Source organism: Pseudomonas sp. WS 5146 (assembly GCF_012985495.1).
Taxonomy (GTDB): domain Bacteria; phylum Pseudomonadota; class Gammaproteobacteria; order Pseudomonadales; family Pseudomonadaceae; genus Aquipseudomonas; species Aquipseudomonas edaphica.
Genome location: NZ_JAAQWL010000011.1, coordinates 56293 through 170358, shown reverse-complemented (window position 1 = coordinate 170358; position 114066 = coordinate 56293). Strand labels below are relative to the sequence as shown.

Sequence of the window (114066 nt, the reverse complement as noted above, 5' to 3'; positions counted from 1 at the left end):
TTGGCAGCGGCTTCGCGTTCGAGGGTCATTCAGGGCTCCGGTAAAAAAATCAGAACGGTAATTGGAGATCAGGGGCAACACGTTTCAACTGGGCGTGGAACACGTCCTTGATGCGCTGCAACTCAGCCTCGGTATCCGCCTCGAAACGCAGGACCAGCACCGGTGTGGTGTTGGACGCGCGAACCAGGCCCCAGCCTTTGGCGTAATCGACTCGCACACCATCAATGGTGGTCAGGTTGGCGCCTTCACCCCATTGCGCATCGTGCAGTGCGTCAATGATGCTGAATTTGCTCTCCTCGGTCACATGTATATTGATCTCTGGTGTAGAAATATCATTCGGGAAGGTCTGAAACAGCTCCTGTGCCGTGGATTTTTCCTTGCTGAGGATCTCCAGCAGACGTGCGGCGCTGTAAATGCCGTCGTCAAAACCGAACCAGCGCTCTTTGAAGAACACGTGGCCGCTCATTTCACCGGCCAACAGCGCGCCGGTTTCCTTCATTTTCTTTTTGATCAACGAGTGACCGGTCTTCCACATTAGCGGGCGCCCGCCATATTCCTTGATCAGCGGCGTGAGGCGGCGGGTGCACTTCACGTCGAAGATGATTTCGGCGTTGGCGTTGCGCGCCACCACGTCACGGGCAAACAGCATCAGCAGGCGGTCGGCGAACACGTTTTCGCCGGTGTTGGTCACCACGCCAACACGGTCGCCGTCACCGTCGAACGCCAGGCCCACGTCGGCGCCGGTTTCCTTGACCTTGGCGATCAAATCCACCAGGTTTTCCGGCTTGCCTGGGTCCGGGTGATGGTTGGGGAAGTTGCCGTCGACGTCGCAGAACAGCGGGATCACTTCACAGTTGAGGGCTTCGAGCAGTTGCGGAGCGATCACGCCAGCCGCGCCGTTGCCGCAGTCCACCACCACTTTCAGGCGGCGGGCCAATTTGACGTCGCCGGTGATCTGGTCAGAGTAGCGCTGCAGAATGTCGACTTTGGTGACACTGCCTTTGCCGCTGGTCAGGTCGTTGGTCTTGAGGCGGTCGTGCAGGGCCTGGATCTGTTCGTTGGCCAGGGTGTCACCGGCAATCACGATCTTGAAGCCGTTGTAGTCCGAGGGATTATGGCTGCCGGTGAGCATCACCCCGGACTTACCGGCCAGTACGTTGGCCGCGTAGTACAGCGCTGGTGTCGGCACCAGGCCGACGTCGCTGACGTGGCAACCGCTGTCGGCGAGGCCCTGGATCAGTTGTTCCACCAGCTCCGGGCCGGACAAGCGGCCATCACGGCCTACCGAGACATTAGGTTCGCCCTGGGCCAGGCTCTGGGCACCGATGGCGCGGCCGATCCAGTAGGCGGTTTCGGCGGTCAGGGTCTTGGGCACCACGCCACGAATGTCGTAGGCGCGGAAGATGCTGTCGGGGAATGTCGGGGCTACTCGGGCTGCGGTACTCATCGCGGGGGTGAACTCCATCTGAAGGGGGCAAGGCTGGCCTTAAAGTGGCTGACCGGCAGGCTCAAACTGAAGGGTATGACGGTGTTTTCGGCAGAGAGTTCGTGGTGCAAAAATGCCATCGGCGTGCCGAGGCACTTTGGGAAAACGCGTAATGCATTGATTTCATTGTGGAAATTTCGCTGAATAAATCCGCACATTCTTCATCCTGAATAGCCATGCGGTGGCGTCTTGCCGGACAACTGCATCCGGCAAGGTTCAGCTTAGTCAGTGGCTGCCGGAATGCCCAAAACCACCTGCGCCGCGCTGAGTTTCGTCGAACTCCTGCACCAGTTCGAAGTGTGCCTGTACCACCGGTACCAGCACCAACTGGGCGATGCGCTCGCCGACAGCGATGTTGAACGCGGTGTTGCCACGGTTCCAGCACGACACCATCAATTCGCCCTGATAGTCCGAATCGATCAGGCCTACGAGGTTGCCCAGCACGATGCCATGTTTGTGGCCCAGGCCGGAGCGCGGCAGGATCAATGCCGCCAGGCCTGGGTCGCCGACGTAGATCGACAGGCCGGTAGGAATCAGGATTGTCTGGCCTGGCTCAAGGACGGTGTCTTCCTTGAGCATGGCGCGCAGGTCCAGGCCGGCGGAGCCCGGAGTGGCATAGGCCGGCAGAGGAAATTCGTTGCCGATGCGGGGGTCGAGGATCTTGGCTTGCAAAGCGTGCATGTAAATTAAACCTGGTTCAGCCGTTGGGCGATAAATGAGATCAGTTGGCGGGCAATCTTGCCCTTGCTGGTCTGGGCGAAAAGGGTGGCGTGCAGCTCGCGGTCGATCACGCTGCAGGCGTTTTCCTCGCTGTTGAAGCCGATGCTCGGGTTGGCGACATCATTGGCAACGATCAGGTCGAGGTTTTTGTCTTTCAATTTGCGTGCGGCGTAGTCCAGCAAGTGCTCGGTTTCGGCGGCGAAACCGACACTGAACGGGCGGTCCGGGCGCGTGGCGATGGTGGCCAGGATATCCGGGTTGCGCACCATTTGCAGGAGCAGGCCGTCGCCGCTTGTAGGGTCTTTCTTAAGCTTTTGCGGGGCGACAACTTCCGGGCGGTAGTCTGCAACCGCTGCCGAGGCGATAAACAGGTCGCAGGGAATGGCCGCTTCACAGGCCGCCAGCATGTCCCGGGCGCTGACTACGTCGATTCGCGTGACGCGATCAGGGGTTGGCAAGTGCACCGGGCCGGTGATCAGGGTGACGCGTGCGCCTGCCTCGACCGCGGCTTCCGCCAAGGCAAAGCCCATTTTTCCTGAGCTATGGTTGGTGATGTAACGCACCGGGTCGATGTTTTCCTGGGTCGGGCCGGCGGTAATCAGCACATGTTTGCCCGTGAGAGCCAGGTGCTGAAAGCACTCGGCGGCGCACAGCGCGAGGTCAGTAGCCTCAAGCATGCGGCCCATGCCCACGTCGCCGCAGGCTTGGCTGCCCGAAGCCGGGCCAAATACTTTAAGGCCACGGCTTTGCAGGAGTTGGGTGTTGGCCTGGGTGGCCGGGTCGCGCCACATGGCCTGGTTCATGGCCGGTGCGATGGCGACGGTGGCGTCGGTGGCCAGTACCAGAGTGGTCAACAGGTCATCGGCGATGCCTTGGGCCAGGCGGGCGATCAGGTCGGCGGTGGCCGGGGCGATCAACACCAGGTCGGCCCATTTTGCCAGCTCGATGTGGCCCATGGCAGCTTCGGCCGCCGGGTCCAAAAGGTCCAGGTGAACCGGGTGCCCAGACAAGGCCTGCATGGTCAGCGGGGTGATGAACTCACTGCCACCACGGGTCATGACCACGCGCACTTCGGCGCCCTGGTCCAGGAGCCTGCGAACCAGTTCTGCGCTCTTGTAGGCGGCAATGCCGCCGCCGACGCCGAGAACGATGCGTTTCCGATACAGACGCTGCATTGGTTTGCCTTTCCAGTTCAGTGATGCCAGTTCAGTGACGCCTGCGATGCCCCCTCCCCAGGGGAAATCACATGCAAAAAAGAGGGCTTAAGATAACACAGCGACCGTCAGGCAACAGCGGCGCACGTGCAGAGGGAGGCGGGATGAGTATTCGCGATTGGCCTGTGGCGGAACGCCCACGGGAGAAGCTTTTGGAATGGGGCGCGGCGAGTCTGTCGGATGCCGAGTTGTTGGCGATCTTCCTGCGTACCGGGGTTTCCGGCAGAAGCGCAGTCGACCTGGCGCGCCATCTATTGGCGCAATTCGGTGGCCTGCGCCCGTTGTTGGAGGCCAGCCAGACGCTGTTCAGCCAGCACTTGGGGCTGGGGCCGGCGAAATTTGCCCAGTTGCAGGCGGTGCTGGAAATGTCTCGGCGGCATATGGCCGAACGCTTGCGTGCCGACTCGGTGCTGGAAAGCCCGCTGGCCGTACGTGAGTACCTCAAGGCCTTGCTGCGCCACGAGCCCCACGAAATATTCGGCTGCCTGTTTCTTGACTCAAAGCACCGGGTGCTGGGCTTTGAGGCGCTATTTGAGGGCACCATCGACGCGGCCATCGTTTATCCGCGACAAGTGGTCAAGCGCGCGCTCGCTTACAACGCGGCGGCTCTTATCCTGTGCCACAACCATCCGTCCGGGAGCGTCGAGCCAAGTGCGGCTGATCGAAAATTAACCAAAATATTGCAAAAGGCCTTGGAGTCGGTAGATGTGCGGGTGCTCGACCACATCATCGTGGGCGATGGCGACCCGCTGTCGATGGCGGAATACGGCTGGTTGTAGGATGGGAGCAGCTGCAAGGTTGAAGCTGCAAGCCACAAGCGGCTTGCAGCTTGCAGCTTAGGGCTTGACGCTGACCTTGGAGAAATCCTGGCGCCCAAACGGGCTCACCTGGTAGCCGTCAACATTCTTGCGCGTCAGGGCGAATGCGGTGGGGTGTGCCAATGGCAGCCACAATGCCTGCTGCTGAATCTGAGCCTGGGCCTGTTGGTACAACTTGCTGCGCACGCCTTGTTCACTGGTGGTCTTGCCGGCGCTGATCAGCTTGTCCAGGGCCGGGTCGCAGTAGCGGGCGAAGTTGGTGCCGGATTTTACCGCTGCGCACGAGAACTGCGGGGTGAGGAAGTTATCCGGGTCGCCGTTGTCGCCGGCCCAGCCCATGAACAGCAGGTCATGTTCGCCGGCTTTGGCGCGGCGGATCAGTTCGCCCCATTCGATTACGCGAATCTCGGCCTGGATGCCGACTTTGGCCAGGTCCGCTTGCAGCAACTGGGCACCGAGGTTGGGGTTGGGGTTCAGCAGGCTGCCAGTGGGGCGAGTCCAGATTGTGGTCTTGAAGCCGTTCTTGAGTCCGGCGCGCTCCAGCAGCGTCTTGGCCTTGGCGATGTTCTGTGGATAACCTGGCAAGTCCTTGGCGTAACTCCAGGTATTGGGTGGGTAAATGCCATTGGCTGCTTCGGCGGTGCCTTCAAATACGGCCTTGAGGTAGCTGTCTTTGTCGAAGACCAGGTTGATTGCCTGGCGCACTTCGGGCTTGTCCAGCGGCGGGTGCTGGCTGTTGATCGCGACGAATGCGGTCATGAAGGCCGGGGTTTTTTCTACTTTGAGGGCAGGATCTTTCTCGGCTTCACTCACATCCAGTGGCTTGGGCGACAGGGCGATCTGGCATTCATCGCGATGCAGCTTTTGCAGGCGCACGTTGGCATCCGGGGTGATGGCGAAGATCAAGTTATCCACCGCCGGTTTGCCAGCAAAGTAATCCGGGTTGGCTTTATAGCGGACCACGGCATCCTTCTGGAACCGTACAAACACGAACGGGCCGGTGCCGATTGGCTGGCTGTTGAGTTTTTCAGGCGTGCCGGCCTTGAGCAGTTTGTCGGCGTATTCGGCCGGGTAGATCGAGGCAAAACCCATGCTCAAGGCGGCGAGGAAGGTGGAGTCGGCGTGATCCAGGGTGAAGCGCACGGTTAATGGGTCGAGAGCATCGATCTTCTTGACCAATGCGGGTAGTTGCAGCGACTGCGCATGGGGGAAGCCGCTCTGGGCGATCTTGTGCCATGGGTTGGCCGGGTCGAGCATGCGTTCAAAGCTGAAGCGTACGTCTTCGGCAGTCAGGGTGCGGCTTGGATTGAAGTACTCGGTGCGGTGGAACTTCACGTTCGGGTGCAGTTTGAAGGTGTAGGTCAGACCATCGGGCGACACTTGCCAGCTGTCCGCCAGGCTCGGCACCAGCTTGCCGGCCGTGGCGTCGTAGTCCACCAGGCGGTTCATCAGCACGTCGGCCGAGGCGTTGGTGGTGGTCAGCGAGTTGTACTGCACCACATCGAACCCTTCGGGGCTGGCCTCGGTGCAAACGCTCAGATTGGTGGCGGCAGAGGCCAGCGGCGCGATAAATAGAGGGGCGAGCAATAGCGGTAGGGCAGCGAGGCGCATATTCGGTTTCCTTTGCAGATCGAAGGCCCATCTGCGAGTGCAGTCTGGAAAAAGCCTACCGTAGTGGTCTGATTGATAAATGACTAGCCCATTTTTGCCTGTGCTTTTGGCGCAAATGCTGTTTTGATGGCGCCTCAGCGCGTTTCGCCTTGTACTTTTGTGTGCGGGCGAGCGCGGTAAATCATTCTGTGCGACGAGTGGTCGGCTGTTACAGCGGCCCCTCCTGGCAACGGTTCGGGCGTCTATTGCCAAGATTTACGCCGGTAAAAACACACGGGCTGTTGTTGCATTGGGGTCTTTCTGGTATAAAGCAGCGCTCTTTTCTAGGGGCCCGGTTCCTTCACTGTAGGTGTAGCCGGTAAGACCCTTAAAGAAACGCGGCGCCTGGCGCCAAATGACTGAGAGATTAAGCGGCCAACCCATGCCGGGTTGGGCATGTGGTTTTAGAGGGCTGAGGCATGTCGAGAGTCTGTCAAGTTACCGGTAAGGGTCCGGTGACTGGGAATAACATTTCCCACGCAAATAACAAAACCCGTCGTCGTTTCCTGCCGAACCTGCAGCATCACCGCTTCTGGGTTGAAGAAGAGAAACGTTTTGTTCGCCTGCGTGTATCTGCCAAAGGCATGCGTATCATCGACAAGCGTGGCATCACTGTCGTGCTGGCCGAAATCCGCGCCGCTGGCAAGATTTAAGGAGCTTTATCATGCGTGAATTGATTCGAATGATCTCTAGCGCCGGTACTGGTCACTTCTACACTACCGACAAGAACAAGCGTACTACCCCGGACAAGCTCGAAAAGAAAATGTTCGACCCGCGCGTTCGCAAGCACGTGATCTACAAAGAAGGCAAAATCAAGTAATTGATTTTCTTCCTTGTGAAAAAAAGCCCGTCTCTCACGAGACGGGCTTTTTTTTGCCTGAAATGTGCTGATCAGGCTTTCTGCTCGAACACCACGTAGATCTTGCGGCACGGCTCCAGCACTTCCCAGGTGCCGCTGAACCCGGCAGGAATCACGAAACGGTCGCCGGCACGCAAGGTCTTGGCATTGCCATCGGCATCACGCAGTACCGAAACCCCCTGCACAATCTCGCAATACTCATGCTCGCTGTAATTGACCTTCCACTGCCCGACTTCACCTTCCCACACGCCGGCGTTCATCTGGCCGCACGGGCTGTTGTAGTGGTTATAAATCGTCTGCTCGGGGTCGCCCTTGAGGATTTTTTCGGCGGCCGGGCGGTAGCGGTCCGGGGTGGTGTTGGCTTGGCTGAAGTCGACGATATCCTGGATGCTCATGTGCGTGTCCCGTCTGGCCTGCGGTTGGAGAGCCCAAAGTCTATGTTTATTAAAATGAACATCGCAAGGGCGTTTACCGCCGTTATGTCAAATATATTGAAACACCCCCAGCCGCTGGTTTAGGGTGGCAGCTGCCTTGAGCCGAACAGCAGGCTGGCCGGGCAAGAATTCTTTGAGGCTGCCGGGGGACATCACCTGGCCCTTGTATTCAATAAGAGGAGGACACTCGCATGACCACCCTGACCCGTGCCGATTGGGAACAACGCGCCAAGGATCTGAAGATCGAAGGCCGCGCCTACATCAATGGTGAGTACACCGCTGCTGTTTCCGGTGACACGTTCGAATGCATCAGCCCGGTCGATGGCCGTCTGCTGGCTACCGTTGCCAGCTGCGACGCCGCCGACGCCCAGCGCGCTGTCGAGAACGCCCGCGCTACGTTCAATTCCGGTGTCTGGTCTCGCCTGGCGCCGGCCAAACGCAAAGCCGTCATGATCCGTTTCGCCGCGCTGCTCAACGCCAATGCCGAAGAACTGGCGCTGCTCGAAACCCTGGACATGGGCAAGCCGATCACCGACTCCCTGGGAATTGATGTGCCTGGCGCCGCCAACGCCCTTAGCTGGAGCGGCGAGGCGATCGACAAGATCTACGACGAAGTCGCCGCCACCCCGCACAACCAGTTGGGTCTGGTGACCCGCGAGCCGGTCGGCGTAGTGGGCGCCATCGTGCCGTGGAACTTCCCGCTGATGATGGCCTGCTGGAAACTCGGCCCTGCGCTGTCCACCGGTAACTCGGTGATCCTCAAGCCGTCCGAAAAATCCCCACTGACTGCCATCCGCATCGCGGCCCTGGCCGTTGAGGCCGGCATCCCTAAAGGTGTGTTGAACGTGCTGCCGGGCTACGGTCACACCGTCGGCAACGCGCTGGCACTGCACATGGACGTCGACACCCTGGTGTTTACCGGCTCCACGAAAATCGCCAAGCAACTGTTGATCCGCTCCGGCGAGTCGAACATGAAGCGTGTATGGCTGGAAGCGGGCGGCAAGAGCCCGAATATCGTGTTTGCTGATGCGCCGGACCTGCAAGCCGCCGCCGAATCTGCCGCGGGCGCCATCGCCTTCAACCAGGGCGAGGTCTGCACCGCCGGCTCGCGCCTGCTGGTCGAGCGCTCCATTAAGGATAAATTCCTGCCGCTGGTGATCGAGGCTCTCAAGGGCTGGAAGCCAGGTAACCCGCTGGACCCGGCGACCAACGTCGGTGCCCTGGTGGACACCCAGCAGATGAATAATGTGCTGTCGTACATCGAAGCTGGCCATGCCGACGGCGCCAAGCTGGTGGCGGGCGGCAAGCGCACCCTGCAAGAAACTGGTGGCACCTATGTGGAGCCGACGATTTTCGACGGCGTGACCAACGCCATGAAGATCGCCCAGGAAGAAATCTTCGGCCCAGTGCTGTCGGTGATCACATTCGACAGCGCCGAAGAGGCGGTCGCTATTGCCAACGACACCATTTATGGCCTGGCCGCAGCCGTGTGGACCGCTGATATCTCCAAGGCACACCTGACTGCCAAGGCCTTGCGCGCCGGTAGCGTGTGGGTCAACCAATACGACGGCGGCGACATGACCGCACCCTTTGGTGGTTTCAAACAGTCGGGTAACGGTCGCGACAAGTCGCTGCACGCGTTCGACAAGTACACCGAGCTGAAATCGACCTGGATCAAGCTGTAAGCAACACCGCAGGTCAAATGTGGGAGCCGGTTTGTGTGGGAGCTGGCTTGCCTGCGATAGCATCAACTCGGTGTAACAGATAAACCGAGGTGTCTGCATCGCGGGCAAGCCCGGCTCCCACACAAGCCCGCTCCCACACTGTTTTGTGTGATCTTGATAATTATCCACAGGAGCGTGGAAATGCGTTGGGCGACTTATTTCGCCGTGCTGGCCTCTGTCCTCAGCGTCGGCCTGGCCCTGGGCGTCAGCATGCCGCTGGTGTCCCTGCGTCTCGAAGGCTGGGGTTATGGCAGCTTCGCCATTGGCGTGATGGCCGCCATGCCGGCTTTTGGCGTACTGCTCGGCGCGAAGGTCTCCAGCCGGCTGGCCTCGTGGCTGGGCACCGCCAACCTGATGCGGCTGTGCCTGTGGGCCGGTGCCATCTCCATCGGCTTGCTGGCAATACTACCCAGCTACCCGGTGTGGCTGGTGCTGCGGCTGATGATCGGCGTGATCCTGACCATTGTGTTTATCCTGGGTGAAAGCTGGATCAACCAGTTGGTGGTCGAGCAATGGCGTGGTCGCCTGGTGGCGCTGTACGGTTGCAGCTATGCCTTGAGCCAATTGTCGGGCCCGTTGCTGCTGGGCGTACTGGGCACTGACCATGACTATGGCTTCTGGGTGGGCGTTGGCTTGTTGGTGGTCGCGCCGCTGTTGCTGCTAGGGCGTTCCGGTGCCCCAACCGCCGAGTCCTTCAGCGTGACGTTCAGTGACCTGTGGCGTTTCTGCCTGACGCTGCCGGCAATTGCCTGGGCGGTCGCCTTGTTCGCCGCGTTCGAGGCGATGATTCTGACGCTGCTGCCGGTGTATTGCCTGCAGCAGGGTTTCACCGCCGAGATTGCCTTGGCCATGGTCAGCACCGTGGTGGTCGGTGATGCGCTGTTGCAATTGCCCATTGGCGCTTTGGCCGATTACTTGCCACGGCGCACCTTGTTCTTGAGCTGCGCGGTGTTGTTGCTGGCCTCAAGCCTGGCGATTCCTTTGCTATTGCATACGCAGTTGATCTGGCCGGTGTGGGTGATCTTTGGCGCGAGTGCCGGTGGGTTGTTCACCTTGTCGCTGATCCTGATCGGTGAGCGTTATCGCGACGATGCGCTGGTGCGTGCCAATGCTCACGTAGCGCAGCTGTGGGGCATCGGTTGCCTGATCGGGCCTCTGGTGGCGGGCGCGGGCAGCCAATGGGTCAGCGGGCATGCGCTGCCGTTGCTGATGGCGGCCGGGGCGCTGGGGCTGGTGGTGTTGCTACTGCGCCAGGGCGCATTCGGCGCCGCACAGCCTGCCTAAGCATTTGAAATGCAATCAACTGTGGGAGCTGGCTTGCCTGCGATAGCGGTGTGTCAGCTTGCCCAAATGGCGCCTGATACTCCGCTATCGCGGGCAAGCCCGGCTCCCACAGTTGACCCTGTTGTTCTTACAGCATGCGCTCCAGGCCAACACTGGTGGCGAACCAGGCATTAAACCTGCGCCACCAACTGCCCGGCTCCCGCGTCAGGGTGTGCAATTGGCCGTTATCCTCGGTCACCCACACCACCTGGCCATTCTGCAATTTCGCCTCATAGCTCAACGCTGGCGCCATGCCTTGCAGCGCCAGGTTGCGCACGTGTTCCGCCAGTTCGGGGCTGTCTACCAGCACCCCGACTTCGGTGTTCCACAGCACCGAGCGCGGGTCGAAGTTGAACGAGCCGATAAACGACTTTTGCCGATCAAAGATCATCGCCTTGCTGTGCAGGCTGGAGTCCGAGCCGTGGAAGGCGCCTCGGCGAAACAGGTGTGGGCCACTGCCACCGCCCGCATCGCCCGGTTGGCGGCGCAGCTCGTAGAGTTTCACGCCGTGTTCCAGCAACGCCTTGCGATAGGGCGCGTAGCCGCCGTGTACGGCAGGCACGTCGGTGGCTTCGAGGGAGTTGGTCAGCAGGCTGACTGACACGCCCGCATCGGCGCGCCCGGTCAGGTACACCAGCCCGGGTTGCCCCGGCACGAAATACGCCGAAATCATCATCAGCTCATGGCTGACGCCTTCCAGCTCCGGCGCCAGCTGAGTGGTTAGCAGTAAGCGTGGATCGGGGTCAGCCTTGGCCAGCACCTTGCTCGGCGCATCCCACAACGCCTGGTTAAAGGCCCAGATCAGCTCGCGGCGCCAGATGTCCATGCGCGGTTGTGTCTGGTAAGTGCGCAAGCGGTTATAGAGGGCGTGGTTCTGCTGACGCGACTCAGCCAACGAGTCTTGCAGGCGTGCGCGTGCGGCGTTCAGGTCACCCTTGGACGGGGTGCTTGAGACGAAGTCGTCAATGGGCTTGCTCAGCGCGCTGTTCCAGTACTGATCAAAGCTGTGCCCGAGCTGCTCGGCCACCGGGCCGACGCTGAGCATGTCGATATCGGTGAAGTTGAGATTGGGCTCGGCATCGAAATACTCGTCGCCCAGGTTGCGCCCGCCGACAATGGCCACGCTGTTATCCGCCAGCCACAGCTTGTTGTGCATGCGCCGGTGTTGCAGCGACAGGTTGAACAGCCGGCCCATCGCCCGTGTCACGCCGGTGCTGCGGCCCAGGTGCAGCGGGTTGAACAGGCGAATCTGGATCTGCGGGTGGGCGGCGAGGGTGGCGATAACCTGATCGAGGCCGTCGCTGGTGGTGTCGTCCAGCAAGATACGGATGCGCACACCACGGTCGGCGGCCTTGAGCAGTTCATCCACGAGCATGCGCGTGCTGATGCCGTCGTGCACGATGTAGTACTGCAGGTCGAGGCTGCTCTGAGCATTGCGGATCAGTTCGGCACGGGCCATGAAGGCTTCGCTGCTGTTGGGCAACAGGCGAAAGCCCGAACGACCTTGGTACGGCGCCGCCTGGGCCTGGATCGAGCGCCCGAACGAGGATTGCGCCGCAGGCAGGGCGTCGCTGGGGATGCGCGGTGCATCGACCGTGGCGCAGCCACTCAGCGTCAGGGCGCCCAGCAGCAAAAACGGTAAAAGCCGTCGAATCATCAAAGGCACTGCTTCCAGGTCAGGGCGGTTGTGGGATATGACGGCAGATTGCGGGGAAAGGTCAGTCGGTCACCTCGGCAAGCATCTTCATCGCGGCGGCCCCGACCTTGCGCACTGCCTCTTCGATCTGCGGCGTTGGCTTGGCAGCGTAGTTCATGCGCAGGCAATTACGGTATTTGCCGGAGGCGGAAAAGATGCTGCCCACTGCCACCTGTACGCCTTGTTCCATCAGCACACGGTTAAGCTTCAAGGTATCAAAGCCTTCCGGCAGCTCGATCCATAGCATGAAGCTGCCTTGGGGCCGACTGGCACGGGTGCCGGCCGGAAAATAGCGGCTGACCCAATCGAGCATCAAGTCGCGATTGCGCTGGTATTGGGTGCGCATCCGCCGCAAATGCGGCTCGAAGTGACCGTTTTTGAGGAACTCTGCGATGGCGATCTGCGGTTGCGTCGCTGTGGAACCGGTGCTGATGTATTTCATGTGCAACACCCGCTCAAGATAGCGCCCTGGCGCTACCCAGCCGATGCGCAGGCCGGGCGCCAGGGTTTTCGAGAACGAGCTGCACAGCAGCACACGGCCATCTTCGTCGAAAGATTTGATCGTGCGCGGACGCGGGTAGCTGTAGGCCAATTCGCCGTACACATCGTCTTCAATAATCGCCACGTCAAAGCGCTGGGCCAGGGTTAGCAGTGCGCGTTTGCGTGCCTCGGGCATGATGTAACCCAGCGGGTTATTGCAGTTGGGGGTCAGCTGGATGACCTTGATCGGCCACTGTTCCAGTGCCAGCTCCAGTGCTTCGAGGCTGATGCCGGTGATGGGGTCGGTGGGGATTTCCAGGGCCTTCATGCCCAGACCTTTGAGGGTTTGCATCGCGCCGTGAAAGCTTGGCGAGTCGACCGCAACAATATCGCCAGGCTCGCAAATCGCGTGAATGCTGGCGGACAGCGCCTCATGGCAGCCGGTGGTGATGACGATATCTTCGGCAGTCAGCTGGCAGCCTGAATCCAGAGACAGTCGGGCGATCTGCTCACGCAATTCCATACAGCCAAGGATATTGTCGTAATACAGCCCCGGCAGGTCCTGGCGGCGGCTCACGCGGGCCAGGCTGCGCAGCAGGGGCTTCATGGTCGGCGACAATACATCGGGCATGCCACGGCCCATCTGTATGACGTCTTTGCGCGGCACGGCGCGAATCAGCTCCAGCACCTGGTCCCACTGCGAGATTTCCACCGGACGCTGTGCCGGACGGCCGATTTCCGGCAGCGCCGGCAACTCGCGTCCGACCGGCACAAAGTAGCCCGACTTGGGCTTTGGCATTGCCAGGCCGTTGTCTTCGAGCAAGCGATAGGCTTGTTGCACGGTGCTCAGGCTCACCCCGTGTTCCACACTCAAGGCCCGCACGGACGGCAAACGATCGCCGGGGCGATAGAAGCCCTGCTCGATGCGCGTGCCCAGTAATTCGGCGAGGTTGACGTAGAGGGTCATGGTGATCGCTCCGAGGGGACCAGTACAGATAGGCGAAAAATACAGGATTCAGCCCTTCATGGGCAGTATCTGTATGGATTTAATAAAGATTGGTTGAATCTGTAATGGTTTTGCCCGTGCGCCCATCCTAGTCACTCATGGCAACAGGCAAATGAGGGGCAACACGATGAACGGCATGAGCGATGTGCGGCTGATGTTACACAGTCAGCAATTGCAGGCAGGGCAGGAGCGGGCGAAGGCGCCGCGCGATATCAGCCGCTGGAGTCTGTTCTGGCACCGCCGCTACACGCGCAAAGCCTTGCTGCACCTGACCGGTGAGCAACTGCGTGACGTCGGGTTGACTGCCGAACAGGCGCGCCAGGAAGGCATGAAGCCGTTCTGGCGCGACTGATTAGAGCAGCTCTTTGACCCGGTGCCAGAGCATCCCCAACGCCAACAGCGGCGAGCGCAGGTGTTTGCCGCCGGGGAAGGTGATGTGCGGCACCTGGGCGAACAAATCGAAACGGCCCTGCTGCTGGCCGCTGATTGCCTCGGCGAGCAGCTTGCCGGCCAGGTGCGTGGCGTTGAGGCCATGGCCGGCGTAGGCCTGGGCGTAATACACGTTTGGCTGGTCGGCCAGCCGGCCAATCTGCGGCAGGCGGTTGGCGCCGATGCCGATCATGCCGCCCCATTGGTAGTCGATCTTCACGTCCGCCAGTTGCGGGAACACCTTGAGCATTTTGGGGCGCATATAGGCGCCGATGTCCTGCGGGTCGCGGCCGGAATAGTGGCAGGCTCCGCCGAACAGCAGGCGGCGGTCGGCGGACAGGCGGAAGTAATCCACGGTCACGCGTTGATCGCACACCGCCATGTTCTGCGGCAGCAGGCTGGCGGCCTGGGCTTCGTTCAAGGGTTCGGTGGCGATGATGTAGCTGCCGGCGGGCAGCACCTTACCGCTCAATTGCGGGTTCAGGCCGTTGAGGTAGGCGTTGCAGGCCAGCACCAGGGTGTTGGCGCGCACGTTGCCATTGGCGGTGTGCACGTTGACCTCGGGGCCGTAGTCGATGCGCGTCACTTCGGACTGCTCAAACAGCTTCACGCCCAGCTGCTGCGCGGCGGCGGCTTCGCCGAGGGCCAGGTTCAGCGGGTGCAAATGGCCGGAACCCATGTCGATCATGCCGCCTACATAGCGCTCGGAGCCGATCACGCTGCTCATCTCGTTGGCTTGCAGCAGACGTACTTCATGGCGATAACCGAGGTTGCGAAGTTCTTCGGCGTCTTCGGCCAGGCCGATCAGATCGCGGGGTTTGTTGGCGAGGTCGCAGTAACCCCAGGTCAGGTCGCAGGGGATCTGATAGCGCTCGACCCGCTCGCGCACGATCTCGACGGCTTCCAGGCCCATCAGCTTCATCTGGCGCACGCCGTCGCTGCCGATCACGTTGCTGAACTGGTCCAGGCCGTGGCCGACACCGCGAATCAGCTGGCCGCCGTTGCGGCCGCTGGCGCCCCAGCCGAGCTTGCGCGCTTCCAGCAGCACCACGCTAAAGCCACGCTCGGCCAGCTCAAGCGCTGTGTTTATGCCGGAATAGCCGCCGCCAATCACGCACACATCGGCGCGCACTTCGCCCATCAACGCCGGGTAGTCGGGCTGTGAAACGCTGCTGGCGGCGTAGTAGGAAGCGGTGTGCCGGGCGCTGGCGGTCATGGGGAGCATCCCTGTTTGGAAAATTTGACGCAGGATACAGCGGTCGGACGAAGCTGTCTGCGCAGCACGTTTTGCGTCAGAATCCACGCCTATTCGCCGTTCGGTAAGTGTTTCGATGAGTTGCAACAGCCAGAAAATCAGCGCGCTGCGCAGGCAGATACCTTCGTTCGAGTGCGTCCCCGGCTGCCACGACTGCTGTGGGCCGGTGACCACCTCACCCGAGGAAATGTCGCGCCTGCCACGCAAGACTGCCGCCGAGCAGGAGGCGGCCATGGACGAGCTGAACTGCGTGCACCTGGGGCCGAACGGCTGCACGGTGTATGACGAGCGGCCGCTGATCTGCCGGTTGTTTGGCACTACCAAGACGTTGCCGTGCCCGAATGGGCGGCGGCCGGTGGAATTGATTCACCCTAGGGTTGAGAAGCAAATTCACGAGTACATGGCGAGTACCCGGCAAGTACTGGTCTGACGGATGTACTGGATCAAAAAAATGTGGGAGCTGGCTTGCCAGCTCCCACATTTGACCGAATTGTGTCATTTGGTCAGTCGGGGATCGGCAGGTTCAGGCTCTCTTTCACCTCTTCCATCACGATATAGCTCTTGGACTCGCGCACATGCGGCAGCTTGAGCAAGATATCGCCGAGCAATTTGCGGTACGAGGCCATCTCGGAGATCCGCGCTTTCACCAGGTAGTCGAAGTCGCCTGACACCAAGTGGCACTCCAGCACATGGGGCAGCTTCAGCACGGCGCGGCGGAATTCCTCAAAGGTGTCGCCCGACTTGTAATCCAGGCTGATCTCGACAAATACCAGCAAACTCCCCTTCAAATGCTGCGGGTTGAGCCGCGCGTTGTAGCCCATGATGATCCCTTCGCGCTCCAGGCGGCGGACCCGCTCGGTGCACGGCGTGGTCGACAGCCCGACCTTTTCCCCCAGCTCCGTAAACGAAATACGCCCATCGGTTTGCAGGATGCGCAGGATATTGCGGTCGATCTTGTCCAGCTCCCGCTTGGTCTGGGTGTTGGTACGCATAGGGGATACGCCTCTGTGAAAAGGGTTTTTGCCGAGAATTGTCGCCAAATATAGGCATTTATATAGTGAAATGCACTGGTCATTGTTTTTTACACTGCGCCCATCATTGCTCGAATAACACACGTCAGCGGCTAAGCCCGTGATGAGGATATAAAAATGCGCGTTCTGGTCTTGGGTAGCGGCGTCATTGGGGTGACCAGTGCCTACTATTTGGCGCGGGCCGGCTTTGAAGTGGTTGTGGTCGACCGTCAGCCCGCCGCTGCCATGGAAACCAGTTTCGCCAACGCAGGCCAGGTGTCGCCGGGTTATGCCTCGCCCTGGGCCGCGCCAGGCGTGCCGCTCAAGGCCATCAAGTGGTTACTGCAACGCCACGCGCCACTGGCGATCAAAGCCACCGCCGATATCGATCAGTACCTCTGGATGGCGCAGATGCTGCGCAACTGCACCCAGAGCCGTTATGCGGTGAACAAAGAGCGCATGGTGCGCCTGTCCGAATACAGCCGTGACTGCCTTGACGAACTTCGCGCCGAAACCGGCATTGCCTACGAAGGCCGCAGCCTTGGTACTACGCAGTTGTTCCGCACCCAGGCGCAATTGGATGGCGCAGCCAAAGACATCGCCGTATTGAAAGAATCCGGCGTGCCGTTCGAATTGCTCGACCGCGCCGGCATTGCCCGCGTAGAGCCAGCCCTGGCCAGCGTCACCGATATCCTCGCCGGCGCCCTGCGCCTGCCCAACGACCAGACCGGCGACTGCCAGATGTTCACCACGCGTCTGGTGGACATGTGCAAGCAATTGGGCGTGGAATTCCGTTTCGAACAGGACATCCAGCGCCTTGATTACGCCGGTGATCGCGTTAATGGCGTATGGATCGATGGCAAGCTGGAAACCGCCGACCGTTACGTACTGGCCCTGGGCAGTTACTCGCCCAAGCTGCTCAAGCCGCTGGGGATCAAGGCGCCGGTGTACCCGCTCAAGGGTTACTCACTGACCGTGCCGATCACCAACCCGGCGATGGCGCCGACCTCGACCATTCTGGATGAGACCTATAAGGTCGCGATCACCCGTTTCGACAACCGCATCCGCGTCGGCGGCATGGCTGAAATAGCCGGTTTTGACCTGTCGCTGAACCCTCGTCGACGTGAAACCCTGGAGATGATCGTCAACGACCTTTATCCTCAGGGCGGCGATTTGACTGAAGCCACTTTCTGGACCGGCCTGCGCCCGACCACACCCGACGGCACGCCGATTGTCGGTGCCACCCCGTTCAAGAACCTGTTCCTGAACACCGGCCACGGCACACTTGGCTGGACCATGGCGTGCGGCTCTGGCCGTTTGCTGGCTGACCTGATGGCGAAAAAAACGCCGCAGATCAGCGCCGAAGGTCTCGATATTTCCCGTTACGGCAGTAACCACCAGGAGTCCGCAAAACATGTCAATCCAGCGCCAGCTCACCAATGAGCGCATGAGCCAGATCGTTGTTCACAGCGGTACCGTGTATCTGGCAGGGCAGGTCGGCGACGACATGAATGCCGGGATTGAACAGCAGACCCGCGAAACCCTGGCCAATATCGAACGTTTGCTGGACCTGGCCGGCACCGACAAAACCAAGTTGCTGTCGGTGACGATCTACCTCAAAGACATCGACGCCGATTTCGCCGGCATGAACGCGGTGTGGGACAAGTGGCTGCCTAAAGGCGTGGCCCCGGCCCGTGCCACGGTTGAGGCCAAACTGTGCGAACCGGAAATTCTGGTAGAGCTGTCCGTGGTGGCTGCGCTGCCTTAAACGTAGCTTTTTCCCCCGGCGCCGTGGCTGATAGTCGGCGCCGGTTTTTCTTCACTTTACCGCCTAGAAGCCTGCCGCCATGCGTCCTGCCCGTGCCCTGATCGACCTCCAAGCCCTGCGCCACAACTACCAATTGGCCCGTGAACTGACGGGGGCCAAAGCCCTCGCCGTGGTCAAGGCGGATGCCTATGGCCATGGTGCCGTACGTGTGGCCCAGGCGCTGGAAGCCGAGGCGGATGGGTTTGCGGTGGCGTGCATCGAGGAGGCATTGGAGCTGCGGGCTGCCGGGATTCGTGCGCCGGTATTGCTGCTGGAAGGTTTTTTCGAAGCTGACGAACTGCCGCTGATCATCGAACATGATTTTTGGTGCGTGGTGCATTCGTTGTGGCAGTTGGAAGCCATCGAACAAGCCCGGCTGAGCAAACCGCTGACCATTTGGCTCAAGCTCGATTCGGGCATGCACCGCGTGGGCCTGCACCCCAAGGATTACCACGAGGCGTACCAGCGCCTGCTGGCCAGCGGCAAAGTGGCCAAGATTGTACTGATGAGCCACTTCGCCCGCGCCGATGAACTCGATTGCGTGCGCAGTGACGAGCAAGTGGCGGTGTTTGAAGCGGCGCGCCAAGGGTTGTCGGCCGAGGTCAGCCTGCGTAATTCGCCGTCGGTGATGGGCTGGCCGAATATGTCCAGCGACTGGGTGCGCCCAGGCATCATGCTCTACGGTGCCACGCCGTTTGGTGAGGACCAGGCCATCGCTGCGCGTTTGCAGCCGGTGATGACCCTGGAATCGAAAGTCATCTGCGTGCGTGAATTGCCGGCCGGTGAGCCGATCGGTTACGGCGCCAAGTTCATCACGCCAAAACCGATGCGCGTCGGCGTGGTTGCCATGGGCTATGCCGACGGCTACCCGCGCCATGCACCGACCGGCACGCCAGTGCTGGTGGCAGGCCAGCGCAGCCAGTTGCTGGGCCGAGTGTCCATGGACATGCTCTGCGTTGACCTCACCGACGTGCCCCAGGCCGGCCTCGGTTCCACCGTGGAGCTGTGGGGCAAAAATATCCTTGCCAGTGACGTGGCGGCGGCTGCCGAGACCATCCCCTACCAGATTTTCTGCAACCTGCGCCGCGTACCAAGGCTCTATTGCGGGGCTTAAGCAGCGCCTACGAGCAGAGCCCACCGGGATTTAGGTCCAAGTGTTGTAAATACTGAACGCTGTCGCCATGATAACGCTCAACTACAACAAAGCCTGAATCCTAGGAGGCTCCTGCATTGGACGTCGGCGAACGACTGCAATCCATCCGTAAACTCAAAGGTCTTTCCCAGCGTGAGCTCGCCAAGCGCGCGGGTGTCACCAACAGCACCATTTCGATGATCGAAAAAAACAGTGTCAGCCCCTCGATCAGTTCCTTGCGCAAGGTGCTGGGCGGCATCCCCATGTCCATGGTCGAGTTCTTTTCCGAAGAGATCCTCCAGGAAAAACCGACGCAGATCGTCTATAAAGCCAATGAGCTGATCGACATCTCGGACGGCGCCGTCACCATGAAACTCGTCGGGCGCGCGCACCCCAGCCGGGCGATTGCGTTTCTTAACGAGATCTACCCGCCGGGCGCCGACACGGGCGAAGAAATGCTCACCCACGAAGGCGAAGAAACCGGGATTCTGGTGGAAGGTCGCCTGGAGTTGGTGGTCGGTCTTGAAACTTTTGTGCTCGAAGCCGGCGATAGCTACTACTTTGAAAGCACCAAGCCGCATCGTTTTCGCAACCCGTTCGACGTGCCGGCGCGGCTAATCAGCGCAGCCACACCTGCGAACTTTTGACAGAAGAGGCGTGCTGCCAGCGTTGCAGACACACCCGTTGCTGTAACCGTGAGGCCGAATCTCCCTTTATTTAATAGGGTTGTTTCGGCATGACGGGCTAACCGTTATACTTTCGCCGCCTGCGAAACCGTGGCCGCAGGCGTGAATAGCCACCATTGAGGGTGAACGCGTGAACCTAATTATGAAAATGCTGGCTGCACCAGCAACCGTACTGGCCCTATGGGCTGTCAGCGCTCAAGCTGCGACCAATGATGAAATTGCCAAGCGCCTGGAGCCTGTCGGCCAGGTGTGTGTCCAGGGCCAGGAATGCAAAGGGATGGAAGTGGCCGTGGCTGCGGGCGGCGGCGGCGGCGCGAAGACGCCGGATGAAGTGATTGCCAAGCACTGCAATGCGTGCCACGGCACGGGTTTGCTGGGCGCACCGAAGATCGGTGACAGCGCGGCCTGGAAAGACCGCGCCGACCACCAGGGCGGCCTCGACGGCCTGCTGGCCAAGGCGATCACCGGCTTGAACGCCATGCCGCCAAAAGGCACATGCGCCGATTGCTCGGATGCTGAGCTGAAAGGCGCAATCGAGAAGATGTCGGGGCTGAAATAAACCGATCTTCGCCAAAAAGCCGCTGACCAGCGGCTTTTTTGTGCCTGCGATTTGTACTTCAACGCTGTTCATTGCAGCAAAGACCCGGCAAGCTCGGTCCAACCCCTAATCACGGAATGTTCAGGAGGGTCGGATGGTGCAGTTGTGTTCAATCGAGCAAGCAGTTGACGACGTACTGGCACGCTTGCCGGCGCATATCCACATGGGCATGCCGCTCGGTCTGGGCAAGCCCAACCTGTTCGTCAATGCGCTGTACCGGCGTATCGCCAAGCTGCCGGAGCGCGAGCTGACGATCTATACCGCACTGGCCCTGGGCCGCCCGACCATGGGTGACGGCTTGCAGAAGCGCTTTCTCGAACCCTTTATCGAGCGGGTATTCGGCGACTATCCCGAGCTGGATTTCCTGGCGGATTTGCACAAGGACAGCCTGCCAAAGAACATCCGTGTGCAGCAGTTCTTCATGCAGCCCGGCAGCCTGCTGCATAGCGCGTCGGCGCAGCAGGACTACGTCAGCAGCAACTACAGCCACGCTGCCCGCGATATCAACGCCGCCGGCTTGAACCTGGTGGCGCAATTGGTCGCCAGCAGCGCCGAACACCCCGACCGGCTGAGCTTGAGCTGCAACCCCGATATCACCCTCGACCTGCTGCCGATGATCGCCAAGCGCCGCGAAGCAGGCGAAACCATCCTCGTCGTCGGCCAGGTTCACAGCGATTTGCCCTATATGCCCGGCGATGCCGAACTGGGTATGGACGCCTTCGATTACCTGATCGACGAGAAGGACAGCACCACGTTGTTCTCCACACCGAATATGCCGGTCGGCTTTCAAGACCACTTTATCGGCTTGCATGCCAGCACCCTGGTGCGCGATGGCGGCACGTTGCAGATTGGCATTGGCTCTATGGGCGATGCGCTGACCGCCGCCTTACTGGCGCGCCAGGCCGATAACGAAGCCTACCGGTTGTTGCTGACGGATCTGGATGTTTACCAGTGGGCGCCTTTGATCAGCCGCGAAGGCGGTGTCGAGCCCTTTGCGCGTGGCCTTTATGGATGCAGCGAAATGTTCGTCAACGGCCTGCTGGTGCTGGCCGATGCCGGGATTATTCGGCGCAAGGTCTACCCGGATGTGACGACCCAGCAGCAGGCCAACGCCGGCACCCTGGATGACGCCGCGCAGCCCGACGGTGTTTCCATTCACGGCGGTTTCTTCCTCGGGCCGCGCAGCTTTTACCAGCGTTTGCAGGAAATGACTCACGCCAAACGCCTCGAATTCAACATGACCGCCATCAGCTACATCAACGAGCTGTACGGGCAGGAAGCACTCAAGCGTCTGCAACGCCTGGATGCGCGCTTTATCAACAGCGCGATCATGGTGACGCTGCTCGGTGCGGGCGTGGCCGACCAGCTCGAAGACGGTCGCGTACTCAGCGGCGTGGGCGGGCAGTACAACTTTGTTGCGCAAGGCCATGCGCTGGAGGGCGCGCGTTCAATCCTGATTCTGCGCAGCTGGCGCGAGTCGGCGGGTGAGGTCAGTTCCAATATAGTCTGGGAGTACGGGCACTGCACCATCCCACGGCACCTGCGGGATATCGTCATTACCGAATACGGCATTGCCGACTTGCGCGGTCAGACGGATGCCAAGGTGATCGAGGCCTTGCTCAAGGTCACCGACTCGCGCTTCCAGAACGACCTGATCGAACAGGCGCAAAAGGCTGGCAAGCTGGCCAAGGACTTCGAACTGGACCCACGTTTTACTGAGAATACGCCGGAGCGGCTCAAGGGCATTCAGGCGCGGCATCGCCGGTTGTTTCCGGAATATCCGTTGGGCACTGATTTTACCGATGAGGAACGGGACCTGTTGCGCGCCCTTAACTGGCTCAAGAGCAAATTCAAGCTGACGGAGATTCTGGAATTGGGCCGGGCGGCACTGGATGCACCGGAGCCGGAGGCGTTTCCCGAGCATTTGAAGCGCATGCGGCTGGATCAGCCGGAGGGGTTGAAAGAGGATCTGTATCAGCGCTTGCTGCTTGCTGGCCTCCAAGCCACCGCGCACTGACAGGCACCAAAAATCAAATGTGGGAGCAGGCAAGCCAGCTCCCACATTTTTAATCGAGTTCAGGCAGTGATTACTCGATGAAGGTGACGACGCCACCCGCCAGCGACTTCACCCGCGCCAGCGATTCAACCCGATAACCCTGCGCATCCAGCTCCGCACGGCCACCCTGGAACGACTTCTCAATCACAATCCCCAAGCCTGCAACGGTCGCGCCGGCTTGCTTGATGATCGAGATCAGCGCCTGGGACGCTTTGCCGTTGGCCAAAAAGTCGTCGATCACCAGCACGCGGTCGCTGCTGGTCAGGTGACGTGGGGAAATCGCCACGGTGCTTTCGACCTTCTTGGTGAAGGAATACACAGTGGCCGACAGCAGGTTTTCAGTCAGGGTCAGAGACTGTTGCTTGCGGGCGAAGATCACCGGTACGCCGAGGTTCAGGCCGGTCATGATCGCCGGGGCGATGCCCGAGGCTTCGATGGTGACGATCTTGGTGATGCCCGAGTCCTTGAACAGCGCGGCGAATTCGTCGCCGATCAACTTCATCAGCGCCGGGTCGATCTGGTGGTTCAAAAAGGCGTCAACCTTGAGGACCTGATCGGAAAGCACGATGCCTTCTTCGCGAATTTTCTTGTGCAGTGCTTCCACGGAAAGCTTCCTCTAATGGCGCGGTTTGCGCCGAAAGTAGATTAAAAAGTAGTCGATTCTAGCGCTTTAACATCGCGCGTATGTCCGCCAAGGCGGTGTTGCCGCGAACGGCCTTCACCTCGGTCGGGGTGTCGTCATTGCCTTCCCAGGCCAGATCGTCCGGCGGCAGTTCATCCAGGAACCGGCTGGGGGCACAATCGATGATCTCGCCGTATTGCTTGCGCTTGGCGGCGAAGGTGAAGGCCAGTGTCTGACGTGCGCGGGTAATGCCCACGTAGGCCAGGCGCCGTTCCTCTTCGATGGTGTCGGCTTCAATGCTGGAACGGTGCGGAAGGATTTCCTCTTCCATGCCCATGATGAACACGTAAGGGAATTCCAAGCCCTTGGACGCGTGCAGGGTCATCATCTGCACGCCTTCGGCGCCGTCTTCTTCTTCCTGTTGGCGCTCAAGCATGTCGCGCAACACCAGCTTGCCGATGGCGTCTTCGACGGTCATCTCGCCTTCTTCGTCCTTCTCCAGCGTGTTTTTCAACGCCTCGATCAGGAACCAGACGTTGCCCATGCGGTAATCCGCAGCCTTGTCACTGGAGCTGTTGGTGCGCAGCCAGTTTTCATAGTCGATGTCCATGACCATGCTGCGCAGGGCGCTGATCGGGTCTTCGCCGGCGCACTGCTCGCGTACCTTGTCCATGAAGCGTTTGAAGCGCGACAGGCGATCGGTGAAGCGCGTGTCCAGGTGCTCGCCCAGGCCGATTTCGTCGGTGGCGGCGTACATCGAGATCTTGCGTTCGGTGGCGTAGTTGCCGAGCTTTTCCAGGGTCGTCGAACCGATCTCTCGACGCGGCACGTTGATCACGCGCAGGAAGGCGTTGTCGTCATCCGGGTTCACGATCAGCCGGAAGTAGGCCATCAGGTCTTTTACTTCCTGGCGTCCGAAAAAGCTGTTGCCGCCCGACAGGCGATACGGCACCTGATGGTGCTGCAGTTTCAGCTCGATCAGCTTGGCCTGGTAGTTGCCGCGATACAGGATCGCGAAATCGCTGTAGGGCCGGTCGGTACGCAAGTGCAGGCTGAGGATTTCCACGGCCACGCGCTCGGCTTCGGCGTCTTCATTGCGGCAGCGGATCACGCGGATCTCGTCGCCATGGCCCATCTCACTCCACAGTTGTTTTTCAAACTCGTGGGGGTTGTTGGAGATCAGCACGTTGGCGCAGCGCAGGATACGGCTGGTGGAGCGGTAGTTCTGCTCCAGCATCACCACTTTCAGGGACGGGTAGTCGTCCTTGAGCAACATCAGGTTTTCCGGGCGCGCGCCACGCCAGGCGTAGATCGACTGGTCGTCGTCGCCTACCACGGTGAACTGGTTGCGCGTGCCGATGAGCATTTTCACCAGCAGGTATTGGCTGGCGTTGGTGTCCTGGTATTCGTCCACCAGCAGGTAGCGCACCTTGTTCTGCCATTTTTCGAGGATGTCGGCGTGTTCCTCGAACAGCTTTACCGGCAGCAGGATCAGGTCGTCGAAGTCCACCGCGTTGAACGCCTTGAGCGTGCGCTGGTAGTGGGTGTAGACGATGGCGGCGGTCTGTTCCTTGGGGTTGCGCGCGTTTTCCAGGGCCTGGGGGGGCAGGATCAGGTCGTTTTTCCAGGCGCCGATCATGTTCTTGATCTCATCCACGCCGTCGTCGCCTGCGTATTCCTTCTGCATGATGTCAGTCATCAGCGACTTCACATCGGTCTCGTCGAAGATCGAGAAGCCCGGCTTGTAGCCCAGCCGCACGTGCTCCTTGCGGATGATGTTCAAGCCCAGGTTGTGGAACGTGCACACCGTAAGGCCACGGCCTTCGCCGCCCTTGAGCAGCGTGCCGACACGCTCCTTCATTTCGCGCGCGGCCTTGTTGGTAAAGGTCATGGCGACGATGTACTGGGCACGGATGCCGCAGTTCTGGATCAGGTGCGCGATCTTGCGGGTGATCACGCTGGTCTTGCCGGAGCCAGCACCGGCGAGCACCAATAGAGGGCCGCCGACGTAGTTCACGGCTTCTTGCTGCCGGGGATTGAGTCGGGACATACAGAAATCAGGGAGTCGTTGTTCAAAAGGGCGGGCATTTTAACAGGCTGGCAAGATTCTGCTGCTTTAGAACGACGGTGTGACGTACCACTCGATCTAAATTTGCCGGTTTTGATACTTTGCCGCAGGATGTGACGGGTAACTGCAGTGAATGTATACCGTTAGCGTATTTGATAACCCTTATCATTGGTGATTATCAGGCCGCGCGTCATAATGCCCGCCGCCAAAAAATTTTGCAGAGTCTAGGGAGCTAGCTTGTCTACGCCTGTCGAACCCTTGCGTTTGCTGCTACTGGCCGATGAGCCAGCGTGGGCAGCGTTGTTGCGCGAGTGCCTGGCGCCGATGGGCGATGGGGCTGTGCTGGTCAGCGCGCCCAACTGGGACTCGGTGAGTCGTCTGTTCGATGACGACCACAGTGCCGTGTTATTGACCACGCCCAGCCTGCAACCCGGCCCAGGCCGTTGCAGCCTGCCGTGCATATTGCTGCTGGAGCAGGAACCGCTGGTTTCACCGCTGGGTGTGAGCGATTGGCTGGTCTTTGGTGCATTGGATACCGATACCTTGCGCCGCTGCCTGCGCCACGTGCGTGAGCGCGGCGTGCTGGAAAACACCCTGCAGCGCCTGGCCGAACAGGACCCGCTGACCGGTATCGCCAACCGCCAGGGTTTCCAGACCTTGCTGGCGGCGCGCCTGGCTGAAAACGAAGGCCGTGGCCTGGCCCTCGGCCATCTGGACCTCGACAATTTTCGTCACGCCAACGACGCCTTGGGCCATCAGGCCGGCGATCGTTTGATCCTGCAAGTGGTCTCGCGGCTCAAGAGCCAACTCGAAGCCGGTGACCAACTGGCGCGCCTGGGCAGCGACGAATTCGCCCTGCTGATCGACACCCGCCGTGCGCCCCAGCGCGCCGAGTGGATGGCCGAGCGCATTACCGAAGCCATGGCCGAGCCGTATTGGGTGGATGGCGAAAGCCTGCTGATCGGCTGCAGCCTGGGCGTGGCACATGCCCGTGCCCGCGCCGGGGCCGACCCGCTGATGTGGCACGCGCACATCGCCATGCAGCAGGCCAAGAGTACCCAGGGCTGTACCTTTCACATCTTCAACGAACGCATCAACCGCAACGCCCGCAGCCTGGCCGACCTGGAAAGTGAGCTGCGCCGTGCTCTGCGCCGCGACGAACTGGAGCTGCATTACCAGCCGCGCCTGGATTTGGACGACGGGCATATCGTCGGCCTGGAAGCGCTGGTGCGCTGGCGCCACGGCGAGCGTGGCCTGTTGCCACCCAGCGAATTCGTGCCCTTGGCCGAACAGAGTGGCCTGATTGTGCCATTGGGTTACTGGGTGATCTCGCGGGCCTTGCGCGATATGCAAGACCTGCGCGAACGCGGCCTGCCGCCGCTGCATATGGCGGTCAACCTGTCGTTTCGCCAATTCCAGGACAGCCAGTTGCTTTCGACGTTGAGCCGGCTGATCGCCGAGCGTGGCGTTGAAGCGCAGTGGCTGGAGTTCGAGCTGACCGAGACCGCCGTGATGCGCCGCAGTGACTTGGTCAAGCAGACCATGGACGCCCTTGGCCGCTTGGGTGTGCGGTTTTCCCTGGATGATTTCGGCACCGGTTTTTCCTCATTCGTGCACCTCAACAGCCTGCCAATTGCCTTGCTGAAGATCGACAAGAGCTTCGTCGGCGGCATGGAAGAGCGCGAAGAAAACCGCAAGCTGGTGCATGCCATGATCAACCTGGCCCACAACCTCAACCTGGAAGTGGTGGCCGAAGGGGTGGAAACCCCTGAACAGCTGGCGTTGTTGCGGCTGTTTGGGTGTGATCAGGCCCAGGGTTACCTGATCAGCAAGCCGTTGCCGTTGCCGGAGCTGGTGGAGTATTTGACGTTCGGCAAGAGCCAGCAGGCGCTGCTGGGCTGAAGGTTGTAAACCCAATCAAAAATGTGGGAGCTGGCTTGCCTGCGATAGCGGTGGGCCAGCCAGCCAATTTGGCATCTGACACACCGCTATCGCAGGCAAGCCAGCTCCCACATTGACCGAGTACATTCTCTAGTCTGGTTGCATGGCCGGGAATTGCGTGCGCACTTCAGGCTCCTGCCGAATCATCCGCTTCATCTTCGCCTCAAACGCCCACGTCAGGCTGACGGCCGCACACGCCAGCCCAAGCGCCAAACCCCACCACACGCCCGTTGGGCCCCAGCCCAGGGTGAACGCCATCAACCAAGCAGACGGCGCGCCGATCAGCCAATAGCAACCCAAACCCACCAGGAAGGTGGTCTTGGCGTCCTTCAGCCCGCGAATACAGCCCATGGCAATGGTTTGCACGCCGTCGAACAACTCAAACCACGCCGCCACGGCCAACAGGCTGACCGCCAGCACGATGACGTCGTGGAAGGCTGGGTCGTTATGGTCCAGAAACAGCCCGATAAGCGCATCGGAAAACAGCCACAGCACAACGGCAAATCCCAACATCACCAACGCGCCAAAACCGATGCCGACCCGCCCGGCCACGCGCGCCTGCAGCAATTGCCCGGCGCCGTAATGCTGGCCGATGCGCATGGTAATCGCGTAGGACATCCCCGCCGGCACCATGAACGCCACCGAAACGATTTGCAGGGCAATCTGATGCGCTGCCAATTGCGTACTGCCCATGGTGCCCATGCACAACGCCGCGAAGGCAAACAAACCGACCTCCACTGCATAGGTGCCGCCAATCGGCAGGCCCAGGCGCCACAGCTCACGCAGATACTGAGTGTTAAGGCGCAACAGGCCCGCGCCGAGCGGGTAGGCTGCGTAAGCCCGGTTGCTGCGGATGTACCACATCAGCGCCAGGGCCATGCTGTTGGCGACGATCGCTGTTACCAGGCCGATGCCCATCAGGCCGAGCTTCGGCAGACCGAACATGCCTTCGATCAAGGCATGGTTGAGCAAGTAGTTGAGTACCGTGCCGCCCAGGCTGATCACCATCACCGGCGTTGCCTTGCCGATGGCGCTGGTGAAACCGCGCAAGGCCATGAAGCTCAGGTAGCCGGGCAGGGCGAACGGCAGGATGGTCAAGAATTGCCCAGCCGCCTGCACGTTGGTTTCGGTCTGGCCGAACATCAGCAGCACGGGCTTGAGATTCCACAACAGCAAGCCGGCCACCAACGCCATCAACCACGCCAACCAAAGACCTGCTTGGGTCAGGCGAGTGGCGCCTTCGATGTCACCGGCGCCATGACGGATGGCGACCAGCGTGCCGACGGCGGCAATCACACCGATGCAGAAGATCGCGACGAACGAATAGCTCGCCGCGCCCAAGCCGCCACCGGCCAGGGCTTCGGGGCTCAGGCGGGCCATCATCAGCGTGTCGGTCAGCACCATCAGCATGTGCGCCAACTGTGAGGCAATCAACGGCCCCGACAGCCGCAGAATGGCCCAGAGTTCAGTACGCACCGGATGTTGCATGATCATCACACTCAAAAAGTCAGAGGGTTGGGAAAGGGCTGATTCTCGGCGCTCCCGAGGCATTACACAAAAGGATAAAAGCGATCATTCGCATGATTAAAACTCATGGTAGGGTTGGGTATTGATCTGAGGGGGTTCTTCTATGGCACGCCGTCTACCGCCGCTGTATGCCTTGCGCGCCTTTGAAGCCGCCTCCCGGCACAACTCTTTTACCCGTGCGGCGGATGAGCTTTCCATCACGCAAAGTGCTGTCAGCCGGCATATCCGCACGCTCGAAGAGCACTTCGCCTGCCGCCTGTTCCAGCGCAGTGGCCGCAACCTGCAGCTCACCGAAGCGGCGCGCCTGCTGTTGCCCGGCGTGCGCGAAGGCTTCGCGGCGCTGGAACGCGCCTGCCACACCCTGAACGCCGAAGACGACATCCTGCGCATGAAGGCGCCATCGACCCTGACCATGCGCTGGTTGCTGGCGCGGCTCAGTCGCTTTCGCGCCTTGCAGCCTGGCAATGAAGTGCAACTGACCAGTGCATGGATGAGCGTGGATGAAGTGGACTTCAACCAGGAACCCTTCGACTGCGCTGTATTACTGAGCTACGGGCACTTTCCGGCGGACTGGGAGGCCTGTTACCTGTTCCCCGAGTTGCTGATTCCGGTGGGTGCGCCCAACCTGCTCAATGACGGGCCGTGGGACGTCCCACGATTGGCAAGCGCCGAGCTGCTGCACCCCACACCCGACCGCCGTGACTGGCGCAATTGGCTGGAGCGCATGGGGTTGTCGTCCCAGGTGTCGCTCAAGGGTGGGCAGGTGTTCGATACCTTGGAGTTGGGCATGATCGCCGCCGCGCGGGGTTACGGCGTGTCCATGGGCGATTTGCTGATGGTGGCCGAAGATGTGGCCCAGGGCCGTTTGAGCCTGCCGTGGCCGACGGCGGTGGCCAGTGGGGAAAATTACTACCTGGTGTGGCCGAAAACCCGCCCCGGTGGTGAGCGTTTGCGGCGATTGGCGGAGTTTCTTCAAGGCGAAGTCAATGCCATGGAATTGCCCCAGGTCGAACGCCTTGCCTAGCCCTTCGGTGCAATCGTTTGCGCGGTACCCCTGTAAATCGCTCAAGTATTGTCTGCGCTTGCCGAATAAGGTGTGCTGGAACCCTTATTTTCCAGCGTTTCCCACCAGATAATTTGCCGAGCTGCGCTAAGAGATCAGGATGATCCTGGCCTCGGCCAGGAGCTGTCATGTCTCAACCTCGCGCTCGGATCGCCTCCCAGTTAGGCCTCGCCTTGGCCGTTATTTTGGCGGTCGTCATCAGCGGCAGTACTGTTTTTGCCCTGCGTTCCTTGGATTCGGCCAACCTCGACACCCGTGAGGAACACCTGGCCAGCGAGGCACGCTTGCTGGCCGATCAACTCAACACCTTCCACAGCACCTTGCGCGAGAGTACTCAGCGATTGAGCGGGCTGTTTGAAAAGCGCTTTGGCGCCGGGTTGAGCGTGCGCGCGGACCAACAGGTTGCGGTGGCCGGTGTGCAGACCCCAAGCCTGCTGTTGGGCGATGAGGTGTTGAACAACAACTTCGCGGAGGTGGACGAGTTCAAGCAGATGTCCGGCGGCGTGGCCACTGTGTTTGTGCGCAGTGGCGAAGACTTCATTCGCGTCAGTACCTCCCTGACCAAACAAGATGGCAATCGCGCCATCGGGACTGTGCTGGATCACCAGCATCCGGCCTACCAGCGCCTGTTGGCCGGGCAGAATTACATCGGGCGGGCGGTGTTGTTCGATCGCGCCTACATGACCCAGTACAGCCCTGTGCGCGATGCCGCCGGCAAGGTGATCGCCGTGTTGTTTATCGGCTTTGATTACACCGATGAGCAGAAGGCCCAGTTCGACAACCTCAAGCGCTTCCGTATCGGCCAGACTGGCTCACTTGCCTTGCTGGACGAACAGAAGCACTGGCTGGTGCCACCGGCGGGTGTGCAGGCGCTGGAACAGGCGGTTCCGGTGATGCTTGATCTGGCCAAGAACCCAGGCAAAGGCCGCTTCTGGAGCGACAAGGACGAAGACTTCTACAGCGTTGCGGTGCCGTTCGAAGGCGGGCCGTGGTCGGTGGTGGCGAGCATGCCGAAGTCCGAAATACGTGCAGTCACGTGGGCGGTCGGCATTCGCCTGGTGATCGGCAGCGTGCTGGCGATGTTGCTGGCAGTAGGCGCAGCGGTGTGGTTGCTGCGCAGCAAATTGCAGCCTTTGAGCGACTTGGTGCGCCAGGCCGAAGCCTTGGGCGCTGGCGATTTGAGCGCACGCTTGAATGTGTCCAGCCATGATGAAATCGGCCAGTTGGCGAGCAGCTTCAACCAGATGGGTGAGGCGCTTTCGACCATGGTCTCGCATATTCGCAAAGCGGCAGAAGAGGTCAACAGCCGGGCTCAGGCGTTGTCCGGCCTGTCGGGTGGGGCCTATGAGGGCATGGAGCAGCAGTCCGGCGAAATCACCAGCATGGCCGGCGCAGTGGAAGAGTTCAGCGCCACCTCGCTGAACATCGCCGACAACATGGGCAATACCGAGCGATTGGCCCAGGAAAACGCCCAGCAGACGCGTATTGGCCGCACCTCAATGCAAGAGGCGTCGTCGTCGCTGGAGCATATCGCCACCGCCCTCAACAGCACGGCCACGGTGATCAACACCTTGGGCCAGCGCTCCCAGGAAATTGGCGGAATCGTCGGCGTGATCACCTCGATTGCCGAGCAAACCAACCTGCTGGCGCTCAACGCCGCCATCGAGGCGGCGCGGGCCGGTGAACAAGGCCGGGGCTTTGCGGTGGTTGCCGACGAAGTGCGCAACCTGGCCTCGCGCACGCGCCAGGCCACCGACGAAATCTCGGTGATGATCCAAAGCATCCAGCAGGAAACCGGCAACGCCATCAGCACCATGGAGCACGGCAACGTGTTGATGCAGGAAGGCCTGTCGCGCAACGCCGACGTCGCTTCGGCCCTGGCGCGCATCGACGAGCAAAGCCGTTCGGCAGGCCAGCAATTTGCTGCCATTACCACCGCGACCCAGGAGCAGAGCAGCACGGCCAACGTGCTGAGCAGCAACTTGCAAAGCATCGCATTGGCTAACAGCGAACAGCGCGAAGTGGTGTCGAACCTGGCCATTACCGCCAAGGAACTGGAAACCCTGGCGGCAGGCTTGCGGCAGGAGGTCGACCGTTTTCGTTAAGGCTTAATGCTCGCCCAGGCCTGGGTCCACGCGCTTGCCGATATCCTTGAGGCGCGCCAGTTGGTCGACCATCCCAGGCGCCTCGTCCATGCTGGTGACGAAGGTCCACAGGTAGGTCATGACCGCGTAGATGTGGCCGGCCTTGACCGCCGGCGACAAAGCCAGCTGGCTGATCGCGACCACAAACAGCAGGGCTGCCAGCGTGCCGAGAAACAGGTACGCGGCGGCCTCGCGGTCGGACAGCCAGATGCGCAGGCGTGACAGCACGTGGTAGTGGCGACGCAAGGTCGGTGCGCCGACTTTTTCCACCAGGCCGATTTCTTTCTCCAGGCGATCATTCAGGCGCTCATGCAGTTCCTGGTTGCGCTGGGCAAAGCGTGGCAGCAGCGTCACGCATAAGAGCAGGGCGGCCAGGCACGCCAGGCCGACCCAAGGCTCAATCACGATCAGCATCACCGCCGCGCCAATAATCGAGACCAGCGCCGTGGCGATAATCGGCACGTGCTTTTCAAAGAAGTCGACGAATTCGCGCGCAAGCACCACCCGTGCGGCGGATTTTGAGGTGCTGTGGTTCTGCTGGCGTTGGTTGAGAATCACCGGCACCGCAAGGTCGGCGTAGATCCGCGTAAAAGTGCGCGTATCCAGCGCCCGTCGCGCCGCGCCGACCACCCAGAACGCCATCACCACCAACGCATAGAACAATGCGCTGGTGGCATCGCCACGGATAATCGAGTCCACCGCAAACCCGGCAAACAGCGGGTAGGCCAGCAGCAGAGCATTTTCCAGCGCCACCAGTGACAGTGTGCAGAACAGCTTGCCGGGGTAGGCCTTGGCGATTGCCTTGAGCGTTTGGCCGGCGGATTGCTGGCCGATTTTCTTGCTTTCTTCAATCAGGATTTGCGGGGTCACGGATGACATGGGTGCACCAGAGGAGTGATAGACGCTATTATTGAGCGACTGCTCAAGTATCCTTGAGCGATCGCTCAAAAAGCAAGCGCCGCTTATCTACCGGCGCCTAAGGAATTGCCCATGTCGCGTATCGACCGTAAAGACCAGATCATCGTCGCCGCCCTGGAGCTGTTTCGCAGCAAGGGTTTTGCCGATGTGTCCACCCGGGACCTGGCCGAGCATGCCGGCCTGTCGCGCAGCCACGTCTATCACTACTTCAGCGACTGGAACGAACTGCGTCGCGAAGCCTTTGTGCGCTTTGCCAATGAGCAATTGGATGAAGTGCGCGAGCCCTTGGCGGATGCGCCGCCGCTTGAGGCGCTGGTGGGTTTTTTAGGTGATTGCCTGCCGAGCACCGCTGATGCCGGCTGGGCGTTGTGGCTGGATGCCTGGGACGAAGCCATGCACGACCCGCAAATGGCCCAGGCGTATCTGGTAATCAACGCGCAGTGGCAAGGCATGCTGGCTGAGGTGATTGAGCGAGGCGTGGCTGAGGGGATTTTTCGCTGCGACTCGCCGCAACGCGCGGCCCGGCAAATCTTCGCGTTGGCGATGGGGTATGCCGATGACCTGATGCTCAAGCCGTCTGTGGAATCGGCCGAGGCGGTACTGGATGAGGTCATGGAAGTGGCGCAGCTGCTGTTGGGTTTCTCCGCATAAGGGCTCGGTATTTACACCATTTCACTGTGGCAAGCCCGCTCGCCACAAAAGCCCACATGCCACAGAATTTGCGTTCATTAAGCGCTAGCCGACTGCCGCAGGCCGGTACTGCAAGGCCTCCTGCAAATGATGCCGAGCAATGTTTTCAACCCGCTCAAGGTCCGCCAGGGTGCGCGCTACCTTGAGCAGCCGGTGGGCTGCGCGCAGGGACAAGGTCAGTCGCTCGCAGGCGCCTTCCAGCCAGCCTTCATCGGCTTTTGCCAGTGTGCAGTGCTCGCGTAACCCCGGCAGATTCAGAAAGGCATTGGCGCAGCCCTGGCGCTTTTGCTGGCGTTCTCGAGCCTCTGCCACCTGCGCCGAAGCCGTCGCCGTATTATCGCCAGTGTGTTGGGTCGGGTTCAGCGCAGTGGTCTCCCGTGCCACGGTCAGGTGCAAGTCGATCCGGTCCAGCAACGGCCCTGAGAGCTTGTTGCGATAACGCTGAATCTGCTCCGGCGTACACCGACAGCGCCCGCTGGGTTCGCCCAAATAGCCGCAAGGGCAGGGGTTCATGGCGGCCACCAATTGAAAACGTGCCGGAAAACTCACCCGGTCGCGGGCGCGGGAGATCACGATATGCCCGGATTCGAGCGGCTCGCGCAGCACTTCCAGCACCTTGCGATCAAACTCCGGCAGCTCATCCAGAAACAGCACGCCATGATGGGCCAGGGTAATTTCCCCCGGCTGCGGTTTTGACCCGCTGTAGGTTTTGTTAATTAATACGACTGAAGTGCTCCGGAAGCCCCGCCTTCCGGACTCGCATTACGGAATTAAGTGCGACTGGTTTTGGAAATAGATGCGACTTCGTCTAGTAACGCTGGCAATAGGTGCGGCTATCCTAAGGAGGATTTTGAGCCATTAAGGACGCGATCTGAAAATGCACCCCATTCCTCAAAACATGTTTGATATCTACGGTCTGGCTTTGCCTTGGGGCTTAAGTTTCGTTGAATCGATGCCAATTGCTGGCTGGAGGACGGCGGATGCAGCTTCGTGGGGAATTGTGACTTTCAATGAACAGGAAAATACGTTCGGCTGCATCGCCATGCGCCAACGAGTCGATTTTGTTTGGACGTTGACGTTGGAGGCTATTGGGCTGGCGAGCTTCGACTTAGCCAAGCAACGATTAGAGACGCAGTTGATCGACGGCAATCCGCGGGAACCGGTACCGCGAAACTCAGGGAAGCGGCCGAACCTCTATAAAGTTGGCAAAAGAAAGCCAAGCAATCTGTTTGAGCAACTCAAGACCAAAAGACGAGCGATGGCCGCTTGGATGATCGGATATTTGTACTACGCGCTTCCTCAACCGGATCTCAATTGGGTGCCAGATTTCCAAGGAGAAAATCTTCATACTCGTCTCTGGGAGCTTCATCTATTTGCGTGTTTTCGTGAGCAAGGCATGCATGTAGCCCAGGATCACCCTTCGCCAGACTTCTATGTGTCTAACCGGAAGGGGGCATCCGCATGGATTGAGGCTGTGACCACAAATCCTGAAGTGCGGTATGACCATGCCACCACCATTGCTGACCCTCCGCCCGGAAATGTGATTGAGAAGATTCTGGGAGCAGCGGCAGTAAGATATGCCAAAACAATCCGAAACAAGCTTGACCGTCGATATCACGAGATGTCGCATGTAGTTGGCAAACCTTTTGCGCTCGCTCTCGCCGATTTTTATGCTCAAGGTTCAATGACCTGGAGCAGGCCTGCCCTGGTTGCTTACCTCTTCGGCTTTTACGCAGTGACGCATGAAGTCGATGGGCAGCAGGAGGCCAAACGGGTTGATGTAGAGCGACTATTAGGACCGGAGAGTATTCCGGCAGGTCTTTTCAAGTTCCCCGAGAACGCGGGTCTGTCTGCGGTGATATTCAGCAATGGATGCAGCATTCAGAAATTTGGACGTGTGATGGTTTCCATCACGGGTAATGGCAACGGCTATAGACACACTCGCGTTGGAAGCATCTTTGATCGCACGCCAGGTGCGTTGCAGGGCTTCGACTTCTGCCTTGATGTGTCGAGTGAGGAGTATCGAGACCTTTGGCCGCAAGGTTACGAACCTTGGTCAGCGGAGCTCGAGGTTTTTCATAATCCCTTGGCTTCCCACCCATTTCCAAAGGGGCTTTTACGAGAAGCGACCCACTGGATTGATAACGGACATGAGATCATCTGCGAGGCTTTTTATGAGACACAGATACTGCAGTCGAGAACGATTGTTCAACCGATATCTGACCGTAAGTAATAAATGTGACTGGATACTGAAACAGATGCGGCTGTGTCCAGATGCGCTGGCAATAGATGCGAGTATCCCTAAGGGTATCCCGAATAATCAGTAATCGCGCTCCACCTGGCCACTCGTTTGCATGGGGTTTGACCATCAGACTGGGTGGTCACCGGCAGAGGTCAACCCTAATCAGCCCTTGATGTCGGGCTACTACGTACAGTTCCGAACTTCCCATTGAAACAAGATATCGTTTTCGAATATTTCATGTAATTTTATTAAAACACAAAAGCTCGCGCCGGATGGCCTAACTATTGCAATCATTCCTTTTTTCATTCTCGCGACATGACTTGGGAATCGGAATACTGCCGTATCTGTTATATCGCTAAGGTTAGTAGTGCCTGCTGCAACCGTGACAGCACCACTGTTACTTGATAAGTCTACGCAGCCATGACTGTACTGCAAAGTCTTCCAAGAGATCGGGATGGTTCTAATGTCTGATTCGCTGAACTGCACATAGATATCAATTCCGCTGTGCACGACCGGAACACGCCGCTTTCCGCTGCTGTACACGCGATGAATGTCGCCAAATTCAAAGGTCTCCTCCTCGACAGCTTCTCGTAGCTTTCGGCTGAAGAAGCTTACGCTGATGTTATTTTCTAGGAGCTTTCTGAACCCTTGAGAGTAGATGGTTCCGTTAGGATCCAGTACACCTATAACTACCTCGGTAGCGCCTGATGAAATTATTAACTCAGCGCAAGACTCTATAGATTGGTCGTGGTGTAGTTTAACGCAAGGCTCCAAAGTCGTATAAATTGTCGATCCCAAACGCTCTGCATGGCAAAGCTTTTCAAGGGCAACTCGTTCTGCATGAACCCCACTAACTTCGCCACGATAACCGGTAGAAAGAACTTTTCCGCCCTTGGTCACTAGGGCGCCTACCCGAGGGTACTCAGAGCATTTTAGATGTTCTTCAATTGCTAGCTTCATTAAATCGTTTTTTGAGTATGCCTTATCCATGTCAGGAACCATTTTGGTGAGTATTTTGGTGAGTATTTTGCGTGAGCTTTCTGGCTGATTTCTACCCGTCAAGGCCAAGCAGTGTGCTGGTCAAGTCGAATGCAAATGAGTGGTCAAGTCAACGCAATTGCGCAGCATAATTCGGGCAAAATCGTACCCTAGGCTATTGTGATGCCCTGGAGCATCCGGAAAGATCTGCAAAATGCCCACGTGTCCTGAACTTCAAGAAGCACTTTTTTGCCATGAATGATGAGCCAGGGAAGCTTGCCAGCTGGGCCGATGGATTGGACGCTGTTATGGCAGTTCTGAACGAGGGCTAACGGAATGATCGCGGGGGAATCAGCGATCCACGAGTGGACAGCCCATTGACATCGTGACTATGGTTTGACTATTGTTCGTCCGCGCCTAGGCGTGAACCACAGGATGGCTACAGGGATCTTCGGATCGCATCCCGCTTCTGATGAGCGTCAGATGGCCCAGTGCCAGGTAACAGCGTCCTGCCCCGTCGAACGCATACAATCGACGGCTGAGAATCCCGCCTAGAGCGGGATTCGCCGTTTTTGGGCCCCTGACTTTTGCATCTTCGGTCGATTCCGCACTTCCAAAGGGCATTGCCCTGGGCTTTCTTTGCGCATCCAACGCGACCTTGTAGACGCTGAAACCCTTTTGCTTAATCTGAGTATCCGGTAAACCCACACCGGTGCGTGCGAAACTTTCGGAAAATCGTAGCGGAGTCCAGGTGGACCGACCGTGCGGGCGCTCATTCGAGCACTATTCGCACGTATCATTTATAGGGTAGTGTCCCGGCGTAAAGGGAAAACACATGGAGTGAAAACTTGCCAATACCTAAGGAATATCATGGCCGCGAACAGGCATACGTCAAACACACGATTCTGAAGACGTACCTTCAGTGCTTGTTCATGATCATCGGGCGCAAGGAAACCGTCATCAATTACGTTGATTGCTTCGCTGGTCCTTGGGCAGAGGAGTCGGATGATTTAAAAGACACCTCTATCGGTATTTCGCTTCGTCAGATGAGGGAGTGTGCCGAGACGCTGAAATCCAAGTTTAGCGCCAATGTAAAATTTCGCGCGCTTTACATCGAGAAGGACAAAAAAGCCTTCGGAAAGCTCGAAGCGTTCCTCGCTGGGAACAAGCAGCCCTCTGTAGAAGCCTCCTGCATTCAAGGTGACTACACCAGCAAGATCGATGACATCGTTCAGTGGGCGTCAGGCAATTTTACGTTTTTCTTTATTGATCCCAAGGGTTGGAAAACTGTAATCAGCGCGCCAGTTCTGGCCCCGCTCTTGGCACTGAATAAAGTCGAGTTCCTCATTAACTTGATGTACGACTTCTTCAACCGTGCTATGTCGATGAAGCCGCATCAAGCAGATGTTGAAGAACTTTTAGGAAGGCCGGTTGTTTTAACTGGAAATGAAACCTCATCCGAACGGCAGTCGCTGGTAATTTCTCAGTATCGCGAGGTCATCGGGGACTTGTATGGTGGAAAGACGGCATATGTATCAGTTGAGCGCCCAGGCATGGAGCGGGTGCTTTATTTCTTGGTATATCTGACCAGGCATCCTCTGGGCATTATCAAGTTCAAACAAGCTGCCGAAGAAATGGAGATGGTTCAGCGCGTCAGCCACTTTGAGTCGAAGGTTCGAGCACAAATCAGCAAATCTCCCATCGGCGATTTGTTCGGCTCGGACCAAGCTCTACAGCCTGTTGAAAAACTCAAAGACAATCGACTAGCAGCAAAAGAGTTTCTTCTGGCGAGACTGTCAAAAAAACCTCTGCTGATAGATTACGACTGCTGGTCAGAATTTCTTGTGCAGACTGATTATTATCCGACCGATCTTCAGCTGGCCTTTAAGGAATTGGCAAAAGAAGGCCGAATCCTAAATCTTGATGCAAATATTGCCAGGCGAAGCAAATTTCCGGTTAAGCCCGATTGGCCGCGAAAAAGTGAGCGCTGGATCCTTAATGACTGACCAGTGAGGGAATATATAGCGATATTTAGGAAACACTTGATATGATAATTGAAGGCATCTCAGTCGAAAAATCAGGCCATTCTTGCGTTTTTTTAAATCGTGCTACGTTTGGGCTACGATTTTCACTGAATATATGAATCGAAAAGATAATATGGGGTGAAGTCAGAAACGTTGAGTGATGTCAATTTGACATATCTTGCGGCATCTTACTAATATCGCGCACGAAAGGAGCGACAGTGCAATGAGTACCCAAACAAGCATTGAGTGGACCGAGATGACTTGGAACCCGGTGGTGGGTTGCACCAAGGTCTCACCGGGCTGCAAACATTGCTACGCCGAGAACATGGCTCACCGCCTGCAGGCGATGGGCACACCTGGCTACGAGAATGGCTTTCGGTTGAGCCTGCGTCCAGAAAAGCTTCAAGAGCCTCTTCTGCGCAAGAAGCCGACGATTTACTTCGTTAACTCCATGTCTGACCTCTTCCACGAGCAGGTGCCTGATGCTTATATCGATCAGGTTTTCGATGTGATCCAGCGTGCCTCTCAGCATACGTTTCAGATACTGACCAAACGAGCTGAGCGCCTGGCTGAGTATTTCAGCACGCGAGAAACGCCTACCAATGCCTGGTTAGGTGTTTCGGTAGAGGACAAGGCCTACGGGGTGCCGCGTGTTGATTGTCTGCGTAAGGTTGATGCCACCATCCGCTTTCTGTCAGCGGAGCCTTTATTGGAAGACTTGGGCGAGATTGACCTGACGGATATTCATTGGGTGATTGTCGGGGGTGAATCAGGTGCGAAGGCGCGCCCAATGCAGCAGGAATGGGTCGACAACATCCACCGTCAATGCGATGCCTTCGGTTCTGCTTTCTTCTTCAAGCAGTGGGGTGGCTGGGGCGCTGACGGAGTAAAACGATCCAAGAAAGCCAATGGTCGCCTATTGAACGGTCAGACTTGGGATGAAATTCCCTTGCTAAACCTAGCCTGAGCTAAAAGGATTTCGCGTGGCCAAGGACGAAAAATACAAATGGGATTTGTCGGCTGGTATCTATCCGAACATAGATCCTCATAGCAAAATAAAACATCAGATTATTCATGACTATATCCGTTCGTACATCACGGTGGTCATGAGTAATCAAATGATTCCGCGCATTGGCATTAATATCGTCGATGGCTTTTGCGGTGGAGGCGTTTATAAAGATGATTGGGGTCGTCGTGACCACTACGGCTCACCCATTATCGCGATAGAGGCGGTTCAAGAAACTGTCGCTGAGATAAATATTCAGAGAAACATGCCGCGGGAAGTATTGGCGCAGTATTTTTTCATAGATATCAAAAAGGCCAATATTGATTACTTGAAGGCCGTGCTTGCCACCAAAGGGCATGGCCATCGCTTGGATAAAGATATTTACGCTCTTCGCGCGAGATTTACGAATGCGCTTCCGAGCGTTATTAAAAAGATAAAGGATTTCAAGTTTTCCGAGCGCTCATTGTTTTTGCTCGATCAATACGCCTACAAAGATGTACCTTTCTCTAGCATACGAACCATTTTCAATAGTTTGACGAATGCTGAAGTTCTGTTGACTTTCAATGTTGATAGCCTGATCGACTACCTCTCCGAGCGGGATGAAAACAAGAAGGCATTACAAAATATCGATTTGGAGAAGTATATTCCTTGGGAAAAGCTGCGATCTTTTAAAGCCACCATGCGTCACGAGTGGCAGCATTTGATTCAGCGGTTTCTTGCAGAGGGGATCTTGAAAGAAAGCGGTGCTGATTTCATGACCGTTTTCTTTATTACTCCTGGTGGGCCGAATCCGCGAGCCTATTGGTTTATCCATTTGGCGAAGAGCTACCGCGCCAACGCGGTGATGAAAGAAATTCATTGGAGATATGGCAACAACTTTTCCCACTCCATGACGCCGTCACTTTTTGTGGGCTATGACACCAATAAAGATATCCAGATTACGGATCAACATGCGTTCGGATTTGGAGACGAGCATAATTTTTGTGGTGTTACGAGTAAACGCATTGAAGTGGAGCTCTCTGAAGTGCTGCCAAGGAAGATCTACGATCAACCGCAATTGTCCTTCGAACAGATGATGATGGGTATGGCCAACCACACGATGGCGGATGAGGCCATCGTAAAACAGTCCTTGCACGGTCCGATCATGAATGGCGACATTGAGGTCTTTGATAAGAACAGTCGAACGAAGCGACGCAAGGGCAGCAGCATAAAATCAAGTGACATCATTATTCCCTCTCAGCAGCGGACCATGTTTTTTACTCGCTGACGCTCCTACGCCGTAAGCCTCCTAGAATTTCGGGTCAAGCGTGCCTTCTTGGGGCGGCGAAATTTCTCGTTCGCGCAACGCTTCGCCCCCTGAACGGGGCCGAATTGCCTACATTTTTGGCCTACACTCAAAGCATGATTCCTGGAATTCGGTTGACCAGGTGAACATCATGCAGACCCACCGTATTCCCGTCGTCGCCCACCAGCAGACTCGGCCAATTGCGCCGACGAGACGCAGCCTTTCCGGCACCTATCCGCTGCGTAATGGCGATGGCATTCCCTATGAGTCGTTGCTCGAGCGTGATTTCCTTGCGCGAATGACATTTTCCAGCCAGGTGTGTGACGTTATCGCGCAGCCGGTTCAAATCCCTTTTCACGGTGACGGGGCGCGCACCCATACCTACACGCCTGATTTCCTCATCAACTATCACCTGGGTGACTGTCAGTTTGGTAACTACCCGGTGCCTTTACTGGTCGAGGTCAAACCTCGCGACCTCTGGGTTAAAAACTGGCGCAAATGGCTGCCGAAATGGAAAGCCGCCTGGCGATATGCGCGGGAACAAGGATGGGCGTTCCACATTTACGACGAGTCTCGAATTCGTGACACGGGCTTTGCCAACATCCAGTTCCTCGACCGCTACAAAGCGATGGACTTCTCACGTGAGGAGAGTGAATGGGTTGTTCAAACGGTTCGTGAGGCCGGATCAGTGCCGGTGCACTACTTGCTGGCGATTCATTTTGCCGGCATCTACCGCGGGCGCGGCATCAGTCACATCTGGTACCTGATCGCGACGCGTCAGCTCGACTGCGACATCCGTCAGCCGCTGAACGATTTTCTCGATGTCTGGATCCCCTCGCCATGAACAAGACAAATACTCACGAGGAAAAACCTCAGGCTTTTGTGCCTGATCGCGCACGTGTTTCCCTCGAGCGAAATGCGTTTGTTCGTTATGGCGAAGACGTCTACCGAATCAGCCAGGTACTGGACTTCAAGACGGTGGTCGGAATTGATGTATACAGCGGTCGCGCCTCGGCCTTGCCGGTTGAAGGCCTCAAACCGGTTGCCCAGGAGCGACTGGACGGCCTCTATGTCAATTACGACACGGAAAGCATCACCGAAGAGCAATGGGCGATTGCGAAGAAGCGATTTGAGGCCATTGAGCCATTGCTTGGAGACGTTGTTCGAACTAAGGCCGAGATCAAGGCTCGCGCGCTGCTGTACCAGGTGGACAGTGCGACGATCTACCGCTGGATGGACCGTTACAAAAGCTGGGGAGAATTGTTGGCCCTAATTCCAAGAAAACGCGGCTGGCAGGCTGGCAACGTCCGTATTCCAGCCGAGGCCGATGCGCTCATCGATGAGGTGATTCACGATTATTATCTCAGCAAGACACGTCCCACGGTCAGCAAGGCGGTCAGTGAATTTCGCATTCGTGCCGAAGCACGCGGTGTTCCCATGGTGGCCGAGTCGACTATTCGTCAGCGCATCAGCCGTATCACTGATAAGCAGTTTCTTCGTGGTCGGGGATTTGCAGATAAAGCACGCAACGCATATACCCCTTCCCCTGGCGCGTTTCCCGGCGCCGAGTACCCGCTCGCGGTCGTCCAGATTGACCATACGCCGATCGATGTAATGGTCGTCGACGACGTGCATCGTAAATCCATCGGGCGTCTCTGGCTGACACTGGCCATCGACGTGCATTCAAGAATGATCACGGGCTACTACCTGGCGATCGACGCGCCCTCGGTAATCTCCGTCGCCATGTGCGTGGCGCATTCGATTATTCCCAAGGAAGAGTGGTTGCTTGCGCACGGCATCGAAGGTGATTGGCCTGTCTGGGGCTTTCCTCGCATTTTGCACAGCGACAACGGTGCTGACTTCAGATCTGAAAGCCTGCGCAGATCCTGCTCTAACTACGGGATTGAGAACCGATTCCGCCCCATCAAACGGCCAAAGTACGGCGGTCATATCGAACGGCTGATGGGCAAGTTTATGCAAGCCGTTCATGGCCTGCCCGGCACCACTTTCAGCAATATTCAGCAGCGCGAAGGCATCGACTCCGACGCCCAGGCGGCGCTGACCGTTTCGGAATTTGAAGTCTGGCTGGTACGCGAAATTCTCAAGTACAACGCCAAGTATCACTCGAAGATCTTCATGAGTCCGCTTCATAAGTGGAATGTCGGCATTTTTGGAGGGCGTGATGACACTCCGGCGATTGGCATGCCTCCGCGGCCAGCAGACCCTTTCACCATTCAACGAGACTTCCTGCCCGCTTATGAGCGAACCGTCCAGCACTACGGCGTGGAGCTCGATGTGACGTACTACTCCGAAGCGCTGAGACCGTGGATAAACGCCAAGGACGAGTCGGGTAAGACGCGAAAATTTATCTTTCGGCGTGATCCGCGCGATATCAGCCAGCTCTGGTTTTACGATCCCCACCTGAAGCAGTACTTCAAGATCCCTGTGTCCAATCAGTCCTTCCCGGCGACCAGTGTGTGGGAGTTTCGCGCAGCCAAGAAGCAGGCCGTCGAGCGAGGGCTGGCCAATATCGACGATGACCTCATCAAGCGGCTGATCATGGAGAACCGCGAGCTGGTGGAAAGCGCCAAGACCCACACCAAAAAGACGCGTCGATTGGCCCAGCGACAGAAAATTCATCAAACAAACAAAACGCCTGCGGCGCCCGCTGCTCCAGCACCCCTCGAGCCAAAAACGATCGTTCCCCACGGTTTGCTGGGATTGCTCGACGATATGGACGAGGTGTTTGAGGAAATCCTATGAGCGATTACCCGCACATTCATCCAGATTTTCGTGCCGTCATGAGCCTGTCTGATGAGGAGCGCATCCGGTTTATCCAGGAGCCCAGGTGGATTGGGTACCCCGCCGCGCACGAAATCATTAGTGCCATGAGGGCGCTACTGACGATCCCCTCTCGTCCACGAATGCCTAATCTGTTGCTGGTCGGGGACTCCAACAATGGCAAGACGACCATTATTCGGCGATTTGTGGAGCTGTACGGCCAAGGCTATGTGAACGCCCAGAGTGAGCCTGTCAAACCCGTGATTTTGGTGGAGTCTCCTCCCGCGGCTGATGAGAAAGGACTCTATATTTCGATCCTTGAGAGTTTTTGGGCGCCTTACCGTGCCAGTGATGCCACAGCAAAATTGCGCTATCAGGTGGTTCACATGTTCCGCTCGTGTCATGTTCGCCTGTTGGTTATCGATGAGTTTCATTCGCTCCTGACCGGCTCGGCGATCAAGCAAAGGGAGGTCATGAACGCTCTCAAGCTGCTGTGTAACACCCTGGCCATACCGATCGTGGGTGTGGGCACCTCTGATGCCGTTCGGGTGCTGCACACCGATCCGCAGCACGCCAGTCGTTTTGATGTGGTCGCTCTTCGCCGCTGGGAGCCGTCTCCAGACTTTCAGCGCTTGATCAGATCTTTTGAGTCGATTCTTCCTCTGCGACAGGCTTCCGTGCTGAGCAAACCTGAGCTTGCGCTGGCTTTGCACTCGATTTCGGGCGGGAACACAGGTGATCTTCATCGCTTGCTCATGGAATGTGCCAAGGACGCGATCATCACGGGCAGCGAGAAGATCACTAAATCCACCATTGAAAAGCACGCCTGGCTGCAGCCTACGCGTGGGATCCGGGAGCGGGTGTGAACCGCTGGCCGCTGTATCAACCGATCCAGAACGATGAGCTGCTTTCCTCGTGGCTCCTCCGTAATGCGCTTGCTCATGGTTGCGCGCCGTTGGCTTTTTGCGGAGCGCTCTGGCCTGGCGCACGTTTATGGACAAAGGATCTGGATTACGGGCTGGATGAGCGTTTTCTGCGGCAGTTTGATAGCGCGGATTTTCCGGGCGTTGCTTTATCAGCGAACCGGTTCAAGAGTGCGATCAAGACCCTTTCCGGCGTTGACGTCAGAGATGCCAATACCCGCTGGTTACTCTCGTTAGGCATGCGTAACCGACGGCATTCCTGCGGACTTCAATATTGCCCGATGTGCTTTGCAGAGGAGATACCTTATCTGCGATTCCAAGGGCGTTATGCCTGGTATACCGGTTGCCCGATTCATGGCTGTCGTCTGTCCAGTCGATGCCCCCGGTGCCACGCACCTATCCAGCTTCACCTGCTCGTCCCGCCCGAAATCAACTGTTCCACCTGCCATGCATGCGGTGCAATCTTGGGATCTGTATCAGAGCTAGAACCCTGCCTCCCTGATGCACTGGTTCTGCAGTCAATGGCGGACAATCAGCTGTATGGCCGTTCTGATTCAGCGCAAGAGTGGTTTGAATACGCCTATCTGCTGGTGTCGCTGTTGCGGTACGCATTGCGTAGCCGTAGTGCGCCTACGCTGAACTTGCTGAGTCAGCTGGGGGTTGAGCTCGGGTCCGGGCACAAAGTGAGTAGCGGCCTACCCTTGGAGTTGCTGGAGGTGAGCGAGCGGATGGAACTCATGGCGTGGTTGGCCCCATTGGTCGCGCACTCTCCTGACCAGGTCGCGCAGGTAATTGCGAGGCACCGCTTGCCCGTGTCTATGTTCGGACGAAACTGTAAAAAAACTGCGATCGGAACAACGGCTGGGTTGTTGTGCTCAGCTGCGGCCCCCGCTGCCCATAAGGCTTCACCGACGGATCGCCACTGGCATTCGAACCGGAAAACGGTGGTACGTGAGTGGGCTCGTCTGCAACGCAAGATATTTGCCTATGTCCACTCTTGACCAATCTAGCGGCTGCGATGAATGCGGCAGGTTGATGGCAAAGGCCAAAAAAGTGCACGCCGCAAAGCGTTATTGCGCGACGTGCTATGCACGGCTGTTTAAGCGGGGTCTGTGTAAGAGCTGCGGTAACTTTTCACGCTTGCCTGTGTTCGATCCCCAGGCTGAATGCAGTGGATGTGTAAGCGCGCGCCCTTGCGTCAGGTGCTCCCGCGTTGGTCGCCCGGTCGGTAAGCTGACTGCTTATGGTCCGGCCTGTAATTCCTGCGCCCATTACTTCAACGCTCCCCGTCCTTGTGAAAAATGCTCGGTACTGTCGACGCGCTTGGTGAGTATCCAGATTGACGATTGCACATTGCGTTGCTGCCCCCGCTGCGCCCGGTGCAATGAGCAAACGTGCCCACAGTGTCACAGGTATCGAAAGCTGATACTTCAGGCAGACGGCAGGGCGATTTGCCGACAGTGCATGCTGACCTCCGGTTCACGTTGTACAGAGTGCCATTGTGAAATTCCTGGTGGGCGGGGGAAGGAATGTGAAAATTGCTATTGGTCGAGGACGTTTCAAAAACGTCTGCTGCTAGATGCGAATGCTCTGGGTGCTCAGGCGGTGGTAGACGACTTCTTGGAATTTGGCGCGTGGCTTGCCGCCAAAGGTGGGAATCAGCGTGCGGCCCTGAGCATCCATCGCCATTTTGACTTCTTCGCAGTGATTGATACCCAATGGGCCGGGATGCCACCAGCCAAACAACTACTGGAGCATATCGGATGTGAAGGGCTGCGACGGGCGCGAGCTCCTATCCGTTGGTACAAGCTCGCCAAGCAGTTCGTGATCAACGATGAGTTACTGGAGCTGCATGTTGAGCATGAACGGGTGCGTAACATCCTTTCAGGCATGTCGTTCGGCGCGGACCGTGCGTTGCTGTATGACTATCTGACAACCCTGAAGCATGGGGTAAGCATGGGACGGTTGAGACTAGCTTCATTGCGTGGCAGGTTGAACGCGGCAGTGCACTTGCTACTGCTGGCTCGATCAGAGGGAGCGAGTGTTCTCAAGCAACGTCATGTGGACCGCCTCTTGAAGATCAAGCCAGGTATTGCAGGCAACCTCTGGGGATTCGTTACCTTTTGCAATGCCCGACAAGCAGGCAGGCCGTTGATCACAATCGAAAAGCACAAAGTTCAAGCAGCCAGGCGCCTCAAGCTGGAGGCGCAGATGATAAAACTGGCTATCGCTGCCAACCGCGGACGCGATGTACAGCGCACATGGATTTCACGCTCGTTGGCCTACTTTCATCGCTTGAGCTCGAGCCAATCAAAGGCCGCTGTACCCAATCCGGATCCAGCCGGAAACGGCTGGCTAGTAGACGTGGATAGCGTTACCTATTGGGTACCTGACCCGCGGCATCTTTCCTTGGTGCAAGAGGTGAACGTTTCGGAAAATTAACACCCAATCTTTGCAGATTGTTCCTCATGCAAGTGAGATGCAGAACCTCGTCCCCTTTAGTTTTGGAGTGATTGAAGGACACGCCGGGATTGTCCATGTTGTCGACAAAGTCGCGAAACACGCCTTCAAAAAAGCGTATCAGACCGAGCACTATTTTTAGCTGTACCAGGGCTTGCGAGAAAGGCATTGATAGTTCAATGAGCATCCCTTGCGCCTTCTGTTCCGTGGTTTTGCCTTCGGCCTTCCCACTCCCAGGCCGACGTTGAATTTCAAAGAGGTAAAAATGACGCTGGCCGCAGACGATGCGCAGAATCTGCACGCCACGCACTATTTTATGTTTGGGGTCGAGGAAGACCCAGGATCTTTGCTTTGGCGTTGCGGTTTCGTCCTCCTCAAACTCTTTGATAGGTACCAGCTTGGCCGGTGCTTGAGTTCCCCTTTGGCCGTCAAGCGTCATCCACTCGACCCTGTCGATTACCGTGGGAAAATACGTTTGCAGCTTATTCAGTGCGACCCATACATCGACTAGAACGCCTGATGATTCCCATGGCTCCATGTCTATGATTTCAGCTTTTCCAATCCCCGAACCTCGGGCGCCAGGATCACCACCTGACAAGACCTCCGTTTCGCCAGTAGGAAGAACTTTTTTACCACGCTCCCCCGGCTTGTGATGCACGTAGCGACTGGTAGCCCGACGCTTGCCCAGTACTTCAAAACTCTCGTGCTCCAGGATGTGCCTTCCCAGATCCGGGTCTGATCCGGAATCGTTGGTCAGCTCGAACTTCTGATTGAGCGGCAAAGTTATGGTCGGGCGGGTGATAAAAAGACCTTGATCTTCCTCGTCACCTGGCTGGAAATTTTCTGTGTGGTATTCCGCCCGATGAATTTCAAGCTCCGGACCATCAGGCTCACTTGCGCCGGTTAAACGCAGGCAGAGAAAGGTTTTTTTATTGAGCCAGTAGCCGCGGCCCTTGATCGTCGCGGGTCCCTGAAACCAGGGTGCAATTTGCAGGTTGCCAAAGGGCACGTCCGAGACTGGCGAGCTGCTGAACTGGGACTCAAGGTCCGCATAAAGCTTACGGCACAGGCTTTTCGTGTAGCCGTCATGCCTCATGTGGTTGAGAAATACAGCCTCACTTTCCCTAACCGAACGCTGCAGCTTCACCACGTTTTTTGCCCAGGTCTCTTCAGGATCAAAAAAGAAGCGAGCTTGCACCTCCTGCCAAGGATAAGTGGTCAGAATCCGGCTGGTCTCGGAACTGCGCCCATACAATCGGATCAGGAGCTCTACGCACGGGACCAAGATGGTCTGGTCTTTGGCTCCGGTACGCAATTCTACCAACCAGGTGTCTGCCGACATTGGAAGTTTGTAAGGGCTGCTAGTGTTGGTCAGTCCCAGTTGCGAAGCCGTTACATACGTCCAGCTTTGCGGGCTGAAATCCACTTCCAGTTCTGGAAGTGACTCCGACAACGTGTCGGAATTGATCGAGCCCACACGCCAGATAGTACCTATCTGGAAAAAACTGAGATAAGGCAGTCCAATCGGAACGGAGTAGAACGCGCCCAACGTACCGTCCGGATCAACAGACCGAAAATGCACGTTGACGAGGGGAACGGTTTTTTCTCTGATATTCGGCGTGAATGTGCCGTACCACAGCACGAGCAAATCACCTGAAATGTCCTTGAAGCGGCCACCCAGTGAAACTTGCGGCTTGGCAAATTGCAGCGGACTGCGAATGACCGAATGCGACAAAACTCGCTCCTGCGACAGAGAAAACTGATCATAGGTATTTCTTGTTAAATCTGACAAGTGTCAGTTTGCCATTTTCGGCAGGGGCGTCTTGCGGTGCAGACTAACGGCTCACGGCAGGTTTGCAAAATGACTGTCGTTCACGATCCATGGATTGTGGACACCGCAGATCGGAATGCAATACCGACTCGATGCTCGTCTATACGAAATTCTCTTTACGCCAGATTGTGAATTATCAAAGGGCAGCTACGCTCTGATGACGTAATACCAATTAGATAGCAAGCACATCGGATAAATATAGGTATAGGAAGCCATTGACGTAGGTCAGGTATTCCATGCAATGGATAAATATCGCCGGTAGGAGGGATCCTTGGCACTCCGTCTTCGCTTCCTATTGGACACCAATGTCCTGATACCGCTGCAGGACTCTATGGTGGTGTTGCAGCCGAGCCTGACTAACTTTGTGAGGCTTTGCAACGTCCATGGGCATCAGCTCCTATACCATCCTGCTTCAGTAGAGGATATCCAACGTGATGCCGACCAGGATCGACGCAGACGAACGTTGCAGAGACTCAGGCAGTATTCAGAGCTGCAAGCTGGCCCGCCGTGCCCGTGGAATACTGCCGGTACATCCGTAAATGACGTTTGTGACAATGAGATTCTCTATTCGCTGGAGTGCAATGCCGCTCACGCGTTGGTGACGGAGGATCAAGGTCTCCACCGCAGAGCTCGCGAGCGAGGACTAGGTAACCGCGTCTACTTTATCCAAACGGCGAATGACTGGTTATGTCGACTTCATGAGCCGGCAAATGTGCATCTCCCCAATATTGAGGATGTCGAACTTCATACGCTCACCCCTCAGCTGGCGGAAGCATTTTTCGACAGTATTCGAGTGGGATACACTGGCTTTGATGACTGGTTTCGTCAGAAGGCTATGGACGGTCGACGCGCTTGGGTATATCGCGATGGGCCTGGCCCAATGATCTCTGCCATTTGCATTTATGCAGTCCAGGTAAACGAGCGCATAACGGACAACGGTGAAACACTACGTGGTCAGTCGCTTAAGCTCTGCACATTCAAAGTGGGAGAGACAGTACGAGGACGAAAGCTCGGTGAGCTTTTTCTGCGGGCTGCCTTTCAGTACGCAACGAACCACCACTGCGAATCAATTTTTTTACATGCCAACAACCAGCGGCATCCTCTCCTGATAACTCTAATCGAGGATTATGGCTTCGAGTATGCAGGCGATTATCGAGGCGATTCCGTTTACGTCAAGGCGCATCCGGCAGAGCCCCCAGCAATACTCATGGACGCATTTGACTACGTCCGACGTTATTTTCCTCATTACCTGAGCGGTGACGATGTTCAAAAATTCTTGGTACCCATCGTGCCGGCGTTCCATGACATCTTGTTCCCGGACTATCAGGAACCAGGGCACGCACTTCCTAATGATCATCCTCGGCGTCATGTGAGCAATGCTATTAAACTGGCTTACCTCAGCCACGCCCCGAGCAGGCGTCCACGCTCAGGCGACGTCGTGCTTTTCTATAGAAGTCACGACCTGCAAGCAATCACGTCGATTGGGATAGTTGAGCGTTACAAGTGGTCCGAATCAGCTGAAGAAATCGCAGAAATTGTCAGCCGTAGAACCGTCTATTCCGACGAACAGATTGAGGAAATGGCGGAAACAGAAACAAAGGTGATGCTGTTCCGACTAATCTGCCACTTCGATTCCCCCCTTGGGTATACCGCGCTTAGGCGCCGCCTTCGAGTAATCAAGGGACCAATTCAATCCATAACGAAAATTACCAATGAGTCTTTTTCCAGAATCATCCGAGCAACCGAGCGGTAGGGCTGTCTTGCTGTCGATCAAACCCAAATATGCCGATCTGATCGTCGCCGGAACGAAACGTGTCGAGTTGCGCCGAAGCTGGCCATCTACTGATATCGGCATCATCGTGCTGTACTCATCGTTGCCAGTGCAAAGGCTCGTAGGTCTAGCATTTGTTGATCGAGTTGAAGAGTGCGATTTCGAAACCCTCTGGGCATTAGCAGATACCAACGGTGGCGGGGTGACGCATGAAGAATTGAAAAACTATGTAAAAGGCAAGAAAACAGCGTATGGGGTGATGATCAACAGGGTAAAGGTGGCGGAGATCCAAGTAGACCCCAAAGATCTATTCCCCAATTTCACGCCCCCGCAATCTTTTTTATATATAGACCCCAACGACTTCTCCCGGGTTTTACGCGCAATGTTTCCCTCAGAGGCACGCTCATGAATGTCTTCGTTGCTGGTATACATGGCGTCGGAAAAACCCATTTAGCGTCCCGAATACCAGCGTCGTTAGGATTGACTCATACGTCGGCAAGCAAGCTGATAAAAGAAGAGCGAGCTATGCCGACATGGGGTAGCGATAAACGGGTTAGCCAAGTAGACGCTAATCAGGTCGCGCTCGCTACTGCGGTCTCCCGTCACAACGGTGGAGGTTTCTACCTTCTTCTGGATGGACATTTTGTTTTATTGAACAAGAAGGGCGATTTTCAACCCTTAGAAGTCGATGTATTCAGAGCACTGAATCTTAAGGGGGTAATATTGCTTGAAGCCACTCCTGAGACCGTTGCCCTTCGCATCCAAGATCGCGACGGGCGGAATGCAGATTTAAGTCACATCGCCGGCTTTCTCTCGGCAGAGCGCGCTCAAGCACAAAAAATTTGCGATGCCCTGGATATTCCCTTGAGGGTCCTTGAACAACCTAGTCTTGAGACCTTTACTGAAGAGATCAGAGCGATTCTTAAACCCAGCATTAGCTGAAGCAGAGCAGAAGGTTATCTATTTGTCGTAAGCGATTGTGGACTATCCTCAACAAAAAGCGCTGCCACTGGCTGGATTGGGATCTCGGACAGAGTCAACTCTTCCGACGGGAGATTCTCTCGGATAGCAGGGCGCCCATCGACAGCAGTCGCATTTATTTGGAAAAATCTTATTAATTTCGAAAACTGACATCACCCAAGAGTATCTGGAGGTGCACATCCTCCTTTGCAAAACGCTTGATGCAATGTCGAACTACCTCGTGCCGTTCCACTCCCAAGCCAGAGCTTCGAATCGGTAGAGAGCTGCCCATTGTTGCCGCTGGCGACAGGCGGTCATCGGCCAGAAACGGATAGAGGAGCGGTAAATAAATCTCTCACCCTTTTCGCTCCTTCAGGAGGTCATTGAGTACATGTGCAGGCGTGAAGGCCGGATCAGGCATCCGGCTTATTTTCAATTCGGAACAGCGACAAGGGAGAGTCAAGGTAGTCACCGCCCAGCAAGATTTCGGATATCTTGATTTTGCCTACGGTTTTAAGCTCATCAATAACACTACGAATGTTACTTATCTTGTTTAGAATATCGTGGAGTCTCAGCGCAATCCTCAAGCGATCCTCGCCCCAAGTATCATTTGGCAGCCTGCTGACCTTGTAAGGCTCGCTCCAACCCTTGCGATCAATACACTTCAGCGAAAAGGACTTAACAACATCGAGCGCTGAGCTATAGCGATCATCATATTGAACAAGCTGACCGATGACCTCGATTTCTTCAGGTTTTTCCAGGAGTATGTAGGCATAAACCGATTTTCCTATCTGATTCTCATACTCTTTTCCATTTTGAAGTAACCATGAGTAAAGGGATCGAACCTCTGACTCAAGAGTGTCAAGCTTATTCGTTGCTACTGAGTCCTTCGAAAATCCAGACCTGAAACGCCAAAAGCCACTCATCACATAAATAAATATCAAGTTTGTATATGAGTCTAGAACTTCTAGACTTGCGTCCTTAAGGTAAGGCTCTCTGCTTTCAGGCGAAAGGATCTGCGAACTTCGCTCACTAAAAGCGGACAAAGACTTTCTAGTATCTGTATTTAAAAGCTCCAGATCACTACCTTGCTCTTGATAAGTAGTAAGGCCAACTATAACCTCGTCATATTTTATTTTAAGCTCGCCAGTTATGTATTGGTTCTGGATGTCAATAACTGCGCTTACGTATTTTGACGTGTCCGCCTCGTAAATATAATTATTGTGAATTTGAACAACTGAGGAAGGGATTGTTGGAGTATCCTGACGCTCGAGATGGCGTACAAATGAATTATTGCCGTCACGAACGATGTCCACGGCTTTAGAGGTGAAAACACCATCCTGGACTGCAGCCCTAACGCTTTTTTCGCTAAGCAACGTATATTTCGACGCCATGGTCAACCTCGCATTTGGTGCTTTATTCACCCTCAGTTGTCCTAAGGAGAGCGTAAAGATAGCGTTTGCCAAGGTGCATGTCATCCGGTTCGTACTGGCACGATGGTGACGTCATGCGTACTCTAAAGCAGCTTCGACAGACCGCTGCCGCTCACGGCTTTAGGGAAAAGGGGTCGAATTTGTTTTTTCGGAACCAAGCGTCGGTTCTGGTCGGTAGCTGCTTTAGGCGAAGAGCTGATTCTGGCCGACTGCTGCCTTTCACCACTGGCAGCTTTGGGTCAATTCTGTTGAAAAAGTCGGCTTCGAATTCCGCGTCAGAAAAGTACGCGCCTCAGATTGAAATCTGAATTTTTGGCAGAAGGTTCAGGACTCGGATTTCGCATAGCAGCGTGCAACTGAGGTGTTTTCATCCCTCAATATTCGAGTGTTTCGGAAAGGCCGACTTTTTCAACACAATCGGTCGATAGCGGTCAGCCAACGTGTCTCAAAAGGGATCGAGACGTGCGTCGATGCCAGCCTGCTTAGCCAGCGCGATCAGGTTTTCGACGCAATCTTGCTCAATGATGCAACCCACATAATCGGCACCGCCTGTATCCACATGCAGAAAGCGCTTCCCGAACCCGGTCAGCCATTGATCGAAATCGATCAGCACTTGCATCAGTGATGTCGTCTCTTCCAGCTTGTAGGCATAAATCTGGTCAATACCGCTGGCTTCAACCAGTTTCGGTGCCAGGTACTTGAAATCATCGAAGCCGTGCACGTCCACGGCTATGAGAACCAGATTATTGAGTAACTGGCCTTTCTCAGCGTCCAAAAGCCCACTGACCAACGCGGTGACCGGGTCTTCACCTAGGTTGTAATAGCGCGACACCCTTCTCACGAGACGCGCACGTTCCTTTTCAGGCAGCCGCGCCAACAGGGCCTGGGTGAACGTTTTCAGTTGCGCGCCGAATGGATAAAGCTCACGCATAATCGCGGCATCGCTCAACCGTGGTTCATCGGGTGGGGGTTGTGTGAAGCGATCGCCGAACAATCGACTGAACAAGCCCATCGCCGTTTATCCTCCTTGCTGGGGGAAGCCTCCGGCGCCAAGCTTACCCCAGCGGTTCGATGACGGCTAATAGGGTCAGGGTTGATTCTACCAGTCTACGTGTGGCGGCAATCGGCCAGCAGCGGATCGTCAAGGACCGTACACCTTGTGACCGTCTGGCATGCTCTGGTTTAGCTCGCTTGGTGCAATTGCCCCCAGGTCTAAAGTCGTTTTTGGGTCAAAGTGAACTTCGATTTCGATACGTTCGCCTGCTATATTTACAATTGAAATCGCTGGTATAGACAGGGAGTGATTATAGCTGTTGCAGCCGACGTAGCTTTCTCCATCATCGGAAAATGTAACGTCTACGGCAATATGGCATACAGCGTCTAGCTCAATCGCCCAAATCGTCTTACTTGAATCATCCCGGATTGTCCCGAATGATTTTTCTTCTCCATGAGTGATTGAGGCAATATTGATGTTCGAGCAGCGAGCGTTGTAGAAATAATTAGTCCTGGCAGTAAACAACAACTCGCGCCTGAGTGTTTCGGATAAGCTATCTCTAATTGCCGATTCGAGATCTCCACTTTCATTGAGTTGCTGAAACTTTAAAGAGCGTTGGCTAGCGATATCCTTGACATCATTTTCTACTGAGTTAATAAGCGTAAGTGCCGTCGTCAGGTCTGGGATGCAATAAAGTTTTTTACTTTCAGACCTGTTGCAGAACGTAATCCAGTCTTTGTCGGAGGAAACAACTAGAATTCCACTGTTTTCTGCATATGCCTCTAAGCTTAGAAGCGCTACGGCATCGGGGAACTCGTATTTTTTATCGTTGCTTTTGTGGAAGGGAGGCCTGTTGCGGAAGTAAAGTTCAAAAAGCTTTCTGGTGGATGCTTCTTCATAGAACGCTAACTCAGCATTAGTTGCTAGGAAAAAATCATTTATTTCACGAAATACAATTTGCTCTGGGGTGGCCCTTGCTTCGAGTTTTTCTCGCATGTCATTAACTAAGTCTTCACTCAAGTGCTGGGCTACCAGCGCAAATGCGTCGTCAACTCGCTTCCGCCTTGAGCTGTGCATTTCAAGCATATGCTTTTCTGCTTCGTCGCGAACCAATTCAGTGATAACCAGTTGAATGCTGGAGTTCTTTAGTTGCCCCAGCTGTGCTAAGAGCCCTTTTCTGAAAGTTCTGCTATTTCTGTCAAATACCTGTGTGTCAAAGGTGATAGCGGTGATAGCACCTGAAATAAGCATCTCGCGCAATTTTTCAAAATATTCAGGTTTAATGCTCATGGTGTCTTCATAGATGGCGGCGGACAAGGCTGCACGATAGCGTAATGCCACGATAGACGAGTAGAGGTAGTGCAGACTTTGTGAATCGCCTTTGCTTCCGCAGGCACTTCAAAGCACCGTTTTGAGTGGTTGGTTAACGGTCGCTATAGGTCAGCTGGAGCCCTTGGCGACAGGCAGCTATGGGTCGATTCTGTTGAAAAAGTCGGATTTTCAGATCGCCTGAGAAGACTTGTCATGGACATCATCGCGACCTGCAGTCGTCGGCCCTGGAACAAAGGAAAAATGGTCGGGCAGAAAACCTCACTCCGACTTAGAAATATCTGGGTCATCCGAGTACGGCTTCAAATTGCAGAACGACCCCGGGATCTGGCTCTCTTCGATCTTGCCATCGACAGCAAGCTTCGAGCCTGCAGCTTAACCGAGCTTCGCGGGCGCGACATTGGCTATGGCGAGTACGTATCATCAGGAGCCATGGTGATGCAGCAGAAAACGAAGCAGACAGTCGATTTCGAGACCCTAAGCTGCCTTTTCTGGAGTTCAGTTCCTGCCAGAAAGCCGCGATCGGTGCCCGATGCTAGAGGTCGCGAGCGTTTGTGTTAATTGCGGAGGTTTTCCAATACTCACGTCAACCGGCGTGATCTCATGTAATATATTGAGCTGACTTGCGAATTTTTTGGGGCGGCGATGTATATCCGATCTCTACACGTTAAAAACCTAAAACGCCTTAAAGATTTGACGTTGAATTTTACACAAGCCAACGGCGAGCCACGCATGTGGACGGTTCTCATTGGGGAAAATGGCACAGGCAAAACTAGCATTCTTCAAGCCATTGCATTAGCAGCAGCTGGCAGCTTAAGGGTTAATGACCTAGCTGGGAGTTCAATTACTCACCTGCTAGATAGAAGAGATAAGAGCACTCTTGAGATCAATGCTGACTTCAAGTTCACTCCAACATCAATAAATGCAAAGTATCATCCCGACCTAAAAGCGATGCCATTTTACGGTATGGGCTTGAAATCAAGTGTAATACTGAAACCAAAAGAAACCTCTCTTCGCGCATCTGATAAGTATGATTTGGACTCGGCTCAGGATATCGTCAATCCACTCGATACCGCGAGAGCCACAGAGGCTCCCAGTTGGTTCGTCATTGGATATGGGGTCCAGCGTACTCTTCCTGAGGCAGGAGGTATGCCTGATTTAGCAAGAGCTTCTGTGGATCGGATGAAATCATTATTCGATTCAAGAGCATCTTTAACGAGTACAAGCTTTTTAAGTCATTTTGGCGATAGACAAAAAAAAGCCCTTGCGTATTCACGTATCCTAAAAAGTACGATTATAGATACCGGAATTCTACCACTGGATATTGAAAATCTGGAGATGCGAGGTCAAGGAGGGGTGAAGCGTGCATCGGACCTTATAGAAAGAAACCGTTTTCATCAGAAAATGGGAGAAAAAACTTTTCAAGTTCCTGCTATTGCTCTTGCTCATGGCTACCAATCCACGATTGCTTGGATAGCAGATTTGGTTGGGCATATTCTTCTTGAATCGCCAAATTCTGATCTAGAGCCGGAAGAGTTTGAAGGTCTAGTTCTTATTGATGAGATCGATCTTTACCTTCATCCTAAATGGCAGTGCCAGCTAATTCCTGCGCTTCGTAAAACTTTTCCAAAACTCCAATTTGTAGTTACAACGCATAGCCCTGTTGTGCTTGCAACTCTTTCCCCGGAAGAAGTTGTAAGGGTTCAGGCAGATCCGGCCACAGGTGATGTCCACCAAATTACGCCTGACTCAGTTACTGGGGAATGGGACGAAGTGGAGGGAGAAGCAGATCTGCATACTCAACCTGACCCACGCGCCATGACTGGTACAGAAATGTATACGGAGTATTTTGGAATCGACCGGTTAACACTGAATATAAATGGAGAAAAAATAAGGCAATACACTGCATTGGCTAGCAACCCCTTCCGAAATGATCATCAAAATGCGGTCATGCTAGCACTGCGAGCTGAACTCGAAACTGATAATGTGTTGGACCTTATAAGTCCGGTAGCCAGAGATCATGATTAAACTGTATCTCGGCCTGGAGCCAAATATTCTAACCACCACTCGCGCGAATAAATTAAATGAGGCAGTTCGACTGTTAAATAGTCATGGGCTGAACTCAGATGAATTCAAGAAAGTGTTCAAGACTGGTTATCAATGCGCACGCCCTTTGCTATTTAAAAGGCAGCATAATAAGTGCGCGTTCTGTGAGATTTCAAATGACGATTGCGGAAGCCCGGTTGAACACTTTCGCCCCAAACTGGGAGCGGAGGAAAAAATTGGTGGCGTTTGGCGGAGGGTATCAACGCACTATTGGTGGTTAGCATGGACATGGGAAAATCTGCTCTTCGCTTGCGAGCGCTGCAATAACTCTGGAAGTAAGGGGAATAAATTTCCAATTCGTTCCTCCGCTTCGCGGGTATTGGCACCTCCTTCTCCGTGCTCTTATCCTATTTCAGCCATCCACTACGATTGTGCTTCTGAAGAACGTTTGCTAATTGATCCTCGACTGGATAATCCAATAGATCACATTCAATGGATACCAGTTAATAGAACGTTGCACCCAAAGAACTGGCAGTGGACAGTAGCAGGTTTGGACGATAAGGGGGATATGACTATTGAAGTTCTAGATCTATCGTTGCGCGCCGACAAAGTTACAAACCACCTTAAGCTAATTGTTAGTCAATGGGTAGACGCCGACATTCATTTAAAAGAAGGTCGTCCAATAGCCGCTCAGGCTACTTGGGATAGGATAATTGATTCATATATAAATAATCCCGAACAACCATTTCGAAACGCCGCTTGGTGGGCTTGCAATGCCCTATTTCCCGAGGCGGAACGCAATAGGCTGGGGCTATCTCACCCGCCAATGCCATTCGGCTGAAACTTTCTGCTGTTTCATCATCGTACGCTCGATATAGGCGTTTTATTAAGGCCTTGATGCCTATAAAGAGATTCATGATCCCATGACGTTCTTGTGACTACTCAAAACCGCACTAGAAATTGCGCATCTGCTGACGTGCCAATAAATTTCAGATTTAACGTAGACGCGCGTACTTCAATTTTGACACAACTTTCTTTACACATTCTGGGCCGGTTGCTCCTCGTCACGAACGGCAGAAATTGGCCGATCATGTTGGCCAAGCATGCTAACAAAATCCGAAGGAATCGGTGGTCAAAGCAATTGCAATCAGTCGCATTTAATTCGAAAGATTCGCATCTATTTCCAAAACCTACACCCGCCGCCCACCAGCGCCGGCCCCGACGCTGAATGGTGCGGTTGACGAAACGGACGGTGCGGCCAATGGCTCAACGGCGCCAGGCTGACCACTGACTGAATGGCCGCCACTTCCAGGGCTTCCTGCTCACTCAAGGGCGGCAGCAAACCAGGCAGGCGGCTGGCGAGCAAGGTCTTGCCGGTGCCGGGTGGCCCGCTGAACAGCAGGTTGTGCGCGCCCGCCGCCGCAATCAGCAGTGCGCGCTTGGCGGCAAGCTGGCCTTGCACCTCACTCAGGTCCGGGTAGGGCTTGTTCAAGTACAGCAAGCCGTCGGATTTATACGGCTCAATCGGCACAACCCCATTCAGGTGCGCCACCACTTGCAGCAGGTGGTCCACTGCAATCACCTTCAACCCCGACGCCAGGCACGCCTCCTCGGCATTTGCCCGCGGCACTATCACGGTGCGCCCGGCCTTACGCGCGGCCAGCGCGGCAGGCAGCACACCCTTGACCGCCCGCACCTCACCGGACAGGGCCAATTCCCCCAGGCATTCCACGTCATCGAGCATCAATGCCGGCACCTGCACGCTGGCGGCCAGGATGCCCAAGGCAATCGCCAGATCAAAACGCCCACCATCCTTGGGCAGGTCGGCGGGCGCCAGGTTGAGGGTGATACGGCGGGCCGGGTATTGCAGCGCACAGTTGAGGATGGCGCTGCGCACGCGGTCCTTGCTTTCCTTGACGGCGGTTTCCGGCAGGCCCACCAAGGTAAGCGATGGAAGACCATTGGCCATATGCACTTCGACGGTAACGGCGGGGGCTTCTACGCCAATTTGGGCACGGCTGTGGACGATGGCGAGGGACATGCTCGTTCCTTGAGTGGGAGGCCGCTTCCTGCGGGTTTTTCAAGGGTAGACGAGGTGAGATGCTTTCGAGGGCGGGAGGTTTTACTGAACGTATCCAAAGAGCGACGCAGAACACCGTGGGAGCTGGCTTGCCTGCGATAGCGCCAGTGAATTCAACACCGCTATCGCAGGCAAGCCAGCTCCCACAGGGGCCGGGTTTATTCAGCAGCGGGTGGCGTCAACCGCGCTTCCAGCTCCGCTACCTTCGCTTCCAGACTCTCCAACCGCGCACGCGTGCGGGCCAGTACGACCATCTGGCTGTCAAATTCTTCCCGGCTCACCAGGTCAAGCTTGCTGAAGCCGCTTTGCAGCAGCGCCTTGAACTGGCTTTCGATTTCGTTGCGGGGCAGCGGGGTTTCGCCGCTGAACAGGCGAGAGGCGTGGCCGCTCAGGGCGTCGAGGAGGTCTTTGGGCGCGAGCATGGGAAATATTCCGGAAAACTGTTGGCCGGCAGTGTATCACGCAGCGTCTATAGTCCTTTCACGGCCGCGAGCGCACGCTTTTCGCGCAGAGGGCTGGGCGGCTACGCACTGTTTTTGTGCGCATTGCAGCCGCCAATACGCCCCGCAGGTGGGCATAAGTGGGCAAAGGACTGATTTCAGTGGTTTTTACGGAGCTGGCAAGGTTTCTGCTTAGACGATCATGACCCATGCACTGATGCAGTCGCTGTGACGAATGCAGTGCGCCGACGGATCAGGGGTACAGGTTTCGTCACCAGTGGTTCGCTGGCGTCGCAACGGCAAATGCCGAGGCGACGACGCGTTACAAAGCCAGGCACTGCGCTTAGACTTGAGACGGGTTTGTTTTCCTGGGGCAAGTCCACCAATTCGGGAGAGAGTTTTCATGAAGCTAGTCACTGCCATCATCAAGCCGTTCAAGTTGGACGATGTACGCGAGTCACTGTCCGAGATCGGCGTGCAGGGCATTACCGTTACTGAGGTCAAAGGCTTCGGTCGGCAGAAGGGTCACACCGAGCTGTATCGCGGCGCGGAATACGTGGTCGATTTCCTGCCAAAGGTGAAGATTGATGTCGCCATTGACGACAAGGATCTTGACCGGGTTATCGAGGCGATAACCAAGGCGGCCAACACCGGCAAGATCGGTGACGGCAAGATCTTCGTGGTCAATCTGGAACAGGCTATTCGCATCCGTACCGGCGAAACCGATACCGACGCAATCTAAGCCGCCAAACCCCCAACGCCCCAGGAGAAAACAATATGACTCTGCGTAAATTCGCAGGGCTAGGAGCCCTGTTGTCCCTCGTAATGCCGGCCCTGGCATTGGCGGCGGACCCAGCCCCTGCTCCAGTCCTCAATTCCGGCGACACGGCGTGGATGCTCACATCCACCGCGCTGGTACTGTTCATGACCATTCCGGGCCTGGCGCTGTTCTACGGCGGCATGGTGCGCTCCAAAAACATTCTTTCCGTGATGATGCAGTGCTTCGCCATCACCGGCCTGATCACCATCCTGTGGTTCGTTTACGGCTACAGCATGGCGTTCGACACCACCGGTATGGAAGCAGGCGTCGTCAACCTCAACTCGTTCGTGGGCGGCCTGTCCAAACTGTTCCTGTCGGGTGTAACCCCGGCGAGCATCACCGGCCCTGCGGCGCTGTTCCCTGAGGCGGTGTTTGTCACCTTCCAGATGACCTTTGCCATCATTACCCCTGCGCTGATCGTCGGTGCATTCGCCGAGCGTATGAAGTTCTCCGCGATGCTGATCTTCATGGGCGTCTGGTTCACCCTGGTCTATGCGCCGATTGCCCACATGGTGTGGGGCGGTCCGGGCTCGTTGCTGGGCGACTGGGGCGTGCTGGATTTCGCCGGCGGCACCGTGGTGCACATCAACGCCGGTGTGGCCGGCCTGGTGGCGTGCCTGGTACTTGGCAAGCGTAAAGGCTTCCCGACCACCCCGATGGCACCGCATAACCTGGGTTACACCCTGGTCGGCGCGGCCATGCTGTGGGTCGGCTGGTTCGGCTTCAACGCAGGCTCTGCTGCGGCGGCCAACGGTACTGCCGGTATGGCGATGCTGGTCACTCAGATCGCTACCGCTGCTGCGGCACTGGGCTGGATGTTCGCCGAGTGGGTCACCCACGGTAAGCCAAGCGCACTGGGCATTGCCTCGGGCGTAGTCGCCGGCCTGGTTGCAATCACTCCGGCTGCCGGCACTGTTGGCCCGATGGGCGCTCTGGTCATCGGCCTGGCAGCGGGCGTGGTGTGCTTCTTCTGCGCCACCACCCTGAAACGCAAACTGGGCTACGACGACTCCCTGGACGCCTTCGGTGTGCACGGTATCGGCGGTATCCTCGGCGCGATCCTCACCGGCGTGTTCGCAGCGCCTTCGCTGGGCGGCTTCAACGCGGCCACTACTGACATCGCGGCGCAAGTCTGGATCCAGTGCAAAGGCGTGGGCTTCACCGTGATCTACACGGCCATCGTGACTTTCATCATCCTCAAGGTGCTGGACATGGTGATGGGCCTGCGGGTGACCGACGAAGAAGAGGCGGTGGGCCTCGATCTGGCGCAACACAACGAACGCGGCTACAACTTGTAAGTACGCGAAAAAAAGATGCCTGGCTTGCCGGGCATTTTTTTGTCTGGTGTTTGTCTGTGGCTAAAGGCGGATGGGTTTTTTGCCGAGTTTGTGATGGGATCCACACGGCACTTTTGAGGATGCGAAAGTCTTACATGCATGTAGGCGTATTCGACACTTTGTTTTTTCCCAGACCGCGCTAGAATGCGCGCCGATGGGCGGAGAACTGTATGTGGCAACAGACCCTGATTACCCTGCGGGCCAAGCCCCGGGGCTTTCACCTGGTAACGGATGAGTTGCTTGCCGGCGTGCCTGAGTTAAAGGCTTGCCGAGTAGGCCTGTTGCATTTGTGGCTGCAGCACACCTCGGCCTCGTTGACCATCAACGAGAATGCCGACCCGGCGGTTCGCCGTGACTTCGAGCGTTTTTTCAACTCGCTGGTGCCGCAAGGGCGTGCAGGGTTCGAACACAACGACGAAGGTCCGGATGATCTGCCGGCGCACTTCAAGGCCAGTCTGCTGGGCTGCCAGTTGAGTTTGCCGGTCAAGGCCGGCCGCTTGGCGATAGGGACTTGGCAAGGTGTTTATCTGGGCGAGCACCGTGATCATGGCGGTGCTCGTAAAGTCCTCGCCACCTTGCACGGTGATGGGGCATAAGCCACTGGTTATCCAGTGGATGTGATTTTTTTCCGGCGACCTCGACAGAGGGTGAAGCTGGGCTATAACTAATCTGCTTTTCGCAAGTCATGAGGTAGAACATGAGCGACGATGATCTGGAAAACGACGACCTTGAAGTAGGCGACGACGACGAGGCTGAAGAAGGCCTTGAAGCGGCAGCTGAAGACGTTGCTGACGACGACGGTGGCGATGATGCACCCGCCCCGGCAGCCAAAGGCAAAGCCAAGGCCGCTGTCTCGGTAGACGAACTGCCGAGCGTTGAAGCCAAGAACAAAGAGCGCGATGCGCTGGCCCGTGCGATGGAAGAATTCCTCGCTAAAGGCGGCAAAGTGCAGGAAGTCGAGGCCAACGTGGTGGCAGACCCACCGAAGAAGCCGGATAACAAGTACGGCAGCCGACCTATCTGAGGTCAGCAGACTGCTTGTAAGAAAAAGCCCGCCGTCGCTGCGGGCTTTTTCATGCCTGAAACAAATTCTTAAAATTCATTGCATAGCCCTGTGGGAGCTGGCTTGCCTGCGATAGCGGTGGGTCAGACAGACCGCTATCGCAGGCAAGCCAGCTCCCACTTTGAATCTTCAGCGTGACTGCCAGCTGCGCAGCAGCCCCGGCAACTCTGTCAGGCTACGAATCTCAGCATCCGGCTGCTTATCCGCTTCCCACGCCTTGCCCGTCGGGTTGAACCACACCGCGCGAAGCCCGGCCTGCTGCGCACCGGCGATGTCATCGCCAGGATGATCGCCAATATGCACGGCCTGATTTGCATCCACGCCACCGCGCTGCAAGGCTTCCTGAAACAGCCGCGCATCCGGCTTGGCGATGCCGATATCCTCGGCGCGCAGGGCAAAGTGGAAGTAATCCGCCAGCCCCACGCGTTGCACATCGGCATTGCCGTTGGTGATCACGCCCAGCAGGAAGTGCTGGCGCAACGCCTTTAGCATGGGCTCCGCTTCCGGGAACGGAGTGAGCTGGTGACGGGCGTGAATAAACGCCTCGTAGCACACATCCGCCATCTGCGTGGCCTCAGGCTGTGGGTAACCCGCCTCTTCAAACGCGTGCATCAGGACCTTATGACGCAGGATGCTGATGCGATATTTAAGCTCTGGATGGCGCTCCAACACCTGCTGGCGAAGGCTGGCGAAATGTTCCAGGGGCAAGTCGCCAACCTTGGAGGCGTTAAGTGCCAGCCATTCGCGCATCGACGCCTCGGCGTTGATGATGACGGGTACGTTGTCCCAGAGCGTGTCGTCCAGGTCGAAGGTGATCAGCTTGATACTCATGAGTCGCCGCCCTTGATGCGTTTGGCCCGTGGATGGGCGCTGTCGTATACCGTCGCCAGGTGCTGGAAGTCGAGGTGGGTATAGATCTGCGTGGTCTTGATATCGGAGTGGCCGAGCAGCTCCTGCACGGCGCGCAGGTCCTGGGACGACTCCAGCATATGGCTGGCAAAAGAATGTCGCAGCATGTGAGGGTGCAGGTTTTGCCCCAGCTCGCGTTCGCCGGCAGCCTTGACCCGTACCTGAATCGCCCGTGGCCCCAGGCGTCGGCCTTGCTGGCTGACAAACACCGCATCGTCGGCCGGGTTGGTCAACAGGCGCAGCGGCAACCACAGCTGCAAGGCTTCGCGGGCCTTCCTGCCCACCGGCAGCACACGGGTCTTGCTGCCCTTGCCGAGCACTTGTACCAGGCCGTCCGCCAGGTCCAACTGATCCAGGTTCAGGCCGGTCAGCTCCGACAAACGCAGGCCCGAGGAATAAAACAGCTCAAGAATCGCCTGGTCACGATGGGCCAGGAAGTCATCCTCAACGGCGCCGTCCAGCAGTTGCAGGGCGCGGTCGGTGTCGAGGGTCTTGGGCAGGCGCCGTTCGCCCTTGGGCGGCGACAGGCCGTTGGCCGGGTCGTGGTCGCACAGGCCTTCACGGTTAAGGTAGTGATAGAGGCCGCGTACCGCTGAGAGCAGGCGCGACAGGCTGCGCGAAGACTGGCCCGCCTGGTGCAGGCGCGCGATCAGGCTGCGCAGGCTCTGGATATCCAGCGCCTTCCAGCTGGTGATCTGTTGTTTTTCGCAGTACGCCAGGACCTTGTTCAGGTCCCGTCGATAGGCTTCCAGGGTGTGAGGCGACACCTGGCGCTCGTTGCGCAGGTGAGCGCAATAAGCGTCCAGTTGCCGTTCCATGGCTAGCGCACCGCGCGCAGGGTGGTGGTGTGGCGGGGCAAGACGCGGCCCAGCACTTCGGCGATGTAGGTCAAGAACAGCGTGCCCACCGAGCTTTTGTAGTGCGCAGGGTCACGGCTGGCAATTGCCAGCACGCCTTGCAAGCCCTGATGGCTGAGGGCGACCACGGCGGTGGAGCCGATCTGCTTGCGCTGTTCGGCGCCAAACAGGAAATCCAGCTCGTGTTCACGCAAGGTGCCGCTGATGGTCTTGCCTTCCGAGAGCAGGCCGCCGATTGCGGTTTGCGCGTCGCTGCCGCTGACCCAACGGCCCACCGGCATCGGGTTGTCGCTGAACAAAATCAGGCTGACAAACGGCACCTGAAAGTCTTGGCGCAGGCTGTCTTCCACGGCGATCACCGTTTCTTCCAGGCTGTTGGCGTCCATCAGGGTCAGGATCAGGCGGCGGGTCTTGTCGAACAAGCGGTCGTTGTCGCGGGCCACATCCATCAGGTGTGAAAGCCGATGGCGCATTTCGATATTGCGCTCGCGCAGGATCTTCATCTGCCGCTCCACCAGCGACACGGTATCGCCACGCTGGTGGGGGATGCGCAGGGCGGGCAGCAGTTCTTCGTGTTCGACGAAGAAGTCCGGATTAGCCTCAAGGTACGCCGCGACAGCAGCGGCCTCCAGACTTTCGCTTGGGGTTGCTTGGGCGGGTACTTGAGGCTTATCGGTCATTAGCTTGGCTCACTCATAGACGGACCTGTCCTTCGTATACACGCGAGGCCGGCCCGGTCATCATCACCGGGTGGCCAGGCCCTGCCCACTCGATGGACAAACGCCCACCCGGCAGGTCGATCAATAGGGGCGAATCCATCCACCCCTGGCTGATCGCGGCGACGGCTGCGGCGCAAGCACCGGTGCCGCACGCCTGGGTTTCGCCGGCGCCGCGTTCCCATACACGCAGCTGCGCGCGGGTACGGTCGATCACCTGCAAAAAGCCCACATTGACCCGCGCCGGAAAGCGCGGGTGATGCTCGATCTTCGGCCCCAGCTCATGCACCGGGGCGTTGTTGATGTCGTTGACCCGCAGTACGGCATGGGGGTTGCCCATGGAGACGGCAGCGATGTCGACGATTTTGCCTTCTACATCCAGCGCGTAACTGGCGGCCTGCTCGGTGGCCTGAAACGGAATATCCGCTGGCACCAGGCGTGGCGCGCCCATGTTGACGCTGATCTGGCCGTCGCTGCGAATGTCCAGCTCGATCACGCCGCTTTTGGTCTCGACACGAATCTGGCGCTTGGCAGTCAGGCGTTTGTCCAGCACAAAGCGCGCAAAGCAGCGCGCACCGTTGCCGCACTGTTCCACTTCGGAGCCGTCGGAGTTGAAGATCCGGTAACGGAAATCCACCTCCGGGTTGCTCGGCGCCTCGACGATCAGCAATTGGTCGAAACCGATGCCGGTGTGCCGGTCGCCCCACTGTTTGGCGTGCTTGGGCAGGATGTGCGCGTGCTGGCTGACCAGGTCAAGGACCATGAAATCATTACCCAGCCCGTGCATCTTGGTAAAACGCAGCAGCATGGCTTACTCCGGCAGCAGGCTTTCGCCAGCAAACAACTCGGCTACCGTCTCGCGGCGACGCACTTCAAACGCTTGATCACCGTCCACCAGCACCTCGGCGGCACGGCCGCGGGTGTTGTAGTTGGAACTCATGACAAACCCGTAGGCACCGGCCGAATGCACGGCCAGCAGGTCGCCTTCCTCCAGCGCAAGCTGACGATCCTTGGCCAGGAAGTCGCCGGTTTCGCAGATCGGGCCGACGATATCGTAGGCGCGGCCTTCGCCCTCGCGCGGGGTTACGGCAGTGACGTCCATCCACGCCTGGTACAGCGCCGGGCGAATCAGGTCGTTCATTGCTGCATCGACAATGGCGAAATCCTTGTGCTCTGTGTGCTTGAGGTACTCGACCTGGGTCAGCAGCACGCTGGCGTTGGCAACGATATAACGGCCCGGCTCGAACATCAGGGTCAGGCCGAGGCCTTCGGTGCGCTCACGCACAGCCTTGATGTAATCGGCGATCAGCGGCGGCTCTTCATCGCGATAACGCACACCCACACCACCACCGAGGTCGATGTGTTGCAGGTAGATGCCGCACTCGCCAAGGCGATCGGTCAGCGCCAGCAGGCGATCAAGGGCGTCCAGGAACGGAGGCAGGGTGGTCAGTTGCGAGCCGATATGGCAGTCGACACCCAGCACTTCCAGGTTCGGCAGCTGTGCGGCACGGATGTACACGTCTTCGGCGTCGGCAATGGCGATGCCGAACTTGTTCTCTTTGAGACCGGTGGAGATATACGGGTGCGTGCCGGCATCGACGTCCGGGTTGACGCGCAGGGAGATCGGCGCGCGAACGCCCATCTCGGCGGCGACCACTTGCAGGCGCTCCAGCTCGTCGGTGGATTCGACGTTGAAGCAATGCACGCCCACTTCGAGCGCGCGGCGCATGTCTTCGCGGCTTTTGCCGACGCCCGAGAAGACGATCTTGTCAGCCTTGCCGCCGGCAGCCAGAACACGTTCCAGCTCGCCACGGGAAACGATGTCAAAACCAGCGCCAAGACGCGCCAGGACATTCAGTACACCCAGGTTGGAGTTGGCCTTGACCGCGTAGCACACCCTGTGTGGAACGCCTTCCAGTGGGTCGGTGAACGAGCGGTATTGGGCTTCGATGTGCGCACGCGAGTACACATAGGTCGGGGTGCCAAACTGCTCGGCAATCGCGGACAGCGCCACGCCTTCCGCGAACAGCTCGCCGTCCCGGTAGTTAAAAGCGTCCATGATGTTCCCTTAGTAAGTGTCGTGCTTATGCGCTTTCGCAGCTTTTTGCGACGACTGTGCCTGGTCGTTCGGGTCTTTGCTGTCATCGGGCAGGTACAGCGGGCCTTTTTGACCACAGGCACTAACGAGGCAAGCGACCGCGACGAGCGCAGCAAGGGAAGAGATCAGGCGCTTCATGGCGAAATCCTTGAATATGCATTAATTGCGCCCGAGTATACCGACCACCCGGCAGCTTGCCTATGCGCCGTAATACCCGTCCGGCGGGGGTTTGCCGAGCATGTCGCGATTCGGCCTACGCTAAATGAGGATATTTCACGCGGCTGCGGGTAATGAAATCGGTATCCTTTGCAATCATCATGGCGCGTCCGTATCGTGCGCCGCTTGAGCGTGACCAGACACTTTTCGAGGTTCCCACAATGAGTTTGACCGAAGCCCGTTTTCACGACCTGGTGGATTCGACCCAGCAGGCGCTGGAAGATATTTTCGACGACAGCGGCCTGGATGTGGACCTGGAGAACTCGGCTGGCGTGCTGACCGTTAAGTTTGAAAACGGCACCCAACTGATCTTCAGCCGTCAGGAGCCGCTGCGTCAGCTATGGCTGGCGGCGCGTTCGGGTGGTTTTCACTTCGACTACAACGAAGAAGACAAAAACTGGCAGTGCGATACCAGCGATGAGCTGTTAAGCGAAATGCTCGCACGCCTGGTCCAGGAACAAGCCGGCGCTGAGCTGGACTTCGACGAGATCTGATCGTGACCCAGCCTGCACCTGTACGCCCACCCAAGCCGCTGTTCAGCAATGTCAGCCCGGCAGTGCCGTCACCTTGTATCAGTTTGTGTCGCCTGGACGAGCAAAAAGTCTGCCTCGGCTGCCACCGGCACGTGGAAGACATCCGTGAATGGCGCTCCGCCGACGATGCCCGGCGCCGGGTGATCTGCGCCGAGGCCGAACAGCGCAGGGCGCGCGCCTGAGGCCGTCTTGTTTATTTGTGACGCTGTGGTAGTGTCCGGGTACGCCTCAACTCATCGAGGCCCGTGAGAACCCCGCCTTTTCCTGGCGGGGTTTTGCTTTTTTGTGCAGAAAAAAGGAGTCTGCCTGAATCATGACCGCACCTTCCATCATTCTTACCCGTCTTGACGTGCAGCGTCTGGAGCAATTGATCGACCGCTTGGGCGACGACTCTCCCGGCGCCGAAGCGTTGCAAGCCGAACTCGACCGCGCCGAAGACGTGGTTGGCCACGATGAAGTGCCTGCGGGTGTCGTGACCATGAACTCCAGCGTGCATTGCCGTGAGCAAGGCAGCGGCAAGGACTACCACCTGACCCTGGTGTACCCGAAGCACGCGAACGCCGATGAAGGCAAAATTTCGATCATGGCTCCGGTAGGCAGCGCCTTGCTTGGCCTGCAAGTGGGCCAGCACATCGACTGGCCGGCGCCGGGCGGCAAAACCCTCAAGCTTGAATTGCTCAGCGTCGAAGGCCAGCCCAAAGATGGCGGCGCCTTCCCTCTCTAAATCTGGCTCAGCGCCGCATTCAGCGACAACTCCAGCTCGGCCTTGTAACGCAGATACAAGTTGCTCGGGCTTTGCACATCACCGAGCAGGCCGGACAGGTCCAGGTCGGTGATGTAGCAGCGGTAAAGCTCGGTCTCCCGGCGTTGCCCGACGATTTCCTGGGCGACCACGGCAAACAGTTGGTCGCCGAACTCCAACTCCGAAAACTCCCGTTGATTGCAATACAGCGTGATGCCGACCTGGCCGGGTGCGGCCTTGCCGATAATCGCCTGCACGTCATAAAACGGCTTGTTGGCCGGGTTTTGCGGCACCGGCCGAGGCTCGATGCCGCGGGCGCGGTGGCTGCCTGACGGCAACAGTTGGTAATACAAAATCTGCACTTCACCCAGCGGCTGTTGCGTGTCCAGCGGTGCCAGCGCTTCGCGGCGATAGATGATCGACTGCAGGAAGCGCTGCAGCGGCGCCAGCAGGCTTTGCTCATCATGAAACGGCAAGCGTTGCTGCCACAGCGCGTTGAACTCATCCAGCACATACAGCTCGGCGAAGCCTTCATTGGCCCGGTAGAACACCTGCACACAATCAGCCACGCCCATGGGCAGCAGCAGGGCCAGGTCGTGGTCTTCCAGCGCCATGGCATCCAGGTGCAGCGGGCTGTAGCTGGCCAGTTCTTCGCTGAGGTAGGCGATCAGCGCATCCTGGGTCAGCAGTGGCACGTGAGTGGCCTGGCCCGGCGTCAGTTCCATCACGTGATAGTGCTGCTGCACCTGCAGGAGGTAGCGGTGATTGGACTGGCTCAGCAGCAGGTTCTGCACGGTGTCGAAAATTTCTTCCACCCGCTGGGCAATGAATTGCGCACGGTTGTGGCAGAAGCAGCGCACCCGCAGGCGTGGCAGGTGGTTCGGCGGCAGTTGGTTGAGGTAGTCGCGCAGGCAGTCGAGCAGTGCATGGGGGCCGTCGTAGCGGCTGACCAATACCTCGTTCCAACTGTTGAGCGTGACCTGATCCAGGGTCAGCACCAGGTTGTCGCGCACACCGGCGTAGCTCAGGGAGTCCGTGCGCTCGGTGGTCATCAGGATATTCAAGTCGCGGTGATGCTTGAGCGGGTCGACGCCGACGTTGATCAGCAACAGCACCTCTTCCGGCACCGCCGAGCGCAACAGACGGTCTTCATCAACGCTGGCCAGGGGCAGGGCGATGGTCTGTTGCAGGCAGCCCAGCAGGTTGAACAGCTCGAATTCCGTCATGTCGCTGACGCCTGGGTGCAAGGCCAGGCGCGTGCTGCTGTCGATTACGCCGTTGCGATGGCACCAGGTGAGCATTTCCAACAGGTCGCGGCTGCGCTTGATCGGCGCGAAGTGCTCCCATTCCAGCGCCGTGAGGTTGCCGTTGTACAAGCCCCAGTGGTGCTGGCCGGGCTCTTTGCGGTTGGGCGATTGCACCAGGGTCAGGGTGTCTTCGGCCAGGTCCGGGGCGATGCCGGGGTTGATGAACTCGACCTTGCCGGCCTTGCGCTCAAACGCGGCATACAGGCGTCGACCCAGCACATTGAGGTCGCGCTTGTTGATCAGGCTGACGGTCTGCTCGGTGCGGGCGAATTGGGTGAGAAAGCGGTAGCTGTAATTGAGTTCGCTGACCAATGCGCGGCGCTCGGAAGCCACCTGGCGCACTTTCCACTGGCTGCGGCTGTCCAGCAAGGCCAGTTGGCGCTGGTCCCAACCCCATTCATGGGCCAGGCGTTCCAGCAACAGCCGCTGCCAGCTGGTGCTGCGTTGGCCGGCGCTGAGCTTGCGATTGACCTTCAGGTACAGCGCGCGGCGTACCAGCTCCAGGCGATCGGGTTCATTGCGCGCCCTGAGGTATTCCTCGATGCGACGGTAGACCACGATGTACGGGTCCAGCTCGTCCAGGTCCATCTGGTTGGCAAACACCGCACGTTTGAAGCGCAGGCTCAGGCAGTGCACGTTCGGGTGTTCGCTGGCGTACACCTCGGTCAGTAGCAGCTTGAGCACCGATTTGTAAGGCGACTCGATGCCCTTGAACAGTTGCCACAACCCCGCGCCGATAAATTCGCCCGGCGGGATGTGCGCCAGGTGGCCGAGGTCGAGGGTTTCATCGGCGCGGATAAAACGTTTGGAGATCAGCGCGTGGGTGAACTCGGCGTAGCGGGTTTCTTCATAGACCGGCACCAGCCACCAGATGGGCGTGCGCCCGGCGAGCCAAATGGCGGTGCGGTAGAACTCATCCAACAACAGGTAATGCTGAGTCGTGCCGCAGTCGTCGGAACTCAGTTGCGTATCGCGCTCGCCTGAAACAAAGCGCGTCGGCTCGATCAGAAAGAAATGCGCCTCGGCGCCCATGGTCAAGGCCCAGGCTTCCAGCAACTGGCACTTTTTGCGCAACTCGGCCAGTTCGTTCTCGACAAGGTCCGCAGCGTGGCAGACCCACACGTCCATGTCGCTCTGGTCCGCCTGGGCCAAGGTGCCGAGGCTGCCCATCAGGAACAGGCCATGGATCGGCCGCGGCGGGTTGCCATGGCGCGGCTTATAGGAGAAAGAGCGGGTCAGGCGCTGGGCTTCGGTGAGGGCCTGGGCGTCGGGTTCGAAATTCGACAAGCCTGCCGGCGTGCTGCTCGAGACGTAGCCGGGCAACAGCGGGTGGTTGACGTGGAAAAACAACGGCAGCAGGGTCAGCACGCTTTGTTGGCGCGGCGTCAGCCCTTCGACGGCGCGGGCCATGCGGCCTGCATTGAGGGCCATGAAGCGCGCACGCAACTGGGCCAGCACCTTGCGGTCGATGCCTTCGTCCAAGTCGGGGCGGATTTCATGGGTGCGGGTCATTTCTGGGTCGTTGGCTCGCAGAGCCCGACGTGGGCGGCCGTGTAGGAGTTTACAGCCAGAAGCGTAGGAGGTTTAGATGATATGTGGCTTTTTGGCGTCAGAATTTTGTGCGGCCCACAGCAACGCCCTCGGAATCCGCAGCAGGCGGACCCCATGGGCGACAGTAAGGTGTCAGGCAGCTTCTTTGGTAGTGGCGGTAGTCAGGATAGTCAGCAGGGTTTGCGCTTGCTCGGCAGCGTCGCGGCCGAGGCTGGTCAGGTAGCCCCCATCCGGCTGGTCGATCAGGCCTTTGGCATGAAGGCGTTTGGCAGCGGCGATGGCAGTAGGCGCGGCGGTCTGGTGGACTTTCAGACCTTCCTTGGTGCTGTCCAAGGGGAAGAGTACAAGGATTTCCAGTTCGGCAACCAACTCAGGGGTATACGACATAAGGACTCCAGACTTTCTAAAATTTATTAGAGGCTAGCAGGCCATAAGGTGAACGCACTTTGCCGAACTGTCCAGCGTGTTGCTGCGTGCCCGGACTATTCCTTTTCCGGCGGCAACTCAGGCAGCGCCCGCAGTGCTGTTTCGTACCATTCGGTATTGAATGCGCGATCCTCGTCCAGCATCGCGTCGATCTCGAAAGCCAGCACGTGAGCCATGAGATTCAGGATCTCTTCACGCTCATAACCCACCAGGGTCAGTTTGTTGAACGTAGCCTTGGCGGCAGGCGGGTTGTCGCTTTCGATCTGATTTTCGATCGCTTCGATCAGTGTATTTTCGGTGAACTCTTCTTCGTCGCTGTCGATATCGGTCGGCTCGCTCATGGCAGGCTCCTCAAGGAAAGGGCGCCAGTCTACCGCCATTCAGGCAACTGATGCTGCTGGTCAGGCGGCCTGCATGGATCTATAACTCTTGCAGCCAACCCCACACCCGGCCTGGAGGCATTCGCAATGCTCAAGCTTTACGGATTTTCGGTCAGCAACTACTACAACATGGTCAAACTGGCGCTGCTGGAGAAAGGCCTGCCGTTCGAAGAAGTGCCGTTTTACGCAGGCCAAACCCCTGAAGCCCTGGCCGTCAGCCCGCGTGGCAAGGTGCCGGTGCTGGGCGTCAAGCAAGGCTTTATCAACGAAACCAGCGTGATCCTCGAGTACATCGAGCAAACCCAGGAAGGCCCGTCATTGCTACCCGCCGACCCGTATCAGCGCGCCCAGGTGCTGGCGTTGTGCCGGGAGATCGAGCTGTATATCGAGTTGCCCGCCCGCGCGTGTTTTGCCGAGGCGTTCTTTGGTATGCCGGTGCCGGATGCGATCAAGGACAAAACCAAGGCTGAGTTGTTGCTGGGGGTTGGTTCTTTGGGCCGGCACGGCAAGTTCGCGCCGTATGTGGCGGGTGAGAGCTTCACGATTGCCGATCTGTATTTCATGTACAGCGTGAACCTCGCCTGCGCGGTGGGCGAGAAGCTGTTTGGCCTGGATTTGCTGGCGCAGTTGCCGAAGGCCAAGGCCTTGCTGGAGCGCTTGCATGAGATGCCCAACGCCAAGAGGGTGGCGGCGGACAGGGAGGCAGCGATGCCGGCGTTTATGGCGATGATTGCGGCCAAGAAGTAGATATTTGGCTGCTGGGATGACGCTATCGCAGGCAAGCCAGCTCCCACATTTTGAATTGTGAACCCATTCAAGTGTGGGAGCTGGCTTGCCTGCGATGCTTTTAGCGGTTGGCGAGCAGTGCCTGGCCGCGCACAACGGCTGCCTTGACCTGCGCCGGCGCAGTGCCGCCCACGTGGTTACGGGCATTCACCGAGCCTTCAAGGGTCAGCACGGCGAACACGTCCTGCTCGATCTGGTCGCTGAACTGGCGCAGTTCTTCCAGGCTCATTTCCGCCAGGTCCTTGCCGGTGTCCACGCCGTACTTCACAGCATGACCGACGATTTCGTGGCAGTCACGGAATGGCAGGCCACGGCGCACCAGGTAGTCCGCCAGGTCGGTGGCAGTGGAGAAACCGCGCAATGCCGCTTCACGCATGATCGCGTGCTTGGGCTTGATCGCCGGGATCATGTCTGCAAACGCACGCAACGAATCGCGCAAGGTGTCGGCAGCGTCGAACAGCGGCTCTTTGTCTTCCTGATTGTCCTTGTTGTAGGCCAGGGGTTGGCCTTTCATCAAGGTCAGCAGGCCCATCAGCGCGCCGAACACACGGCCGCTCTTGCCGCGCACCAACTCCGGTACATCGGGGTTTTTCTTTTGCGGCATGATCGAGCTGCCGGTGCAGAAGCGGTCCGGCAGGTCGATGAACTGGAATTGCGCACTGGTCCACAGCACCAGCTCTTCGGAGAAGCGCGACAGGTGCATCATCGCAATGCTGGCGGCGGCGCAGAATTCGATGGCGAAGTCGCGGTCCGACACGCCGTCCAGGGAGTTGCCGCCCACGGCGTCGAAACCCAACAGCTGCGCGGTGTATTCGCGGTCTATCGGGTAAGTGGTGCCGGCCAATGCCGCGCTGCCCAACGGCATGCGGTTGGCGCGCTTGCGGCAGTCCACCAGGCGCTCGTAGTCGCGGCTGAGCATTTCGAACCAGGCCAGCAAGTGGTGGCCGAAGGTCACAGGCTGCGCGGTTTGCAAGTGGGTGAAACCGGGCATGATGGTGCCGGACTCACGCTCGGCCTGCTCCAGCAGACCTTTTTGCAGGCGGGTGATTTCGGCCAGGATCAGGTCGATCTCGTCGCGCAGCCACAGGCGGATATCGGTGGCCACCTGGTCGTTACGGCTGCGACCGGTGTGCAGTTTCTTGCCGGTCACACCGATGCGGTCGGTGAGGCGCGCCTCGATATTCATGTGCACGTCTTCCAGGTCGACGCGCCAGTCGAACGTGCCGGCTTCGATCTCACCGCGGATGGTGGTCAGGCCGTCGATGATGCTGTCGCGCTCGGCGTCGGTCAGCACGCCGACCTTGGCCAGCATCGTGGCGTGGGCGATCGAGCCCATGATGTCGTGGCGGTAGAGGCGCTGGTCGAAGGTGACGGAGGCGGTGAAGCGCGCGACGAAGGCGTCGACGGGTTCACTGAAGCGGCCGCCCCAGGACTGGTTGGTCTTGTCGGTGCTCATGGATTCGCTCGTGATCTGCTTAAAAAGAGGCGTGGAGGTGTGCCGCCGATAATAACAGGGTTGCCCGTTGAGGCGATGCTACGGGTGATCGGCATTTTTATTTGCGCCAAGGATGGCTAAGTGCCTTGCCGCCGAACGCATCCGGGACGAGACTGGGGGCAGGCGTTAATTGAAACGATATTTGACGATTGAGCAATATCGTCTCAGCGAGCGTCTACAGTTGCACTGATAGAGCGTGAATGCACCAAAGTCGGGTGATGCGGTCATAGCCCAGACTATCCATTAAAAAAGGGGGGTATTCGGATTGTGTATCAGCAAACCCTACGACGATGCCCAAAGGCAGCAGGTCTTGGGCGCAATTGAACAGGTCCGGGTAAATTTGGGTGCCGCTGCCGGGGCACTTTTTGCCGCTCGCGCTAGTCTTAGCGTGGATCGCTGTGACGCAAGTCACCGCACCTGTCTACGCTATCCTTGTGCGAGACTCACGCAGGAATCCAGCGCAATATGAATGTCCTGATCGTTGATGACGAACCCCAAGCCCGCGAGCGACTGAGCCGTTTGGTCAGTGAACTCGAGGGTTATACAGTCCTTGAACCGAGCGCCACCAACGGCGAAGAGGCGTTGACGCTGATCGACAGCCTCAAGCCGGACGTGGTGTTGCTCGATATCCGCTTGCCGGGCCTTGATGGCCTGCAAGTCGCCGCCCGTTTGAGTGAGCGAGAATCGCCACCTGCCGTGGTGCTGTGTGCCGCTCAAGAAGAGTTTTCCACCGAGACCCTGGAAGCCAGCGGTGTCAGCTTCATCGTCAAGCCGGTGGCGAGTGAAGCATTGCTCAAGGCCCTTAAGAAGGCCGAGCGACCAAACCGCGTGCAACTCGCTGCGCTGACCCAGCCGGCCGCCCAAAGTGGCAATGGGCCGCGCAGCCATATCAGCGCGCGGACCCGCAAGGGCATCGAACTGATCCCGTTGGACCAGGTGGTCTACTTTATTGCCGATCACAAGTACGTGACCCTGCGTCACGAGACCGGCGAAGTGTTGCTCGACGAGCCGCTCAAGGCCCTTGAAGATGAGTTTGGCGACCGCTTCGTGCGCATCCACCGCAACGCACTGGTGGCGCGCGAGCGAATAGAACGCTTGCAGCGCACGCCTTTGGGGCACTTTCAGTTGTTCCTTAAAGGGCTTAACGGTGATGCCTTGATCGTCAGCCGACGTCATGTCGCCGGCGTGCGCAAGATGATGCAGCAGCTTTAGCCCAAGGGCTGTAGCGAGGCCTGCATTCCGATATCCCGGTGCGACGTGGCCAGGGAGGCCCCGCACTTGCTGATTCAAATCAAAGCGTGTTTGCCTGAGCTGTTATTATCTGCCGTATCTATTCAGTACGGATTGATCCATGTCCTCTCGCGAAATCCGCATCGCCACTCGTAAAAGCGCCCTGGCCTTGTGGCAGGCCGAATACGTCAAAGCACGCCTTGAACAGGCTCATCCAGGCCTCAAAGTATCCCTGGTGCCCATGGTGAGTCGCGGCGACAAGCTGCTTGACTCACCCCTGTCGAAGATCGGCGGCAAGGGCTTGTTCGTCAAGGAACTGGAAACCGCGCTGCTCGAAAACCAAGCCGACATCGCCGTGCATTCGATGAAAGACGTGCCCATGGACTTCCCCGAAGGCCTGGGTCTTTTTTGCATCTGCGAGCGTGAAGACCCGCGTGATGCCTTCGTCTCCAATACCTACGTGTCCCTGGATGACCTGCCGTTGGGCAGCGTCGTCGGCACCTCCAGCCTGCGTCGTCAGGCGCAATTGCTGACCCGTCGCCCGGACCTGCAGATTCGTTTTTTGCGCGGCAACGTCAACACCCGATTGGCCAAGTTGGACGCCGGCGAATATGACGCGATCATCCTTGCGGCTGCCGGCTTGATCCGCCTGGGCTTCGAAGACCGCATCACCTCGGCCATCAGCGTCGAAGACAGCTTGCCAGCCGGCGGGCAGGGCGCAGTCGGCATTGAATGCCGCACCGCCGACAGCGAAATCCATGCCTTGCTCAAACCCCTCGACCACCACGACACCGAAGTGCGTGTCACTGCTGAACGTGCCCTCAACAAGCACCTCAACGGTGGCTGCCAAGTGCCGATTGCCTGCTACGCGGTGCTTGAAGGTGAAAACCTCTGGCTGCGTGGCTTGGTCGGTGATCCGGACGGCGGCACGTTGCTCACCGCCCAGGTGCGTGGGCCACAACGTGACGCGACCGCCTTGGGTATCCAGGTCGCAGAAGAGTTGCTGGGCAAGGGCGCCGGCGCCATTCTGCAAAAAGTCTACGGCGAGGCCGGCCCGCAGTGACCGATTGGCGCGTGCTGCTGACGCGGCCCGCTGAAGAGTCGGCGGCCGTGGCTGCGTTGTTGGCCCAAACTGGTATTTTCAGCAGCAGCCTGCCGTTGCTGGATACCGAAGCTTTGCCCGCCACGCCCGAGCAACGGGCTGTTTTTGCTGACCTGGGCCGCTATAGCGCGGTGATTGTGGTGAGCAAACCGGCTGCACGCCTGGCTGTGCAGCAATTGCAGCAGCCCTGGCCATCGTTGCCGTGGTTCAGTGTGGGCGCTGCCACTGCGCAGGTACTGGCCGATCACGGTCTCAACGTTCACTATCCGCAAACCGGCGACGACAGCGAGGCCTTGCTTCAATTGCCGGCCTTGCGCGAAGCTGCCGCGCAGCCCGGTGCCCGGGTGTTGATCCTGCGTGGCGAGGGCGGCCGGGAGTTGCTGGCTGAGCGTTTGCGTGAGCAAGGTGCTAGTGTCGATTATCTGGAGTTGTATCGTCGTTTCCTCCCGGCTTACCCCGCCGGGGCGCTGATGCAACGCATCCAGTTGGAACGCTTGAACGGCCTGGTGGTCAGCAGTGGGCAGGGTTTTTTACACCTGCAAGCCCTGGCCGGCCCCGATTGGCCGAAGGTGGCTCAGCTGCCGTTGTTCGTGCCCAGCCCTCGCGTGTCTGAAATGGCGCGGGCCGCTGGTGCAGAAAAAGTTGTGGATTGTCGCGGCGCGAGTGCCGCGGCTTTGTTAGTGGCGTTGCGCAGCGCTGCCTCATAAGGCATGCAGCGCCCACTCTCTGATACGCAAAGGACGGATACGTGAGCGAAACAACCTTGCCTAAAGATGACACCCAACCCGCACTTGATGCGCCGGTTGAGTCGCAGGTCGCCGCGCCACGCCGTGGCAATGGCCTGGCGGTTGTGGCCCTGTTGCTCGGTGCCGCAGGCGTCGCCGCCGGTGGCTGGGGGATCTGGCAGGTCCGTGCCCTGCAAGCCAGCAACCAGCAGCAGTTGGGCCAGGTACAGACCCTTGATGATCAATCCCAATCCCTCAAGCAAAGCCAGCAACAGCTGGCGGCGCGCCTGGCGCAGTTGCCTGGGGCGGACGAGCTTGAGGAGCGCCGCCGCCTGGTCGCCCAATTGCAGGGTGACCAGCAGCGTCTGAGCCAACGCCTTGAAACCGTGCTGGGCGCCAGTCGCCAGGACTGGCGCCTGGCTGAAGCCGAACACCTGATCCGCCTGGCCAGCTTGCGCCTCTCTGCCTTGCAGGACATCAACAGCGCCCAGTCACTGGTCCAGGGTGCTGACGAAATTCTGCGCGAACAGAGTGACCCAGGCGCCTACGCCGCCCGCGAGCAGTTGGCCAAGAGCCTTGCCGCGCTACGCAGTACCGAGCAACCCGACCGCACCGGTTTGTACCTGCAACTGGCGGCACTGCGCGATCAGGTCGTAGCGCTTGCGGCTATCGCACCGGAGTATCAGCTCACTGAACCTGCATCCGAAGGGCGCTCGACCACCGATACGGAAAATCGCCTGAGCCAGTGGTGGGAGCAGATCTCTCGTTACTTCCGAATCGACTTCAACCCCGATGACAACATTCGCCCGTTGCTCGCCGGCCAAGGCCTGAATCAGGTGCGCCTGGCGCTGAGCCTGGCGCTGGAGCAAGCCCAGTGGGCCGCACTTAACGGCGAAACGGCGGTGTACAGCCGCTCGCTGGGTGAAGCGCGCAGCGTGCTGCAGGACAACTTCAATCAGGACAACCCGCAGAGCAAGGCGATGCTGGCGCGCATTGCCGAGCTCGAGCCCAAGGCGGTTTCGGTGGTGACGCCGGACCTGGCCAGCAGCCTGGCCGCAGTGCAGGCCTATCTTGAGCGCCGTCATCTGTCTGCCGATGAAGCCAAGGCGTCGGCGGGCACGCCGGCGACCCAGGAGTAGAGCCGATGAAGCGTTTTTATGTGATCCTGGTGTTGGCGGTTGCGATCGCTCTGGCACTGGGCGTGGGTATTTCGAAACACACCGGCTACGTGCTGATTACCTATCCCCATCTGCTGCATTACGAATCGAGCCTGTGGGCCACGCTGGTGGCGGTGTTTGCCGTCTTTCTGGTGATCTACCTGCTGCGTGTGCTGCTCAGCTTGCTCACCACCTCCGGTGGCGTAGTCAACCCATGGTCGCGGCGTAACCGCAGCCGTCGTGTGCAGATAGCCATCGAGCAAGGCCAGATGGACCTCGCCGAGGGCCGCTGGGCCAGCGCCGAACGTCACCTGCATCGCGCTGCTGAAGCCGAGCGTCAGCCGTTGTTGTACTACCTCGGCGCCGCACGTGCTGCCAACGAACTGGGCCGGTATGCGGAGTCCGACGGTTTGCTGGAGCGTGCCTTGGAACGCCAGCCACAGGCGGAACTGGCTGTGGCCCTGAGCCATGCGCAACTGCAGATGGACCGTGGCGACACTGAAGGTGCGCTGGTGACGTTGCAAGCGATGTACGAGCGTCACCCACATAACGCGCAGGTCTTGCGCCAATTGCAGCGTCTGCATCAGCAGCGGGGCGATTGGCCGTCGGTGATTCGCTTGTTACCCGAACTGCGAAAGGACAAGGTACTTCCCGCTCCCGAGCTGGCTGAGCTTGAGCGCCGTGCCTGGGGTGAAAACCTTGGGCTGGCGGTCGAGCGTGAACAGCAGGGCGAAGCCGGGTTGCAGTCTTTGGAGAGAGCGTGGGAGCAACTGACCTCCGCCCAGCGCCAGGAACCGCAACTGGTGTTGGCTTACGCTGAGCAACTGCGTCGGCTGGGTGCTGACGCCAAGGCCGAAGAAGTGCTGCGTGGCGCAATCAAGCGCGGCTATGACAGCCATCTGATCCGGCTTTACGGTTTGTTGCGTGGCAGTGACCCGGGCCGTCAGCTGAAATTTGCCGAAGGCTGGCTCAAAGACCATCCGGGGGATGCCAGCCTGTTGTTGACACTGGGTCGCCTGTGTCTGCAAAACAGTCTGTGGGGCAAAGCACGCGACTATCTGGAAAGCAGCCTGCAAGTGCAGCGTAATCCCGAAGCCTGTGCTGAGCTGGCGCGCTTGCTGGCCCAACTGGGCGACACCGAGCGCAGCAACCAGTTGTTCCAGGAAGGTCTGGGGCTTCTGGACAGCCGCTTGCTGGCATCACCGCTGCCGGTGCCTGCGCGAGTGTAGGAATGAAGGTCAAGGTTGGCCGGACCTTTCTGAGGGCCAACCTTTCTTTATCGCGTAAAACCCGGGCGCTAAAGCTCTACGTAGCAAATTCCTACCGCCAACTGCTTGAAGTCATCCAGGTTCTGACGGCATATCCCCAGGCTGTTGCGGAATTGTCTGCTCTGGCGCGTATTGAAAGGAGTCAGGCCTTTACTCTACCGTAAGGGTCTATCTCCTGCGGTACGGATGACAATGTCTTTGGCCCCTTCACGCTCTCTGTTTCTCCTGGCGTTCTTGGCTGGTGCGCTGACGTTGGGTGCGTCTTTTTATCTTGAGTTCGGCGCGCTCTTGCGTCCTTGCTTCCTGTGTCAGGTGCAGCGCATCTTTTTGGCCGCATTCACTCTGATTAACCTGGCTGCGGCGATTCATAACCCAAAACGTTCAGGGGTCTACCTATACGGGTTGGCCAGCATGGGCTGCGCAATGCTCGGGGCCATCACTGCGGTACGCCAGGTGCTGCTACAAAATGCCGCGCCGGAGCAGGCCAGTGATTGCTGGCCCAGTCTTCACTACATGATTGAAAACCTGTCGTTATGGCAAGCACTGCAACTGACTGTAAAAGGCACCGTGGACTGCGTAGAGCTCAACTGGACACTGTTTGACCTGAGCCTGCCCGAATGGAGCCTGTTGTTCTTTTTGGCGATGCTGGTGCTCGGCATCATGCAGTTTTCACGATTGTTGCCGGGCCGTCGCTTGCACCCTGCGAGGTATTGAAAATTCGCCGTAATGTGTAGGACGGGATTAAACACTTGTATGAACTTTCTCTCCTGCGTACCTTGAAGCCATAGTCATGCGGGCATAATCTGGCCCGCACGCGTTATAGAAACCGTTTGTGACATGCGGCCTTGTCCGGCTCCCGCCTCAATGTTTGAGGTGTTGCGCGGGCACAGGCGGCAGCGCCCCTATAGGGAAGAGAGATCACCATGCTGGAAAGTTGTCAGAATGCTCAGGAACGCTGGGGTGGAGTGCACAAGCTGATCGACAGCTGGTTGAAGGCACGTCACGAACTGGTTCGAGCCTTTGATGCTCTTGGCGCCAAGCCCGAGGCACTGGCTGAGAATCGCAAACCGTTGCAAGAGTTCTGCGGCGTGCTGATGGATTACGTATCTACGGGCCACTTTGGTGTCTACGATCAACTGACCAAGGAGGCTAAAGCCTTTGGCGATGATCGAGGGTTGGAGCTGGCTGATACTATCTATCCGCGCTTGGAGGCTATCACTGAGAAGCTCGTTGCCTTTAACGACCTGTGTGATGCCGGCAAGTGTGTCATTGAGAAATTCAAAGAGCTGGGTGGGTTGCTGCATGAGCGCTTCGAGTTGGAAGACTGCCTGATCGAAGTGCTGCACAACGCTCACAAAGAAGAGTCGGCCGCCCAGGCTTGACCCTCAGAGTGAGATAAAAAAACGGTGCCATGGCGCACCGTTTTTTATTGGGTCAGTGGCGAGTGCCGAGCAATTCGATCTCGAACACCAGTGGCGTATACGGCGGGATCAACTCACCCGCACCGTCGGCACCATAGGCCTGGGCGGAGGGAATTACCAAGCGCCATTTCGCGCCTACCGGCATCTGCTGCAGCGCGCTGCTCCAACCACTGATCACACTGTCCAGGCGAAACCATTGGGGCTGAGTGCTCTTGTCGAAGACTGTCCCATCGGGCAGCCGTCCTACGTAATTTACGTGCACCTCATCACTGGCCAGCGGTTTGCTGCCGTTGCCGGGTGCCAGCTCGGTTAGCAGGATGCCATCTGCCAGTTCACGCACGCCGCTGACGGATTTTTCCTTGGCTAAAAACTGCTGTTCGGCAGCGAGGGCTTTTTCGCTTTGTGGAACCTCGGCGTCGGCAGCGTTTTGTGCTTCGTGTTGCGCAAGGATCTGTTCGATGCGTGCATCGTCCAGCGCCAATGGCTTGCCCTGATAGGCTTGCTTGAGGCCATCGAGCAGGGCTTGGATCTGCAGGTCGGGAACCTGCTGGCGCAAGCGCTCGCCGAGGCTTGCGCCCAAACTGTAGGCAAGGTCGTGTGGGTCTGGGGCGGTGGTTTTGGACGGCGATTGCTCGCCTGCATTGGCCACGCCAATCGCCAAGCCAAGCACTAAAAAAAGATAACGCGACATGCTGTTTCTCCCGCCGAAAGTGCGACGGATTATGCCAGTGTGAGTGGGCAAAAAGTGCCGCAGTTTTTTGTTATATCGATAAGAATTTACTCACGGTGCAACGCAAGGCAAACGATACTGTCAACATGCCCTAGCGGCGGTAAGAGCAGAGGGCTAGTATGAGCCGCACCCACGTCAGCCAGGAGGTAAACCATGTCGGCCAAACAGAAGCCTGTTAATACCCCGTTGCATTTACTCCAACAACTTTCGGGCAGCTTGCTCGAACATCTGGAAAGCGCATGTTCCCAAGCGTTGGCCGATGCAGAAAAACTGCTCGCCAAACTGGAAAAACAACGCGGTAAAGCGCAAGAAAAGCTGCACAAATCCCGCACCAAACTGCAAGACGCCGCGACTGCCGGCAAAGCCAAGGCACAAGCCAAAGCCAAAGACGCGGTCAAAGAACTTGAGGACCTGCTGGACGCTCTCAAGGATCGCCAAGCTGAAACCCGCACTTACATTTCCCAACTCAAAAAAGATGCTCAGGAAAGCCTGAAACTGGCCCAGGGCGTTGGTCGAGTGAAAGAAGCTGTGGCTAAAGTATTGGGCGCCCGCACACCGGCAAAAGCTGCCGCGTCGAAAGCTCCAGCCAAGGCTGCGGCCAAGCCAGCTGCAAAAACTGCTGCTGCAAAACCAGCGGCCAAGCCAGCTGCTAAAACCGCTGCTGCAAAACCAGCGGCCAAGCCAGTTGCTAAAACCGCTGCTGCAAAACCAGCGGCCAAGCCAGCTGCTAAAACCGCTGCTGCAAAACCAGCGGCCAAGCCAGCTGCTAAAACTGCTGCTGCAAAACCAGCGGCCAAGCCAGTTGCTAAAACCGCTGCTGCAAAACCAGCGGCCAAGCCAGCAGCTAAAACCGCTGCTGCAAAGCCAGCGGCCAAGCCAGCAGCTAAAACCGTTGCTGCAAAGCCAGCGGCCAAGCCAGCAGCTAAAACCGCTGCTGCAAAGCCAGCGGCCAAGCCAGCAGCTAAAACCGCTGCTGCAAAACCAGCTGCCAAGCCAGCAGCTAAAACCGCTGCTGCAAAGCCAGCGGCCAAGCCAGCAGCTAAAACCGCTGCTGCAAAACCAGCGGCCAAGCCAGCTGCTAAAACTGCTGCTGCGAAACCAGCCGCCAAGCCAGTGGCTAAACCCGCTGCTGCAAAACCAGCCGCTAAGCCAGCTGCCAAACCTGCTGCCGCGAAACCGGCCGTTAAGCCAGCTGCCAAACCTGCTGCCGCTAAGCCAGCTGCAAAGCCAGCCGTTGCCAAGCCTGCTCCGGCCAAGCCAGCAACTCCGGCAGCCGCGCCTGCTACCCCGGCAGCGTCCAGCGCTCCAACCGCATCGGCCAGCAGCACCCCTGCACCGGTAGCGCCAAGCACCACCCCAACCAGCGCTTCCTAAGTGCGGGTGGCCACGACGCGCAGCTGCTGCAGCGCGTCGTGGTCAAGGTTGGCGGCTTCGGTCGCCAAGCCTTCCAGCCATTTCGGTTGACTCACTTCCCCAGTCGGCCATGCCTGCGCCAACGCTTCCAGGCGCGCTAACAATTCCCGTTCGGCCTCCAGCTCCAGAGCTTTGACTCGCTCGCGTAATGCCGCCAGAGGCATATCCTGTTGCGCCAGGGATCGCCATTGCATGCGCATCTGTCGTAACGGTTTGACCACCGTTTTTTGCCAAGGGCGTGCTAGCTGCTGCAGTGCCTGAATACGCGCAGGCTCAAGTGCAACGCCACGCTGCTCCAGCCAGGCGCCACACAGCAACAGGCACACATCCGCGCCGTGTTCCTGCAAGCGCAGGCAGGCGGCTTCGCACCCTGGGCGGGCGTAAATCGATAGGGCAAAGCTCCACAGGTCAGCGCACATATTCACACCCAAGCCAGCGGCCAACGAAGCTGGTAGACTCCGCCGCCATTATGATCCGACTTCAAAGCCTAACATTACAGCGTGGCCCGCAACGTCTTCTTGAAGACGCCGAGCTGACCCTGCACGCCGGTCACAAAGCCGGCCTGATCGGTGCCAACGGCGCCGGCAAATCCACGTTGTTCGCCCTGTTGCTGGGTGAGCTGACCCCGGATTCCGGGGACTGCTTGCTGCCGGCCGACTGGCGCATCGCCCATATGCGCCAGGAGATCGACACCCTCGACCGCATTGCGATCGACTACGTGCTCGATGGCGACCTGCGCCTGCGCCAGGTGCAACACGACCTGGCCGAGGCCGAGAAAGCCCAGGACGGCGCCGCTCAGGCCCGCCTGCACTCGGAGCTGGACAGTGCCGACGGTTACACCGCCGATGCCCGTGCCCGCAAGATGCTGGCCGGTCTTGGGTTTACCAACGAACAGATGGATCGCCCGGTCGCCGACTTCTCGGGTGGCTGGCGCATGCGCCTGAACCTGGCCCAGGCGCTGATGTGCCCCTCGGACTTGTTGCTGCTCGACGAACCGACCAACCACTTGGACCTCGATGCGATCCTGTGGCTGGAAGACTTCCTCAAGAACTATCAGGGCACCTTGTTGCTGATTTCCCACGACCGGGACTTCCTCGACGCCGTGGTCGATAACATTGCCCACGTCGAACAGAAGAAAATCACGCTGTACCGAGGCGGCTACACCGCGTTCGAACGCGCACGCGCCGAGCGTCTGGCCCAGCAGCAACAGGCCTTCGAAAAGCAGCAGGCGCAACGTGCGCACATGGAAAGCTACATCGCCCGGTTCAAGGCCCAGGCCACCAAGGCCCGCCAGGCCCAGAGCCGGATCAAGGCGCTGGAGCGCATGGAAGAGCTGTCGGCGGCCCATGTCGATTCGCCGTTCGACTTTGTATTCCGTGAGTCGGTGAAAATCTCCAGCCCCTTGCTGGATCTTTCGGATGCACGCCTGGGTTATGGCGACAAAACCATCCTGGAGAAGGTCAAGCTGCAGCTCACACCGGGTGCGCGTATCGGCTTGCTCGGCCCTAACGGCGCGGGCAAATCGACGCTGATCAAGAACCTGTCCGGCGAGCTTGAGCCTTTGGCCGGCCGCCTGACCCGTGGCGAGAACACGGTGGTGGGCTACTTCGCCCAGCATCAGCTGGATTCCCTGGATTCCAAGGCGAGCCCGTTGCTGCACCTGCAGCGTCTGGCGCCGACAGAGCGCGAGCAAACGTTGCGCGACTTCCTCGGCGGCTTCGACTTCCGTGGCGCACGCATTGATGAGCCGGTGCTGAATTTCTCGGGTGGCGAAAAAGCCCGTCTGGCCCTGGCGTTGATTGCCTGGGACAGGCCGAACCTGCTGCTGCTCGACGAACCGACCAACCACCTGGACCTGGAAATGCGCCTGGCGCTGACCATGGCCCTGCAGGAATTCAGTGGCGCGGTGCTGGTGGTGTCTCACGATCGCCACTTGCTCAAGAGCACTACCGACAACTTCCTGCTGGTGGCTGACGGCAAGGTCGAAGAGTTCGACGGCGACCTGGACGACTATGCGCGCTGGCTGACCGATTACCGCCTGCGCAACGCGCCGGTGAGTAATACGCCGGTGAACCCTGACAAGACCGACAAGAAGGCCCAGCGCCAGGCCGCCGCTGCCCTGCGCCAGCAGTTGGCGCCGCACAAGCGCGAAGCTGACAAGCTGGAAGCCGAACTGGGCAAGGTGCATGAGCGCCTGGCCAAAATCGAAACCAGCCTGGGCGACAGCGCCGTCTACGAGGCGGCGCGCAAGGACGAGCTGCGCGACCTGCTGGCCGAACAGGCCAAGCTCAAGGTGCGCGAAGGGCAGTTGGAGGAAACCTGGATGGAAGCCCTCGAAGTGCTCGAAACCTTGCAAGCGGAGCTGGAGGCGCTGTCCTGATGGAAGCGTTGCAGTTGCCGCTGCCGGCACAATGGATCGCGCCGATCTGGGTCGGCGTGCAGATACTGCTGATCCTGCTGGCGGGTTATTTCGCCCAGCGCTTCGTGGCCAAAGGCTTGAATCGACTGGGTGAACGCTACCCGTTCCCACCGCAGTTGCTGATGCCACTGCGTGGCGGCCTGCGCTGGCTGATCATGGGCAGTGCGCTGATTTTTGTGCTGGAGCGCCTGGGCGTTTCCGCCACTGTCTTGTGGACGGCGTTGTCGGGGTTTGTTGCAGTCGCGGCCGTGGCGTTTTTTGCCATGTGGTCGGTACTGTCCAACCTGCTGTGTGCGATTTTGATCTTCACTGTCGGGCCGTTTCGCCTCGGTGATATCGTCGAGCTGGTGGATACCGTCGACAAGCCGGGTGTAAAAGGCCGGGTGGTGGCGATTAACTTGCTCTACACCACACTGATCGAAGTGGAGGAGGCTGGCACTGACAGTGCGATGGTACAGGTGCCAAATAGTCTGTTCTTCCAGCGCTCGGTGCGACGTTGGCCAGGTACCCATATGTTTCCGGGTGACCGTTGACACTCAATGCGGGTAAAAATCTGTAGCCAGCCTTCACTCGGCGGAGTTAGCTTTAGGCATAACCGCTAATTCTTCTCTGAGGTGTGTAATGGCACTCGACACATGGCTTGCCTTTTTCCTGGCCAGTTGGATCATCTCTCTTTCCCCCGGCGCTGGTGCCATCGCTTCGATGTCCAGCGGCCTGCAATACGGTTTCCTGCGCGGCTACTGGAACGCCATTGGCCTGCAACTGGGCCTGGCGATGCAGATCGCCGTGGTGGCGGGCGGCCTGGGTGCCATTCTTGCGGCCTCTTCGACCGCGTTTTATGCGATCAAATGGTTTGGTGTGGCGTACCTGGTGTACCTGGCCATCAAACAGTGGCGCGCCTTGCCGATGGACATGAGCGAGGATGCGACGATACGCCCGATCGGCAAGCCAATGGCGATGATGTTCCGTGGCTTCCTGGTCAACGCCAGCAACCCCAAGGCCCTGGTGTTCATGCTGGCGGTTCTGCCGCAGTTCGTGAACCCGCAGGCGCCGCTGCTGGTCCAGTACCTGATCTTGGGCGCAACCATGATCAGCGTCGATATGATCGTAATGGCGGGTTACACGGGGCTTGCGTCGAAAGTCTTGCGGCTGCTGCGCACACCCAAGCAGCAAAAACGCATGAACCGCACGTTTGCAGGCTTGTTTGTGGGAGCTGCAGGGTTTCTCGCCAGTTTGCATCGCGCAACGGCTTGATTGACGAAAACCGGCTAAAAATGTGGGAGCTGACTTGTCGAGTCGTCGCACCGCTGCGATAGCATCACCGAGGTGTAACTGACGCACCGCAGTGTCTGCATCGCAGGCAAGCCAGCTCCCACATTTGTTATGTGTTGGCTTTGAAACGCGTGCTCAGCGCAGAATCTTCGGCGCTTCGTCCCTTGGCAGGTTATTGCGCAATGCAGGCTTGCCCGGGTCTGCGTAGCCACCTCCCAGCTGTTCCGCCAGTTGGCGCGCCACATCCTCACCCAAGGCTTTCGACACTTCCCGCACCACACGCGGCCGGTTCAGGCTCACACGCACGTCACGGTTGTTCACCAGCTTGGTGTCCTGGCCTTCACCCATGGCGGTAAATGCCGAGGTGATCTCGAAGGTGCGGGTATTGATCAGGCTGAAATCGGCCACCAACGTCAGGCCCAGCACTGCTGAGTAGCTGTTGGTGTGGTCCAGGGCGTTGATGTCCTGGGTGAAGTCGATGTCTGACAGCGTACCGAACAGCACATAGTCCGCGCCCTTGAAGTTACCGGCCTTGATGCGTTTGATCACATCATAGACGTCACCCTTGGCGTCGGCGGTGTAGGGCGTGCCCTGCACCAGCTGAAACTGGTGTGACTTGAGGATCTCGCCCTTGATATCGCCGCTGAATTTACGCAACTCAGTCTGTTCGATGTAGCTGGTGCGGCTCTCGTACTCGCTGTAGGCCGAGGCACCGCTGGCGTTGTACGCGCTGGCCTGGAAGTTGTTGCTGGCCGACACCGCGTGGATATACTCCTCGACGCGCGCCTCATACGCCAGGTCGGTGACCGCGATCTTCGGGGCGGCCGAGGCGCCAAAGGCGCACAGCAGGCTGATCATGCCGATCCATGCACGCATTGCTTAGCGCTCCGTGGTCTTGCGGATTTCTTTCTCGTCCATCCATTCGGCCAGGCCGCTTTCAACGTCGATCAGTTGCAGGCTGAACTTGTAGAACACGTCCTTGTAGTCCGAGCTGCGCTTGACGATGGAGCTGATGGAGCCTTCCAGGCGGTACTTCGCGGCGACCATGTTGCCGGTCTTGCTCACCGTGGATTTCTTGTACAGGCCGCTCTGGTTTTGCAGCTTGAGCTGGTCGACCTGGCTTTGCATGTCGGTGTTATCGCTGGCGAAACGCGCGGTGCCGGTTTTCATCAGCTGGGTCTTGATCGACGTGGTGATCTCGCGGGTATCGATGTACTCGCTGGTCTTGTTCTTCACGTCATAGACCTGTACCACTGGGCGGCCTTGCAGGATGCCGGACTGGGCCAGGGAGCGGGTCATGCTCTCGGCGATCATCTGCAGGTCGGTGGAGCCGAACTCGTTGGTCACCAGTTCCACGGCCTTGGAGTCGCCGTAGCTGATGTTCTTGCCGCCGAGTACCGGCGAGGTGTTGGAGCAACCGCTGGCCAGAAGGGCAACGAGGGCGAGAATCGAGAAGCGTGCAAACATGGGGAAATCTCTCTGAATACGGTTAGCGCAGCGGCTCAAGGGGTTTTCACTTCGAGACGGAAGTCAGCGGCCTGGGGCAGGTTGGCGATCGCAGGCAGGAACGTTGCCTGGTTGGCGTACAGGTTCAGCACTTTCCAGGTTTCTTCATCACCCACCGGGAAACCATCGGCACCCAGCCAGGCGAAGCGGTAATACATCATCTGGTTGCTGCTGGTGATGTTGCTCAACTGCACCTTGGCGGTCAGGAAGCCATTTTCGCGGGCCACGCGGATGGCGCCGACGGCGATGCCCTTGAACTTGCCCATCACCACGATTTTGCTGGCGGCGCTGCCGGGTTCCGGTGGCGGCGCAGTGGCGCAGCCGGCGAGCAGGACCAGCGCCAGGGCGCCGAGAATGAAATGACGCATAGCGTGCTCCTTAAGGTTGTTTGAGGGCGATAGCCTGGGCGGAACTGCTCGGCACCACATGGGCTGCAAGGCCACCGGCGAACACCTGGTTGCCGACCACGCGCAGGGTGATGACCTGATAGCGCTGGTCGGCCTTGACCGTCACCCGCGTGCCGCCCAGTGCGTTGGGCAAGCTGACTTGGTGCTCGCCGTGCTTGAGGCGCAGGCGTGTCACTTGGGTCATGTCCGGCAGGGTGCGCCAGGTGCGGGTGTCGGCGCCTTCGGTCACGGCCGAGGCGATGCCCAGCACCAGACCCGCCATGGGGTTGGTCTTGTTCAGGTTGTTTTGTGTCACGCCACGGCTGACCGCACGCACAGTGGTGCGCAGGATGATCCCCGGCATGTCGTCACGCAGGGCGCGGCGGGACATGGCGGTGGTGCTGTTGAGCGCGGTGAGGTTCTGCTGTTTTCCGTCGACGCCGATCTGGCCGAAGGCCTGGGTGGAAGTGTCGGCCTTGATCACCGGGAACGACAGCGGGGTGATCACCAAGTGGCCGTCAATCGGAATCGGAAGCGGCAGGCGGATCGAGTCACGCGCCGGTGCCAGGCCACTCTGCACCACGATGAGTACATCGGTCTCGTCGGCGCCGACCTTGGACTTGTCCAGGTCCAACAACGCCTGTTCCAGCAGCGGTGTGTTGGGGCGCAACTCGGCAGCCTTGCGATAGCCCGGTGCAGCCAGGTCTTTTTCACCCAGGGCTTCGTAGACAAAGCCTGCCAGGTAATGGCTGAACGCACTTTGGTAACTGTTCTTCAGGCCGACCACTTCCGGCGCGCCCAGCGCTTCCACCGGGTAGCCGCGCAGGTCTTTGATCTGGGTAGTGACGCCCTGGCGCTCGGCTTCGTTTTCGCGCTTTAAGTATTCCTTGTCTCGCAGGTCGGCGATTACGGCTTCGCGCTCGTGGGTCTTCTTGATCTCGGTGCGGGCGCCGTCGAAATCGTTCAGGGCCAGCAGGTTCAGGGCCATCTGGGTGGTCAGCATGACTTTTTCGTAGTCATAACCTTCGTAGCGACGCACCTTGTCGTTGACCAGGAAGCTGCCGAACTGGGCGAGGTACTTTTCGCTGTCGAACTTGACCGATTCTTCCCACTTGAACACTTGCAGGTCGGCGCTGCGCCAGGCGGTCTGGCTGCCGGTGAGGTCGCCTTTGGCGCGCAACAACTCGCCCTTTTCAAAGAAGTAGAGCAGGTCCTTGTCTTCGCCGGTGTTGTTTTTTTCCAGCAGGGTCAGGGCGCCGTCGACGTTACCGGTGGCCAACTGCTGGTTGGTGGCTTGCAGCTCGGTGTCGTAGCTGCGAAACATTGAACAACCGGAGAGCAAGGTAACCGCCGCCAGTGTGAGCGGGGTTAAGGCGCGAAATGCCATGCAAACTTCTTCCCTGAGAGTGATCGGCTGATGTGCAAATTCCTCATAAAAACGAGGAAATAAATTCCCTTTTGCAATAACAGGGCGCGGCATTATAGGCGTCATTGCTGGCAAAACAATGGCTTTTTGCCGCTGCAAGTGGCGCTGAGATGCCATTGCTTGTCTCTTGATTGCACGGGGCTCACAGGCGCCAAATCACGAACGCCTTGAGTCAAACGCTTTAAAATTCAACAATGTGTTACTTCGTATTTCCCTTTGAGATTCATTCATGATTGCCCCCATCCGTTTTCTCGCCTGGTTGCTGCTGCCAGCCTTGATGTCATGCAGCTTCAACCTGCTGGCCGCGACTGCCGAGGGCGCCCCACAAGCCCTGCATTTGTTGGACTACATTGGCGCTGACTACCCTCCGACGGTGGAGGCGGGCAAGGTTATCGATGAATCCGAATATCGCGAACAAGTAGAGTTTCTCGGGGTGTTGCAGGGGCTGGTGGCCGAGCTGCCGCAAAGGCCGGAGCGCGCCGAGTTGGTCAAGGGCGTCGACGAATTGTTAGCGGCTGTATCCGCTCACCAGGACGGCGCGACCGTCGCCCGCCAAGCCCGTCAGCTGGGCGCCAAGTTGGCGGTGGCCTATGAAGTCAGCCAGGCACCGGCTATCACGCCAGACCCTGCGCGGGGGGCGCCGCTGTACGCCCAGCACTGCTCGGTGTGCCACGGTACTGCCGGTGCGGGTGATGGCCCGGCGTCCACGGGCATGACGCCGCCGCCAGCGAACCTGCGCGATGCGGTACGTCTGGACCGCCTGAGTCTCTACGCGATTTACAACACGTTGGGCCTGGGTGTTGAAGGCACCGACATGCCCTCTTTCGCCGACCAACTGGATGACCGTCAGCGCTGGGACCTGGCCACCTACATTGCAGGCTTCACCGCCGACCCGGCTGCCGCCAAAAGCGAACAGCCTTTCAACCTTGCCGACCTCGCTCGCCAAACCCCCAACGAGGTGCTGGCAGCCAGTGGCCCAGCCGCTGCCGCGACGTTCCGCGCCCAGCGTGCGCAGCCGCCACAGGTTAAGCGTGGCCCGGCGCAGTTGCTCGACTACACCGCGACCACGTTGGACAAGAGCCTCGCCGCGTTCCGCAACGGCGATCACGAACAGGCCTATGACCTTTCGGTCGCAGCGTACCTGGAAGGCTTTGAGCTGGTAGAAAGCTCCCTGGATAACGTCGACGCCAACGTGCGTAAAGACACCGAGAAAGCCTTGATGGCCTACCGGCAGTCGTTGCAGGACGGCCTGCCGGTCGAGCAGGTGCAACAGCGCCTGGACGTGGCCAAAGGCAAACTCACCGAATCCGCCGGATTGTTGGGCAGTGATGGCCTGAGCTGGTCGCTGAGCTACATCTCTGGTTTGCTGATTCTGCTGCGCGAAGGCCTTGAGGCGATCCTGGTACTGGCGGCGATCCTGGCGTTCCTGCGTAACACCGGCCAGCAATCGGCGGTGCGCAGTGTCAACGTCGGCTGGGGTTTGGCGCTGCTGGCTGGCTTGGCGACCTGGGCACTGGCGGCATATGTGATCGACGTGAGCGGCGCCCAGCGCGAATTGCTCGAAGGCTGCACGGCGTTGTTCGCCAGTGTGATGGTGCTGTGGCTGGGCGTGTGGATGCATGACCGACGCCACGCGGCGGCCTGGCAGGATTACATCAAGAGCAGCCTGGTCGGTGGCGGTGGCCGTTTCGGTTTCGCGATGCTGGCGTTTTTCTCGGTATACCGCGAGCTGTTCGAGGTGATCCTGTTCTACGAAACCCTGTGGCTGCAGGCGGGTCCTGCCGGACACAACGCGGTACTGGCGGGCGGCGCCACGGCGCTGGTGCTACTGGTAGGGTTGGCGTGGGTGATCCTGCGCGGCTCGGCGAAACTGCCGCTGGCGTTGTTCTTCGGTATCAACGCGGCGCTGCTGTGCGCGCTGTCGGTGGTGTTCGCCGGGCACGGCGTCAAGGCCTTGCAGGAAGCGGGCATCTTCGGCACACGGCCGGTGGCGTTCTTTGATTTCGACTGGCTGGGCATTCACGCCGATGCGTACTCGTTGAGTGCGCAGGCTGTGGCGATCCTGGCGATTGTGGTGCTGTACGGCCGCAGTCGCCTGGCCGAGAAGCGTCGAGTGGTGGCATAAGCATGCGGGTGTGGATCGATGCAGACGCCTGCCCGCGAGCAGCCAAGGACCAAGTGGTGAAGTTCGCGCTCAAGCGCCAGTTCGAAGTGGTGCTGGTGGCGGGTCAGAGCCAGATCAAGCCGAGCTTTGCCTGTGTGAAGCTGATCGTGGTGCCCAGCGGCCCGGACGCGGCGGATGACTATCTGGTGGAGCACGCCGTGCCCGGTGAGTTGGTGATCTGCAGCGACGTGCCGTTGGCCGACCGCCTGGTGAAGAAGGGCGTCACAGCCCTCGACCCCCGCGGCAAGGAGTTCAGCCCGGCGAATATGAGTGAACGGCTGGCGGTGCGCAACTTGTTCACCGACCTGCGTGAGCAGGGCCAGATGGGCGGCGGCCCACCGCCCCATGGGGAAAAGGACAAGCAGGCGTTTGCCAATGCGCTGGACCGTATCCTCACCCGATTAATGCGCCAGGCCTGACCTTGCAGTGAGTGGGTTTGTTGTAGCAGTTGGGCTTGTTGTGGCGAGCAGGCTTGCCCTGCGTTGGGCTGCGCAGCAGCCCCAGACCCCACAACCTCGCACAGCCTGACACACCGCGCGGCCTGAATTGGGGCGGCTTCGCCACCCAGCGCAGGGCAAGCCTGCTCGCCACCCCATTTATCGCGGGTTAATCATTCTCGTGGGTCAGTTCCAGCACGCGATCCACCAACTTGTTGATGCCTGACGCCACCTCGCTGATGCGCTTGCCGAGCATGTAGGCCGGCGTGGTCACCAGCTTGCGGGCCTTGTCCTCGACGATATCCTCGACAGCGCACTCCTGATGAGTGGCGCCCATCTTGTCCAGGGCCGCCGCCGTGTCGGGGCAGTTGCCGATGGTGCAGGTCACGCCGGGGCCGTAGATTTTTGCGGCCAGGGCTGGCGAGATGCAGATCAGTCCCACAGGCTTGCCGGCTTCGGCAAAGGCTTCGGCCAGCTCCAGCACTTGCGGGTTGACGCTGCAACCGGCGCCCTCCACGGCAAAGTTCGAGAGATTCTTCGCTGCGCCAAACCCGCCAGGCACGATCAGTGCGTCGAACTCGTCGGCGTTGGCTTCACGAATGTCTTTCACCTCACCTCGAGCGATGCGCGCCGACTCCACCAGCACATTGCGCGACTCGGGCATCTCTTCACCGGTAAGGTGGTTGATCACGTGCAGCTGCGCAATGTCTGGCGCAAAACATTGGACCTGAGCGCCGCGCTGGTCCAGGCGCAGCAGCGTGATCACACTTTCATGAATCTCTGCGCCGTCGTACACGCCGCAGCCGGAAAGGATCACTGCAATCTTTTTGCTCATGGGCATCTCTCCTGTTTTTGTGGCGTTAAATGTCTACTAATTTGTCACCTGTTGCCAATGGGATCTCCTGCGGCTACACCTAATCTTGATGTAACAAAAATACATCGGACTAGCCCATGGACTTCGTGCCTTACGCGGTACCGTTTTTTATTGCCTTGATCGTGGTCGAGCTGCTGGCCGATCGCTGGCGCGGTGAACGCAATTATCGGGTGGCGGACGCTATCAACAGCCTCAGCACTGGTGTGCTGTCCACCACCACCGGGTTGTTGACCAAAGGTGTGGGCCTGCTGACCTACGCGTTTGCCCTCAAGCACCTGGCGCTGATTGAGCTGCCTGCCCAAAGCGTGTGGACCTGGGTGTTCGCCTTTGTGTTTTACGACTTCTGTTACTACTGGCTGCACCGCTGCGGCCATGAGCGCAACATCCTCTGGGCTGCGCACTCGGTGCATCACCAGAGCGAGGACTACAACCTCACCACCGCGTTGCGCCAGACCAGTACCGGCTTCCTGCTGAGCTGGATCTTCTACTTGCCCCTGGCCGTCGTGGGCGTGCCGCTGGTGGTGTTTATCAGCGTGGCCTCGCTCAATCTCCTGTATCAATTCTGGGTACACACCCGTCACGTGCCCAAGCTCGGCTGGTTCGAGTGGTTTTTCGTCACGCCGTCCAATCATCGTGCCCACCATGCGCAAAACGCTCTCTACATGGATCGCAACTACGGCGGGGTGTTCATTATTTGGGACCGCCTGTTCGGCAGCTTCCAGGAAGAAGACGATAACGAGCCGGTGATCTTCGGCGTGACCACGCCGTTGGCCAGTTGGAACCCGCTATGGGCCAACCTGCAGTTTTATGCACAGTTGTGGAGTGATGCGCGGCGCACTGAGAGCTGGTGGGACAAGCTGCGTATCTGGTTCATGCGCACCGGCTGGCGCCCGGCGGACGTGAAAGCCAAGTACCCGATGGCCAAGCCCGATTTGAGCCAGTTCCGCAAATTCGAGGTGCCGCTGGACGCGCGCCAGCAGGTTTATATCGCCCTGCAATTTGCAGCGTATGTAGGGTTTGGCAGTTACCTGATGAATTTCGGCGAGGGGCTGCCCACGGCGGCGCTGGTGCTGGGCTGGAGTGCGATGGCGCTGGGGCTGTTCACCTTGGGCGTGGCCCTGGAGAATCGGCCGTGGGCGCTGAAAGCCGAGCTGGTGCGCCTGGGACTGAATGTGCCGTTGGTGTGGCTGGCGCCGCTGGTCGGCTTGTGGCCGGCCAGCAGCCTGGGCTGGCTGGGCCTGGTGAGTTACAGCTTGCTCAGTGCGATCGGCCTCTACTGTTGCAGAAGCCGGCTTACTCGACTGGCGTCTTAGGCGGTTGTTCCGGCGCCTGCTCGGCAGCCAGCCGGGCCTTGGCCTCAGCACAGGCTTCGCGGGCGATACGCGCGTTCTTGAAGCGCCGGCGCAGCCACAGGCCAAAGCCCAGCAATAGCAACGCGCCCAGCACCCACAGCTCGTATTTCTTGACGCTGCCGAGCATGCCTTCCAGCACCGCGCCGAAGTGGTAGGCCGCCGCGCCCAATGCCGCGGCCCAGATGGCGGCGCCGATGCCGTTGAGGATCAAGTAGCGGGCCGGCGGGTAGCCCGACAGGCCAATCGCCACCGGCATCACGGTGCGCAACCCATAAACGAAGCGGAAGCTCAGCACCCAGATATCCGGGTGCTTGCGGATATGTTCCAGGGCCTTGTCACCCATCAATTGCCAACGCGGCTTGCGCGCCAGCAGCTTGCGCCCGTGTTTGCGCCCCAGGAAATACCACAGCTGGTCGCCGGCATAGCTGCCAAAAAAGGCAACGACCACCACCAGGTTGATATCCATGTAGCCACGGAACGCCAGGAAGCCTGCGAGAACCAAAATGGTTTCGCCTTCAAAGAAGGTGCCCAGGAAGAGCGCAAAGTAGCCGAAGTCATGCAGAAATTGTTGAAGCATGGTCTGGGGTGCTGGCGAAATGAACGCGCAGCCTACGCCTTCGTGAACATTCATGAAAGTATCGAGATGTGTCACGAAGTGAACAATTCCTACATAAACGACGAATGCGACTACAGGTCGCATCGATAAGCACAACTGTCATTCCTTCGTCATAATGGCCGCTTATAACTGCAACGCTCGCCCGTAAACGCGGGCTCAGGAGTCTGTCGTGAGCTTTACCCCTGCCAATCGCCTGTTCCCCGCCACCCGTCTGCGACGCAATCGCCGTGATGATTTTTCTCGCCGCCTTGTACGTGAAAATGTACTGACGCCGAATGATCTGATCCTGCCGGTGTTTGTGCTGGACGGCGAAAATCGTCGGGAGGCTGTGGCGTCGATGCCGGGCGTGGAGCGCTTGACCATTGATTTGCTGCTTGAAGAGGCAGCCGGTTGGGTTGAACTGGGGATTCCGGCATTGGCGCTGTTCCCGGTGACACCGGCCGAGCTCAAGTCCCTCGACGCCGCCGAAGCCTGGAACCCGGATGGCATCGCCCAGCGCGCCACCCGGGCCTTGCGTGAGCGGTTCCCGGAACTGGGGGTGATCACCGACGTGGCGCTGGACCCGTTCACCACCCACGGCCAGGATGGCATTCTCGACGAAGACGGCTATGTTCAGAACGACATCACCGTCGATGCGTTGGTCAAGCAGGCCTTGTCCCATGCCGCAGCCGGCGCCCAGGTGGTGGCACCGTCGGACATGATGGACGGCCGCATCCAGGCGATCCGCGAAGCCCTGGAACTGGCCGGCCACGTCAATGTGCGCATCATGGCCTACTCGGCCAAGTACGCCAGCGCCTATTACGGCCCGTTCCGCGATGCGGTGGGTTCGGCGTTGAACCTGGGCAAGGCCAACAAGGCCTCGTACCAGATGGACCCGGCCAACAGCCATGAAGCGCTGCACGAAGTGGCGGCCGACCTGGCCGAAGGCGCCGACATGGTGATGGTCAAGCCCGGGATGCCTTACCTGGACATCCTTTATCGGGTCAAAGAGGAATTCAAGGTGCCGACCTTTGTCTATCAGGTCAGCGGTGAATACGCCATGCACATGGCCGCGATCCAGAATGGTTGGTTGAGTGAAGGGGTGATCCTCGAATCCCTGACTGCCTTTAAACGTGCGGGTGCTGATGGCATTCTGACCTACTTCGCCGCCCGCGCTGCCCAATTGCTTAGAGAGCAACAATAGCCCTCACAGGAACACTCGATGAATACCGAAGGACTCTCCGAAGTTGCTGTAAAAGACGCTCACCCGGTGGTTGAACAAATCGCCGAAACCCCACCGGAGCTGGAGCCGGCTGCGCCTGCTGTGGTGGCTGAAGCGCCCGCGCCGGCCCCGGTGGCAGCGGTGACCAACCTGGATGACAGCAGCCTGTACATCCATCGTGAGCTGTCACAACTGCAATTCAACATCCGCGTGCTGGAGCAGGCGCTGGATGAGTCCTACCCACTGCTGGAGCGGCTTAAATTCCTGCTGATCTTCTCCAGCAACCTGGACGAGTTCTTCGAGATCCGCGTTGCCGGCCTCAAAAAGCAAATCACCTTTGCCCGCGAACAAGCCGGTGCCGACGGCCTGCAGCCGCATCAGGCCCTGGCGCGCATCAGCGAGCTGGTGCACGGCCATGTGGACCGCCAATACGCGATCCTCAACGACATCCTGCTGCCGGAACTGGAAAAACATCAGGTCCGCTTCATCCGTCGTCGTCACTGGACCACCAAGATCAAGACCTGGGTGCGTCGCTACTTCCGTGACGAGATTTCACCGATCATCACCCCGATCGGCCTCGACCCGACGCACCCGTTCCCGTTGCTGGTGAACAAGAGCCTCAACTTTATTGTCGAGCTGGAAGGCATCGATGCCTTCGGTCGCGATTCTGGCCTGGCGATCATCCCGGCGCCGCGTCTGTTGCCACGGATCATCAAGGTACCGGAAGAAGTAGGGGGCGCTGGCGATAACTATGTATTCCTCTCGTCGATGATCCACGCGCATGCCGATGACCTGTTCCAGGGTATGAAGGTCAAGGGCTGCTATCAGTTCCGCCTGACCCGTAACGCCGACCTGGCGCTGGACTCCGAAGACGTCGAAGACTTGGCCCGCGCCCTGCGCGGCGAGCTGTTCTCGCGGCGCTATGGCGACGCGGTGCGCCTGGAAGTGGCTGACACCTGCCCCAAACACCTGTCGGACTACCTGCTCAAGCAGTTCAACCTGGCCGAGTCCGAGCTGTACCAGGTCAATGGCCCGGTGAACCTGACGCGTCTGTTCAGCATCACCGGCCTGGACAGCCACCCGGAGCTGCAATACACGCCATTCACGCCACAGATCCCGAAACTGCTGCAAAACAGCGAGAACATTTTCAGCGTGGTGAGCAAGCAGGACATTCTGCTGTTGCACCCGTTCGAGTCGTTCACGCCAGTGGTCGACCTGCTGCGCCAGGCCGCCAAGGACCCGCATGTGTTGGCTGTGCGCCAGACCCTGTACCGCTCTGGCGCCAACTCGGAAATCGTCGATGCGCTGGTAGACGCTGCGCGTAACGGCAAGGAAGTCACGGCGGTGATCGAGCTGCGTGCGCGGTTTGACGAAGAGTCCAACCTGCAACTGGCCAGCCGCCTGCAAGCGGCCGGTGCGGTGGTGATCTACGGCGTGGTCGGCTTCAAGACCCACGCCAAGATGATGCTGATCCTGCGTCGCGAAGCTGGTGAGATCGTGCGTTATGCCCACTTGGGCACCGGTAACTATCACGCCGGCAACGCCAAGCTCTACACCGACTACAGCTTGCTCACTTCTGACGACGCCTTGTGTGAAGACGTCGGCAAGTTGTTCAGCCAGTTGATCGGCATGGGCAAGACCTTGCGCATGAAGAAGCTGTTGCACGCGCCGTTTACGCTCAAGAAGGGCATGCTCGACATGATTGCCCGCGAAACCCAGTTCGCCCTCGACGGCAAGCCGGCGCACATCATCGCCAAGTTCAACTCGCTGACCGATCCGAAGATCATCCGCGCGCTGTACAAGGCCAGCCAGTCCGGGGTGCGCATCGACCTGGTGGTGCGTGGCATGTGCTGCCTGCGCCCTGGCATTGTGGGTGTGTCACATAACATCCATGTGCGCTCGATCATCGGCCGCTTCCTGGAGCACACGCGGGTGTTCTACTTCCTCAATGGCGGCGAGGAACAGATGTTCCTCTCCAGTGCCGACTGGATGGAGCGCAACCTCGACAAGCGTGTGGAGACCTGCTTCCCGGTCGAAGGCAAGAAGCTGATCATGCGGGTCAAGAAAGAGCTGGAAAGCTACCTCACCGACAACACCCACAGCTGGAGCCTGCAATCGGACGGGCGCTACGTGCGCAACACCCCGACCGGCAACCAGAACCCGCGCAGTGCGCAGGCGACGTTGCTGGAGAAGCTGGGTAGCCCGATTCTTGCGGTGAACTAAAAGCCTGCACAGACCTAATGTGGGAGCGGGCTTGCTGTGGCGAGGGAGCTTGCTCCCGTTGACTGCGCAGCAGTCTCCGGCTTTTTGGGGGCGCTACGCACCCCAGCGCAAGCAAGCTTGCTCGCCACAGCAAGCGCGCTCCCACATTTGTTTTGTGGCGTTACATAGATCGTATCAGCGCAGGTTCAGCGCGAACCCCACCCGCGTCAACCACTCCGCTTCCTGGGCAAAGTCCGCCTGGGTCAGCTGGTTTTCATCCAGCCAGCCTTTGGGGAACACCACGTCGAGGCTGTCACCGTGCGCGCGCAGGGTGACTTGGGGCATTTCCTGGGTGCCACGGATGTGGTGGAACAGGATCGCAAAGCGCAGCAGCACGCACAGGCGGATCAGCTTGATGCCTTCGTCGCCGAACTCGGCAAATTTGTCCTTGGGAATGTTGCGGCGATGGCCACGCACCAGCAGGGCGAGCATCTGTTGGTCTTCGCGGGAGAAACCGGCGAGGTCCGAGTGCTCGATCAGGTAGGCGCCGTGCTTGTGGTAATGGTAGTGGGCGATGTCCAGGCCCACTTCATGCACCTTGGCGGCCCAGCCCAGCAGTTCGCGCCAGACGCCGTCTTCCAGGTCCCAGTCCTCGGCTACCTGGTCAAAGGCGTGCAGGGCTTTGCGTTCCACCCGGGCCGCTTGTTCCAGGTCGACGTGATAACGCTCCATCAACGAGGTGAGGGTGCGCTCACGCACGTCTTCGTGGTGATGGCGGCCCAGCAGGTCATACAGCACGCCTTCGCGCAGGGCGCCGTCGCAGTGGTCCATACGTTGCAGTTCGAGGGCGTCGAAAATCGCTTCGAGAATCGCAAGGCCAGCCGGGAAGATGGTACGACGGTCGGGCTTGATGCCGTCGAAGTCGATTTTCTCGGCATCGCCCAGCTTGAACAGTTTGCGCTTGAGCCATGCCAGGCCTTCGGCGTTGACCTCACCGGTGCCATGGCCGCCGGCTTTGAGGGCCAGGCCGATGGCGCGGATGGTGCCGGACGAGCCGATGGCTTCATCCCAGGTCAAGCGGTGCAGCGCATGCTCGATGCTCATGATCTCCAGCCGCGCGGCCGTGTAGGCCTGGGCATAGCGGGCCGGGGTGATCTTGCCGTCCTTGAAATAGCGCTGGGTAAAGCTCACGCAGCCCATTTGCAGGCTCTCGCGCAGCAATGGCTCGAATCTTTGCCCGATGATGAACTCGGTACTGCCGCCGCCGATATCCGCCACCAGGCGCTTGCCGGGCGTGTCGGCCAGGGTGTGGGACACGCCCAGGTAGATAAGGCGCGCCTCTTCCCGGCCGGAGATAACTTCTACCGGGTGCCCGAGGATTTCTTCGGCGCGGCGGATGAATTCGACACGGTTGCGCGCCTCACGCAGGGCGTTGGTGCCGACAATTCGCACGGCGCCCAATGGCATGCCGTTGATCAGTTGGGCAAAACGCTTGAGGCAGTCGAGGCCGCGCTGCATGGATTCTTCATTGAGCTGGCGCTGGTCGTCGATGCCGGCAGCCAGTTGAACTTTCTCGCCGAGCCGCTCAAGGATGCGGATTTCGCCGTTCTGGGCCTTGGCCACGACCATGTGAAAGCTGTTGGAGCCCAGGTCGATGGCGGCGATCAGGGACAAATTCTTGGCTTGGGATTGCGGCATGGTTTGGGGGTCTCGGTCGATAACCCGACCATCGTGCCACGATCGACCGCTGGCGCCAACGCGTTGTGCTTCAGGAATCTTCCTGTCGGTGCGGGAGGCAATGCCTGTTGGAGATGTAGGGCGATTCTCCTTTGCTCTAGCGAATAAACTTAAGGCTAGGTACGAGGTATTAAATTTATGCCTATAAAAACTCTCGGGACTTTCCTTACAAGGGTTTTGTATTTGTTCTGCTCGGTTTTTTAGTTATGACTACTGATGCAGTTGAAAAGGGTGGTCATATTTTTGTTGTATTCGGACAGCAGTTGACGTGCTCTCCTATTCTTTTTTAGGTCACTTACAAGCGAGACTGCCCGTCGGCAATGATGCCGTGGTGTTATTTGTTTATGGCGTTTTATGTCAGGGAATGTCGTGTTTTAGAAGCGGAGCTTTTCAGCCTTTAATAAGTAACGTCTGTTAACTTCTAATGACGGGTAAAAGATGAAAAAAGTATTTGGTTTGGCCGTGGGGATTGCGTGCCTGTTTGCCAGTGTAGGCGCCTATGCAACTACCAACCCGACCGGCAACCTGATCGTCAAGGGCACCATTATTCCGGCGGCTTGCAGTATGAGCGTTAGCGCCGGCGGGGTTATCGACTATGGCACGATTCGAGCCAATCAATTGTCCCAGACGAATTTCAACCCACTTGCGGAGCGTTCCACTTCGCTGGTCGTCAATTGCGGTACTACACCTGCCAGGTTTTTCTTGTCTGTCACTGACTTGCGGGCCTCCAGTAAAGTTACTGGCATATTGGGCGCTGGCTACACCGAAGCCCAAAACTATGGTCTCGGTACGTATGGTGGCAGGCGCACCGGCGGCTATTCGGTCACCCTCAGAAACCTGACGTCCAACGGTGTGGCGCTCAACCCGATTGTACGGTCGAGCAAGGACGCAGCCTGGCAAGCCAGCGACGGTAAGGTTTCCCAGACACCTAACCAGCATTCCTGGCGTAACGGCGCTGTCAATGCGCCAGCTTCGATCTCTCAGCTAACCGGTGTTATTGCCGTCAAAGCGGTGATCAATCGCGCAAGTGATCTGAACCTTACCGGCAATATTGCGTTGGATGGTCACGCGACGCTGGTTCTGGATTACATCTAAACGTTTGAGCAACAGTCGATAGCGAGGCAGAGTCAGTCAGGGGGACTCTTATTAGTTATCGGCTGTTTTCATGTGGCTGTGCAATTACACGTACTCATTTGTTTGTGAATGTTCCAGGGAGAACTCGGTGAACGGTCTTTCAAGAATAATTGGTTTCATATCGTGTTGTATGGCTTTGTTGCTGTATGGCGTAGCCCATGCCGACGGTATGTTGCCTGAAACAACGGTTGTCATTCTTTATGAGGAGAATGGCGAAGCCACGATCAATATAAAAAACACTGATCCAACCCCTGCGTTACTGCACTCCGTCATAGAAAATGTGCCCGAGGATCTTGAAACCCTGTTGATCGTCACCCCGCCCATTGCTCGCGTGGAGCCAGGGGAAACGCAACTGGTCCGTTTTATCAGCACCCTGAAGTCGCCGCTCAAGACTCAACGCCTCAAGCGCGTGTCCTTCGAGGGGATTCCCCAGGCGCGTGAGCCAGGTGGTGCGACCATTGGTATCACCCTGCGTCAAAACTTGCCGCTGATCCTGCACCCGGCAGGTTTGCCCCGGCACCAGGCACCTTGGGAACTGCTCAAGTGGAAGCGCCGGGGTGATCGCTTGAGCGTGCATAACGACAGTGCCTATGTGGTGCGCATGGGATTGGAAGTGCAGCTTAATCCGCTGAAACAAACCGGCTTGCTGCCCCGCACTTATATCCTGCCGGGTGAGGTGTTGACGCTCAATACCCAAGGGCCTGTGGCCGAGGTGTCCTCGGTGGTGCTGCAGCCGGCCACGACCTTTGGGTTTGCTGTCGATGACTACCAGGCAGATGTTCTGGGTCATGGGCGCTAAGCGTTCGATGACTGGACTGACGGTTCGCCGCCCGGGGCTTTTCATGGGGTTGGCAGCCTTGTGGGGTGCTCCCGGTTTTGCTTTGGCAGTCGAGTTGGGAGAGGGCTTTGATCTGGCTGTCCTGGCCAGCTATGGCATCGACCCGAAGGTCTCCGACTACTTTCGCAGTGCGGCGCGGTTTCGTGAGGGCAGGCAGATAGTGGGGCTGCGGGTCAACGGGAATTCCCTGGGGTTGGTCGAGGCCCGTTTCGATTATCAGGGGCAGCTGTGTTTTACCCAGGGTTTGCTGGAGAAAGCTGGCCTTAAAGTGCCCTTGGCGATCGTGCAATCGGGCATCTCGGCGGATCAGGCCTGTCACGATTTCGTGGGTGAGTTCCCCGCGACCATCGTCAGGTTGCAGCCGGGCAGCGAAGAAGTGGTGCTGGTTGTGCCTACCCAGTCCTTGCGTGAGCCTGAATGGGAAGTGGGAGGTTTTTCCGAGGGCGGTGCGGCAGCGTTGTTCAACTACGATGTGCTCGGGTTTCAGACCCAGTCGCGCAGTGGCCCCAGCCGGTTCGTTTCGGCTTATACCGAGGCGGGATTCAACCTGGGTAACTGGGTGGTCCGCAGCCGGCAGTTCTATATTTCTGATAACGGCAAAAGCAGCAGCGAGCATGTGCAGGCCTACGCCCAGCGTGATATCGCGGCGTTGCAGTCAACTTTCCAGGCGGGCCAGATCTCTACCCGAAGCCCGGTGTTCGGTGGGATTCAGCTATCGGGGTTACAGCTGTTTCCTGATGGTGTCTCCCGCGCCGGCGCCAATCATGGTGTGGTGGTGGAGGGTTTGGCTCACAGCCAGGCGCGTGTCGAGGTGCGCCAGTCCGGTGCGCTGATCCATACCACGTTAGTGCCCGAGGGGCCGTTCAGCCTGACAGGCTTGCCTTTGCTCAATGGCACCAGTGACCTGGAGGTCAGCGTTATCGGCACGCGGGGCGGCACACGCAGTTTCGTGGTGCCGGCGGCTTCCTTTGGTGCGGCTATTGCCGTAACCCCAGGCTTTGACTTCGCCCTTGGCAAGGTACGTGAACAGCTGAGCGAGGGCCGCGAGGCGCCGACTGTTGTCATGGGCAGCGGCACCTGGGGGCTTGGCCGGCAGTCATCCCTGGGGTTCGGTTTATTGAGTACAGATGAGTACCAGTCGGCTGGCGGCACTATGAGCAGTGTGTTTTTCCAGCGGGTTACCGTCAGTGCTCGGCAAAACATCTCGCGCGATGGTGAGGCGGGTGTGAGCGGCAGCCGCAGCGCCGTATCCCTGGGCAGCCCGTTGGTGGCGGGTGTTGAGATGAGCCTGAGTGCGACGACCCAAAGCCCAGGTTATCGCGATGTCCTCGAGGCAGGCCCGGGTTTGAAAAAAAATGATCTGCAGACCCGTTTCCAGAATCAGTACACGGTAGGGTTCAACTGGGCAGAACCGACCTTGGGGGCTTTTTCAGTCAGCTACTCACGCAGTACGCAGTTTGATGGGCAGCTTGCCGAACATGTATTTGCCTCGTGGAACAAGGGGTTCAGGCAGGTGGATGTAGCGTTGATCGCCGACTCGCAGGTGGGCGCTTCGCGGCGGCGCAAGACCGCAAGCCGTGAGCGAGAAACACGTGATGAGGTCACGCCGGAGGGGCTGTCCTTGCGCCTGCAGGTCACGGTGCCCTTTGGAGAAGATCGCCGCCTGACGTCCTACGCCAGTCGCCGCAATGGCCGTGCCGATATGGGCACGGCATTGTCCGAGCGGGTCAATGAGTATGTGAACTACGAAGTGGGGGTTGAGCGGGATCTGCAGGAGCGCCAGCAAGCGGTTCGCGCGAATGTTGACGTGATGCCGCGCTACACCCGTGTGGGCCTGGGCGTGAACCGCACGCCCACGAGCACCAGCTACAGCGGGCAACTGCAGGGTGCCGTGGTGGCTCACGCGCGCGGCCTGACCTTTTCCCCCTACGCAGTGCAGGACACCTTTGGTGTGCTTTCGGTGGGCGAAGTGTCAGCGGCCAAGGTTTCGACCCCACAAGGCCCGGTGTGGACCGATTACCGTGGGCATGCGGTGATTCCCGGCTTGCCGGCCTATACCACCAGCCACCTGGAGGTGCAGACCCAGTCCTTGCCCAAGCGGGTCGATCTCAAGAACGGCACCAAAATCCTCGCCGTCGGGCGCGGATCATTCAATACCGTGGATTTCCAAGTGGTGAATGTTCGCCGGGTACTGCTTGAGGTGCGCGATGAGCAAGGTACACCTCTGCCCCAGGGCTCTGCGGTGTTTGGCCCGGACAACACCTACCTGACCAATGTGGTGGGTGAGGGCCTGATCTTTTTGAACAACATGGATGACGGGCAAATCCTCAGCGTTTCGCCGCCGGGCTCTGCCCGCGCGTGCCTGCTGCATCTGAACCTTGAGTCGCAATCCCCAGAGGACAAGCTCTATGAAACGGCTTCGGCGATCTGTCGTGCCCAATGAATCGGTGCAATACACCCTGCGTCGACTGTGCCTGGGCGTTAGCTTGTTGTTCATGCTCGCGATAGCGGCCCCGGAGGCTTCGGCGAATGACTGCCGCCTTTCCCTCAGCCAGCCAAGGGTCGACCACGGCGTGCTCCGGCGCGCGGAGTTGTTGGGCGAGCCGCTCGCAAGCCAGCCCATCATCCTGGGCAGGCGAACGCTGCAGCTGAGTGTCGTATGTGCCGAACCAGGGGCTGTCGCCTTGCGCTTTACGGGTGTTCCGGCGGGGACGCAAGGCTATCGATTCGGCCGACAGGGCAGCTTCACCCTGGCCCTCAAGCATGCCCAGGTCGATGGTCGCGCCGTTGAACTGAGTACGTCACAGCCCACAGAAACGGCTACCAGCGGGCACTTACTGCCCGGTCACGTGCTGATAGCCAAAGCCGGTGGTTTGCCGCTGACCGGCACACGCTTTTCAGCACAAGTGCAGATCGACACGTATTTACCGCCCGATGCCTTTTCAGTGCGCCACGAGACCGTCTTCGAAGGCCAGGGGCACTTTGAATGGTTGCCCGGCGGTTAATCGATCAGCCCGGCTGCTCCACCGAGCCGATGAAATTGGCGAACTCCGGCGTCTTTGGGTTGGCGAACAAGGTCTTGGGGTCGCCCACTTCATGCACCTTGCCCTGATGCATGAACACCAGCTTGTCCCCGACTTCCCGGGCAAAGCGCATTTCGTGGGTCACCATGATCAGGGTCATGCCGTCCTTGGCCAATTGGCGCACCACACTGAGCACTTCATTGACCAGCTCCGGGTCCAGTGCCGAGGTAATTTCATCGCACAGCAGCACCTTGGGCGACATGGCCAGCGCACGGGCTATGGCGACCCGTTGCTGCTGGCCGCCGGACAGACGATCAGGGAAGGCATCAAACTTTTCCCCCAGCCCCACCCGCTCCAGCATCTGCCGGGCAAGCTGGGCGGCTTTGGCCTTGGGCACTTTCTGCACCACTTGTGGCGCGAGCATGACGTTCTCGCCCACGGTCAGGTGTGGGAACAGGTTGAACTGCTGGAACACCATCCCGACTTTCTGCCGCAGGCTGCGCAGGTCGGCGCGGGCGGCGTCGAGGTATTCGCCGTCGACCTCAATTACGCCGTCGTTGATCGATTCAAGGCCATTGAGGGTACGCAGCAAGGTCGACTTGCCCGAGCCACTGCGGCCGATGATCGCCACCACCTGGCCTTCTTCAACCGTCAGGTCGATGCCCTTGAGTACGTGGTGATCGCCGTAATATTTATGCAGGGCGGAAATTCTAAGCAGAGGCATGCAGTCTCCTTTCCAGGTAGCGCGCACTGAGGGACAAGGGGTAGCAGAGCAGGAAGTAGCCGAGCGCCACCAGGCCGTAGACCATAAAGGGCTCGAAGGTAGCGTTGGCGAGCATGCCGCCGGTTTTGGTCAGTTCGGTAAAACCGATGATCGAGGTCACGGCGGTGCCTTTGACCACCTGCACCGAAAAGCCCACGGTGGGCGCCACGGCAATGCGCAGGGCTTGCGGCAGGATCACGTAGCGCAGTTGTTCAAGCGGGTTAAGCGCCAGGCTGGCCGAGGCTTCCCATTGCCCGTGGGCAATCGACTCGACGCAGCCGCGCCAGATCTCGGCCAGGTAAGCACTGGTAAACAGGGTCAAGGCAATCGCCGCCGCCAGCCAGGGCGAGATATCCACACCCAGCAGCGCGATGCCAAAAAACACCAGGAACAGCTGCATCAACAGCGGCGTGCCCTGGAACAGTTCAATATAGGTGCGCGCGAGATTGCGCGGGAAGGCTTTGCGGCTGATGCGCATCGTCATCACCAGTAAACCGATAACGCCGCCACCGACAAACGCCACCAGCGACAGCAGCAAGGTCCATTGCAAGCCGGTGGCGAGGTTGCGCACGATGTCCCAGAAGGAGAAATCACTCATCGGCTGTTCCTCATCACGTAGCGACGGCCGATCCAGTTGAGCAACTGGCGAATCATCAGCGCCATGCACAGGTACACCAGGGTGGTCAGTGCGTAGGTTTCAAACGCGCGGAAGTTGCGTGACTGGATAAAGTTGGCGGCAAAGCTCAGCTCTTCGGTGGCGATCTGCGAACACACCGCCGAGCCGAGCATCACAATGATGATCTGGCTGCTCAGGGCCGGCCACACCTTGCCCAGTGCCGGCAACAGCACCACATGGCGAAACGCCTCGAAACGCGTCATCGCCAATGCCGCTGCGGCTTCCAGCTGCCCGCTTGGGACCGCCTGGATGCCGGCGCGAATGATCTCGGTGGAGTACGCCCCCAGGTTGATCACCATCGCCAGTACGGCGGCTTGCCACTCGGTGATTTTCAGCCCCAGGGATGGCAGGCCGAAGAAGATGAAAAACAACTGCACCAGAAACGGCGTGTTGCGGATCAACTCGACATACACCCCGAAGACCCAGGAAAACGGCTGGATCTTCCATGCCCGCACCACAGCGCCGACGGTGCCCAGGGCCACGCCGAGGATCGCGCCGATAGCCGTCAGCTCAAGGGTAAACAGCGCGCCGCGTAGCAGCAGGTCGGTATTGGCCAGCACCGGCACAAAGTCAAATTGATACGCCATGAATCAGCTCCGCATCAAAGATCGGCAGGCAGTGGCTCTTTAAGCCACTGCATCGCGTTCTTTTCCAGGCTGCCATCGGCTTTGGCCGCGACCAGGATCTGGTTGACCTTCTCCAGCAGCGCTGGCTCGTTCTTGTTAACTCCCACGTACACCGGCGAATCCTTGAGTTTCACTTTCAGCTCCAGCCCACGTTTATTACTGCGCTCGCTGATCGCCACCATCACCACGTTGCCGCTGGCGATCAGGTCGACCTGGCCGGCCAGGTAGGCGGCGATGGTTGAGTTGTTGTCTTCGAAGCGCTTGATCGTGGCTTCCTTGGGCGCGACGGCGGTCAGCTCGATGTCTTCGATGGCGCCGCGGGTCACGCTGATGGTCTTGCCCTTGAGGTCATCGGTGGTGTGGATGGCCGCATCAGGTGGCCCGAACACGGCCAGGTAGAACGGCGCGTAGGCCTTGGAGAAGTCGATGACCTTTTCGCGCTCGGCGTTCTTGCCCAGGCTGGAAATCACCAGGTCGACCTTGCCGGTAGTGAGAAACGGGATACGGTTGGTGCTGTTCACCGGGGTCAGTTCCAGCTTGACCTTGAGCTGGTCGGCCAGCAGCTTGGCGGTGTCGACGTCCAGGCCACGGGGTTTCATGTCCGGGCCAACCGAGCCGAACGGCGGGAAGTCTTGGGGCACGGCAACCTTGAGGGTGCCACGGGCGACGATATCGTCCAGACCGTTGGCATGGGCGGGCGCCTGGCTCAGCATCAGGCTGGCAAACAGGGCAGTGAGCAGGGCGCTGTAGCGCTTGGTCATGGCAACTCTCCGGGGAAGGGCGCGGGAATATTCTGTTTCGAGCCATTGCACGGCCCATGCCATCACGGCGCCAATGGCCTGGAACGCTGGTATTTGTTGAGTTCTGGTGGTCTTACTGGTCTGAACAGTGAGCGAGTTTTTCGCACCTTTTTCGAGCGCCGATAAAACCTCGCGAGCCCCTTTGGGGCGCGGCTTGCCGCCGGCTGCGAATAGCTTTACAACTAGCCGCTCCGTTGACTGCAACCTTGAGTTTTCTATGAATTCCATCGCCCAAGCCGTACCGGAAGCGGCCCTGCAGGCCATCCGCAAACTGATCAAGGAACAGGGCTTTGCAGCGGGTGACGCGTTGCCGTCCCAGCGCGACCTGGCGGTACAGTTGGGCGTGAGTCGGGCATCGTTGCGCGAGGCGTTGTCGTCTTTAAGTGCATTGGGCGTGGTGAGTGTGCAGCCGGGTAAAGGCGTGTTTGTGCAAGAGGTGCAAGAAACGCCGGGGTTCGCCTGGCCCTTCGCTGCCCAGGCCACGCCCCTGGATATCTTCCAGTTGCGCTACGCCCTGGAAGGGTTCGCCGCGGGGTTGGCGGCAGTGACGTTGACTCTCGATGAACTGGACAGCCTGCAAGACAATGTCGAGGCCATGCGCAAAGTGCTCAAGGCTGGCGACTTCGAAGCCGCTGCCCGGCTGGACTTCGAGTTCCATCAGCGGATCCTGCTGGCCAGCGGTAACCAGGCGATGGTGAGCATCCTGAGTGCCAGTGCCGAGGTGTTCCTGGAGAGCCAGAAGCTACCGTTCATCCGACCGGAACGGGCCATGGAGACTTGGCAAGAGCACCGCAAGATCCTGCGTGCCCTGGCCAGGCGCGCCAGTGCTGCGGCGCAGAAAACCATGCAGGAACACGTGCGCAATGCGGCATTGCGCACGGGCATCGCCTTCGTGACTCCCGTGACGCCGTGAGTGGGCTATACCCAAACTCATGCGACGCCATAGCAAGACTCAATCAGAGGCGGCTTCCTGAACGGGGGAAGGGCGGCTATGATGGGCCACGTTTTTTTTGCTTACAATCCGGAGACATCCATGAGCAACGATCTTATCAAGCACGTCACCGACGCGACCTTTGAGGCCGAAGTACTCAAGGCTCAAGGCCCGGTACTGGTTGACTACTGGGCTGAATGGTGTGGCCCTTGCAAAATGATCGCCCCTGTTCTGGACGACATTGCGACCACTTACGAAGGCAAGCTGACCATTGCCAAGCTGAACATCGACGACAATCAGGAAACCCCGGCCAAACACGGCGTGCGTGGTATCCCGACCCTGATGCTGTTCAAGAACGGCAACGTCGAAGCCACTAAAGTGGGCGCGCTGTCGAAGTCCCAGCTGCAAGCTTTCCTCGACGCGAACATCTAAGCGTCGTCAAAAAAGCCCCGCAAAATAGCGGGGCTTTTTCGTGAAACAGGGCTAGACGCTCCGAAATTCAGGTGGTACATTCGGCCCCGCACTGGTTTCTCCACTGCCCCCTGCAAGCCGTCGCCGACGCATTCCTTTTCGATTAGTACGCGATCCTGTCGCCTTCTCTGCGGCGCGGCCTCATTAAGCCAAAAGCTTAATTTCCCCCCTCCATAAATGATTACGTCATTCCTATATGAATCTGACTGAACTCAAGCAAAAGCCGATTACCGACCTGCTCCAATTGGCCGAAGAAATGGGCATAGAAAATATGGCCCGTTCGCGCAAGCAGGACGTGATTTTCTCCCTGCTCAAAAAGCACGCGAAAAGCGGCGAGGAAATCTCCGGTGATGGCGTGCTGGAGATTCTCCAGGACGGCTTCGGCTTCCTCCGCTCTGCAGACGCTTCCTATCTCGCCGGCCCAGACGATATCTACGTCTCGCCGAGCCAGATCCGTCGCTTCAACTTGCGCACCGGTGACACCATCGTCGGCAAGATCCGTCCTCCGAAGGAAGGCGAGCGTTATTTCGCCCTGCTCAAGGTCGACACGATCAACTTCGATCGTCCTGAGAACGCGAAGAACAAGATTCTCTTCGAGAACCTGACGCCGCTGTTCCCGACCGTGCGCATGAAGATGGAAGCCGGTAACGGTTCCACCGAAGACTTGACCGGTCGTGTCATCGACCTGTGCGCCCCGATCGGCAAAGGCCAGCGCGGCCTGATCGTCGCACCGCCGAAAGCCGGTAAGACCATCATGCTGCAGAACATTGCAGCGAACATCGCGCGTAACAACCCGGAAGTTCACCTGATCGTATTGCTGATCGATGAGCGCCCGGAAGAAGTAACCGAAATGCAGCGCACCGTGCGCGGCGAAGTGGTTGCCTCGACGTTCGATGAGCCGCCAACCCGCCACGTGCAGGTTGCCGAAATGGTGATCGAGAAGGCCAAGCGCCTGGTCGAACACAAGAAGGACGTGGTGATCCTGCTCGACTCCATCACCCGTCTGGCGCGTGCCTACAACACCGTGATCCCAAGCTCCGGCAAGGTACTCACCGGTGGTGTCGATGCCCACGCCCTGGAGAAACCAAAGCGTTTCTTCGGTGCTGCGCGCAACATCGAAGAAGGCGGCTCGCTGACCATTATCGCCACCGCGCTGGTTGAAACCGGCTCGAAGATGGATGAAGTGATCTACGAAGAGTTTAAAGGTACCGGTAACATGGAACTGCCTTTGGACCGTCGTATCGCTGAAAAGCGTGTGTTCCCTGCGATCAACATCAACCGCTCCGGCACCCGCCGTGAAGAGTTGCTGACCGCCGACGACGAACTGCAGCGCATGTGGATCCTGCGCAAGCTGCTGCACCCGATGGACGAAGTAGCCGCCATCGAGTTCCTCATCGACAAGCTGAAAACCACCAAGACCAACGACGAGTTCTTCCTGTCTATGAAGCGTAAGTAATACTACGGTTCAGGTCTGAGAAAATGGTGCCCTTGAAGGGTGCCATTTTTTTTGCGCCAAACAGGGAGGTTTGTGTGCCGAGAGTGTCAGTAAAGAAACAAAAATGGCGAGTACGCCTACGCTCTCTTCAATTTGTATCAGGCTGATTACGATTTATGACCGCTCTTGCTTACCGAAGAGACATTGATGGCCTGCGCGCCATTGCTGTCCTGGCTGTGGTTTTGTTCCATTTTGGGGTTCCCGGCGTTACTGGCGGTTTCGTCGGCGTTGATGTGTTCTTCGTGATTTCAGGTTTCCTGATTACCTCGATCATCTGGCGCGAGCGTGAAGCGGGGCGTTTCAGCTTCGTCGATTTCTGGGCGCGACGGGCACGGCGTATCCTGCCGGCTTTGCTGGTCATGATGTTTACGTCATTGGTGGCTGGTTGGTTCTTAATGGCGCCCAAAGACTATTCGGAATTGGGACGCTCGATACACAACCAAGTGGTGTTCATCTCCAATCTGTTCTTCATGCGCCAGGACGGCTATTTCGACACGGCCTCCGACATGAAGCCGATGTTGCACACCTGGTCGCTGTCGGTTGAAGAGCAGTTCTACATTGCCTTCCCACTCTTGCTGGCGCTGTTGTCGAGCTGGCTGAAGCAGTGGCGCAGCGCCTTGTTTGTGTTGCTGCTGGTGTCGTTTGCGGCGAGCGTGTGGGCGGTGGCCAATGAGCCGGACAAAGCCTTCTTCCTGCTGCCCATGCGTGCCTGGGAATTGTTGGCCGGGTCCATGCTGGCTGTGATGCCAGTGCGGGCACGGCGGGCAAGTCCCCTGTTGGCGCAAGCTGTGAGTCTGTTCAGCCTGGGCCTGATTCTGGTGGCGGTATTGGGCTACAACGCCAACACCGCGTTCCCTGGGGCGGCGGCTTTGTTGCCTGTATTGGGTGTGGTGGGGTTGATTTGGGCTAACGGCCAACACCCAACCTGGGTAGGGCGCTTGCTGGGCAGTCGCGTGCTGGTGGGCATCGGGCTGATTTCCTATTCGTGGTACCTGTGGCACTGGCCGGTGCTGGTGTTTGGCAAGTACGCGAGTATTTTTGGCCTGCCCTCCTGGGCGCTGGCGGGTCTGTTCGTCTTGAGCCTGGTGCTGGGTTATGTGTCCTGGCGGTTCGTCGAGGGGCCGTTTCGTGAGCGGCGCCTGCTGGCGGGTCGTCGGTCGATTCTGATCGCGGGCGTGGTCGGGCTCGCCGGGCTGGGTCTGATCGGCAAAGGCCTGGTGTGGTCGGATGGGTTTGCATCGCGGCTGTCGCCCCAGGCGTTGCAGTTCGCCCAAGCGTATACCTGGAGCCCCACGCTGATTAAGTGCCTGTCGGATGACAAGAAAGACCCGAACCGCAAACTTTGCCATTTTGGCCCGCAGGCGAGTGCTGCCCGCGCATTGGTCTGGGGCGACAGCCATGCCTCGGCACTCATCCCGGCGTTGAACGACGGCTCGCGCAAGTACGACTTCGGCATCACTCAGGCCGGTTACGCCGGGTGCCTGCCGTTCGACCGC

The 114066-nt window shown here is 58.3% G+C and carries 105 protein-coding genes and 4 pseudogenes (2 of these 109 cut by a window edge); 64 read left to right on the top strand and 45 right to left on the bottom strand.

Annotated features, from left to right (window positions below):
* From argB to coaBC, 4 genes and pseudogenes are all read right to left on the bottom strand, one after another.
* Window positions 1-29 carry the beginning of an acetylglutamate kinase gene (gene argB, locus HBO41_RS24690; RefSeq protein WP_015886532.1) on the bottom strand. 877 nt of this gene lie to the left of the window's left edge, so 29 of the gene's 906 nt are visible here — the first part of the coding sequence; it begins with the start codon at window positions 27-29; its stop codon lies off the left edge, out of view.
* 20 nt (window positions 30-49) lie between these two features.
* Window positions 50-1471, bottom strand: a pseudogene (locus HBO41_RS24685) (phosphomannomutase/phosphoglucomutase); the annotation flags it as partial.
* A gap of 240 nt (window positions 1472-1711) precedes the next feature.
* Complete coding sequence (gene dut, locus HBO41_RS24680; protein WP_099550262.1) at window positions 1712-2167, bottom strand: dUTP diphosphatase; 456 nt, start codon at window positions 2165-2167, stop codon at window positions 1712-1714.
* 5 nt (window positions 2168-2172) lie between these two features.
* Window positions 2173-3381 (bottom strand): bifunctional phosphopantothenoylcysteine decarboxylase/phosphopantothenate--cysteine ligase CoaBC, encoded by a 1209-nt coding sequence (gene coaBC / locus HBO41_RS24675; protein ID WP_015886530.1) that lies wholly within the window; start codon window positions 3379-3381, stop codon window positions 2173-2175.
* Between the two features lie 143 nt (window positions 3382-3524).
* Between coaBC and radC the strand changes: the two genes are divergently transcribed.
* Entirely contained in the window at window positions 3525-4199 is a 675-nt protein-coding gene (radC, locus tag HBO41_RS24670) for a DNA repair protein RadC (RefSeq protein ID WP_017135851.1), read from the top strand.
* Between the two features lie 57 nt (window positions 4200-4256).
* Here the strand turns inward: radC and HBO41_RS24665 are convergent, their stop codons facing one another.
* Window positions 4257-5849: an ABC transporter substrate-binding protein gene (locus tag HBO41_RS24665; protein WP_169988072.1), complete on the bottom strand. Its 1593-nt coding sequence runs from the start codon at window positions 5847-5849 to the stop codon at window positions 4257-4259.
* A 458-nt stretch (window positions 5850-6307) separates the two neighbouring features.
* Here HBO41_RS24665 and rpmB point away from each other — a divergent pair, with 458 nt between their 5' ends.
* On the top strand, window positions 6308-6541 hold the full coding sequence (rpmB, locus tag HBO41_RS24660) for a 50S ribosomal protein L28 (protein WP_003176907.1): 234 nt from the start codon (window positions 6308-6310) through the stop codon (window positions 6539-6541).
* Between the two features lie 11 nt (window positions 6542-6552).
* Window positions 6553-6708, top strand: a complete 156-nt coding sequence (gene rpmG / locus HBO41_RS24655) for a 50S ribosomal protein L33 (RefSeq protein WP_003176906.1) — start codon at window positions 6553-6555, stop codon at window positions 6706-6708.
* 71 nt (window positions 6709-6779) lie between these two features.
* Here the strand turns inward: rpmG and HBO41_RS24650 are convergent, their stop codons facing one another.
* Window positions 6780-7142, bottom strand: a complete 363-nt coding sequence (locus HBO41_RS24650) for a cupin domain-containing protein (protein ID WP_017135853.1) — start codon at window positions 7140-7142, stop codon at window positions 6780-6782.
* A gap of 230 nt (window positions 7143-7372) precedes the next feature.
* Here HBO41_RS24650 and HBO41_RS24645 point away from each other — a divergent pair, with 230 nt between their 5' ends.
* Both HBO41_RS24645 and HBO41_RS24640 read left to right on the top strand, forming a co-directional pair.
* Window positions 7373-8866 carry an aldehyde dehydrogenase gene (locus HBO41_RS24645; protein ID WP_017135854.1) on the top strand — a complete coding sequence of 498 codons (1494 nt, stop codon included), beginning with the start codon at window positions 7373-7375 and terminating at the stop codon, window positions 8864-8866.
* Window positions 8867-9046: 180 nt separating this feature from the next.
* Window positions 9047-10189, top strand: coding sequence for an MFS transporter (locus tag HBO41_RS24640; RefSeq protein ID WP_169988070.1), 1143 nt, complete (start codon window positions 9047-9049; stop codon window positions 10187-10189).
* 127 nt (window positions 10190-10316) lie between these two features.
* On the opposite strand, the gene HBO41_RS24635 is transcribed toward HBO41_RS24640, so the two are convergent.
* Both HBO41_RS24635 and HBO41_RS24630 read right to left on the bottom strand, forming a co-directional pair.
* Window positions 10317-11885 carry a phospholipase D family protein gene (locus HBO41_RS24635; RefSeq protein ID WP_169988068.1) on the bottom strand — a complete coding sequence of 523 codons (1569 nt, stop codon included), beginning with the start codon at window positions 11883-11885 and terminating at the stop codon, window positions 10317-10319.
* A 61-nt stretch (window positions 11886-11946) separates the two neighbouring features.
* Window positions 11947-13371, bottom strand: coding sequence for a PLP-dependent aminotransferase family protein (locus HBO41_RS24630; protein WP_169988066.1), 1425 nt, complete (start codon window positions 13369-13371; stop codon window positions 11947-11949).
* Window positions 13372-13537: 166 nt separating this feature from the next.
* On the opposite strand from HBO41_RS24630, the gene HBO41_RS24625 reads away from it, so the two are divergent.
* Complete coding sequence (locus HBO41_RS24625; protein WP_017135858.1) at window positions 13538-13762, top strand: DUF1127 domain-containing protein; 225 nt, start codon at window positions 13538-13540, stop codon at window positions 13760-13762.
* Here HBO41_RS24625 and HBO41_RS24620 read toward each other — a convergent pair whose 3' ends face one another.
* Window positions 13763-15055: an FAD-binding oxidoreductase gene (locus HBO41_RS24620; protein ID WP_169988064.1), complete on the bottom strand. Its 1293-nt coding sequence runs from the start codon at window positions 15053-15055 to the stop codon at window positions 13763-13765.
* Window positions 15056-15170: 115 nt separating this feature from the next.
* Here HBO41_RS24620 and HBO41_RS24615 point away from each other — a divergent pair, with 115 nt between their 5' ends.
* Complete coding sequence (locus HBO41_RS24615) at window positions 15171-15524, top strand: YkgJ family cysteine cluster protein (RefSeq protein WP_017135860.1); 354 nt, start codon at window positions 15171-15173, stop codon at window positions 15522-15524.
* A gap of 73 nt (window positions 15525-15597) precedes the next feature.
* Here HBO41_RS24615 and HBO41_RS24610 read toward each other — a convergent pair whose 3' ends face one another.
* The gene (locus HBO41_RS24610; protein WP_003176896.1) at window positions 15598-16086 is read right to left on the bottom strand and encodes an Lrp/AsnC ligand binding domain-containing protein; all 489 of its coding nucleotides are present in this window, start codon (window positions 16084-16086) and stop codon (window positions 15598-15600) included.
* A gap of 156 nt (window positions 16087-16242) precedes the next feature.
* Here HBO41_RS24610 and dadA point away from each other — a divergent pair, with 156 nt between their 5' ends.
* From dadA to HBO41_RS24580, 6 genes are all read left to right on the top strand, one after another.
* Window positions 16243-17547 (top strand): D-amino acid dehydrogenase, encoded by a 1305-nt coding sequence (gene dadA / locus HBO41_RS24605; protein WP_017135861.1) that lies wholly within the window; start codon window positions 16243-16245, stop codon window positions 17545-17547.
* Window positions 17519-17872: a RidA family protein gene (locus HBO41_RS24600; RefSeq protein WP_017135862.1), complete on the top strand. Its 354-nt coding sequence runs from the start codon at window positions 17519-17521 to the stop codon at window positions 17870-17872. Before dadA ends, HBO41_RS24600 begins: the two co-directional genes overlap by 29 nt.
* A 79-nt stretch (window positions 17873-17951) precedes the next feature.
* Window positions 17952-19025: an alanine racemase gene (alr, locus tag HBO41_RS24595; protein ID WP_017135863.1), complete on the top strand. Its 1074-nt coding sequence runs from the start codon at window positions 17952-17954 to the stop codon at window positions 19023-19025.
* Between the two features lie 116 nt (window positions 19026-19141).
* Window positions 19142-19690: a cupin domain-containing protein gene (locus HBO41_RS24590; protein WP_017135864.1), complete on the top strand. Its 549-nt coding sequence runs from the start codon at window positions 19142-19144 to the stop codon at window positions 19688-19690.
* Window positions 19691-19871: 181 nt separating this feature from the next.
* Window positions 19872-20288 carry a cytochrome c5 family protein gene (locus tag HBO41_RS24585; RefSeq protein WP_138451010.1) on the top strand — a complete coding sequence of 139 codons (417 nt, stop codon included), beginning with the start codon at window positions 19872-19874 and terminating at the stop codon, window positions 20286-20288.
* A gap of 133 nt (window positions 20289-20421) precedes the next feature.
* Window positions 20422-22344 carry an acetyl-CoA hydrolase/transferase C-terminal domain-containing protein gene (locus tag HBO41_RS24580; RefSeq protein ID WP_017135870.1) on the top strand — a complete coding sequence of 641 codons (1923 nt, stop codon included), beginning with the start codon at window positions 20422-20424 and terminating at the stop codon, window positions 22342-22344.
* Between the two features lie 70 nt (window positions 22345-22414).
* On the opposite strand, the gene HBO41_RS24575 is transcribed toward HBO41_RS24580, so the two are convergent.
* Window positions 22415-22987 (bottom strand): xanthine phosphoribosyltransferase, encoded by a 573-nt coding sequence (locus HBO41_RS24575; protein WP_010207474.1) that lies wholly within the window; start codon window positions 22985-22987, stop codon window positions 22415-22417.
* Between the two features lie 58 nt (window positions 22988-23045).
* Window positions 23046-25055, bottom strand: a complete 2010-nt coding sequence (gene rep, locus HBO41_RS24570) for a DNA helicase Rep (RefSeq protein ID WP_017135871.1) — start codon at window positions 25053-25055, stop codon at window positions 23046-23048.
* 255 nt (window positions 25056-25310) lie between these two features.
* Here rep and HBO41_RS24565 point away from each other — a divergent pair, with 255 nt between their 5' ends.
* A complete protein-coding gene (locus HBO41_RS24565) occupies window positions 25311-26975 on the top strand; it encodes a bifunctional diguanylate cyclase/phosphodiesterase (protein ID WP_017135872.1) in 1665 nt (554 codons plus the stop codon).
* A 129-nt stretch (window positions 26976-27104) separates the two neighbouring features.
* On the opposite strand, the gene HBO41_RS24560 is transcribed toward HBO41_RS24565, so the two are convergent.
* Window positions 27105-28508: a NorM family multidrug efflux MATE transporter gene (locus HBO41_RS24560; protein ID WP_169988062.1), complete on the bottom strand. Its 1404-nt coding sequence runs from the start codon at window positions 28506-28508 to the stop codon at window positions 27105-27107.
* Window positions 28509-28644: 136 nt separating this feature from the next.
* On the opposite strand from HBO41_RS24560, the gene HBO41_RS24555 reads away from it, so the two are divergent.
* The gene (locus HBO41_RS24555) at window positions 28645-29565 is read left to right on the top strand and encodes a LysR substrate-binding domain-containing protein (RefSeq protein WP_017135874.1); all 921 of its coding nucleotides are present in this window, start codon (window positions 28645-28647) and stop codon (window positions 29563-29565) included.
* A gap of 167 nt (window positions 29566-29732) precedes the next feature.
* Window positions 29733-31709 carry a methyl-accepting chemotaxis protein gene (locus tag HBO41_RS24550; protein WP_169988060.1) on the top strand — a complete coding sequence of 659 codons (1977 nt, stop codon included), beginning with the start codon at window positions 29733-29735 and terminating at the stop codon, window positions 31707-31709.
* A gap of 3 nt (window positions 31710-31712) precedes the next feature.
* On the opposite strand, the gene HBO41_RS24545 is transcribed toward HBO41_RS24550, so the two are convergent.
* Window positions 31713-32627: an ABC transporter six-transmembrane domain-containing protein gene (locus HBO41_RS24545; protein WP_169988058.1), complete on the bottom strand. Its 915-nt coding sequence runs from the start codon at window positions 32625-32627 to the stop codon at window positions 31713-31715.
* A 111-nt stretch (window positions 32628-32738) separates the two neighbouring features.
* On the opposite strand from HBO41_RS24545, the gene HBO41_RS24540 reads away from it, so the two are divergent.
* Complete coding sequence (locus tag HBO41_RS24540) at window positions 32739-33317, top strand: TetR/AcrR family transcriptional regulator (RefSeq protein ID WP_169988055.1); 579 nt, start codon at window positions 32739-32741, stop codon at window positions 33315-33317.
* Window positions 33318-33401: 84 nt separating this feature from the next.
* Here HBO41_RS24540 and HBO41_RS24535 read toward each other — a convergent pair.
* Window positions 33402-34055 (bottom strand): annotated as a pseudogene (locus HBO41_RS24535) (ATP-binding protein); the annotation flags it as partial.
* 178 nt (window positions 34056-34233) lie between these two features.
* On the opposite strand from HBO41_RS24535, the gene HBO41_RS24530 reads away from it, so the two are divergent.
* Window positions 34234-35589, top strand: coding sequence for a hypothetical protein (locus tag HBO41_RS24530; protein WP_169988053.1), 1356 nt, complete (start codon window positions 34234-34236; stop codon window positions 35587-35589).
* A gap of 192 nt (window positions 35590-35781) precedes the next feature.
* On the opposite strand, the gene HBO41_RS24525 is transcribed toward HBO41_RS24530, so the two are convergent.
* Window positions 35782-36588, bottom strand: coding sequence for a CMP deaminase (locus HBO41_RS24525; RefSeq protein WP_169988051.1), 807 nt, complete (start codon window positions 36586-36588; stop codon window positions 35782-35784).
* 836 nt (window positions 36589-37424) lie between these two features.
* Here HBO41_RS24525 and tcmP point away from each other — a divergent pair.
* From tcmP to HBO41_RS24485, 8 genes are all read left to right on the top strand, one after another.
* Entirely contained in the window at window positions 37425-38582 is a 1158-nt protein-coding gene (tcmP, locus tag HBO41_RS24520; RefSeq protein ID WP_169988049.1) for a three-Cys-motif partner protein TcmP, read from the top strand.
* Between the two features lie 241 nt (window positions 38583-38823).
* Window positions 38824-39567 carry a phage Gp37/Gp68 family protein gene (locus tag HBO41_RS24515; protein WP_169988047.1) on the top strand — a complete coding sequence of 248 codons (744 nt, stop codon included), beginning with the start codon at window positions 38824-38826 and terminating at the stop codon, window positions 39565-39567.
* Between the two features lie 16 nt (window positions 39568-39583).
* Window positions 39584-40873: a three-Cys-motif partner protein TcmP gene (locus tag HBO41_RS24510; protein WP_169988045.1), complete on the top strand. Its 1290-nt coding sequence runs from the start codon at window positions 39584-39586 to the stop codon at window positions 40871-40873.
* A gap of 169 nt (window positions 40874-41042) precedes the next feature.
* On the top strand, window positions 41043-41735 hold the full coding sequence (locus tag HBO41_RS24505) for a TnsA endonuclease N-terminal domain-containing protein (RefSeq protein ID WP_244966752.1): 693 nt from the start codon (window positions 41043-41045) through the stop codon (window positions 41733-41735).
* Window positions 41732-43654 carry a Mu transposase C-terminal domain-containing protein gene (locus tag HBO41_RS24500; RefSeq protein WP_169988043.1) on the top strand — a complete coding sequence of 641 codons (1923 nt, stop codon included), beginning with the start codon at window positions 41732-41734 and terminating at the stop codon, window positions 43652-43654. Before HBO41_RS24505 ends, HBO41_RS24500 begins: the two co-directional genes overlap by 4 nt.
* On the top strand, window positions 43651-44538 hold the full coding sequence (locus HBO41_RS24495) for a TniB family NTP-binding protein (protein WP_169988041.1): 888 nt from the start codon (window positions 43651-43653) through the stop codon (window positions 44536-44538). The genes HBO41_RS24500 and HBO41_RS24495 overlap by 4 nt, the downstream gene beginning before the upstream one ends.
* Window positions 44535-45596: a TniQ family protein gene (locus tag HBO41_RS24490; RefSeq protein WP_169988039.1), complete on the top strand. Its 1062-nt coding sequence runs from the start codon at window positions 44535-44537 to the stop codon at window positions 45594-45596. The genes HBO41_RS24495 and HBO41_RS24490 overlap by 4 nt, the downstream gene beginning before the upstream one ends.
* Window positions 45597-46059: 463 nt before the next feature.
* Entirely contained in the window at window positions 46060-47037 is a 978-nt protein-coding gene (locus tag HBO41_RS24485) for a hypothetical protein (RefSeq protein WP_169988037.1), read from the top strand.
* On the opposite strand, the gene HBO41_RS24480 is transcribed toward HBO41_RS24485, so the two are convergent.
* The gene (locus HBO41_RS24480) at window positions 46970-48790 is read right to left on the bottom strand and encodes a hypothetical protein (RefSeq protein ID WP_169988035.1); all 1821 of its coding nucleotides are present in this window, start codon (window positions 48788-48790) and stop codon (window positions 46970-46972) included. The genes HBO41_RS24485 and HBO41_RS24480 overlap by 68 nt on opposite strands.
* Window positions 48791-49157: 367 nt before the next feature.
* On the opposite strand from HBO41_RS24480, the gene HBO41_RS24475 reads away from it, so the two are divergent.
* Genes HBO41_RS24475 through HBO41_RS24465 form a run of 3 tightly spaced genes read left to right on the top strand, consistent with a single transcriptional unit; the run spans window position 49158 to window position 51599 of the window.
* Entirely contained in the window at window positions 49158-50639 is a 1482-nt protein-coding gene (locus tag HBO41_RS24475) for a hypothetical protein (RefSeq protein ID WP_222933968.1), read from the top strand.
* A 7-nt stretch (window positions 50640-50646) separates the two neighbouring features.
* Entirely contained in the window at window positions 50647-51066 is a 420-nt protein-coding gene (locus HBO41_RS24470; RefSeq protein WP_169988033.1) for an ASCH domain-containing protein, read from the top strand.
* Window positions 51063-51599: an ATP-binding protein gene (locus tag HBO41_RS24465; RefSeq protein ID WP_169988031.1), complete on the top strand. Its 537-nt coding sequence runs from the start codon at window positions 51063-51065 to the stop codon at window positions 51597-51599. The genes HBO41_RS24470 and HBO41_RS24465 overlap by 4 nt, the downstream gene beginning before the upstream one ends.
* Before the next feature lie 431 nt (window positions 51600-52030).
* On the opposite strand, the gene HBO41_RS24460 is transcribed toward HBO41_RS24465, so the two are convergent.
* The 3 genes from HBO41_RS24460 to HBO41_RS24450 all read right to left on the bottom strand — a co-directional run bounded on the left by HBO41_RS24460 (window position 52031) and on the right by HBO41_RS24450 (window position 55334).
* The gene (locus HBO41_RS24460; protein WP_169988029.1) at window positions 52031-53041 is read right to left on the bottom strand and encodes a hypothetical protein; all 1011 of its coding nucleotides are present in this window, start codon (window positions 53039-53041) and stop codon (window positions 52031-52033) included.
* 527 nt (window positions 53042-53568) lie between these two features.
* On the bottom strand, window positions 53569-53643 hold the full coding sequence (locus tag HBO41_RS29930; protein WP_404822454.1) for a hypothetical protein: 75 nt from the start codon (window positions 53641-53643) through the stop codon (window positions 53569-53571).
* 548 nt (window positions 53644-54191) lie between these two features.
* A complete protein-coding gene (locus tag HBO41_RS24450; protein ID WP_169988027.1) occupies window positions 54192-55334 on the bottom strand; it encodes a PIN domain-containing protein in 1143 nt (380 codons plus the stop codon).
* Between the two features lie 234 nt (window positions 55335-55568).
* On the opposite strand from HBO41_RS24450, the pseudogene HBO41_RS24445 reads away from it, so the two are divergent.
* The 3 genes and pseudogenes from HBO41_RS24445 to HBO41_RS24435 form a co-directional block, all read left to right on the top strand.
* Window positions 55569-55847 (top strand): annotated as a pseudogene (locus tag HBO41_RS24445) (integrase); the annotation flags it as partial.
* A 171-nt stretch (window positions 55848-56018) separates the two neighbouring features.
* Complete coding sequence (locus tag HBO41_RS24440; RefSeq protein WP_169988025.1) at window positions 56019-57401, top strand: AAA family ATPase; 1383 nt, start codon at window positions 56019-56021, stop codon at window positions 57399-57401.
* The gene (locus HBO41_RS24435) at window positions 57394-58260 is read left to right on the top strand and encodes an HNH endonuclease (RefSeq protein ID WP_169988023.1); all 867 of its coding nucleotides are present in this window, start codon (window positions 57394-57396) and stop codon (window positions 58258-58260) included. Before HBO41_RS24440 ends, HBO41_RS24435 begins: the two co-directional genes overlap by 8 nt.
* 348 nt (window positions 58261-58608) lie before the next feature.
* Here HBO41_RS24435 and HBO41_RS24430 read toward each other — a convergent pair.
* Window positions 58609-59460: pseudogene (locus tag HBO41_RS24430) on the bottom strand (YifB family Mg chelatase-like AAA ATPase); the annotation flags it as partial.
* A 197-nt stretch (window positions 59461-59657) separates the two neighbouring features.
* On the bottom strand, window positions 59658-59921 hold the full coding sequence (locus HBO41_RS24425; RefSeq protein ID WP_058421153.1) for an accessory factor UbiK family protein: 264 nt from the start codon (window positions 59919-59921) through the stop codon (window positions 59658-59660).
* A gap of 421 nt (window positions 59922-60342) precedes the next feature.
* On the opposite strand from HBO41_RS24425, the gene glnK reads away from it, so the two are divergent.
* From glnK to sutA, 4 genes are all read left to right on the top strand, one after another.
* Window positions 60343-60681, top strand: a complete 339-nt coding sequence (gene glnK / locus HBO41_RS24420) for a P-II family nitrogen regulator (protein ID WP_002555808.1) — start codon at window positions 60343-60345, stop codon at window positions 60679-60681.
* A gap of 35 nt (window positions 60682-60716) precedes the next feature.
* Window positions 60717-62057: an ammonium transporter gene (locus HBO41_RS24415; RefSeq protein ID WP_017135897.1), complete on the top strand. Its 1341-nt coding sequence runs from the start codon at window positions 60717-60719 to the stop codon at window positions 62055-62057.
* A gap of 209 nt (window positions 62058-62266) precedes the next feature.
* Entirely contained in the window at window positions 62267-62692 is a 426-nt protein-coding gene (locus tag HBO41_RS24410) for a secondary thiamine-phosphate synthase enzyme YjbQ (protein ID WP_017135898.1), read from the top strand.
* Between the two features lie 101 nt (window positions 62693-62793).
* Window positions 62794-63120 (top strand): transcriptional regulator SutA, encoded by a 327-nt coding sequence (gene sutA / locus HBO41_RS24405; protein ID WP_017135899.1) that lies wholly within the window; start codon window positions 62794-62796, stop codon window positions 63118-63120.
* 168 nt (window positions 63121-63288) lie between these two features.
* On the opposite strand, the gene HBO41_RS24400 is transcribed toward sutA, so the two are convergent.
* From HBO41_RS24400 to HBO41_RS24375, 6 genes are read right to left on the bottom strand one after another with little or no spacing between them, the layout of a single operon-like run.
* Window positions 63289-63990: an HAD family hydrolase gene (locus HBO41_RS24400; protein ID WP_017134990.1), complete on the bottom strand. Its 702-nt coding sequence runs from the start codon at window positions 63988-63990 to the stop codon at window positions 63289-63291.
* Window positions 63987-64886 (bottom strand): tyrosine recombinase XerC, encoded by a 900-nt coding sequence (gene xerC, locus HBO41_RS24395; protein WP_017134991.1) that lies wholly within the window; start codon window positions 64884-64886, stop codon window positions 63987-63989. Before xerC ends, HBO41_RS24400 begins: the two co-directional genes overlap by 4 nt.
* A 2-nt stretch (window positions 64887-64888) precedes the next feature.
* A complete protein-coding gene (locus HBO41_RS24390) occupies window positions 64889-65605 on the bottom strand; it encodes a DUF484 family protein (protein WP_169988019.1) in 717 nt (238 codons plus the stop codon).
* A 13-nt stretch (window positions 65606-65618) separates the two neighbouring features.
* Complete coding sequence (gene dapF / locus HBO41_RS24385) at window positions 65619-66449, bottom strand: diaminopimelate epimerase (RefSeq protein ID WP_017134993.1); 831 nt, start codon at window positions 66447-66449, stop codon at window positions 65619-65621.
* Between the two features lie 3 nt (window positions 66450-66452).
* Window positions 66453-67700, bottom strand: coding sequence for a diaminopimelate decarboxylase (lysA, locus tag HBO41_RS24380; protein WP_017134994.1), 1248 nt, complete (start codon window positions 67698-67700; stop codon window positions 66453-66455).
* Window positions 67701-67709: 9 nt separating this feature from the next.
* Entirely contained in the window at window positions 67710-67877 is a 168-nt protein-coding gene (locus tag HBO41_RS24375; RefSeq protein WP_017134995.1) for an LPS translocon maturation chaperone LptM, read from the bottom strand.
* A gap of 239 nt (window positions 67878-68116) precedes the next feature.
* Between HBO41_RS24375 and cyaY the strand changes: the two genes are divergently transcribed.
* The 3 genes from cyaY to rnk all read left to right on the top strand — a co-directional run bounded on the left by cyaY (window position 68117) and on the right by rnk (window position 69212).
* Window positions 68117-68449: an iron donor protein CyaY gene (gene cyaY / locus HBO41_RS24370; protein ID WP_099550435.1), complete on the top strand. Its 333-nt coding sequence runs from the start codon at window positions 68117-68119 to the stop codon at window positions 68447-68449.
* A 2-nt stretch (window positions 68450-68451) separates the two neighbouring features.
* Window positions 68452-68670, top strand: a complete 219-nt coding sequence (locus HBO41_RS24365; protein ID WP_017134997.1) for a DUF1289 domain-containing protein — start codon at window positions 68452-68454, stop codon at window positions 68668-68670.
* 131 nt (window positions 68671-68801) lie between these two features.
* Window positions 68802-69212 (top strand): nucleoside diphosphate kinase regulator, encoded by a 411-nt coding sequence (gene rnk, locus HBO41_RS24360; protein ID WP_017134998.1) that lies wholly within the window; start codon window positions 68802-68804, stop codon window positions 69210-69212.
* On the opposite strand, the gene HBO41_RS24355 is transcribed toward rnk, so the two are convergent.
* The 3 genes from HBO41_RS24355 to HBO41_RS24345 all read right to left on the bottom strand — a co-directional run bounded on the left by HBO41_RS24355 (window position 69209) and on the right by HBO41_RS24345 (window position 72855).
* Window positions 69209-72049, bottom strand: coding sequence for a class I adenylate cyclase (locus tag HBO41_RS24355; protein ID WP_169988017.1), 2841 nt, complete (start codon window positions 72047-72049; stop codon window positions 69209-69211). The two genes, rnk and HBO41_RS24355, sit on opposite strands and share 4 nt — an antisense overlap.
* A gap of 171 nt (window positions 72050-72220) precedes the next feature.
* Window positions 72221-72475 (bottom strand): TIGR02647 family protein, encoded by a 255-nt coding sequence (locus HBO41_RS24350; protein ID WP_010207442.1) that lies wholly within the window; start codon window positions 72473-72475, stop codon window positions 72221-72223.
* A 95-nt stretch (window positions 72476-72570) separates the two neighbouring features.
* Window positions 72571-72855, bottom strand: a complete 285-nt coding sequence (locus HBO41_RS24345; RefSeq protein ID WP_017135000.1) for a hypothetical protein — start codon at window positions 72853-72855, stop codon at window positions 72571-72573.
* A gap of 126 nt (window positions 72856-72981) precedes the next feature.
* Between HBO41_RS24345 and HBO41_RS24340 the strand changes: the two genes are divergently transcribed.
* Window positions 72982-73641, top strand: a complete 660-nt coding sequence (locus tag HBO41_RS24340; protein ID WP_099550276.1) for a glutathione S-transferase family protein — start codon at window positions 72982-72984, stop codon at window positions 73639-73641.
* Between the two features lie 100 nt (window positions 73642-73741).
* Here HBO41_RS24340 and argH read toward each other — a convergent pair whose 3' ends face one another.
* On the bottom strand, window positions 73742-75136 hold the full coding sequence (gene argH, locus HBO41_RS24335) for an argininosuccinate lyase (protein ID WP_099550277.1): 1395 nt from the start codon (window positions 75134-75136) through the stop codon (window positions 73742-73744).
* 504 nt (window positions 75137-75640) lie between these two features.
* Here argH and HBO41_RS24330 point away from each other — a divergent pair.
* The 7 genes from HBO41_RS24330 to HBO41_RS24300 all read left to right on the top strand — a co-directional run bounded on the left by HBO41_RS24330 (window position 75641) and on the right by HBO41_RS24300 (window position 82039).
* A complete protein-coding gene (locus tag HBO41_RS24330; protein ID WP_099550278.1) occupies window positions 75641-76387 on the top strand; it encodes a LytTR family DNA-binding domain-containing protein in 747 nt (248 codons plus the stop codon).
* Window positions 76388-76526: 139 nt separating this feature from the next.
* Complete coding sequence (hemC, locus tag HBO41_RS24325) at window positions 76527-77468, top strand: hydroxymethylbilane synthase (protein WP_017135003.1); 942 nt, start codon at window positions 76527-76529, stop codon at window positions 77466-77468.
* A complete protein-coding gene (locus HBO41_RS24320) occupies window positions 77465-78214 on the top strand; it encodes a uroporphyrinogen-III synthase (RefSeq protein ID WP_017135004.1) in 750 nt (249 codons plus the stop codon). Before hemC ends, HBO41_RS24320 begins: the two co-directional genes overlap by 4 nt.
* A gap of 41 nt (window positions 78215-78255) precedes the next feature.
* Complete coding sequence (locus tag HBO41_RS24315; RefSeq protein WP_099550279.1) at window positions 78256-79371, top strand: uroporphyrinogen-III C-methyltransferase; 1116 nt, start codon at window positions 78256-78258, stop codon at window positions 79369-79371.
* A gap of 5 nt (window positions 79372-79376) precedes the next feature.
* A complete protein-coding gene (locus tag HBO41_RS24310; RefSeq protein ID WP_017135005.1) occupies window positions 79377-80618 on the top strand; it encodes a heme biosynthesis protein HemY in 1242 nt (413 codons plus the stop codon).
* Between the two features lie 231 nt (window positions 80619-80849).
* The gene (locus tag HBO41_RS24305; protein ID WP_017135006.1) at window positions 80850-81371 is read left to right on the top strand and encodes a disulfide bond formation protein B; all 522 of its coding nucleotides are present in this window, start codon (window positions 80850-80852) and stop codon (window positions 81369-81371) included.
* Window positions 81372-81580: 209 nt separating this feature from the next.
* On the top strand, window positions 81581-82039 hold the full coding sequence (locus HBO41_RS24300; protein ID WP_017135007.1) for an Rsd/AlgQ family anti-sigma factor: 459 nt from the start codon (window positions 81581-81583) through the stop codon (window positions 82037-82039).
* A 52-nt stretch (window positions 82040-82091) separates the two neighbouring features.
* Here HBO41_RS24300 and HBO41_RS24295 read toward each other — a convergent pair whose 3' ends face one another.
* Entirely contained in the window at window positions 82092-82769 is a 678-nt protein-coding gene (locus HBO41_RS24295; RefSeq protein WP_017135008.1) for an FKBP-type peptidyl-prolyl cis-trans isomerase, read from the bottom strand.
* 192 nt (window positions 82770-82961) lie between these two features.
* On the opposite strand from HBO41_RS24295, the gene HBO41_RS24290 reads away from it, so the two are divergent.
* Window positions 82962-84182 (top strand): AlgP family protein, encoded by a 1221-nt coding sequence (locus HBO41_RS24290; RefSeq protein WP_169988015.1) that lies wholly within the window; start codon window positions 82962-82964, stop codon window positions 84180-84182.
* On the opposite strand, the gene HBO41_RS24285 is transcribed toward HBO41_RS24290, so the two are convergent.
* Complete coding sequence (locus HBO41_RS24285) at window positions 84179-84640, bottom strand: TIGR02444 family protein (RefSeq protein ID WP_099550281.1); 462 nt, start codon at window positions 84638-84640, stop codon at window positions 84179-84181. The genes HBO41_RS24290 and HBO41_RS24285 overlap by 4 nt on opposite strands.
* Window positions 84641-84690: 50 nt before the next feature.
* Here HBO41_RS24285 and HBO41_RS24280 point away from each other — a divergent pair, with 50 nt between their 5' ends.
* The 3 genes from HBO41_RS24280 to HBO41_RS24270 all read left to right on the top strand — a co-directional run bounded on the left by HBO41_RS24280 (window position 84691) and on the right by HBO41_RS24270 (window position 87894).
* On the top strand, window positions 84691-86601 hold the full coding sequence (locus HBO41_RS24280) for an ATP-binding cassette domain-containing protein (protein WP_056860786.1): 1911 nt from the start codon (window positions 84691-84693) through the stop codon (window positions 86599-86601).
* Entirely contained in the window at window positions 86601-87173 is a 573-nt protein-coding gene (locus HBO41_RS24275) for a mechanosensitive ion channel family protein (RefSeq protein ID WP_169988013.1), read from the top strand. Before HBO41_RS24280 ends, HBO41_RS24275 begins: the two co-directional genes overlap by 1 nt.
* Window positions 87174-87261: 88 nt before the next feature.
* Window positions 87262-87894 (top strand): LysE family transporter, encoded by a 633-nt coding sequence (locus HBO41_RS24270; RefSeq protein WP_017135232.1) that lies wholly within the window; start codon window positions 87262-87264, stop codon window positions 87892-87894.
* Between the two features lie 153 nt (window positions 87895-88047).
* Here the strand turns inward: HBO41_RS24270 and HBO41_RS24265 are convergent, their stop codons facing one another.
* Genes HBO41_RS24265 through HBO41_RS24250 form a run of 4 tightly spaced genes read right to left on the bottom strand, consistent with a single transcriptional unit; the run spans window position 88048 to window position 91191 of the window.
* Entirely contained in the window at window positions 88048-88788 is a 741-nt protein-coding gene (locus HBO41_RS24265; protein ID WP_099550282.1) for a penicillin-binding protein activator LpoB, read from the bottom strand.
* A gap of 3 nt (window positions 88789-88791) precedes the next feature.
* Window positions 88792-89379, bottom strand: a complete 588-nt coding sequence (gene lpoB, locus HBO41_RS24260) for a penicillin-binding protein activator LpoB (RefSeq protein ID WP_017135234.1) — start codon at window positions 89377-89379, stop codon at window positions 88792-88794.
* A 35-nt stretch (window positions 89380-89414) separates the two neighbouring features.
* Entirely contained in the window at window positions 89415-89786 is a 372-nt protein-coding gene (locus tag HBO41_RS24255) for a YcfL family protein (RefSeq protein WP_017135235.1), read from the bottom strand.
* Between the two features lie 10 nt (window positions 89787-89796).
* A complete protein-coding gene (locus HBO41_RS24250; RefSeq protein ID WP_169988011.1) occupies window positions 89797-91191 on the bottom strand; it encodes a COG3014 family protein in 1395 nt (464 codons plus the stop codon).
* Between the two features lie 268 nt (window positions 91192-91459).
* Between HBO41_RS24250 and HBO41_RS24245 the strand changes: the two genes are divergently transcribed.
* Window positions 91460-93355: an FTR1 family protein gene (locus HBO41_RS24245; protein ID WP_017135237.1), complete on the top strand. Its 1896-nt coding sequence runs from the start codon at window positions 91460-91462 to the stop codon at window positions 93353-93355.
* Window positions 93356-93357: 2 nt separating this feature from the next.
* Window positions 93358-93813 (top strand): YaiI/YqxD family protein, encoded by a 456-nt coding sequence (locus HBO41_RS24240; protein ID WP_017135238.1) that lies wholly within the window; start codon window positions 93358-93360, stop codon window positions 93811-93813.
* Between the two features lie 187 nt (window positions 93814-94000).
* Here the strand turns inward: HBO41_RS24240 and elbB are convergent, their stop codons facing one another.
* Window positions 94001-94666: an isoprenoid biosynthesis glyoxalase ElbB gene (gene elbB / locus HBO41_RS24235; RefSeq protein WP_017135239.1), complete on the bottom strand. Its 666-nt coding sequence runs from the start codon at window positions 94664-94666 to the stop codon at window positions 94001-94003.
* A 116-nt stretch (window positions 94667-94782) separates the two neighbouring features.
* On the opposite strand from elbB, the gene HBO41_RS24230 reads away from it, so the two are divergent.
* Window positions 94783-96018 carry a sterol desaturase family protein gene (locus HBO41_RS24230; RefSeq protein ID WP_017135240.1) on the top strand — a complete coding sequence of 412 codons (1236 nt, stop codon included), beginning with the start codon at window positions 94783-94785 and terminating at the stop codon, window positions 96016-96018.
* Here the strand turns inward: HBO41_RS24230 and HBO41_RS24225 are convergent.
* The gene (locus tag HBO41_RS24225) at window positions 95999-96634 is read right to left on the bottom strand and encodes a DedA family protein (RefSeq protein ID WP_026013544.1); all 636 of its coding nucleotides are present in this window, start codon (window positions 96632-96634) and stop codon (window positions 95999-96001) included. The genes HBO41_RS24230 and HBO41_RS24225 overlap by 20 nt on opposite strands.
* A gap of 208 nt (window positions 96635-96842) precedes the next feature.
* Here HBO41_RS24225 and hemB point away from each other — a divergent pair, with 208 nt between their 5' ends.
* Window positions 96843-97856 (top strand): porphobilinogen synthase, encoded by a 1014-nt coding sequence (gene hemB / locus HBO41_RS24220; protein ID WP_138450130.1) that lies wholly within the window; start codon window positions 96843-96845, stop codon window positions 97854-97856.
* 18 nt (window positions 97857-97874) lie between these two features.
* Window positions 97875-100097, top strand: a complete 2223-nt coding sequence (gene ppk1 / locus HBO41_RS24215; protein ID WP_017135242.1) for a polyphosphate kinase 1 — start codon at window positions 97875-97877, stop codon at window positions 100095-100097.
* Window positions 100098-100271: 174 nt separating this feature from the next.
* Here the strand turns inward: ppk1 and ppx are convergent, their stop codons facing one another.
* Complete coding sequence (gene ppx / locus HBO41_RS24210) at window positions 100272-101774, bottom strand: exopolyphosphatase (RefSeq protein WP_017135243.1); 1503 nt, start codon at window positions 101772-101774, stop codon at window positions 100272-100274.
* A gap of 477 nt (window positions 101775-102251) precedes the next feature.
* Here ppx and HBO41_RS24205 point away from each other — a divergent pair, with 477 nt between their 5' ends.
* From HBO41_RS24205 to HBO41_RS24190, 4 genes are all read left to right on the top strand, one after another.
* Complete coding sequence (locus HBO41_RS24205; protein WP_017135244.1) at window positions 102252-102908, top strand: DUF1120 domain-containing protein; 657 nt, start codon at window positions 102252-102254, stop codon at window positions 102906-102908.
* Between the two features lie 169 nt (window positions 102909-103077).
* The gene (locus tag HBO41_RS24200; RefSeq protein WP_099550287.1) at window positions 103078-103746 is read left to right on the top strand and encodes a fimbria/pilus chaperone family protein; all 669 of its coding nucleotides are present in this window, start codon (window positions 103078-103080) and stop codon (window positions 103744-103746) included.
* Between the two features lie 43 nt (window positions 103747-103789).
* Window positions 103790-106228: a fimbria/pilus outer membrane usher protein gene (locus HBO41_RS24195; RefSeq protein ID WP_262380511.1), complete on the top strand. Its 2439-nt coding sequence runs from the start codon at window positions 103790-103792 to the stop codon at window positions 106226-106228.
* A complete protein-coding gene (locus tag HBO41_RS24190) occupies window positions 106194-106790 on the top strand; it encodes a hypothetical protein (protein WP_169988009.1) in 597 nt (198 codons plus the stop codon). Before HBO41_RS24195 ends, HBO41_RS24190 begins: the two co-directional genes overlap by 35 nt.
* Window positions 106791-106794: 4 nt before the next feature.
* On the opposite strand, the gene HBO41_RS24185 is transcribed toward HBO41_RS24190, so the two are convergent.
* Genes HBO41_RS24185 through HBO41_RS24170 form a run of 4 tightly spaced genes read right to left on the bottom strand, consistent with a single transcriptional unit; the run spans window position 106795 to window position 109634 of the window.
* Entirely contained in the window at window positions 106795-107532 is a 738-nt protein-coding gene (locus HBO41_RS24185) for an amino acid ABC transporter ATP-binding protein (protein ID WP_017135248.1), read from the bottom strand.
* Entirely contained in the window at window positions 107519-108169 is a 651-nt protein-coding gene (locus HBO41_RS24180) for an amino acid ABC transporter permease (RefSeq protein WP_017135249.1), read from the bottom strand. Before HBO41_RS24180 ends, HBO41_RS24185 begins: the two co-directional genes overlap by 14 nt.
* Window positions 108166-108834, bottom strand: a complete 669-nt coding sequence (locus HBO41_RS24175; protein WP_017135250.1) for an amino acid ABC transporter permease — start codon at window positions 108832-108834, stop codon at window positions 108166-108168. Before HBO41_RS24175 ends, HBO41_RS24180 begins: the two co-directional genes overlap by 4 nt.
* A 14-nt stretch (window positions 108835-108848) precedes the next feature.
* On the bottom strand, window positions 108849-109634 hold the full coding sequence (locus tag HBO41_RS24170) for a transporter substrate-binding domain-containing protein (RefSeq protein ID WP_017135251.1): 786 nt from the start codon (window positions 109632-109634) through the stop codon (window positions 108849-108851).
* Between the two features lie 256 nt (window positions 109635-109890).
* Between HBO41_RS24170 and HBO41_RS24165 the strand changes: the two genes are divergently transcribed.
* The 4 genes from HBO41_RS24165 to HBO41_RS24150 all read left to right on the top strand — a co-directional run.
* Window positions 109891-110586, top strand: coding sequence for a FadR/GntR family transcriptional regulator (locus HBO41_RS24165; protein ID WP_169988007.1), 696 nt, complete (start codon window positions 109891-109893; stop codon window positions 110584-110586).
* Window positions 110587-110706: 120 nt separating this feature from the next.
* Window positions 110707-111036, top strand: coding sequence for a thioredoxin TrxA (gene trxA / locus HBO41_RS24160; RefSeq protein ID WP_003213989.1), 330 nt, complete (start codon window positions 110707-110709; stop codon window positions 111034-111036).
* 235 nt (window positions 111037-111271) lie between these two features.
* Window positions 111272-112531, top strand: a complete 1260-nt coding sequence (rho, locus tag HBO41_RS24155; protein WP_003176825.1) for a transcription termination factor Rho — start codon at window positions 111272-111274, stop codon at window positions 112529-112531.
* Between the two features lie 155 nt (window positions 112532-112686).
* Window positions 112687-114066 carry the 5' portion of an acyltransferase family protein gene (locus HBO41_RS24150; RefSeq protein ID WP_169988005.1) on the top strand. Its footprint extends 624 nt past the window's final position, so the window shows 1380 of its 2004 coding nt (coding positions 1-1380); its start codon is at window positions 112687-112689; its stop codon lies beyond the right edge, outside the window.

Excerpts from the sequence above, each read along its gene's own strand:
- dut (WP_099550262.1), bottom strand. The coding sequence starts at position 2,167 with ATGCACGCTTTGCAAGCCAAGATCCTCGACCCCCGCATCGGCAACGAA.
- coaBC (WP_015886530.1), bottom strand. The coding sequence starts at position 3,381 with ATGCAGCGTCTGTATCGGAAACGCATCGTTCTCGGCGTCGGCGGCGGC.
- radC (WP_017135851.1), top strand. The coding sequence starts at position 3,525 with ATGAGTATTCGCGATTGGCCTGTGGCGGAACGCCCACGGGAGAAGCTT.
- HBO41_RS24665 (WP_169988072.1), bottom strand. The coding sequence starts at position 5,849 with ATGCGCCTCGCTGCCCTACCGCTATTGCTCGCCCCTCTATTTATCGCG.
- rpmB (WP_003176907.1), top strand. The coding sequence starts at position 6,308 with ATGTCGAGAGTCTGTCAAGTTACCGGTAAGGGTCCGGTGACTGGGAAT.
- rpmG (WP_003176906.1), top strand. The coding sequence starts at position 6,553 with ATGCGTGAATTGATTCGAATGATCTCTAGCGCCGGTACTGGTCACTTC.
- HBO41_RS24650 (WP_017135853.1), bottom strand. The coding sequence starts at position 7,142 with ATGAGCATCCAGGATATCGTCGACTTCAGCCAAGCCAACACCACCCCG.
- HBO41_RS24645 (WP_017135854.1), top strand. The coding sequence starts at position 7,373 with ATGACCACCCTGACCCGTGCCGATTGGGAACAACGCGCCAAGGATCTG.
- HBO41_RS24640 (WP_169988070.1), top strand. The coding sequence starts at position 9,047 with ATGCGTTGGGCGACTTATTTCGCCGTGCTGGCCTCTGTCCTCAGCGTC.
- HBO41_RS24635 (WP_169988068.1), bottom strand. The coding sequence starts at position 11,885 with ATGATTCGACGGCTTTTACCGTTTTTGCTGCTGGGCGCCCTGACGCTG.
- HBO41_RS24630 (WP_169988066.1), bottom strand. The coding sequence starts at position 13,371 with ATGACCCTCTACGTCAACCTCGCCGAATTACTGGGCACGCGCATCGAG.
- HBO41_RS24625 (WP_017135858.1), top strand. The coding sequence starts at position 13,538 with ATGAACGGCATGAGCGATGTGCGGCTGATGTTACACAGTCAGCAATTG.
- HBO41_RS24620 (WP_169988064.1), bottom strand. The coding sequence starts at position 15,055 with ATGACCGCCAGCGCCCGGCACACCGCTTCCTACTACGCCGCCAGCAGC.
- HBO41_RS24615 (WP_017135860.1), top strand. The coding sequence starts at position 15,171 with ATGAGTTGCAACAGCCAGAAAATCAGCGCGCTGCGCAGGCAGATACCT.
- HBO41_RS24610 (WP_003176896.1), bottom strand. The coding sequence starts at position 16,086 with ATGCGTACCAACACCCAGACCAAGCGGGAGCTGGACAAGATCGACCGC.
- dadA (WP_017135861.1), top strand. The coding sequence starts at position 16,243 with ATGCGCGTTCTGGTCTTGGGTAGCGGCGTCATTGGGGTGACCAGTGCC.
- HBO41_RS24600 (WP_017135862.1), top strand. The coding sequence starts at position 17,519 with ATGTCAATCCAGCGCCAGCTCACCAATGAGCGCATGAGCCAGATCGTT.
- alr (WP_017135863.1), top strand. The coding sequence starts at position 17,952 with ATGCGTCCTGCCCGTGCCCTGATCGACCTCCAAGCCCTGCGCCACAAC.
- HBO41_RS24585 (WP_138451010.1), top strand. The coding sequence starts at position 19,872 with ATGAAAATGCTGGCTGCACCAGCAACCGTACTGGCCCTATGGGCTGTC.
- HBO41_RS24580 (WP_017135870.1), top strand. The coding sequence starts at position 20,422 with ATGGTGCAGTTGTGTTCAATCGAGCAAGCAGTTGACGACGTACTGGCA.
- rep (WP_017135871.1), bottom strand. The coding sequence starts at position 25,055 with ATGTCCCGACTCAATCCCCGGCAGCAAGAAGCCGTGAACTACGTCGGC.
- HBO41_RS24560 (WP_169988062.1), bottom strand. The coding sequence starts at position 28,508 with ATGATCATGCAACATCCGGTGCGTACTGAACTCTGGGCCATTCTGCGG.
- HBO41_RS24555 (WP_017135874.1), top strand. The coding sequence starts at position 28,645 with ATGGCACGCCGTCTACCGCCGCTGTATGCCTTGCGCGCCTTTGAAGCC.
- HBO41_RS24550 (WP_169988060.1), top strand. The coding sequence starts at position 29,733 with ATGTCTCAACCTCGCGCTCGGATCGCCTCCCAGTTAGGCCTCGCCTTG.
- HBO41_RS24545 (WP_169988058.1), bottom strand. The coding sequence starts at position 32,627 with ATGTCATCCGTGACCCCGCAAATCCTGATTGAAGAAAGCAAGAAAATC.
- HBO41_RS24540 (WP_169988055.1), top strand. The coding sequence starts at position 32,739 with ATGTCGCGTATCGACCGTAAAGACCAGATCATCGTCGCCGCCCTGGAG.
- HBO41_RS24530 (WP_169988053.1), top strand. The coding sequence starts at position 34,234 with ATGCACCCCATTCCTCAAAACATGTTTGATATCTACGGTCTGGCTTTG.
- HBO41_RS24525 (WP_169988051.1), bottom strand. The coding sequence starts at position 36,588 with ATGGATAAGGCATACTCAAAAAACGATTTAATGAAGCTAGCAATTGAA.
- HBO41_RS24515 (WP_169988047.1), top strand. The coding sequence starts at position 38,824 with ATGAGTACCCAAACAAGCATTGAGTGGACCGAGATGACTTGGAACCCG.
- HBO41_RS24505 (WP_244966752.1), top strand. The coding sequence starts at position 41,043 with ATGCAGACCCACCGTATTCCCGTCGTCGCCCACCAGCAGACTCGGCCA.
- HBO41_RS24500 (WP_169988043.1), top strand. The coding sequence starts at position 41,732 with ATGAACAAGACAAATACTCACGAGGAAAAACCTCAGGCTTTTGTGCCT.
- HBO41_RS24495 (WP_169988041.1), top strand. The coding sequence starts at position 43,651 with ATGAGCGATTACCCGCACATTCATCCAGATTTTCGTGCCGTCATGAGC.
- HBO41_RS24485 (WP_169988037.1), top strand. The coding sequence starts at position 46,060 with ATGCTGACCTCCGGTTCACGTTGTACAGAGTGCCATTGTGAAATTCCT.
- HBO41_RS24465 (WP_169988031.1), top strand. The coding sequence starts at position 51,063 with ATGAATGTCTTCGTTGCTGGTATACATGGCGTCGGAAAAACCCATTTA.
- HBO41_RS24450 (WP_169988027.1), bottom strand. The coding sequence starts at position 55,334 with ATGAGCATTAAACCTGAATATTTTGAAAAATTGCGCGAGATGCTTATT.
- HBO41_RS24440 (WP_169988025.1), top strand. The coding sequence starts at position 56,019 with ATGTATATCCGATCTCTACACGTTAAAAACCTAAAACGCCTTAAAGAT.
- HBO41_RS24435 (WP_169988023.1), top strand. The coding sequence starts at position 57,394 with ATGATTAAACTGTATCTCGGCCTGGAGCCAAATATTCTAACCACCACT.
- HBO41_RS24425 (WP_058421153.1), bottom strand. The coding sequence starts at position 59,921 with ATGCTCGCGCCCAAAGACCTCCTCGACGCCCTGAGCGGCCACGCCTCT.
- glnK (WP_002555808.1), top strand. The coding sequence starts at position 60,343 with ATGAAGCTAGTCACTGCCATCATCAAGCCGTTCAAGTTGGACGATGTA.
- HBO41_RS24415 (WP_017135897.1), top strand. The coding sequence starts at position 60,717 with ATGACTCTGCGTAAATTCGCAGGGCTAGGAGCCCTGTTGTCCCTCGTA.
- HBO41_RS24410 (WP_017135898.1), top strand. The coding sequence starts at position 62,267 with ATGTGGCAACAGACCCTGATTACCCTGCGGGCCAAGCCCCGGGGCTTT.
- sutA (WP_017135899.1), top strand. The coding sequence starts at position 62,794 with ATGAGCGACGATGATCTGGAAAACGACGACCTTGAAGTAGGCGACGAC.
- HBO41_RS24400 (WP_017134990.1), bottom strand. The coding sequence starts at position 63,990 with ATGAGTATCAAGCTGATCACCTTCGACCTGGACGACACGCTCTGGGAC.
- xerC (WP_017134991.1), bottom strand. The coding sequence starts at position 64,886 with ATGGAACGGCAACTGGACGCTTATTGCGCTCACCTGCGCAACGAGCGC.
- HBO41_RS24390 (WP_169988019.1), bottom strand. The coding sequence starts at position 65,605 with ATGACCGATAAGCCTCAAGTACCCGCCCAAGCAACCCCAAGCGAAAGT.
- dapF (WP_017134993.1), bottom strand. The coding sequence starts at position 66,449 with ATGCTGCTGCGTTTTACCAAGATGCACGGGCTGGGTAATGATTTCATG.
- lysA (WP_017134994.1), bottom strand. The coding sequence starts at position 67,700 with ATGGACGCTTTTAACTACCGGGACGGCGAGCTGTTCGCGGAAGGCGTG.
- HBO41_RS24375 (WP_017134995.1), bottom strand. The coding sequence starts at position 67,877 with ATGAAGCGCCTGATCTCTTCCCTTGCTGCGCTCGTCGCGGTCGCTTGC.
- cyaY (WP_099550435.1), top strand. The coding sequence starts at position 68,117 with ATGAGTTTGACCGAAGCCCGTTTTCACGACCTGGTGGATTCGACCCAG.
- rnk (WP_017134998.1), top strand. The coding sequence starts at position 68,802 with ATGACCGCACCTTCCATCATTCTTACCCGTCTTGACGTGCAGCGTCTG.
- HBO41_RS24355 (WP_169988017.1), bottom strand. The coding sequence starts at position 72,049 with ATGACCCGCACCCATGAAATCCGCCCCGACTTGGACGAAGGCATCGAC.
- HBO41_RS24350 (WP_010207442.1), bottom strand. The coding sequence starts at position 72,475 with ATGTCGTATACCCCTGAGTTGGTTGCCGAACTGGAAATCCTTGTACTC.
- HBO41_RS24345 (WP_017135000.1), bottom strand. The coding sequence starts at position 72,855 with ATGAGCGAGCCGACCGATATCGACAGCGACGAAGAAGAGTTCACCGAA.
- HBO41_RS24340 (WP_099550276.1), top strand. The coding sequence starts at position 72,982 with ATGCTCAAGCTTTACGGATTTTCGGTCAGCAACTACTACAACATGGTC.
- argH (WP_099550277.1), bottom strand. The coding sequence starts at position 75,136 with ATGAGCACCGACAAGACCAACCAGTCCTGGGGCGGCCGCTTCAGTGAA.
- HBO41_RS24330 (WP_099550278.1), top strand. The coding sequence starts at position 75,641 with ATGAATGTCCTGATCGTTGATGACGAACCCCAAGCCCGCGAGCGACTG.
- hemC (WP_017135003.1), top strand. The coding sequence starts at position 76,527 with ATGTCCTCTCGCGAAATCCGCATCGCCACTCGTAAAAGCGCCCTGGCC.
- HBO41_RS24310 (WP_017135005.1), top strand. The coding sequence starts at position 79,377 with ATGAAGCGTTTTTATGTGATCCTGGTGTTGGCGGTTGCGATCGCTCTG.
- HBO41_RS24305 (WP_017135006.1), top strand. The coding sequence starts at position 80,850 with ATGTCTTTGGCCCCTTCACGCTCTCTGTTTCTCCTGGCGTTCTTGGCT.
- HBO41_RS24300 (WP_017135007.1), top strand. The coding sequence starts at position 81,581 with ATGCTGGAAAGTTGTCAGAATGCTCAGGAACGCTGGGGTGGAGTGCAC.
- HBO41_RS24295 (WP_017135008.1), bottom strand. The coding sequence starts at position 82,769 with ATGTCGCGTTATCTTTTTTTAGTGCTTGGCTTGGCGATTGGCGTGGCC.
- HBO41_RS24290 (WP_169988015.1), top strand. The coding sequence starts at position 82,962 with ATGTCGGCCAAACAGAAGCCTGTTAATACCCCGTTGCATTTACTCCAA.
- HBO41_RS24285 (WP_099550281.1), bottom strand. The coding sequence starts at position 84,640 with ATGTGCGCTGACCTGTGGAGCTTTGCCCTATCGATTTACGCCCGCCCA.
- HBO41_RS24280 (WP_056860786.1), top strand. The coding sequence starts at position 84,691 with ATGATCCGACTTCAAAGCCTAACATTACAGCGTGGCCCGCAACGTCTT.
- HBO41_RS24275 (WP_169988013.1), top strand. The coding sequence starts at position 86,601 with ATGGAAGCGTTGCAGTTGCCGCTGCCGGCACAATGGATCGCGCCGATC.
- HBO41_RS24270 (WP_017135232.1), top strand. The coding sequence starts at position 87,262 with ATGGCACTCGACACATGGCTTGCCTTTTTCCTGGCCAGTTGGATCATC.
- HBO41_RS24265 (WP_099550282.1), bottom strand. The coding sequence starts at position 88,788 with ATGCGTGCATGGATCGGCATGATCAGCCTGCTGTGCGCCTTTGGCGCC.
- lpoB (WP_017135234.1), bottom strand. The coding sequence starts at position 89,379 with ATGTTTGCACGCTTCTCGATTCTCGCCCTCGTTGCCCTTCTGGCCAGC.
- HBO41_RS24255 (WP_017135235.1), bottom strand. The coding sequence starts at position 89,786 with ATGCGTCATTTCATTCTCGGCGCCCTGGCGCTGGTCCTGCTCGCCGGC.
- HBO41_RS24250 (WP_169988011.1), bottom strand. The coding sequence starts at position 91,191 with ATGGCATTTCGCGCCTTAACCCCGCTCACACTGGCGGCGGTTACCTTG.
- HBO41_RS24245 (WP_017135237.1), top strand. The coding sequence starts at position 91,460 with ATGATTGCCCCCATCCGTTTTCTCGCCTGGTTGCTGCTGCCAGCCTTG.
- HBO41_RS24240 (WP_017135238.1), top strand. The coding sequence starts at position 93,358 with ATGCGGGTGTGGATCGATGCAGACGCCTGCCCGCGAGCAGCCAAGGAC.
- elbB (WP_017135239.1), bottom strand. The coding sequence starts at position 94,666 with ATGAGCAAAAAGATTGCAGTGATCCTTTCCGGCTGCGGCGTGTACGAC.
- HBO41_RS24230 (WP_017135240.1), top strand. The coding sequence starts at position 94,783 with ATGGACTTCGTGCCTTACGCGGTACCGTTTTTTATTGCCTTGATCGTG.
- HBO41_RS24225 (WP_026013544.1), bottom strand. The coding sequence starts at position 96,634 with ATGCTTCAACAATTTCTGCATGACTTCGGCTACTTTGCGCTCTTCCTG.
- ppk1 (WP_017135242.1), top strand. The coding sequence starts at position 97,875 with ATGAATACCGAAGGACTCTCCGAAGTTGCTGTAAAAGACGCTCACCCG.
- ppx (WP_017135243.1), bottom strand. The coding sequence starts at position 101,774 with ATGCCGCAATCCCAAGCCAAGAATTTGTCCCTGATCGCCGCCATCGAC.
- HBO41_RS24205 (WP_017135244.1), top strand. The coding sequence starts at position 102,252 with ATGAAAAAAGTATTTGGTTTGGCCGTGGGGATTGCGTGCCTGTTTGCC.
- HBO41_RS24200 (WP_099550287.1), top strand. The coding sequence starts at position 103,078 with ATGGCTTTGTTGCTGTATGGCGTAGCCCATGCCGACGGTATGTTGCCT.
- HBO41_RS24195 (WP_262380511.1), top strand. The coding sequence starts at position 103,790 with ATGGGGTTGGCAGCCTTGTGGGGTGCTCCCGGTTTTGCTTTGGCAGTC.
- HBO41_RS24190 (WP_169988009.1), top strand. The coding sequence starts at position 106,194 with ATGAAACGGCTTCGGCGATCTGTCGTGCCCAATGAATCGGTGCAATAC.
- HBO41_RS24185 (WP_017135248.1), bottom strand. The coding sequence starts at position 107,532 with ATGCCTCTGCTTAGAATTTCCGCCCTGCATAAATATTACGGCGATCAC.
- HBO41_RS24180 (WP_017135249.1), bottom strand. The coding sequence starts at position 108,169 with ATGAGTGATTTCTCCTTCTGGGACATCGTGCGCAACCTCGCCACCGGC.
- HBO41_RS24175 (WP_017135250.1), bottom strand. The coding sequence starts at position 108,834 with ATGGCGTATCAATTTGACTTTGTGCCGGTGCTGGCCAATACCGACCTG.
- HBO41_RS24170 (WP_017135251.1), bottom strand. The coding sequence starts at position 109,634 with ATGACCAAGCGCTACAGCGCCCTGCTCACTGCCCTGTTTGCCAGCCTG.
- HBO41_RS24165 (WP_169988007.1), top strand. The coding sequence starts at position 109,891 with ATGAATTCCATCGCCCAAGCCGTACCGGAAGCGGCCCTGCAGGCCATC.
- trxA (WP_003213989.1), top strand. The coding sequence starts at position 110,707 with ATGAGCAACGATCTTATCAAGCACGTCACCGACGCGACCTTTGAGGCC.
- rho (WP_003176825.1), top strand. The coding sequence starts at position 111,272 with ATGAATCTGACTGAACTCAAGCAAAAGCCGATTACCGACCTGCTCCAA.